Below are 113,706 nucleotides of genomic sequence, written 5' to 3' on the forward strand. Positions count from 1 at the left end.
ACACCTTCACAGCCCTTCCACCGCACCCGCGCAGGACCGCGGCGGGACCTAAGATCCTCCCGATGACGTCTCCCGATCCCCTGGACGCCGTCACCGTCACCCCGAAGACCGGCGACGAGCCCTTCACCCGCGCGGGCCGCCCGCTCGACGGCGCGCGGCTGCGCGGCTTCTGGAGCTGGTCGTGCTCGGACCTCATCGGCAACGCCATGCGCGGCGTCCTCGCCGAGTACATCGTCGGCTTGGCGCTGGGCTGCGTCGACGGCGGCACGCGCCGGGAGTGGGACGCCGCCGACCTGGTCACGGGCACCGGCCTGCGGGTGGAGGTCAAGTCAGCGGCCTATGTGCAGAGCTGGAAGCAGACCCGGCTGTCGACCATCGCCTTCGACATCCGGCCCACGGTCGGCTGGGACTTCGCCACCAACACCTACGCGACCGAACGCAAGCGTCAGGCCGATGTCTACGTGTTCTGCGTCTTCACCCCCACCGACAAGGCGACCGCCGATCCGCTCGACGTCGACCAGTGGGACTTCTACGTCATGTCCACCGATCGGCTGAACGTGGTGGCCGGGGGGCAGAAGTCGATCTCGCTGGCGGGTCTGCTGCGGCACCGGCCCGTCCGGTGCTCGTTCGATGGGTTGGCGGGGTGTGTTGGCGACGTGGGGTGATCGGGTGGGTCGTTCCCGTGCTGTTCCCCGGTCCTTCCGTTTCCCGGCGGACACCCGTCATCTCGGCGTAGTGTCGGCCCGTGCGTTGTGGCAGACCTTGCGTGACACCACGACCGGATCGTGTGGCCAAGCTCGCTTTTTGTAGGTTCTCTACAACTGACGGGCTCCGGCATGCTCGACGTGGGCCATTGGTGTACCGGTCGGTAACCGAGCAGGGTCTTCGCAGGTGCAGGCGACGTCCGCAGGACCCGGGCGTCGCCTTCTGTGCGTGGGTACTTGGGAGGACCAGCCGGTGTTCAGTCGTGTCGCCATCGTCAACCGCGGAGAGGCCGCGATGCGGCTCATCCACGCCGTGCGGGACCTCTCGGCTGAGGCCGGGACGCGGATCGAGACGGTCGCGCTCTACACCGACGCCGACCGCGGCGCGACCTTCGTCCGGGAGGCGGACATCGCCTACCCGCTGGGCCCCGCCTCGGCCCGCCCGTACCTCGACCACGCGGTGCTCGAACGGGCGCTGATCGAGTCCGGCGCCGACGCCGCCTGGGTCGGCTGGGGGTTCGTCGCCGAGGACCCGGCGTTCGCCGAGCTGTGCGAGAAGATCGGCGTGACGTTCGTCGGGCCGAGCGCCGACGCGATGCGCAGGCTCGGCGACAAGATCGGCGCGAAGCTGATCGCCGAGGAGGTCGGCGTCCCGGTCGCGCCGTGGAGCCGGGGCGAGGTCGCCACCCTCGATGACGCGCTGCGCGCGGGCGACGAGATCGGCTACCCGCTGATGCTCAAGGCGACCGCGGGCGGCGGCGGGCGCGGCATCCGCATGGTCGCCTCCCGCGATGACCTGACCGAGGCCTACGAGCGCACCAGCCAGGAGGCCCTGCGCGCCTTCGGCTCCGGCGTGGTCTTCCTCGAGCGCCTGGTGACCGGCGCGCGGCACGTCGAGGTGCAGGTCATCGCCGACGGCCAGGGCACGGCGTGGGCGCTGGGCGTGCGCGACTGCTCGGTGCAGCGGCGCAACCAGAAGATCATCGAGGAGTCGGCGTCGCCGGTGCTCTCCGCGGAGCAGACCGCCGAGCTGAAGGCGTCGGCCGAGCGGCTGGCGCTGGCCGTGGACTACCGGGGCGCGGGCACCGTGGAGTTCCTGTACCACCCGGGCGAGCGGATGTTCGCCTTCCTGGAGGTCAACACCCGCCTGCAGGTCGAGCACCCGATCACCGAGATCACCACCGGCACCGACCTGGTCAAGCTGCAGCTGCACGTCGCCTACGGCGGCAGGCTGGAGGGCGCGCAGCCCGCCGAGCTCGGCCACGCCGTCGAGGCCCGGCTCAACGCCGAGGACCCCGACCGCGACTTCGCGCCCGCGCCCGGCCGCATCGCCCGGCTGGCGCTGCCCGCCGGTCCGGGCATCCGGGTGGACACCGGCGTCAGCGAGGGCGACACCATCCCGGCCGACTTCGACTCGATGATCGCCAAGATCATCGCCTACGGCCGCGACCGCGCCGAGGCGCTGGGCAGGCTGCGCCGCGCCATGGCCGAGACCACCGTCATCATCGAGGGCGGCGCGACCAACAAGAGCTTCGTGCTCGACCTGCTCGACCAGCCCGAGGTCATCGACGCGACCGCCGACACCGGCTGGATCGACCGCGTCCGGGCCCAGGGCCGCCTGACCGCCCACCGGCACTCCGCCGTCGCGCTGGTCGCCGCCGCGATCGAGGCGTACCAGGACGAGGAGGAGGTCAACCGCCAGCGGCTGCTGTCCACCGCGCACGGCGGGCGCCCGCAGGTGCGCCACGAGAGCGGCCGCCCGCTGGACCTCAAGCTGCGCGGCGTCGGCTACCGCGTGCGGGTCGCCAGGATCGGCCAGCAGCGCTTCCGCGTCGGCGTCTCCTGCGGCGGGGACGAGCACGCCGCCGACGTCGAGATCGAGCGCTTCGACGCCCACAGCGGCCTGATCACCGTCAACGGCCGCCGCTTCCGGCTGGTGTCGGCCACGCACGGCCCGATCCACCTCGTCGAGGTCGACGGCGTCACCCACCGGATCAGCCGCGACGAGGGCGGCGTCGTGCGCTCCCCCGCGCCCGCGCTGGTCGTGGCGACCCCGCTGGCCGTGGGCGACGAGGTCGACGCGGGCGCGCCGATCATCGTGCTGGAGAGCATGAAGATGGAGACGGTGCTGCGCGCGCCATTCCGCGCCCGGGTCCGCGAGTGCCCGGTGTCGGTGGGCAGCCAGGTGGAGACCGGCGCCCCGCTGATGCGCCTGGAGCCGCTCGCCGACGGCGGCGCGGCCGCCGACGCCGCCGTCGAGACCGCCGAGATCGACCTGCCCGCCGAGCCCACCGGCGTGTCCGCGGCCGACCGGGTGCGCGCGGGCCTGCGCGACCTGCGCAGCCTGCTGCTCGGCTTCGACGTCGACCCCGACGACCGCGACCGGGTGCTGGCCGACTACCTGGCAGCGCGCGCCGAGCTGGGCGGGCGGCCGATCGAGGGCGAGCTCGACCTGCTCGGCGTGTTCGCCGACCTGTCGGAGCTGAGCCGCAACAAGCCGGGCAGCGAGCTCGACGTCGTGCCCGGCAGCCCGGTGCACAGCCCGCGCGAGTACTTCCACAGCTACCTGCAGAGCCTCGACGTCGAGCGGGCGGGCCTGCCCGAGGGCTTCCAGGCGAAGCTGCGCCAGGTGCTCGGCCACTACGGCGTCGCCGACCTCGACCGCACGCCCGAGCTGGAGGCCGCGGTCTTCCGGATCTTCCTGGCGCAGCAGCGGATGGCGACCGACGTCGCGGTCGTCTCCGAGCTGCTGCGGCAGTGGCTGGCGGGCTCGCCGCCGGCGGAGTCGCTGAGCGAGCGCGTCGGCCTGGCGCTGGAGCGGCTGGTCGAGGCCACCCAGGTGCGCTTCCCCGCAGTGTCGGACCTGGCCCGCGGCGTGGTGTTCCGCTGGTTCGCCCAGCCGCTGCTGCGCCGCAACCGCGCCGAGGTCTACGCCGCCGTGCGCGACGGGCTGCGCTACCTCGACCGCAACCCCGACGCCCCGGACCGCGCCGAGCGGATCCAGGCCATGGTGGCCAGCTCCGAGCCGCTGGTGCGGCTGCTCGGCCAGCGGATCGGGCGGCCCGGCCGCGACCACGCGCCGCTGCTGGAGGTGCTGACCCGCCGCTACTACGGCAACCGCGGGCTGTCGGACGTCGCCGCGCGGGAGATCGGCGGCTGCCGGTTCGTCACCGCCGAGCACGCGGGCCCCGACGGCGCGCGCCGCGTGGTCACCACCGCGGTCGACATCGCGTCGCTGCCCGCCGCCCTCGGCGCGGTGGGCGCGGTCGCCGCCGACGTCCCCGACGGCGCCCTGGTCGCCGACCTCTACGTCACGTGGGAGGGCCAGCCGGACGCCGACGGGATGGCCGAGCGGCTCGGCGCGCAGTTGGCCGAGCACGCGCTGCCCCCGGGCGTCCGCCGGATCACCACCACGGTCGCGGGCACCAGCGGCGCGGTGATGCACCACCACTTCACGTTCCGGCCCGACGGCGCGGGCTTCGCAGAGGACCGGCTGATCCGCGGCCTGCACCCGCAGATCGCGCAGCGCCTTCAGCTGCAGCGGCTGCGCGAGTTCGACCTCACCCGGCTGCCGTCGGCGGACGAGGAGATCTACCTGTTCAAGGCCGTCGCCCGCAGCAACCCGGCCGACGAGCGGCTGTTCGCGATGAGCCAGGTCCGCGACCTGACGCCGCTGCGCGAGGCCGACGGCAGGCTGGTCGCGCTGCCCGCGGTGGAGGACACCTTCGCCGGGTGCCTCGACGCGATCCGCAACATCCAGGCGCGGCGGCCGCAGAACCGGCGGTTCGACACCAACCGGATCATGATGTACGTCTGGCCCGCCACGGACGTGACCCGCGACGAGCTGAACACCCTGGTCCAGCGCATCCTGCCGACGACGGTGGGCGCCGGGCTGGAGGAGGTGCAGTTCCTGGCCCGCCAGCGCACCGAGACCGGCGAGCTGACCGAGGTCGCCGCGCGGATCACGCTGACCCCGGGGCACGGCGCCCGGCTGGACGTGGGCGAGCCGTCGACGGAGCCGGTGGAGCCGCTGGACGACTACCGCCAGAAGGTGCTGCGCGCCGCCCAGCGCGGCAACGTCTACCCCTACGAGCTGACCGGCCTGCTCGCCGGGCCCGACGGCGGCTTCGTCGAGCACGACCTCGACGAGCACGGCGTGCTCGTGCCGGTGGACCGGCCCAAGGGCCGCAACACCGCGGCGATCATCGCGGGCGTGGTCACGACCCCGACCGAGCGCCACCCCGAGGGCGTCACGCGGGTGGTGCTGCTCGGCGACCCGACGAAGGCGCTCGGCGCGCTGTCGGAGCCGGAGTGCTCGCGGGTGATCGCCGCGCTCGACCTGGCCGAGCGGATGGGCGTGCCGCTGGAGTGGTTCGCGCTGTCGGCAGGCGCGAAGATCTCGATGTCCTCGGGCACCGAGAACATGGACTGGGTGGCCGCGGCGCTGAAGCGGATCGTCACGTTCACCCAGGACGGCGGCGAGATCAACATCGTGGTCGCGGGGATCAACGTCGGCGCCCAGCCGTACTGGAACGCCGAGGCGACGATGCTCATGCACACCAAGGGCGTGCTGGTGATGACGCCGGACTCGGCGATGGTGCTCACCGGCAAGCAGTCGCTGGACTTCTCCGGCGGCGTGTCCGCGGAGGACAACTTCGGCATCGGCGGCTACGACCGGGTGATGGGCCCCAACGGCCAGGCGCAGTACTGGGCGCCGAACCTGTCCGCGGCCCGCGACATCCTGATGGCGCACTACGACCACACCTACGTCGTGCCCGGGGAGAAGGCGCCGAGGAGGGCGGTCACCACCGACCCGGCCGACCGCGACATCTCCGGCTTCCCGCACGCCGTGGTGGACAGCGACTTCACCACCGTCGGGCAGATCTTCTCCGCCGAGCACAACCCGGACCGCAAGAAGCCGTTCGACATCCGCACGGTGATGCGCGCGCTGTCCGACCAGGACCACCCGGTGCTGGAGCGCTGGGCGGGCATGGCCGACGCGCACACCTCGGCCGTGCAGGACGTCCACATCGGCGGGTGGCCGGTCTGCCTGGTCGGCATCGAGTCGCGCGCGGTGCCGCGCCGCGGCTTCCCGCCCACCGACGGCCCGGACACCTACACCGCGGGCACGCTGTTCCCGCAGTCGTCGAAGAAGACGGCGCGGGCGATCAACTCCGCCTCCGGCAACCGGCCGCTGGTCGTGCTGGCGAACCTGTCGGGCTTCGACGGCTCGCCGGAGTCGATGCGCAAGCTGCAGCTGGAGTACGGCGCGGAGATCGGCCGCGCGATCGTCAACTTCCAGGGCCCGATCGTGTTCTGCGTGATCTCGCGCTACCACGGCGGCGCGTTCGTGGTGTTCTCCAAGGCGCTCAACCCCAACATGACGGTGTTGGCGCTGGAGGGCTCCTTCGCCTCGGTGCTGGGCGGCGCCCCGGCCGCGGCCGTGGTGTTCTCCAGCGAGGTGAACAACCGCACCGCGACCGACCCGAGGGTGACCGACCTCAAGGCCAGGGTCGCCGCGGCCAGCGGGGTCGAGCGCGCGTCGCTGACCGCGCAGCTCGCCGAGGTCCAGTCCGCCGTCCGCGCGGAGAAGCTCGGCGAGGTCGCCGCGGAGTTCGACCGCGTGCACAGCATCCAGCGCGCGGTCGAGGTCGGCTCGGTCGACGCGATCATCACCGCGGCCGAGCTGCGGCCGAGGGTCATCGCCGCGATCGAGGAGGGCATGCGGGCCTGACGCCCCGGCCGGGGAAGGGGTCGCACGGCCCCTCCCCCGGTTAGGGTCGCGGTCATGGAGCCGCTGGTACCGCGCTATGGGAACGGCACGCTGGCCGACGTCCTGCCCTCGCTGTTGGCCGGGATGGACGTGCCGGGCACGGCGGACACGCTCGGCATCGCCGGTCCGACCCGGGTCTGCCTGCTGCTCGTCGACGGCCTGGGCAGGCGGCTGCTCGACGACCACGCCGAGGACGCGCCGTTCCTGGCGTCGCTGGGCGCCGACCGGATCACCGCGGGCTTCCCCGCGACCACGGCCACCAGCATCGCCTCCCTGGCGACCGGCGAGCCGAGCGGCGGGCACGGCATCGTCGGCTACTCCTTCGCCGTCGACGGGCCCGACGGGGAGGAACTGCTCAACACCCTGCGCTGGCACCGGCACGGCGAGAACGGCGACCTGCGGGCGGTGCTCGTGCCCGAGGAGGTCCAGCCGCACCCGACGGCCTTCGAGCGGGCCGAGGCCGCCGGGGTGCGCGTCCGGTTCGTGGCCCCGCGCGACCACCGCGGCAGCGGGCTGACCCGGGCCGTGCTGCGCGGCGGGGAGTTCCACGGCGTCCACGCGCTGGGCGACCTGGTCAGCCGCGCCTCCGCGGCGCTGCGGGAGCCCGGTCGGGCGCTCTGCTACGCCTACCACGCGGACCTCGACGCGCTCGGGCACGTCTACGGGCCCGGCAGCGAGCCGTGGCGGTGCCAGTTGGTGTTCGTGGACCGGCTCGCCGCCGCGCTCGCGGAGGCCCTGCCCCCGGACGCCGCGCTGATGGTGACCGCCGACCACGGCATGGTGGAGATCGACGACCCCGTGGACTTCGACACCGCCGAGGACCTGCGGGACGGCGTGCGGCTGCTCGGCGGGGAGGTCCGCGTCCGCCACGTCTACACCGAGCCCGGGGCGTTGGACGACGTGCGGGCGCGGTGGTCGGGCGTGCTCGGCGACCGCGCCTGGGTCGCGACCCGGGACGAGGCGATCGCGCGCGGCTGGTTCGGGCCGCGGGTCGAGGACCGGGTGCGGCCGAGGATCGGCGATGTCGTCGTGGCCGCGCGCGGCGGGCTCGGCGTGGTGCGGTCGGCGGCCGAGCGGTGGTTGAGCGCGCTGCCGGGGCAGCACGGCTCGCTGACCGCCGAGGAGCAGTTCGTCCCGCTGCTCGTGGTCCGGCGCTAGACGTCCTCGACCGTCATGTCGACCCGCAGCCGCCGGACGGCGGGGCGAAGCCGGTTGGTGAAGAACTCCGCCGACGCCTCGGCCTCCACCTCGACCACCAGCGTCGGGTGGACCGGCAGGTACTCGGTGCGCGACCGGCCGAAGCCGCCGCCGGACGCCAGCTCGGCGCGCTCGCCGGTGACCGCGACGTGCCTGCCCACCTCGTCGCGCAGGGGCGTGGGCAGCGGCAGCGACAGCCCGATGCCCCGCAGGCCGCCGTCGTCGTCGCGGCGGGCGAGCACCACCTCCTCGGGGCGGCTCGGGCGGCCGGTGACGCCGATGACGACCGCGTCCAGCACGGCGGTGTGGCGGACCTTGACCCAGTCGCCGGTCCGGCCCGCCCGGTACGGCCGGTCCGCCGCCTTCACTACCACGCCCTCGATCCCGATCCGCGCGCCCGCCGGGTCCATCCAGCGGCGGATCGCGGCGGCGCGGTCGTCGGTCGCGGGCATCAGCTGCAAGGGCGGGTCGATGGCGGCCATGACGTCCGTCAGCCTGCGCCTGCGGTCCAGGTAGGGCCGGGGCCGCCAGTCGCGGTCGGCGTCGGCGAGGATGTCGAAGACGACGAAGTACACGGCCACGCCCGCGCCCGCGCGGGACCGCGGGGCCGAGGTCAGCGCGGAGAAGTCCAGCCTGCCCTCGCGCAGCGCCACCAGCTCGCCGTCGAGCACCAGGTCGCCGAGCCCGCGACCGGCGGCCACGATCTCGGGGAAGCGGGCGGCGAGGTCGTTGTCGCGGCGCGACTGGACGAAACCGGACGCGGTGAACAGCAGGGCCCGCCAGCCGTCGAACTTCGGCTCGAACCGCCACCCCGGCCCGGCGGCCGGGACCCGGCGCTGCGGTCGGGCCAGCGCCAACTCCACCGGCGGTACGAGCACGCCCGCGCTCCCTGCTCCCCTCACCGGGGAGCCTAACCAGCGGACGCGGAAGATCGCATGTCCTCGCAGGTCAAGCATGATCCGTTGAGGACAGTCGAGGAAGAGGACGGCCGCAGTGGACTGTCCCGACGGGACGCGCCGCGACGGTCGCACCGTCCGAATCGGATGGTTCGGGCGGTGCGACCGGCGGGCGGCGTGGTCGGGCCTTGCTCGCCGAACCCCGTGGTGAACGTCATCGGTGTCGGCCCGGTTGACCGGGGACTCGACCGAGACTGTTCGCAGGCCGTGACGGCCAGGAGAGCATCAAGACGAGCGGTCGCCCGGCTCGCGCCGGTACTCCCGCGCCTGCCCGTCAGAAACCGGACAGGAGTGGCTGGCACTTCCATGGAGGCGATGCGCCAACACTGTCGATGCTACCCCCTCCGGGCCCGGTTGAGCGGAAAAGATGCGAGGGCGCGTGGGCGTCCTGCGAGGCGTACGGTGAGGCTGTCGCCCCGGCCGTCGCCGGGGGCGATGCACGCGGCCCACTGTCGAGTGAAAGGCCGGACGGATGTCGCCAGACCTCACCCCCGAGTGCCCCGCGTGCCCGCACCCGCTGAGCGCCCACGACGCCACCGCCCGGCGGTTCTGCGCGGCGATGGCCGCGAGCGGCCGCACCCGTCGCTGCCTGTGCTCGGGCGAGTCGGCGGGCATGACCTACAGCAACTCGACCAGGGCTCCCATCAGCGGAGACGCCGATCGCGAGCGCTGAACCGCCGCCCGCGTCGCGCGCCTCCCCGTGTGCCATGGGAGACTTCCCGCGGCCCGGGGGAACGAATCGGAGGCGTGCCGGGTTGTACGGGGTGGTCGCGGAGTTTTGTGTTCGTGTTCATCACGCTCGCGGAAACGATGTTGCGGGCGTCACTTTCTTTGCCTTGCAGGACAAGCTGGAGAAGTCGCCGTCTGAGACCCCCGACCGAGGGCCGCGTCCGCGGCCCGCATCCAGCCCCAAGCAAGGAGCAAATGCATGACCCAGGGAACCGTGAAGTGGTTCAACGCCGAGAAGGGCTTCGGCTTCATCTCCCACGAGGGCGGCCCGGACGTGTTCGTCCACTACTCCGAGATCGACGGCTACGGCTTCCGCAGCCTGGAGGACAACCAGCGCGTCGAGTTCGAGATCACCCAGGGCCCCAAGGGCCCGCAGGCGACCGGCGTCCGCGCCGTCTGATCCGCACGCCTCCCGCTGCCCCTCACCCGTTCCGGGTCGAGGGGCAGCGGTCTGCGCGCACCCGTTCGTGAGGCGGACTAGGCCGACCGTCCCAACACCACCGCGTTGTCGCTCGGCGCCGGGCTGTCCTCAGCCGGGGCGTCAGCGGCTGCCTGCCGGAGCGTGGTGACGGCTGCCATCACCGGCCTCTCCTCGCTGGGCGCTGCCGCGCCGTCACGCGGGACCCCGACGGCAGGCGCCTTGGTGGTCACGGCCTCGGCATCCCCCTGCGGAACCGAAGGCGAAGTCTCCCCATCGGCGGCGGGGGGATCGTCGTGGAGGAGGGGGACCGCGGCGGCCAGGAGGCGGTGGGCGGCCTGGATGCTCTCGGCGATGCGGGCGCGGTGGGCGCGGAGTTCGTCGACCTGGCGGCGGGCGGCGGTGATCCGGCGCTCGGCCTCGGCGGTCGCGTCGGCGACGATGCGGGACGCGCGCTCACGGGCCGCGGTTTCCTCTTTGGACAGTGTCGCCATCGCCTCGGCCCTGCGGGCGGCCATGGCCGTCTCGAAGTCGGACTGGACCTGCTCGCGGAGGGCGGCGGCGCGTTCGTCGAGGTCGCGCCTGCGGTGTTCGGCGGCGCGGGTCATGGTCGCGATGCGGTCGTGGGCCTGGCGGAGGAGGGCGCGGTGTTCGGTCTCCAGGTCGCGGCGGCGGGTCTCGAGGTCGGCCAGCAGGCGCTCGGTGCGCTCGCGGGCGCGGGCGGCGGCCTGCTCGGCGGCCGCCCAGTGCTGCTCGGCCGCCGACTGGGCGCGGCCGGTGATCTCGGCGGCCTGCTCGTGGGCGAGGTCCACCATCCGGCGCAGGCGCTCGGGCAGGGTCGCCGGGTCCACCGGCGTCCTGGACAGCCGGTCGACGCGGGCGCGCAGGTCGCGCACCTCCGCGCGGGCCTGGTCGAGCAGCCGCGCCAGGTCGTCGGCGCGGGCGGCGGCGGCGTCCCGGTCGGCGGCGAGCAGCCGCAGCTCGACCTCGGTCTCCTCGACGTAGCGCCGGACCTGGCCGGGGTCGCAGCCGCGCCACACCAGGTCGAAGTCGGTGCGCAGCGGAACAAGTTCGGACCGAGTGTCCACCGCGGTCACGACGGCATCCCTCCTGTCATCGTCATGGGGTCCCGGGATCTTTGTTAGCACTCTCGCCCGCAGAGTGCCAATCCGCCGTCAGGGTTCGCCGAGCCGCTCCCGCAGTTCGGCGACCTCGCCCCGGGCGGCCGCCAGCAGGTCCTCCAGCTCGATGATGCGCGTGGTCGCCGCCAGCGAGTGGCCCTCGTCGAACAGCACCCGCACGCGCGCGACCAGTTCGAGCTGCCTGCGGGTGTAGCGGCGGTGCCCGCCGTCCGAGCGCACCGGGCGCACCAGGTCCGCGGTGTCGAGGCTGCGCAGGAACGCCTGCCGCACGCCGAGCAGACCGGCGGCCTGCCCGATGGTGTAGGCCGGGTAGTCGAGGTCGTCCAGGTCGTCGAGCGGCACGGCGGCTCCAGGCGCTTGACAGAACTTGCAGTCGTGGCTATAAGAAATATAGATCGGTCAGTGACCTGGTGATAGTGGCCCGGGAGTGATCGACATGCCAGGTGCCGACGTGCGCACGGCGGACTTCGCCGACCTGGTCCTCGCCGACCAGGACTGGCTCGACGCCGAGTTCGCCGCGATCATCGCCGCCAACTTCCCCACCGCCCCGGTACCCTCCGCCGCGCGCCCCGCGCCGCGCCCCGCCGTCCCCGCGCGCACGTCCCGCCCACGTCCTGCCCGGGTGCCCCACCGGATCGATCCGCACCAGCGCTCCCCTCCGCGACGACAGCCGACCACGCCGAACACCAGAAGGAGGTGAGGTCCACACCGGACGGCGCCCACGCGCGACCAGCGCCGCCGTCCCGGCATTCCCCTGTCGACGGATTCCCGTCCGCCGCGGCCTCTCCGGGCCGCGGCGGACTCAGCATGCAGACCCCACCCTCGGAGATTCGACTTCCCGAGGACTCCACCCACTGCGGACCCGACACGCGGCGGATTCGACTCGGGCCGGACTCGGCTCGTGGCGGACTGCGGCGGCCTCAGCCTGCCGAGGACGCGAGCTGCGCGGCACTCGACCCGCGCGGCACTCGGCCTGGGGCGACTGAGCCCGTAGCGGCTCGGCCCGCCGGGGGACGGCTGTGTTCGGCCGTCCCCCGGCTGGGCTCAGGAGTCGAGCAGGGCGTGCATCTCGGTGATCTCCGCCTGCTGGGCGTCGATGATCTGCTGGGCGAGGGCCTTGGCCTCGGCGTTGCCGCCCTCGGCTAGCTCGGTCCTGGCCATCTCGACCGCGCCCTCGTGGTGTTCGATCATCATCTCCAGCCAGCGCCGGTCGAAATCGGCGTTCTTGGCGTCTTCGAGCCGCGTCATGTCCTCGGCGCTCATCATGCCGGGGCCGTGGCCCTCGTGGCCGCCTGCCGCGGTGGGGGCGCCCCATGCCGCGAGCCACTGGGTCATGGTCCGGATCTCCGGGGCCTGCGCCTGCTCGACGCGCTCGGCCAGGCTCAGCACCTCCGGGGTGGTGGTGCGGCCCTCGACCAGCGCGGCCATCTCGACGGCCTGCTCGTGGTGGGGGATCATGCCCTGCGCGAAGGCGATGTCGGCAGCGTTGTGGTCGGCGGCCGCGCTCGTCGGGGTGGTCGGGGGCGGGGTGGTGGAGCCGTTGTCCGCGCCCGCGCACCCGGCGAGCAGAACACCCGCGGCCACCATGGCCGCGGCGAACGTCGTGGTCTTCATTTGTCCTTCTGTCCTGTCGGTGTGGATTCGGCGGTGACGAGACCGCCGATCTACAGCCGGAGGACGCAGACGGAATGCAGGGTCGCTCTGCCGCCGGGCAACACCGGCGACGGCGGGGCCACGGGGACGGCGACGGACCGGGGAGGCGCGCGGCCGCGCGAAGCCCGCCTGAGCCGCCAGCCGACGAGCGCGGTGACCAGGACGAGCATCCCCAGCAGGATCGCCAGGCACAGGTGCAGCAGGCCGTGGTCGCCAGCGGGCTCGGAGTCGACCGGACAGCAGTCATGGGACGCCGACGCGGCAGAGCCGTGATGGGCGGGCCCGGCGGGATCGGTGGAGGCCAGGTGGTGCATGGACAGCACCGCGAACACCAGCGCGCAGGCGAGCAGCCAGCGCGGGATGGCGTTCGGGCCGACCATGCGCGCGATCGTACCGACGCGCGGGCCCGCGCCCCCGAGGGGACGCGGGCCCGCGGTCGGGGGGATCACGCCGCCGTCGCCTCGGGCCTGATGCCGCGGAAGCCGCGCAGTCGCAGGCTGTTCGTCACCACGAACACCGAGCTGAACGCCATCGCCGCGCCCGCGAGCATCGGGTTGAGCAGCCCGGCCGCGGCCAGCGGCAGGGCGGCGACGTTGTAGGCGAAGGCCCAGAACAGGTTGCCCTTGATCGTGGCCAGCGTCCGCCGCGAGAGCCGGATGGCGTCGACGGCGGCGAGCAGGTCGCCGCGCACCAGGGTCAGGTCGGCCGCCTCGATGGCGGCGTCGGTGCCGGTGCCCATGGCCAGGCCGAGGTCGGCCTGGGCGAGCGCGGCGGCGTCGTTCACGCCGTCGCCGACCATGGCCACCACCCGGCCGTCGGCCTGCAGTCGCTTGACCGCGTCGACCTTGTCCTCGGGCAGGACCTCGGCGATCACCTCGGAAATGCCCACCTCAGCGGCGACCGACCTGGCCACGGCCTCGTTGTCGCCGGTCAGCAGGACCGGGGTCAGCCCGAGGGCCCGCAGCTCGCGGATGGCCTCGGCCGAGGTCGGCTTGACCGTGTCGGCGACGACCAGGACCGCGCGGGCCCGCCCGTCCCAGCCGACGGCCACGGCGGTCCGGCCGCGCTGTTCCGCTGCCGCCTTCGCCTCGGCGAGGTCGGCGGGCAGGTGCTGGGACCACTGCTCCAGCAGTGCCGTGCGGCCCACGATCACGCCGTGCCCGTCCACCACGCCCTGGACGCCGAGGCCCTCGACGTTGCCGAAGTCCGCCACCGAGGGCAGCTCGCCGACCTCCTCGCGGGCGCCGCGGGCGACGGCCTGGGCGATCGGGTGCTCGGAGGCGTCCTCCACCGCACCGGCCAGGCGCAGCGCCTCGGCCCGGTCGACGCCCTCGGCGACGTGGACCTCGACCAGCGACATCTGGCCGGTGGTGACCGTGCCGGTCTTGTCCAGCACCACGGTGTCGACGCGGCGGGTGGACTCCAGGACCTCGGGGCCCTTGATCAGCACGCCCAGCTGGGCGCCCCGGCCGGTGCCGACCAGCAGCGCGGTCGGCGTGGCCAGACCCAGCGCGCACGGGCAGGCGATGATCAGCACCGCGACCGCGGCGGTGAAAGCCGCCGCCACGCTGCCGCCCGCGCCCAGCCAGAACGCCAGCGTCCCGGCGGCCAGCGCGATCACGATCGGCACGAAGACGCCCGACACGCGGTCGGCAAGCCGCTGGACCTCGGCCTTGCCGGTCTGCGCGTCCTCGACCAGCTTGGCCATCCGCGCCAGCTGAGTGTCGGAGCCGACCCGGGTGGCGCGGACGACGAGCCTGCCGCCCGCGTTCACCGTGGCCCCGACGACCTCGCTGCCCGGCCCGACCTCGACCGGCACGGACTCGCCGGTCAGCATGCTCGCGTCGACCGCGGACGACCCGTCCTCGACGACGCCGTCCGTGGCGATCTTCTCGCCGGGACGCACCACGAACCGGTCCCCCACGGCCAACCGGTCGACCGGGATCCGCGTCTCGCGGCCGTCGCGCAGCACGGCGACGTCCTTCGCGCCCAGTTCCAGCAGCGCCCGCAGGGCCGCGCCCGCCCGGCGCTTGGAGCGGGCCTCGAAGTAGCGCCCGGCCAGGATGAACGTGGTCACCCCGGCGGCGACCTCCAGGTAGATGTTGGCCTCGCCGCTCATCCGTTGGATGGTCAGCTCGAACGGGTGCGTCATCCCCGGCTCGCCCGCGGTTCCCCACAGCAGCGCGTAGAGCGACCACAGGAACGCCGCGATGGTGCCCATCGAGATCAGCGTGTCCATGGTGGCCGCGCCGTGCCGGAGGTTGGCCCACGCCGCCTTGTGGAACGGCCACGCCGCCCACACGATCACCGGCCCGGCCAGGGCCAGCGAGATCCACTGCCAGTAGGTGAACTGCAGCGCCGGGACCATCGCCATCGCGATGACCGGCGCCGACAGCACGGCCGACCCGATCAGCCGCTGCCGCAGCGAGCGGGTGGCGTCCTCCTCTTCGGCGGGCGCCTCGGGCTCACCCGACGCGGGCGGCTTCGGCAGGGCGGCCGCGTAGCCCGCGGCCTCGACCTGCTCGACCAGCGTGGCCGGGTCCATGTCGGCCGGGAAGACGACCTTGGCCTTCTCCGTGGCGTAGTTGACGCTGGCGGTGACGCCGTCCAGCTTGTTCAGCTTGCGCTCGATGCGGTTGGCGCAGGAGGCGCACGTCATCCCGCTGATGGCGAGTTCGACCTCGCCGGTGGCGGCGGGCAGCGCCCGGGTGTCCGATGTCATGGCGTCCTCCCCTAGTGCCCGTGTCCGGGCTCGCCGTGCCCCGCGCCGCCGTCGTCGGACGGGGGCGTGGCCGTCGGCCTGGGCGCGTGGTCGCTCACGGTGACCGTGAACTCGGCGGTCCGCACCTCGCCGTCGTGCTGGAAGTCCAGGAACAGGCGGTAGGCGCCCCCGGTCGGGACCTCCACGCCGAACCCGATGTCCGGGCCCGCCTGGGTGCGCCCGTCGCCGGGCGTGCCGTCCGGGTGCACGTGCAGGTACGCCAGGTCCCCGGAGCGCAGCGCGACCAGGTGGCCGTAGGCGCCCAGGTAGGGCTGCAGGTCGGTGACCGGCACGCCGTCCTTGGTCACCGTCGCGGTGACCTCCGACGAGCGGCCCGCGACGAGGTCGCCGGAGAGCTGGACCCGGTAGCCGTCGACCTCGTCGGCCCACGAGTCCTGGTGCTCGACGCGCTGGGCGTCGCCGTCGGCGAAGAGGTCGACGCCGAGCGTGAGCCCCTGGCCGCCGGTCGGCACGAAGTCGGCGAACGCCCGGTACACGCCCGGGTCGTCGACCGTCAGCGGGACCGACCAGACGCCGTCCCCGGACATCTCCGGGTGGACGTGCTGGAACCCGCTGAGGTCGCGGCGCACCACGATCAGGTGCATCCGCTTGTCGTGCGACACGTCGAAGGCGGTGACGGGGTGGCCGTCGGGGCCGGTGACGCGGAAGGAGAAGGGCTGTTGGCGGCCCGCGGTCAGCGTCGTCGAGACAGGGGTGAGGGTGTAACCGCCCTTGGACGACGCGAGCCCGGCGGGCTCATGGGGGGTCGCCGCGACGGTGTCGCTGTGACCGCCCCCGTGCCCGGGGCCCTCGGCCTCGGGCACCCCGGCCGCGCCGGGGAAGGGGCCGACAGCGGAGCCGACGGCCCAGGCGCCCGCGGCGACCAGGACGACGGCCGCACCGTAGGCGGCGAGCTTCCCTGCTGTGTTCATGTCAGTCGCTTCCTACGCGGTCAGCTGGTAGCCCGCCTCCTCGACCGCGGCGCGCACGCGCTCCCGGTCGAGCGGCTGGGCGCTGACGACGGTGACCTTGCCGGTGGGCACGTCGACGTCGATGTTCTGCACACCGTCGATCGTGCCGACCTCCTCACGCACGGAGGCGGCGCAGTGCCCGCAGGTCATCCCGGTCACGGTGTAGGTGGTCTCGGTCATGGCGTTCCCTCTGTCGGTTCTAGGACCGCACGAGCCGTGCGATCGCGGCGCTGGCCTCGGCGACCTTCGCGTCGGCGGTCTCCCCGCCCTCGGCGACGGCCTGGGCCACGCAGTGCTTCAGGTGCTCGTCGATCAGGCCGATCGACACCGCCTGCAGGGCCTTGGTGACCGCGGAGATCTGGGTCAGCACGTCGATGCAGTACTCATCGCTCTCCACCATCCGGTGCAGCCCGCGCACCTGACCCTCGATGCGCTTCAGTCGCTTGAGGTAGGCATCCTTGTCCTGGGCGTAGCCGTTCATGCCGCCCCTCCCTTCGCCGGTCGTCGGTAACCCTGTGGGGGTATGGCTCATTTCTACCCCCAGGGGGTATCCCTGTCAAACCGTGGAGCCGGGTGTCGCGCGTCACGGCAGCATACCCCCTTGCCGTATGCATAACCGCGGTGCTACCTTCGCCGCTGCCCATACCCCCTAGAGGTATAGGCACCGACGTCGCAGTGGAGGCGAGAGATCAGCATGGTCCGCATCCAGCCGCCCGCCGAGCCGCCCGCGCACTCCCGGGACCTGCTCGCCGAGCTGACCGCCCGACGGGGGGCGCCGGGGCCGATGGTCGCCACCATGGCCCACTCCCCCGCGCTCCTGCAGGGCTACCTCGACCTGTCCCGCGCCATCAAGCGGGTGAAGCTGCCACGCGCGCTCAGCGAGAAGATCTCCCTGGCCGTGCAGGAGTGGCTGGGCTGCGCGCTGTGCCTGGCCGCCCACACCGACGCCGCCCGCGCCGCGGGTCTCAGCGAGAGCGACATCGCCCTGGCGCGCGAGGGCGTCTCCACCGACGACCGCGAGACCGCGCTGCTCGACCTCGCCGTCCGCGTCCTGGCCGAGCCCGCGTCGATCACCGACGACGACCTCGCCCGGGTCCGGGCCCACGGCTGGGGCGACCGCGCGATCGCCGATGTCGTCGGCCTGGTGAGCCTCAACCACCTGACGGGCGCGTTCAACCTCGTCGCGGGCCTCGAACCCGACTCGCCCTGATACCCCAAGCGGGTATAGCTTCATCCCCAGACCGAGGAGGCCTGTTTCCCATGTCCACAGAGCACCACCACGAACCGGCCCACGACCAGGGCCGCTCCGACCACGCCGGTCAGCACGGCGCCCATCACCACGGTGACCATCAGAACGGTGGCCGGCACGGGGCCCACCAGCACGGCGGGGCGAGCTGGCGGGTCGCGGCGTCGGCCACGCTGCACTGCCTCACCGGGTGCGCGATCGGCGAGGTCCTGGGCATGGTCATCGGCACCGCGCTGGGCTGGGGGACGATCGCCACGATCGCCCTCGCGGTCGGCCTCGCGTTCCTCTTCGGCTACGCGCTGACCATGTGGGGCGTGCTCAAGGCCGGCGTGAAGTTCAAGCAGGCCGTCAAGATCGCGCTGGCCGCCGACACCGTCTCCATCACCGTCATGGAGATCATCGACAACGGGGTCATGGTGGTCGTCCCCGGCGCCATGGACGCGGGCCTGGCCAGCGCCCTGTTCTGGGGCGCGCTCGCCTTCGCGTTCCTGGTGGCCTTCCTGGTCACCTGGCCGGTCAACAAGTGGCTGATCGGCCGGGGCACCGGCCACGCGGTGGTGCACGCCTACCACCACTGACGGAGGAGCGCCGCCCGCGCGGCGCTCCTCCCGGCGTCAGGAGTTCGCGGTCGCCGAGCTGATGTCGCCCAGGGCGGAGTCCTGGTCGCGCTCCAGGGCGGCGTCGCCGAGGGAGAAGACCCCGACGGGCTTGCCCTTATCGACCACGACGATGCGGCGGACCGCGTTCTCCCGCATGCGGTCCAGCGCGGCGTCGATGTCCTCGTCCGGGCTCGCGGTGACGACCTCGCTCGAGCACACGTCCCGCAGAACGCAGCCTGCGAGGTCGTCCTGCTCGGCCACGGCCCTGACCACGATGTCGCGGTCGGTGACGATGCCCGTCAGCTCCCCGTCGTCGACGACCAGCACGTCACCGATGCCGCGCTCCCGCATCTTCACCGCCGCCTGCCGCACCGCGGTGTCGCCGGGCAGTGCGACGGGGTTGGCCGTCATGACCTCGCGTAGTGCCTGGCCCATGATCCCTCCCGGGGCTCGTCGTCCGGCACACGCTTACCCGGCACGGGTGGGGCGAAACCCGGGTCAGCCGCCGACGTACTCGGCGAGGTGGCGGCCGGTGAGGGTGGACCGGGCGGCGACCAGGTCGGCCGGGGTGCCCTCGAAGACGACCCGGCCGCCGTCGTGGCCCGCGCCGGGACCCAGGTCGATGATCCAGTCCGCGTGCGCCATGACCGCCTGGTGGTGCTCGATGACGATGACCGACTTGCCCGAGTCGACCAGCCGGTCGAGGAGGCCGAGCAGGTGCTCGACGTCGGCGAGGTGCAGGCCTGCGGTCGGCTCGTCGAGGACGTAGACGCCGCCCTTCTCGGCCATGTGCGTGGCCAGCTTGAGCCGCTGCCGCTCGCCGCCGGAGAGCGTGGTCAGCGGCTGGCCGAGGGTGAGGTAGCCGAGGCCGACGGTGGCGAGCCGGTCGAGGACGGCGTGCGCGGCCGGGGTGTGCGCCTCGCCGCCGCCGAAGAACTCCTCGGCCTCAGCGACCGACATGGCCAGCACCTCGCTGATGTCGCGCCCGCCGAGGCGGTACTCCAGCACCGACGCCTGGAACCGCTTGCCCTCGCACTCCTCGCAGGTGGTGGCCACGCCCGCCATGATCGCCAGGTCGGTGTAGACGACGCCCGCGCCGTTGCAGGTGGGGCACGCGCCCTCGGAGTTCGCGCTGAACAGGGCGGGCTTCACGCCGTTGGCCTTGGCGAACGCCTTGCGGATGGGCTCCAGCAGCCCGGTGTAGGTGGCCGGGTTGCTGCGCCGTGAGCCGCGGATGGGCGTCTGGTCGACGGACACCACGCCCACGTCCGCCGGGATGGAGCCGTGGATCAGCGAGCTCTTGCCGGAGCCCGCCACGCCGGTGACCACGCACAGGACGCCCAGCGGGACGTCGACGTCGACATCGCGCAGGTTGTGGCGGTCGGCCCCGCGGATCTCCACCTTGCCGGTCGGCGTGCGCACGCTGGGCTTGAGCGACGCGCGGTCGTCGAGGTGGCGGCCGGTGACCGTGGCGCTGGAGCGCAGTCCGGCGACGGTGCCCTCGTAGCAGACCGCGCCGCCCGCCGTGCCCGCGCCGGGGCCGAGGTCGACCACGTGGTCGGCGATCTCGATCACCTCGGGCTTGTGCTCCACCACGAGCACGGTGTTGCCCTTGTCGCGCAGTTGCAGCAGCAGGTCGTTCATCCGCTGGATGTCGTGCGGGTGCAGGCCGGTGGTGGGCTCGTCGAAGACGTAGGTGACGTCGGTGAGCGGCGAGCCGAGATGGCGGACCATCTTGGTGCGCTGGGCCTCGCCGCCGGAGAGCGTGCCGGAGGGCCGGTCGAGCGAGAGGTAGCCCAGCCCGATCCGCACGAACGAGTCGAGGGTGTGCGCCAGCTTGCCCAGCAGCGGCGCTACCGACGGCTCGTCGAGGCCGCGCACCCACTCGGCCAGGTCGCTGATCTGCATGGCCGAGGCGTCGGCGATGCTGATCCCGGCGATCTTCGACGAGCGGGCCAGCTCGCTCAGCCGGGTGCCGTCGCACTCGGGGCAGGTGGCGAAGGTGACCGCCCGCTCCACGAAGGCGCGGATGTGCGGCTGCATCGCCTCGGGGTCCTTCGCCAGGAACGACTTCTGCACCTTGGGGATCAGGCCCTCGTAGGTGAGGTTGACGCCCTCGACCTTGACCTTGGTCGGCTCCTTGTAGAGGAAGTCGCGCATCTCCTTCTTGGTGAACCGGCGGATCGGCTTGTCCGGGTCGACGAAGCCCGACTCGGCGTAGACCCGCACGGTCCAGAAGCTGTCGGACTTCCAGCCGGGGATGGTGAACGCGCCCTCGGAGATGGACTTGGAGTCGTCGTAGAGCTGGCTGAGGTCGATGTCGGAGACCGAGCCGCGGCCCTCGCAGCGCGGGCACATGCCGCCGGTGACGCTGAAGCTGCGGCGCTCCTTCACCTTCGTGCCCGCGCGCTCGACCGTCACCGCGCCCGCCCCGCTGATCGAGGCGACGTTGAAGGAGAACGCCTGCGGCGAGCCGACGTGCGGCTGGCCGAGCCTGCTGAACAGGATGCGCAGCATCGCGTTGGCGTCGGTGGCGGTGCCGACGGTCGACCTCGGGTCCGAGCCCATCCGCTGCTGGTCGACGATGATGGCGGTGGTCAGCCCGTCGAGGACGTCGACATCCGGCCGGGCCAGCGTCGGCATGAAGCCCTGGACGAAGGCGCTGTAGGTCTCGTTGATCAGCCGCTGCGACTCCGCGGCCACGGTGCCGAACACCAGCGAGCTCTTGCCCGAGCCGGACACCCCGGTGAACACCGTCAGCCTGCGCTTGGGGATCTCGACGCTGACGTCCTTGAGGTTGTTCACCCGCGCGCCCTGCACGCGGATCCAGTCGTGCGCGTCGGCGACGTGCGGCGCGGGCGCCCGGGTGCCCTTCCTCGTGGCCATGGCCGTTCTCCCTCTGCTGGTGCGGCCCCCTCCAGGCGACCGCGTCGCTGCCACCCTAGGTGAGCGCCGAACGGCCGCGCTTCTCGAATCCTGACCGCCGTTCACCTGGTCAGCGTCGATGGACCGACACCGCGTAGTCACCGTCGGTGAAGGGGTCCCGCGACCAGGTGGCGAACCGCTCCGCGAGCGTCAGCCCCGCGGCGGCGCAGTGGGCGTCGTAGTCGGCGAGGGTGTAGGCGCGGTCGAGGGAGAAGCCCGCGATGAGCACCCCGCCGGGAGCCACGTGCCGGGCGGCGCCCGCGACCAGCGCGGGCTCGGTGCCCGGCGGGGTGAACAGGGGGACGTTGCCCGCCATCACCACCACGTCGAACACCCGGCCGAGGTCCAGCCCGGTGAGGTCGCGGCGCAGCCACACCAACTCCGGCGCACGGCGCTCGGCGGCGGCGACCATGGAGGCGTCCGCGTCGACGCCGACGACCTCGATGCCGTGGCGGGCCAGTTCGATGGCGACTCTGCCGGACCCGCAGCCCGCGTCTAGGACGGTGGTGGGGGTGTAGGCGCGGACGAAGGTGGCCTCACCGTGCACGTCCACGCCGTCGGCGGCCAAGCGGTCGAAGCGGCTCTGGTAGTCCTCGCCATTCCACGTCACCGCACTACCGTCGCACATCGGGCGGACCGCAGCGGCGGGGCACACCAGTGATGGGCACGTCGACCACTCTGCCCCCTGCTCCCTCGTCCTGGCCGTCTTTAACCCTGGGAGGGCGGTGTCAAGGGCAGGCGAAGCCTGTCGCGCAGCGACGCCGAAGGCGCCCTTTACTCCGCCCTCCCAGGGTTAAACAATTGAGGCCGAGGGAGCGGATCCCAGGCCCGTCAGCGTCAGTCGAATGCCTCGGCATAGTCGTGAAGGAACTCCGCGACATCGCGCGGCGGGCTGCCGACCACCTTCTCGTAGTCGCCTGTGACGTAGTCGCCCCAGCCCTTGGCGTAGGCCTGCGAGTATTCGATCAGCATGTCGGCGATCCACCACGGCATCCCGTGGCTCAGCAGGGCTTTGCGGTGGTCCTCATCGGATACCGGGTGGTACTCCACTGGCTTGCCCAGGATTTCGGTGAGGAGGCGGGCTATCTCGGTGAAGGAGACCGGGCGGGGGCCGGTGGGGTTGTAGGTCATGCCGTGGTGCTGTGTGGGGGTGTCGGTGAGTATTCGTGCGGCGAAACGGGCGATGTCGCGGACGTCGATCATGCCCAGGCGGGCGGCGGCGGCGTTGGAGGAGAACGTGCCGTGGGCGGCGATGCCGGGCGCGTCGTTCAGGAGGTTCTGCATGAACCAGTGGGGGCGCAGGATGGTCCAGTTCATCCCGCACGCCGCCACCTCGTGGTCGGATAGGGCGTGGAGGCGTCCGCTGCGGGTCGGGGCGTCGTGGGCGGCGCCGACGGCGGAGAGGCGGACCACCCGCTCGACGCCCGCCTGACGGGCGGCCCACAGCGCGTTCGAGCTGTTCTCCGGGGCGCGCGGTCCGTTGGGGACCAGCAGCCACAGGTCGTCGACGCCGTCGAAAGCCTTTGACAGCGAGCGCGGGTCGTCGAGGTCGCCCGTCGCGATCTCGACGCCGGGTGGCAGCGTGGCCCTGGTGGGGTCGCGGACCAGGGCGCGGATGTGGAGGTCGGAGCCCTCCAGTTCGGCGAGCAACGCGGTGGAGACGCTGCCGGTGGCGCCGGTGATCAGCAGGGTTCGGGTCATGGCCGGGTCCTTCCGGTGGGGATTCAGCGGGAGAGCAGCGCGCGGGCCGTCTGCGGGGTGAGCTGCGCGCCGAGGATCGAGAGCATGGCCAGGACGAACCCGGCGGTCTGCAGGGTGGTGAGCGGCTGGTCCAGCACGGCCCAGCCCAGCACGGTCGCCACGACGGGGGACAGCAGGACGAGGAACGACACCGCCGTCACCGGGAGCCTGCCCACGCCCTGGAACCAGAGCACGTACGCGGCCAGCGTGCCCACGACCGCCAGCCACAGGTACCCGCCGACCGCGGCCGCGTCGAACACCGGCAGCGGCCCCTCGACGGCCGCGAACGGCACGAGCAGCAGGCCGCCCGCGGCGAGCTGCCACCCGGTGAACGGCAGCAGGCCCACGCCGTCCGGTTTGCCCCAGCGTTTGGTGAGCACGATGCCCGCGGCCATCGAGGCCGCCGCCGCGCCGCCCGCCACGATGCCGAGCACGTCGAAGCCCGCCTCCGCGCGCAGCACCATCAGGGCGACCCCGGCCACGCCCGCGACGCCCCAGCCGAGCCGCCATCCCGTCGGCCGCTCCCCCAGCAGCGCCAGGGCGAGCCCGGCGACGAGGAGCGGCTGCGTCGCGGTGAGGGTCGCCGCGACCCCGCCGGGCAGCCGGTAGGCGGCGACGAACAGCAGCGCGTTGAACGCGCCGATGTTGAGCGCGCCCAGCACCGCCGCGCGCCACCACCACCCGCCGCGCGGCAGCGTCCTGGTCAGCGCCAGGACCGCGAGCCCGGCCGGGAGCGTGCGCAGCACGGCGGAGAGCAGCGGGCGGTCCGGCGGCAGGAACTCGGTGGTCACCAGGTACGTCGTGCCCCAGCTGATGGGGGCGACGGCGGCCATCGCGGTGAAGGCCGCCGTGCGCGGTGCGGCCCGGGCGGGAGCGTGCGTCATCAAACCTCTCAACATTGAATTGTTTAACATCGAAGACTTTAAGGGTGCTTGTTAGGCTCCGTCAACCGCTTCGGGTCCCGAGGAGGATGCGGATGGGCGACCACGTCGACCGGGTGCTGCGGCAGTGGGCCGCGGAACGTCCCGATCTCGCGGCAGCGCCGATGGGCGTCGTCGGCCGCGTGCAGCGGGCGAGCCGCCTGCTGGAGCGCGGGCTGACCGAGAACTTCGCCCGGCACGGCCTGCAGCTGTGGGAGTTCGACATCCTGGGCACCCTGCGCCGGTCCGGCCCGCCGTACCGGCTCACCGCGGGCGCGCTGTCCGCGAGTTCCATGGTCACCTCGGGCGCGATCACCAACCGCATCGACCGGCTGGTCGCCCGCGGCCTGGTCACCCGCGAGACCGACCCCGGGAACCGCCGCTCGGTGGTCATCACCCTGACCGAGAGCGGCTGGACCGCGGTCGAGGACGTCCTGGAACACCATGTGTCCCATGAGGAACGCGCGCTGTCGTGCCTGAACGCCGACGAACAGCGCGAACTGGCGAGACTGCTGCGCAAGCTGCTGATCGGGCTGGGCGACGTTCCCGGAGGCGACGCGGTGGAGTGAGTTCCGTCCAATCAGGACGCCAGTCGGGACGGGCTACCGCTCGGGCCGCCAGACATAGCGGATGTCGGGCTCCCGCTCCTCGTTGCGGCTGCCGTCCGTGCTGTCCACCGCGACGAAGCCGTGCCGTTCGTAGAAGCGGCGGGCGGGATGGTTGGCCTGGAAGGTCCACAACGCCAAGCCGTCCGGACGCAGGCGTTTGGCCAGGTCCAGGAATCGGTTTCCCAGTCCCCGTCCGCGCCACGACGGGTCCAGGTAGAGCTGGTCCAGTTCCCGGCCGTCAAGCACCAGCAGACCCACCACCGCGCCATCGGCCACCGCGACCCAGCTTTCGCCGCGCGGCACCACGACGTGGGTGAACCACCGGCGCACCGCGTCGTCGTCGTGGGCGCGGCGGACCCCCGGCAGCGCGGCGGTGAAGGAACGCAGCCACACCTCCGCCATCGCCGCCGCGTCGGCGGGGTCAGCTGGCCGGATCATCGCCCAGCGCCACCGACGCGACCTCCGCCCACTCGTACGCGCGGCGGTCGCGGTTCAGGTCGATCAGGGAGACCGCGGCGATCGTGACGGCGGCGGTGTGGTCGCCGTGGTCGGCGAGGGCCTTGGCGATCGGCTCCCTCGGCCCCGCCGAGTTGGAGTACGCCAGGGTGACGTGCGCGCGGAAGCCGTCGGCGGACTCGGGCACCTTGTCCGCTCCCCACACCGCCGCGATCGCGTCGCGCAGGGACCGGCGGACCTCGGTGAGGGGCTGCGCCGGGGAGGCGGGCAACTGGATCGTCTCGGCGTCCACATAGGCCGGACCCAACGTGATCGTGAACGGCGACAGGCGCGCGCAGCGCTCCCGGGCCGCCTCGACGATCCGGTCGAGGTCGCCGCGAGCGACCTCGTCGGTGAAGCCGACGCCCTGGGTCGTGAGGTGCAGCCAGCGCACCGGAACCGGGTCCAGCATCGGCAGCGCCCGCACCAGGGGCGCGTAGTCGGCGACGAGCCGGGCGGCCGCGGGATCGGCGGCGAAGGTGAAGTGCCAGGTGTAGAACGACCGGCCCACCCGCCAGCCGGGCCGCCACCACCAGTGGTCCCGCATGCGCTCATGCTCGGTCACGCGCACCTCTTCCGGTTGGGGGACAACGGGTTCAGGCCGTCAGCTCGGCGATGACCGGGTGCCGGGCGAACTCGGTGATCTCCTCGCGCATCCGCTCGGCGATGGGCTCGCCCGGGAAGGCGGCGGTGGCCGCGCGGACCTCGGCGAGCCGGTGCAGCAGCGGCCGGACCCGGTGCTCGGGCGCGGTGGCCATGACCGGCGCGAGCGCGTCCGCGGCCCCGTCCAGCTCGCCCAGCGCGAGCCGCGCCTTGACCTGCTGCAGGCGGACCATGCGCTCGGAGCCGGGATTGCGCCGTTCGGCGGGCAGGGTGTCGAGCCTGCTCACAGCCCGGTCGGCCTGCTCCGCGGTGACGGCGGGCTCGCCGAGGGACAGCGCGGCGTCGGACCAGAACCCGGCAGCGCGCTCCGGCCCGCAGGTGAACGGGCCAGGCACGTCGTCGTCGCGGACGTCGGCGGTGTCGGCGTTGCGCTGCGCGGTGACGACGGCCTCGCGCGCCTGCTCGTCGCGGCCGAGCCGGGCGAGGTCCAGCGCGTAAGCGCTGGCCAGGAACGTGCGCGCGGTTCCTTGGGCGTGGGCGAGGCCGTCGGCGGCGAACTGGGCGGCGCGGGTGTAGTCGTCCTGCCAGAACGCGGCGGTGTGCTGGGTGGCGCGCACCCACGCGCGGAGCCCGTCGTGGTCGGCGTTCTCCGCGCACGCCCACGCGGTCCTGGCGTGCGTCTCGGCCACCGCCGGTCGGCCGAGGTCGACCGTCATCCAGGCCAGCAGGGTCAGCGACCACCCCGCGGCCGCGTACAGCTCCCGCGCCTGCGCGGGCCGCTGTCTTCCTTCCAGCAAAGCGAAAGCGCGGTCGCGCAGGGCGCGCGTGCGGGCGAACAGCGGCATGGTGGGGACGCTCAGGTACGTGGCGGCGACGCGCCGCACGTCGGCGTGGAGCTGGTCGACGGTCAGGTCCCCGACGTTGGTCGCCTCGATCCTCGCCAGCAGTGCTGCCGACTCGTCGGCGGCGTCCATCACAACCCCCTCCAGGTCGATACCGGCGTGCGGGGATGCGGTCGGCGCCCAGCCGGTGGGGGCGAAGCCGAGCGCCGTGTCGTCCGGCGCGCGGAGGACCTGCCGCAGCGCGGCGCGGTAGTGCGCGGCAGGCCAGCGCACCACGCCGCGTTCCCAGCGGCCGACGGCACGGGCGTCGAGGTCGTAGCGCTTACCCGTGCTCTCCCATAACCACGCGTTGACCGCTTCCGCCAGTTCGGCGCGGCTCATCGGCTCCCCGGGCACGCGCCGCGACGGGGTGCGGTGGCGGGCGGCGCGGAGTCGGCCGTTGGGCTCGGACACGGATCAAGTCTATCCGCGCGGACCCGGGGCGTCATTGATCATGATCTGCCCCGGGCTGCCCACGGTTGCCCCTCGGTCTGCGCTGTACGCGCGGAGCGCGGCCGGGCACCCTGGCGGTATGACCGCGATCTCCATGTCCGGCGTCACCGCCGTTCGCGTGGTCGTGGGGGAAGTGGGGGAAACATGCGTCACCCGGAGACCTCGTGAACTACACAACACCTGAGCAGGTCGACCTTGTCTCCGCGGTCACCAGGCTCGCCGACACACTGGAAGACCTCCTGCCGCTGATGCGCAACTACGCCAACGGGCTGATCGTCGGGTGGGCGACACCGGAGAAGGCCGACGCGCTCGCGGGTGTGCTGGAGCAGACGGCACGCCTGGTCAGGGAACACGCGCCGCACCCGATCATCGAGGGCTGATCGGGCTTTCAGTCCAGGCAGAACTCGTTGCCCTCGGGGTCGGCCATCACGATGAAGCCCGCGCTCATCGGCGGTTCCGGCTCGTGCCGCCGGATCCGGGTCGCGCCCAGGGCGACGAGCCGGTCGCATTCGGCCTCCAGCGCGGCCATCCGCTCATCGCCGCGCGCGCCGGGCGCGGCGCGGACGTCGATGTGGATGCGGTTCTTGGCGACCTTGTCCTCCGGCACCTGCTGGAAGAACAGCCGGGGGCCCTGCCCGTCCGGGTCCTCGATGGCCGACCTGGTGTTGCGCTGGTCCTCGGGAACGCCGACGCGCGCGAGGAAGTCGTCCCACGCGGCCAGCGGGTCGGCGCCCTCGGGCAGTTCGACCCCGGGCGGGCCGGGGTGGACGTACCCCAGCGCGTCGCGCCAGAAGGAGGACAGCGCGCGCGGGTCGTGGGCGTCGAAGGTGATCTGGATCTGTCGGCTCATCGGGTTGCTCCGTGTGGGTGTGCCATGCGGACGGGAATGGTCTGGACGACCGGACCAGGGTTCGGTCTCAGGCGTCCATGTGCTCACCCTGACACCGATAGCGGACAGGTGGTGTCCGCTATTTCTGGCAGGGTGGTGCCATGGCGGGCGGCGATGAGCGAGGCACGGCGGAGCGCGTCCTGGCCCTGCTCGGCCTGTTGCAACGACGCCGGGTGTGGACCGGGCCGGAACTCGCCGCGCGGCTGGGGGTCACCGCGCGCACGGTCCGCCGCGACGTCGAACGGCTGCGCGCGCTCGGCTATCCGGTGCACGCCGCCAACGGCGTCGGCGGGGGCTACCAGCTCGGCGCCGGACAGGAGCTGCCGCCGCTGCTGCTCGACGACACCGAGGCGATCGCTACCGCGGTCGCGCTGCTCACCGGCACGGTGACGGGCGCGGACGAGGCCGCGCTGGGCGCGCTGGCCAAACTCGACCGCGTCCTGCCCACCCGCCTGCGGCACGAGGTGCGCGCGCTGTCCTCGGCGGTGGAGTCCTTCGGCGGCGGTCGCGCGCCGGTCGCCCCGGACGTGCTCATGACGCTCGCCAGGGCGTGCCGCGACGAGGTCGAGGCGGGCTTCGACTACCCGTCCGGGGACCGGATGCGGCGGCGTCGGGTGGAGCCCTACCGCCTGGTCGCCTCCGACCGGCGCTGGTACCTGCTCGCCTACGACCTCGACCGCGACGACTGGCGCACCTTCCGGGTCGACCGGATGACCGACGTGGCCGCCCGCGGCTGGCGCTTCCGCCCGCGCCCCGCCCCGGACGCGGCGGCGTACGTCCAGGAGGGCGTCGCGAGCCGCGTCTACCGCCACCAGGCGCGTTTCCTCGTCCACGCGCCCGCGGAGGCGGTGCGCGCGCAGATCCCGCCCGCCGCCGCCGTCGTCCGGCCGCTCGACGGCGACCGGTGCGAGGTCGTCAGCGGCGCGGGCAGCCTCGATTTCGCGCTCATGCACGTCGTGCTGCTGGGCCACCGCTTCACAGTGGTCGATCCGCCGGAGCTGCGCGACCGCTGCCGCGTGCTGGCCGAGCGGCTGCTGGGGGCCATGCCCGATGTTGACAACGCGCAGTCGGACACTCCAGGCTGAGAGCGCTCCCAGTCGCTTCGGCCGAAGAGGATCGCCGATGACCCCGCGTCGCGCCGCCCTGCTGGTCCCCGCCCTGGCCGCCGCCCTCCTGGCCGCACCGCCGTCCCAGGCGCAGCCGGGGGCCGACGTCGAGGTGACGGTCAACGCGCGCGCCGGGCTGGAGGCGGTCGGCGACGCCGCGATCGGGGTGAACCACGCGATCTGGGACTCCCAGCTGGGCACGCCGGAGGTCGCGGACCTGTTGCGGGGCGCGGGGATCCAGGCCATGCGCTACCCGGGCGGCTCGTACTCCGACATCTACCACTGGCGCGACCACACCGCCCCGGGCGGCTACGTCGCGCCGGGGACCGACTTCGACACGTTCATGGCCGGGGTGCGGCGCGCGGGCGGCCAGGCGATGGTGACCGCCAACTACGGCACCGGCACGCCCGAGGAGGCCGCGGCGTGGGTCCGCTACGCCAACGTGGAGAAGGGCTACGGCGTCCAGTACTGGGAGATCGGCAACGAGCTGTACGGCAACGGCCACTACGGCGCGGAGTGGGAGGCCGACGAGCATCCCGACAAGAGCCCGGCCGGGTACGCGAACCTGGTCAAGGAGTACGCGCTGGCGATGAAGGCCGTCGACCCGGGCATCCAGGTCGGCGCGGTGCTCACCACGCCCGGCGAGTGGCCGGACGGCATCACCGCGGCGGGCGACGCCGGGCCGTGGAACGAGGTCGTGCTGTCGGTTGCCGGTCCGCACATCGACTTCGTGATCCTGCACTGGTATCCCGCGGGCGGCTCCGGTGCGGCGACGCTGGCCAGGGCCGACCACGCGCCGGTCATGGTGCGGATGGCGCGCGAGCAGATCGCCCGGCACGCGGGCAAGGACCTCGGGATCGCGTTCACCGAGCTGAACACGACGTACGGCCGCAACACCCAGCCCGGCGCGCTGTTCGCCGCCGACGCGTACGCCTCGCTGCTGGCGAACGGCGTGTTCAATGTGGACTGGTGGAACGTCCACAACGGCATGGGGAACGTCACGACCGTCGCCGGGCACACCGACTACGACGACTTCGGCCTGCTCTCCAGCGGGAACTGCTCCGCCGACGGCACGGTCTGCCAGCCCGCGCTCAATACGCCGTTCGCGCCCTACCACGCGCTGGCGATGACCTCACGGCTGGCCGAGCCCGGCGACCAGTTCGTCGCGGCGGCGTCATCCGACCCGATGGTCAAGGCGCACGCCACGCGCAAAGCCGACGGCGGTCTCGCGGTCATGCTGGTCAACCGGGACCCCGAGAACGCCAAGACCGTCGCCCTCGACTACGCGGGCTACTCCCCCGCGGCGAGCGCCGAGGTCCTCAGCCACGGCAACGGGGACACGGCGATCACCACCACGACGGGAGCCAGCGCGTCCGTCGCGGTCGAGCCCTACTCGATCACCACGCTGCTGCTGCGTCCGACCGCCGAGGTGACCGGACCGGCAGCGCCCGCCCGGCCGACCGCGACGGCGACCGACCGGACCGCGACGCTCACCTGGCCCGCCGCCGCGCCCGGCGTCAAGTACGAGATCCACCGGCAGTCAGGCGCGCACACCGAGCAGTGGGGCGAGACGACCGGCACGTCCTTCACGGTCCACAACCTCACCCCGAGCACCCGCTACACGGTCAACCTGATCGCCCGCGACGGCGCGGGCAAGGTGTCCTGGGCGTCGCCGCCGGTCGAGTTCACCACGGCCACGCCCGCCACGTCGACGTGCGCGGTCAGGCTGACCGACGTCACGAACTGGGGCAACGGTTATGTGGGCAACGTCGACATCACCAACACCGGGACGCGGCCCGTCGACAGCTGGACGCTGGCCTTCGACTGGCCCACCGGGTGGCAGCGGGTGGACAGCGGCTGGAACGCGACCTGGACCCAGACCGGCGCGACCGTCCGGGTGGCCAATGCCGACGGGAACCGGGTGATCGCCCCCGGGGAGACGGTCACCGCCGGTTTCGTCGCCTCGTACCACGGACCCAACGTGCCGCCGCGGGTGTTCACGCTCAACGGGACCCACTGCACGACCCGGTGAGGGCCGGTCGTCAGGCGCGGACCGCCTGACGACGGCCGGTGAGCAGGTGGTCGACGCTGTAGCGGCCCGCACCGACGGCGGCCAGCACCAGCGCGGCCGCGCCGAGCACGAGGACGAACTCGTACCCGCCCTCGGCGACGAACAGGCCCGCACTCGCGTGGACGAACGCGAACGCGCCGATCATGTCGACGAGCAGCAGCAGACCGACGACGGGCACGGCAAGCCCGATGACCAGCGCGACGCCGCCCGCGAGCTCCACGATGGTGGCGAACCAGGCCGCCACGGGCGCGGCAGGCACGCCGACCTGCTCGAAGAACGCCGTGGTGCCCTCCATGCCGTTGGTGAACAGCTTCTGCCAACCGTGCGCGAAGAACACGACACCGACGGCAACACGGGCAAGCAGCACGGCAAGGTCACGGGCGGGTGCGGGGATGGTCATGACGGGGTCCTCTCGGTGACGGGGATGAATCGGACGGTTCAGGTGCGGCAGGCCGAACCTGGAAGGTGGACGACTATCCGGGGCTGCGGGAGACAGGGGACCGGCCGCGACCCGCCCCGGGGCGCAGCGGGCAGCGTCGGCGGGATTGCGAGTGCATGGCTAACAACGAGGTGCCCGGAGGCGCGGGATCGGTCACGCCCCGCCCCGAGGCGCAGCCAGCAGCCCCGCCGGGATTGCGAGGAGCCGGACCAACCCGACATGCCGGACCAGTCACAACCCGCCGCGAGGTCCAGCCTGCAACCTCGCCGGGACCACGCGGTGCGCCGCTCACCGAGGTGCCCGGAGGCGCGGGATCGGGCATGGTTCGGCCCGTCGTACGTAGCCCGGAGCAGCTGGCAACCCTGCATGGGGCCGTGAGGTTCACGGCTGTTCCGTGGCGGCGGGAGGCGTGGGGTCGGTGACGATCCGGCCTGCGGTGCGCACGCCGGACCAGCGGGCGAGTTCGGCGGCGAGGTCGAGGCGTTCGACGATGGCGGCGTCGGCGTGGGGGCCCCAGGCGGCGCGGGGGAGCATCCACATGATCTCGAACTCGTTGCCGTCGGGGTCGGCTCCGTAGACGCTCTTGGTGGCGCCGTGGCTGGACTCGCCGGTGTACGCGCCCGCGGCGGTCAGGCGCTGGCGGAACTCGACCAGTTCGTCGACGGTGTCGAGCTGCCAGGCGAGGTGGTAGAGGCCGATGCCGCGGCGGCGGGGGCCGTCGGCCGGGCCGATGCCGAACAGGCCCAGGTCGTGGTGGTTGCCGGAGCGGGGCAGCCGCAGGAACGCGGCGTTCAGCGGCTCCTCGTGGCTGACCAGTTCCATGCCGAACACCTCGGTGTAGAAGCGGGCGGAGCGGTCGAGGTCGGCCACGAACAGCACGGCGTGGTTGAGGCGGACGGGCGAGACGGTCACGGAATCCTCCTTGCGCGGGGTCACGCGGCGACGGCGAAGCCCGCCGTCCAGGCGACCTTCTCGGCGGCGGCCAGGGTGAGCTGCAGGAAGCCGACGGCCTCCAGTTCGCGGGCGCGGCGCAGCGGGCCCGCGTCGACGGCGCGCAGGCCGCCCGCGGTGACGATCCCGGCGAGCAGCGCCTTGGCATCGGCGTCGTCGCCCGCGATCAGGACGGTGGTGGGCTGCCCGCCGACCGTCCCCGTGGACAGGGTGGCCGCGAAGTTGGTGTTGAACGCCTTGACGACCCGCGACGCGGGCAGCGCCTCGGCCAGTTCGGCGGCCGCGGAGCCGTCGGCGGGGACGACGAGGAAGTCGAACGTCGTGAAGTCCACGGGGTTGCTGATGTCGACGACGACCTTGCCCGCGAGCTGCGCGCCCAGCCGGGCGACGACGTCGGCGAGCGCGCCGTAGGGGACGGCGAGGACAACGATCTCGCCGGTGACGCGGTCGTCGTCGCGGCCGAGCAGGTCCACGGCGCCGCCGCCCCTGCCGACGACGTCCGCGATGGCCTTGGCCATGGTGCCGGTGCCGATGATGCTCACGCGTGCCATGTCGGTGCTCCTGTCGGTCGGGTGTCCGTGCACCCCCTACAAGGATGTTGAAGGTTCAACTATTCCGCAAGTGACGGGGACCACTTGTGTGGGTGGATCGGTCAGGAATCGAGAAGTGCGGGTCTCGGCGGCGCGCATAGCGTGATCGACATCATCGGCATGGAGGGAGATCACATGTGCAACCCGCTGTGGGGACGCGCCCGCGCGGAGGCGCTGCGGCAGGACGACCTCGCCCGGCTGCGCCGCGTCCGCGATCGGATCGGCCGGGAGCACGCGCGGCCGTTGGACGTCGGCGCGCTCGCCCGGGACGCGGGCATGCCGCCGGGCCACCTCAGCCGTCGGTTCCGGCTCGCATACGGGCTGTCGCCGTACGCCTACCTGGTCGGGCGGCGGGTCGAGCGGGCGCGGGCGCTGCTGCGGTCGGGAGAACTCGGCGTGGTCGAGGTCGGCGTCGCGGTGGGCTTCCCGACGCCGGGGGTCTTCGCCGACCGCTTCACGGAGGTGACGGGCGTGTCCCCCGTGGACTTCGCCGCACCGGTCAGGAATGAAGAAGCGTCGGCCGTCGAGCCGCGGCTAGCGTGATTCCCATGGCACACATCGAATCCGTCACCATCGAGGTCGCCGACACCGCGACCGCCCGTCACTTCTACACCACCGCGTTCGGACTGGACGCGGAGATCCGCCTGCGCCCAGCGGAGTCGCCGTCGAGCGGCTTCCGCGGGTTCACGCTGGCGCTGACGGTGGCCCAGCCCGCCACCGTGGACGGCTTCGTCGCGGCCGCCGTCGCCGAGGGGGCGACGGTGGTCAAGCCCGCCGCGAAGTCGCTGTGGGGCTACGGCGGGGTCGTCCAGGCGCCGGACGGGACCATCTGGAAGATCGCGACGTCGGCCAAGAAGGACACCGGCCCGGCCACGCGGGACATCGACGCCATCGTGCTCCTGCTGGGCGTCGCCGATGTGGCGGCGACCAAGCGGTTCTACAGCGAGCGCGGCCTCACCGCGGGCAAGAGCTTCGGGCGCATGTACGTCGAGTTCGAGACCGGCCCGATCACCCTGGCCCTGTACCGCCGCCGCGCCCTCGCCAAGACCGCGGGCGTCGCCCCCGACGGCACCGGCTCCCACCGCCTCGTGATCAACGGCGACGCGGGCCCGTGCACCGACCCGGACGGGTTCGCGTGGGTGCCCGCGTCCGTGGCCTCGACGTCCTGATAGGACTTATCTTCCACTGCCGTTCCCCTGGAGGGACCATGACGACCGCGCCACCACGGACGCTCGCGGAGCGGGTGCGCGACACGCGCGCCAGGCTGGAGACCGACGTCGACCTGTGGGTCGCATCGGCGGGCCCGCCCGGCGGCGTCCACCTCATCCCGCTGTCCTTCCTGTGGGACGGGACGTCGATCCTCATCTCGACCCCGAGGGCCTCGGTCACCGGCCGCAACCTGCTGGCCGACGGCCGGGTGCGGCTCAGCCTCGGCACGACCCGCGACGTGGTGGTCGTCGAGGGCACCGCCGAGCCGATCGCCGAACCTGACCGGGAGACCGGCGACGCGTTCGCGGCCAGGACCGGGTTCGACCCGCGCGAGCTGGCCACGCCCTACCAGTACTTCCGCATCCACCCGCGGCGCGTGCAGGCCTGGCGGGAGGAGAACGAGCTCCGCGGCCGCCTCCTCATGCGCGACGGCCGCTGGCTGGACCGCGCGGACGCGGAATCCTGACCCACCGGACGCTTGCCTGCTGCCCCACGCACCCCAGGCCGCGAACCCACCCGGCGCCACCGGGAAGGGCCGACGGCGCCCGGGACAGCCGGTCGGCTGCTGCGCGGGGGCGGTCGCGGGTACGGTCGGGGTCAGCTGGCCGAAGCCGTCGGCCGTCGAGGAGGCGTCGGTGGTTGATCTGTCTCGGTTCGCCCGGGTCGGGTTGGGGAGTTGGCCTACTCCGCTGGAGGAGTGCCCTCGGCTGTCCGAGGCGCTCGGCGGGCCCCGGGTGCTCGTCAAGCGGGATGACGTGAACGGGCTCGGCGTCGGCGGGAACAAGCTGCGCAAGCTGGAGTTCCTGCTGGGCGCGGCACTCGCCGAGGGCGTCGACACCGTGATCACCTCCGGCGGGATGCAGACCAACCACGGTCGGCAGACGGCCGCCGCCTGCGCGCGGCTCGGGTTGCGGTGCGAGTTGGTGCTGACGAGGCGCGTCACCAGCCTGGTCGAGTCGGGGGCGCGGGTTGCGCCCCGGGACGACGAGGCGTACGAGCGATCGGGCAACGTCGCGCTGGACCTGCTCTACGGCGCGCGGCTGCACGTGTGCGACACCGACGCCGAGGCGGAGGCCATCCATCGACGGCTCGCCGAGGAGGCGGCGGCGGAGGGGCGCAAGGCCGTCACGCTCCCGGTCGGCGGGTCCAACGCCGTCGGCGCGCTCGGCTACGTAGCCGCCGCCGCGGAGTTGCGGGACCAGCTGAGCGAGGTGGACCGGATCGTGTGCGCGATCGGCAGCGCGGGCACGGTCGCCGGGCTCGCGCTCGGCGCGGCGCTGCTGGACTGGCCCGTCACCGTCGACGCCGCGTCGGTCTCCGGCCCGATCGAGCGCCACACGGCCGACATCGACCGCCTGACGGCCGAGGCGTCCGCGCTGCTCGGCGTCCCCGCCCCGAGCATGGCGCACGTCCGGGTGACCGACCACGCCCTCGGCCCCGGCTACGGCGTCCCGACCCCGGCGGTCTGGGACGCGATCCGCCTGTTCGGCCGCACCGAGGGCATCACGCTCGACCCGGTCTACACCGGCAAGGCCGCCGCCACCCTCATCGACTCCGTCCGCACCGGCGGGATCCCCGCCACCGACACCGTCGTCTTCCTCCACACCGGCGGCCTCCCCGGCCTCTACGGCTACGCCCCGGACCTGATCAAGGAAGCCGAGGCCTGACCGTCCTGTCGCGGTGTGGCGTCAGCGGCCTGCCCAGAAGTCCAGTCGGTGCTCCGCCCGGTAGTCGACGCCCGTGACCGCGCCCGGGGCCAGCTGCTGGACGTGCTCGCCGTCGGCGAACGGCGGCCAGGCAGGCAGGCCCTCGCCGTTGGGGTCGCCGGTGCTGGCGAACGTCGTCCAGTAGCGGATCATGAGATCGGATAGTCCTTTGTGGTCACCGGTCAGGTCCTCATCGCGGAACAGGTAGCCGATGTCGCTGCTGTGGGTCGCGCCCTGCGGCGTCGCCCCCTCGTCGGCGAACTCGAAGGCGTGGACGGGGGTGTGGCGGGCGAGGAGTTCGTGCTGGCGGAACGTCGGCCGCGCCCACACCCGGTCGGTGAGCACCTGCGCCCACGCCAGGCTCGCGCTGGGGTAGGCGCTGAGCGGGTACTCGCGGACGATCTCGTCGGCGTCGTCGCCGAAGGCGGCCGCCAGGAGCCTCGGGTAGTCCGCCGCGGCGACCGGGCCGCGGAAGATGTCCACGATCCCGCGGTGCTCGTGCCGCGCGTTGCCCGCGAGCACGGGCACGCGGGCGAAGTCGCCGTCGGCGAGGGCGTCGGCGGGCAACCGCGGCAGGTCGTCGCCGCCGTAGCCGTACGGCTGGAAGATGTTCATCACCTGCGGGTGGTCGAGCAGCGTCTCGGCGGGCAGGCCGCGCAGGCACGCGAGGTCGGCGCACCCCAGCTCCGCGGCGACGGCCTGGCCGATCCCGGCGATCTCGGCCTGGTCCCGCCACGCCAGCCACGGCAGCGCCTCCAGCCCGGGGTACCACGCCTCCGCGGGCAGGTCGATGAGCGCGAACCCGCTGTGCATGACCGCCTTGTCGAACAACCCGCGCGACGCGGGCGACACCAGGTGGGCGGCCACCGAGGAGGCGCCGTACGACACCCCGAACAGCGTGATGTTGCCCGGATCCCCGCCGAAGGCGGCGGCGTTGCGGCGCACCCAGTCCAGCGCGGCCCGCTGGTCGGCGAGGCCGAACGCGCCCGAGCCGGGCAGGCCGGGGTAGCCGAACCCGCCGAAGACGCCCAGCCGGTAGTTGATCGTCACCACCACGACGTCGCCCTGCGTCGCCAGGGCGCGCGCGTCGAAGTGGTGGCCCGCGCCCACCGAGCCGTCGCCGTGCACCCACACCATGACCGGCCGCGCGCCTTGCGTGGACGGCGTGGTGACGTTGAGGAACAGGCAGTCCTCATCGGTGGACCGGTCGTCCGAATAGGACGTCCCGATCTGGGGGCACGGGCTGCCCGGCGCGGTGGCGTCCCGCACCCCCGTCCACCGCTCGGCCCGCGCGGGCGCCGCCCACCGCCGCTCCCCCACGGGCGGCGCCGCGTACGGGATCCCCTGGAAGACGGTGTGATCACCGTGCACGACGCCGCGCACGTCCCCGCTGTCCGTGCTGGCGACGCCGTCCCTGCCGTCCGCTCCCCCGCATGACGTGAGCAGCAACGCGGCCCCCATCAGCGCCCATGTCCTCCGGCCCATGTCCCCGTCCCCCTTGTCGTGGCGAGCTCGACCATGGTGACCAGCTCGCGTTCGCAGCGATCGAGATCGATCTCCGCGCGATTCCCCAGCCGGGCCAGCACGCCGTCGCGCAGCGCCATGACGAACACCGCCATGGTGTCGGCGTCGAAGTCCCGGAACTCCCCGGCGCGCTGCCCTTCCCGCAGCAGGTCGGCCATCTTGCGGTGGTCGCCGTCCCCCGCGGTCGCGGCGGAGGCGTGCGCACGCACCTCGTGCAGGGCGATGGCGTGGTTGCGGTGCTCGGCCATGAAGCGCACGTTGGCCGTGAGGAACGCCCGCAACTCCTCCGCCGCTCCCGTCCCCCGGTCCATGCGCTCCAGGACGAACCCCGCGAACACGTGCGTGACCTCGGCGTACACGGCGTCGACCAGTTCCTGCTTGCCCTTGAAGTGGTACGAGATCAACCCGGTGCTGCTGAGCCCGGCCACCGCCGCGATCCGCTTGAACGAGGCCGCCGCGTACCCGCCCTCGGCCAGCACCTCGACCGCCGCGGCCACGATCTGCGCCCGCCGGGCCTGCTCGGTCACCGACTTTGCTCGCACGAGCAAATTCTAGCACGTGCGAGCAAAGTCCGGCCGGGGACCACCCGATGGCCCTTGATGGCCCCTCCCGGTTCCGAGATCCTTGACCGTCGAGAGGCATCCGACCCGAGCCGGAGGCGCCCCGTCGTGGACATCGAGTTTCGGCACCTGCGGCTGGTGGTCGAACTCGCTGACGCCGGGAGCACGGCGCGGGCCGCGGCGCGGCTGGGGATGGCCCAGGCCGCGCTCGCGGCGCAGCTCGGCCGGATCGAGGCGCGGCTGGGCGGGCAGCTGTTCCGGCACGACGCCCCGGGCGTGGCGCTGACGGAGTTCGGCGAGGTCGTCGTGGCCAAGGCGCGGTTGATCCTGAGCGACGCGCGGGAGTTGCGCGGGTTCCACCCCGACCGGCCGCGGCCGGAGCGCGCGCCGCCTCGGCTGCGGCTGGCGTCCTACCCCAGCTCGCCGCTGACGGCCCTGGCGCGCGGCGTCCGCGCCCTGCGGCCGGACACCGGGATCACCGCCAGCACCGAGATCTCCTGCGGGCGCATGGTCGACCTCCTCGCGGCGGGCGAGCTCGACGTCGTCCTGCTCAGGGAGATCATCGGCAACCCGCTGCCGCTCCCCCGCGGCGTGCGGACCAGGGTCCTGCTGCCCACCGACCCGCCGTTCATCGGCCTTCCCGCCGACCACCCGCTCGCCGACCTGCCGGAAGTCCCGCTGGCCGCACTCGCCGACGCGGAGTGGATACTCTCGGCCGACCCGGACGACCCCCTCATCCCGGCCTTCCTGGCCTGCTGCGCGCGGCACGGCTTCACCCCCGACGTCACGGCCCGCGCGGGCGACAGCGGGCACATGGCCGAGTTCGTCGCGGCGGGCAACGGCGCCTGTCTCGTCGCCGCCTCGTCGACCCCGAGCCCGGGCGTGGTCATCCGCGCGTTGACGGGCGCGGAAGGCATCCATCGCCGCTGGCTGCTCGCGTGGCGGCCCGGCCGAGGGGCCGACGACCTCATCGACGCGATCCACCAGCTGGCGATCACCGCCTTCCGCGACTGCTATCGGCAATGCGAACACGCGCGCTCGTGGTTCGCCGCGCACCCCGGGGTGTTCCCCGAGTTCTGACTCAACCCGCCGCGATCGCCGCCCGGACCGCGGGGGCGATCTCGTTCGCCCAGCGGCCGAGCGAGGCGCGGTCCTGCGTGCCGCCGGTGGGCGAGAACAGGATGAAGCCCGACGCGCCGTGGTCCAGGACGGCGCCGGTCAGCTCGTCGACCCACTGCTCGACCGAGCCGCCGATCCAGCGGCCGTCCGCGTCGCGGGTGGCGGCCAGCGGCCGGTCGGTGATGCGGCCGGGCAGGTTGTAGACGGTGCGGACGTCGCGGGGGTCGCGGCCCGCGGCCGCAGCGGCGGCGTCGATGACCGGCCGGGACGTGCGGTACCGCTCGCTGAGCCAGTCGGCGGCGTGGCCGGGGATCCAGCCGTCGGCCACCCGGCCGGTGGCGGCCAGCGACTTCGGCCCGTTCGACCCGGTCCACACCGGCGGCGCGGCGACGGGAGCGGGATCGATGCCGTCCACCTGGTAGTGGTTCCCCCGGTGGGTGACGGGCGGGCCGCCGCCGGAGAGCTTGCGCACCAGGACGATCGCCTCCTCGAAGGCGTCCACCGCGGCGCCGGGCGAGAGCCGGGGCACGCCCATGGCGGTGATCCGGTCCCACAGCCCGCCCGCGCCCATCCCGAGGACGATCCGGCCGCCGGACAGCGCCGACAGCGAGGTCACCATCCGCGCGAGCATGGGAGCGGGCCGGGTCGGCAGGTTGGTGACGTTCACGAAGCCGGAGATGCGGCTGGTGCCGCCGAGCAGGAACCCGATGGCGGCGTAGGCGTCGAGCCGGTCGCCGAAGTACGGGTGGTCCGACAGCGACACGACGTCCAACCCGTCGCGGTCGGCCTGCCGCGCCATGGCCAGCAGCTCCGCCCCGCCGTCGACGCCGCTGTGCGCGCCGAAGCCGAAGACGACGTCCGGTACCGACATAGCCCTCACACCTTTCATCGAAGTTCGTACTGCGAACCATATTGGTTCGTAGTACGAACTTCATGGCAGTGTGGCGGGCGTCTCAGCGGGTGTCCGGCTCCCCGAAGACCTCGGGCACCGCGTTGTCCATCACGACCCGGCCGAGCAACGCCGCGAGCGTCTCGCGCTCGGCGTCGTCGAGCCGCGCGGGGAGGGCGTCGACCCGGCGGCAGGTCTCGGCGTAGAACCCCTCGGCGAGCGCGGCGCCGCGCCGGGTGAGCGCGACCCGCACCGCCCGCAGATCCTCGGGGTCGGGTTCGCGGCGCACCAGCCCGTTGCGCTCGGTGCGGTCCACCAGCCCGGTGAGGCTCGACTTGGCCAGGCCGAGGGTCGCGCCCAACTCGCCCATGCCGTACGGACGCGCCATCAGCACACACAGCAACTGCCCCTGCTGCGCCGTGAGCCCGTGCTCCCGAGCCGACTCGGCGTAGACGGCGTTCACCAGGAACGCCGACCGCACGAGCGCGGCCACGACCCCGATCCGCTCGTCACCCTGCTTGCCCATTCGGGCAGGATAGCGCTTAATTCGTGGCACGAACTAAGCGTCCGCATCGGCGCGGTCTACGCGCTGGACCGGATCGTGACCAACGCTCCCGCCGACCGCGACACCATCCAGTTCATCCTCTGCGCCTACCGGCCGGACTGGACGGTTCACCGGGGCGGGAACGGCTAGGGCCTGCCGCGGTCGAGGAAGCAGCGGACCGTGGGCTGCGTCGGCCAGCGGGCGGCGAGGCGCAGGCGCAGGCCGCGCAGTTCGTGGCTGATCGTGGTCATCGGGATGGCCGTGGCCTCGGCGAGCACCGGGGTGGCGATGGCGACGGCGGCCTCCGGCTGGCCCGCGCAGGCGTAGCAGTCGGCCAGCCGCAGGGCCAGCAGCACGGTGGCCGGGCGCAGGTGGGCGGGGACGACGGCCAGGGAGTGCTCGGTCGCCGTGATCGCGGCGTGGGCGACGGCGCGGTCGGCGGTGGCCGCGGCGATGTCGCGCAGCGCGCCGCCGATGCCCGCCTCGACGTGGACCTGGCCGTGCACGCCCGCGAGCCACGGCGCCTCCCGCTCGTCGTCAGCGGTCACGCGATCGAGGTGGCGGCGGGCGGCGGCGACGTCGGCGCTGGTCTCCCGCAGGTCGCCGAGGAGGGCGTGGCCGCGGGCGCGGTACAGGTGCGCGAGCGCCGACGTCCACGCCCGGTCGGGGGCGATGGCGGACAGGGCGTCGGCGTAGGACACGGCGCTGTGGCCGTCGTCCTCCAGGCGGGCCAGGGAACCCATGTCGCACAGCAACGCGGCGCGCAGGCTCGCGTCGTCGCACAGCGTCGCCCAGTTGAGGGCCTTGCCGTACAGCGCCATCGCCGCGCCGTGCTGGCCGGACAGCGTGCGCAGCTGACCGGCGAGACCGGCGTACCGGGCCGCGAGGTGGAACAACGCGGGCCGGTGCGCCGCCGCCGCGGGCGTCAGGGAGCGGACGATCAGGTGCAGCACGGCCTCGACGGCGGTGTGGATGCCCACCGGCCCGTGTTCCTCGCCGATGCGCGCGTACACGGCCAGCTGCGCGGCCAGGACGTGGATGACGTCGCCGCCGGTGTCCCCGGGCTCGGTGGTGAACGCGGTGTGGATCGCCGTCGCCGCGTCGGCTGGGGGGATGGCGCAGCCGTCGTCGCCGTGCAGGGGGCAGGTCAGGCCGTGGTGCGGCAAGCGCGCGGGCCAGCGGGCGGGCTCCCACGCGACGCCGAGCGCGCCGGGGGCGGTGAGCCCGCCGGGGAGCGGCGCGGGCGAGCCGACGCCCGCCGCGCTCTCGGCGTGGTACCGGGCCAGCCGCCCGTCCGCGCCCAGGACGGCGTCGATGCGCTGGACGAGGTCGGGCGGGGGCTGCCGGTCCCCCGACTCCCACCGGCTGACGACGCTGTTGTGGTAGCCCAGCTCGGCCGCCAGCCGGGCCTGCGACAGGCCCGCCAGCTTGCGCCAGTGCCTGAGGACCCCGCCGAAGCCGGGGCCGTCCGGGTCGCCGTTCAGCTTCGCCTCCCGTCGTCGCGAGGGTGGGGACGAGTGTGCCCGACCGAGGGGGTGACCGGTAGCGGGCAGCCCGCCCGGCCGGAAGGCACGGCCGGGCGGGCTGTTCCTCTCCCTACGCCCCTTGATCTGGGGACGTCTTGATCAAGGGGACGTCTTTGCTCAGGGGACGTCGTAGCCGAGCGTGTAGGCGCCGGTCCCGCTGTAGGAGTGGACGCGGTAGCGGTAGTAGCCCGCCGTGCCCGTGTAGGTCAGCTCCTCGTCCGCGCCGGGCGAGGTGGAGCGGGCCACCGTCGACCAGCCGTAGCCGGTCCACTTCTGCAGGTACAGGTCGAAGTCCGTGCCGTCGGGACCGTCGAGGCAGCCCGCGTGGGCGCCTGCGACGGTGGTGTGGAAGTAGCCGCCGTCGGGCTGGTAGACGCTGCCGCCGGAGGCCAGGGTGCCGGTCTTGACCGTCTCGCGGCCGTCGCAGCCGCCGGGCGGCGTGGTGCCGTTGACGGTCAACGTGAAGGTCGTCGTGCGGGTCGTGTCGGCGCCGACGGCGTTGACGGTGATCGGGTAGGCGCCCGCCGGGGTGGCCGCGGTCGTGCTGATGGTCATCGCCGAGGACTCGCCGGAGGTGACCGACTCGGGGCGGAACGCGGCGGTCGCGCCCTCGGGCAGGCCCTTCGCCGCCAGCGTGACGGCCTGCGGGTCACCGGAGACCGTGCTGGTGGACACCGTCGCCGTCACCGAGCCGCCCGCGTCGGTGGCGCCGGAGGACGGCGAGACTGACACGGCGAAGTCGTCCTCGGCGGGCGTGCCGCTGTCGACGTGGAGCAGCTTGTTCGGCGAGCCCGTCCGCGGGTCGGTGACCACGCCGGAGGTGGCGTCGGCGACCATCCTGTCGCGCACCTGCTGCGGGGTGAACGTCGGGTTGGCCGCGGTGATCAGCGCCGCGACGCCCGCCACGTGCGGGGAGGCCATGGAGGTGCCGCTGGCGGTGGAGGTGGCGTCGTCGGCGGTCCACCACGTCGAGGTGATGCCCACACCCGGGGCGAACAGGTCCAGGCAGCTGCCCCAGTTGGAGAACGACGCCCGCCGGTCGGTCTTGTCGGTCGCGCCGGTCGTGATCGCCTCCGGCGTGCTGGCCGGGGACTTGGTGCACGCGTCGGCGTTGTCGTTGGCCGCGGCGACGGCGAAGGTGACGCCGTCGCGGATCGCGGCGGAGACGGCGTCGTTGAGCGCCTGGTACTTGCCGCCGCCGATGCTCATGTTGGCCACGGCCAGCTCGCCGGGGTCGTGGTCGGCGGCCACCCAGTCGATGCCCGCGATGATGTCGCTCCACTGGCCCGAGCCCTGGCAGTTCATGATGCGCACGCCGACGAGCGTGGCGCCCTTGGCGATGCCGTGGGCCGTGCCGCCGACCGTGCCCGCCACGTGGGTGCCGTGGCCGTGGCAGTCGCTGCTGTCGTTGTCGTCGTCCACGGTGTCGCGCCCGTGCACGGCGCGGCCGCCGAAGTCGTTGTGCGTCACGCGCACGCCCGTGTCGAGGATGTAGACCCGCACGCCCGCCCCGGTGTTGGGGTAGGTGTAGGAGTTGTCCAGGGGCAGCGCGCGCTGGTCGACCCGGTCCAGGCCCCACGACGCCGTCGGCGACTGGGTGCCCACCAGCCGTGCGGTGTGGTCCTGTTCGACGTAGGCCACCGACGGGTTCGCCGCCAACCGCCGCGCCGCCGCCTCCGGCAGCGAGACCGCGAAGCCGCGCAGCGCGTCCCGGTAGGTGTGGGTGACGGCGCCGCCGTACGCCTGGGCCAGGTCGGTCGCCCGCGCCTCGACACCCGCCGCGGAGACCGCGGTGTCCTTGAAGACGACGATGTAGGAGTCGGCGATCGCGGTCGCGCCGCCAGCGGACCGGATCTCGCCGGTCGCCGCGGCGCTGGTGGGCGCCAGCGTCAGCGGCAGGGCGACGGCGGCGGCCAGGATCGCGGCGCGCCGGGCCGTGCGGTGGCCGTAGCCGCCGCGCCGGGTGTTGTCGTGCATGTCTCGGTTCTCCTTACTCGACCCGCTCACAGGGGAGGGGTGGCGCGGACGCGCCCCGAGGCAGGGTGTTCGGGGGCGCCGCCCGCGGCCGGGCGCAGGGGACCCGGCGCGGGTGGGCGAACCGTCGCAGCCCCCGCGATCGGCGGGCAACGGCGGGACCGAGGGGCGCAAAGAACCGGCAAACGGCACCCGGAACCCTTACCGCGCGTGACCGTTCCGCACCCGGACGCTCGACATCGCGTCACGGCGACTGTCAAACCGCGGCAAGGTTCACAGGTAGGGCTTGGTGATCAGCTCGATGGCGTGGCCCGCGGGGTCGAGAAAGTAGACGCCGCGGCCGCCGTGCTCGGTGTTGGTCTCGCCGGGGCGGTCATCCCCGGGTCGGCCCAGTGCTCGACGCCCGCTGCGCGCAGGCGGGCATGGGCGCGGTCGAACAGGTCATCGTCGAGCAGGAAGGCGTAGTGGCGCAGTTGGATCTCGTCGACACCGGGCAGCTCCGCGAACTGCAACAGCACGCCGTCGTCGAGCAGGATGTTGGTGAACGGGCCCCACGACGGCGCCTCGGGCAGGTCGAGCAGCTCGCGGAAGAACCGCGCCGACTCGCCGCCGTCCTTGGCGGGGATGATGGTGTGGTTGAACTTCACGGGCACGGCGGGTCTCCTAGGGCAGCGGTGTCGGGGCGATGCGGGCGAGGGCGCCGGATTCCAGGGCCGTCCACAGCGCACCGTCCGGGCCGAGGGTGATGCCGTGGGGCTCGGAGCCGGGGGTCGGCAGGTCGTGGACGGTGATCTCGCCGTCGACGGTGATGGAGCCGACGCGGTTGCCGCCCCATTCGGTGAACCACAGGGCGCCGTCCGCGCCCGGGGTGATGGCGTGCGGGCGGCCGGCGCGGTCGGGCAGCGGGAACTCCCGCACCTGCCCGTCCGTGGTGATCCGGCCGGTCAGGCCCGCGGCGATCGCGACGAACCAGAGCGCGCCGTCCGGTCCTGCGGTGATCCCGACCGGCGCGGCGGCCGGGGTGGGCAGCGGGTGGACGGTGACCGCGCCGTCCACGGTGATCCGCCCCACGGCGTTGGCCTGGTTCATGGTGAACCACAGCGCGTCGTCGGGGCCCGCCGTGATCGCCGACGGGAACGCGCCGGGCCGCGGGAGCGGGAAGCCGGTGACCTGCCCGTCGGTGGTGAGGCGGGCGATGCGGTCGGCGGCGGTCTCGGTGAACCACAGCGCGCCGTCGGGGCCGGTCGTGATGCCGAACGGCCCGCTGCCCACGGCGAACTCCGTGACCGCGCCGTCGGTGGTGATCCGGCCGATCCGGTCCGCCCGGTACTCGGTGAACCACAGCGCGCCGTCGGGGCCGGGAGTGATGACGGTGGGCCCGCTGTCCGGGTCGAGCCGGTGGTAGGCGGGCTCGCCGCCGGGGACCAGGCGGCCGATCATTCCACTGTGGACCATCGTGAACCACAGCGCGCCGTCCGGTCCGGTGGTCACCGCGTACGGGCCGCCTCCCGCGACGGGGAACTCCTCGATCAGGGTCACTGCTGCCGCTCCAGGCTCGCCGCGATGCGCTCGATATCGGCCGGGGCGCCCGCCATGATGGTCCGGACGTGCTCGGTGATGACGTCGACGGGCCAGTCCCACCACGCGGCCCGGCGCAGCCGCTCCACGTCGGCGTCGTCGTAGCGCCGCCGGATGGGGCGGGCGGGGTTGCCGCCGACGATCGTGTAGGGCGGCACGTCGGCGGTGACGACCGCGCCCGCGGCGATGATGGCGCCGTCCCCGATCCGCACGCCGGGCATCACCGTGGCCCGGTAGCCGAACCAGACGTCGTTGCCCACCACGGTGTCGCCCCGGCTGGGCATGCCGGTGACGATGTCGAGCGTCCGCTCGGCCCACGCGCCGCCGAACATGGTGAACGGGTAGGTCGAGACGCCCATCGTGGGGTGCTCCGCGCCCGCCATCAGAAACCGCGTGCCCGAGGCGATCGCGCAGAACCTGCCGATGACCAGGCGTTCGGGCCCGTAGGCGTAGAGCACGTTGCGCTGCTCGAACGCGGTCGCGCCGTCGGGGTCGTCGTAGTAGGTGTACTCGCCGACCTCGATGGTCGGGGAGCTGATGAGCGGTTTGAGGAACACCACCCGTTCGTGCGCGGGCAGCGGGTGCTGGGTCATCGGGTCCGGTGTCAACTGTCCACTCCTGCTTCGGTCGGGACGGGGTCGAGGAAGCCGTAGCCCGCGCGGACGCGGGCGCCGTCGGTGACCAGGACGACCACGCCGATGATCACGGCAGGGCCGCCCTCCGGCGCCAGTTCCCAGGTGAGCCGCACCACGCCGTGGTGGCCGTCGGCGCTCCCGGCGGCCCGGTAGCCCAGGCCGGGGAACTGGCGCTGCGCGGTGGCGATCACCGCGTCGACGGCGGCGCGGCCCGCCGCGGTGGCGATCGGGTCGACGTGGACCGCGTCGTCAGTCCACAGCGCGTCGACGAGCGCCCGCCGCCTGGCCTGGTCGCGCTCGTTCCAGGCCGCCAGGTAGCGCCGGGCCACGTCGTCAGGGTCGGACATGGTCACCCCCTCCTCGTGTCTCGATCACACGCTAGGGCCGGGGGCGGGACGCGGAATCCGTCACGCCCCGGTACTTCGGTCCGGGCGCGACCGTCCGGTTAAGTACTGTCGGGCCGTGTTGCGCGGTCGGGGTGCGGAGATATCGGTCATCGACGGGCTGCTGGCGGACTGCCGGGCGGGCCGCAGCGGGTGCCTGCTCGTCACCGGGGAGCCGGGCATCGGCAAGACCGCGCTGCTGGAGCACGCGGCGGCGGCCGCGGCGGGGCTGCGGGTCGTGCGCAGCACCGGCGTCGAGTCCGAGGCGCACCTGCCGTTCGCCGGACTGCACCTGCTGCTGCGCGGGGCCATGGACCACGTCTACGCCCTGCCCGCCCCGCAGGCGCGCGCCCTGCGCGGGGCCTTCGGCCTCGCCCCGGCCGAGCCGGGCGACCGGATGCTGGTCGGCCTCGCCGTCCTCTCGCTGCTCGCCGAGTACGCCGACGGCGAGCCCGTGCTGTGCCTGGTCGACGACGCGCAGTGGCTCGACCGCGCCTCGACCGAGGCCCTGCTGTTCGCCGCGCGGCGGCTCGACGCCGAGGGCGTTGGGCTGGTCATCGCCGCCCGGACCGACTTCGCCGCGCCCGGGCTCGCCCACCTGGCGCTGACCGGGCTCGACGCGCCCGCCGCCGCCGCGGTGCTGGCCGACCACGCCGCCGCGCTGAGCCCCGCCGACCGGTACCGGGTGCTCGCCGAGGCCCAGGGCAACCCGCTGGCCCTGCTGGAGCTGCCCGCCGCCATCGCCGAGGGCGGGCCGGTCGCCGCGGGCGCGGCGCTGCCGATGACCGACGCGGTCCAGGCGGCGTTCCTCGACCAGGCGCGGCGGCTGCCCGAGTCGACGCTGCGCCTGCTGCTCGTCGCCGCCGCCGAGGACACCGGGGACCGCGCGGTCCTGCTGCGCGCCGCCGAGCCGCTGGGCTGCCTGCCGACGGACCTGGTGCCCGCCGAGGCCGCTGGCCTGATCCGGGTGGACACCCACACCGTGCGCTTCCGCCACCCGCTCGTGCGGTCGGCGGTGTACCGGGCCGCGCCGGTCAGCCTGCGCATCGTGGTGCACACCGCGCTCGCCGACGCGCTCGACCGGCCCGACGACGCCGACCGGCGCGCCTGGCACCGGGCCGCGGTGACCAGCGGCCCCGACGAGCGGGTGGCCGCCGAGCTGGAGGACACCGCCCAGCGGGCCGCCACGCGCAGCGGGTACGCCGCCGCGACCGCGGCCTACGAGCGCGCCGCCCGGCTGTCCTCGTCCGCTGCGGATCGCGCCCGCAGGCTCGTGCTGGCCGCGGAGGCGGCCGCCGAGGAGGGGGACATCGACCGCATGGCCGACCTCGCCGCGTCCGCGCGCCCGGACGACCCCGCCCTGGCGGTCCGCGCCATCCGGGTGCGCGCCGCGGCGGCGTTCCACCACGGCTCGCTGCGCACGGCCAGCGGGCTGCTCACCGAGGCGGCGGCGCTCACCCCGGACCCGGCGGAGGCGGCCCGCGTCCTGCTCGACGCCGTGCACGCCGCCTGGTACCTCGGGGAGCGCGAGACCGCCGAGACCGCGGACCTGCTGGACGCCCTGCCGCTGCCGCCCGAGGACCCGCTGACCCCCGTCGCCCACCTGCTGACCTGGGCGGTGCGCTCCGCGATCGGCCGGGGCGACCGGGACCCGCTGACCCGCGCCGAGCGGGTCGACGCCGCGCGCCGCACCGGGTACGGCGGCCCGCACGACACGATCCTGGTCGCCGCGACCAGCCTGCAGGTCGCGGGCCAGGACGCCGAGGCGCGCCGAGTGGCGGGCGCGCTCCTGGCGCAGTGCCGGGAGAACGGGTGGATCGGCCGCACGCCGCCGGTGCTGGCCTGCCTCGCCCGGGCGTCGGTGTTCCTCGGCAGGCACCCCGACGCCGCCGACGAGGCGGGCGAGGCGCTGCGGATCGCGCGCGAACTGGGGCACCGGCAGTGGATCGCCGAGACCAGCGGCGTGCTGGCGTACCTGGCCGCGGTCTCCGGCGACGAGCGGGACTGCCACGCCTTCGCCGACGACGCGCTCGCCGCGCCGGAGCCGGACGCGCCGCCGCCCGGCCTGTCCTGGGCGCAGTGGGCGCTGGCCCTGCTCGACCTCGGCAACGCCCGGTGGGAGTCGGCCCTGTCCCGGTTGGCCGCCCTGCACAGCGGGCCCGTGCGCCACCAGCTGCCCGGCGCGCGGAGCGTTCCCGACCTCGTGGAGGCGGCGGCGCGGCTGGGCAGGCCGGAGGACGCCCGCGCGCCGCTCGTCCTGCTCGAGGACTGGGCGCGGCAGGCGGGCCAGCCGTGGATCGACGCGCACGTGCGGCGCTGTCGCGCGCTGCTCGCGCCGGAGGAGGACGCCGAGGGGCTGTACCAGGCCGCGCTGGGGCTGCATCCCGACGACCGGCAGTTCGAGCGCGCGCGGACCGCGCTGCTGTACGGCGAATGGCTGCGCCGGGCGCGCCGCAGGTCCGAGGCCAGAACTCAGCTGCGCGCGGCGTTCGAGGCCTTCCGCAGGCTCGGCGCCGTCCCGTGGGCGCGACGGGCCCGCGCCGAACTCGACGCGACCGGCGAGGCCGTGCCCGTCGCCGCCGAGGGTCCGCTGGCCGCCCTCACCCCGCAGGAGCGCACGATCGTCCGGCTCGCCGCCCGCGGACTGTCCAATCGGGACATCGCGGCGCAGCTGTTCCTCAGCCCGAGGACCGTCGGCTACCACCTCTACAAGGCCTATCCGAAGCTCGGCGTCACGGCGCGGACGGAACTCGGCGCCCTTGCCGAAAGTGAGGGACTTTCCGCCGATTCCCGGCTTGATCGGGTGCGCTAGGCTGGTCGCACCGTCGCCGACACCGGGGGCATCGTGACGAGTATCTACTTAGGACAAGGGCCGAACCCGGTGGAGCCCGACCTCGTCGAGCTCGCGCTCGGCCTGGTCGCGTTCCTGGTGTTGCTGGCCATCTTCACGAAGGTCGTGGCGCCCCGCTTCGAGCGCCTGTACGGCGAGCGGACCGCGCGGATCGAGGGCGGGATCGCCGACGCCGAGGCGGCGCGGGCCAAGGCCGCGCAGGCCCTGGCGGAGTACCGCGCACAGGTGAGCGCCGCTCGCGCCGAGGCATCGGCGATCCGCGACACGGCCCGCGCCGAGGCCGAGGCCGCCCAGGCGCGGGTGAACGCCGAGGCCCAGGACCGCGTCCAGCGCCTGATCGACCGCGGCGAGACCGACCTGGCCGCCCAGCGGGAGCGCGTGCTGGCCGACCTGCGCCCGGAACTGGGCCGCCTCGCCCTCGACCTGGCCACCCGCGTCATCGGCGAGCCCCCTGCGCAGCACATCGTGGACCGCGTTCTGACCGACTCCGACGCGGGCCGGACACCGCCCCCGCTTCCCCGCTGAACGGCGCCACAGAGGGGCCGTTTCCGGTTGGCTGGCACCCGGCCACGCTGGTCGAGGCGGCGGGTTACGCGGCCGCTCCGCCGAATCCGCCTGCCTCGCCACCGAGGAGGAGGGCCGCTCCGCGCTGCGGCACCCCGCTCGCTCGCCCATGGCGAGGGTGACCAGCACAACCGCGCCAGCGGGGGCGAGCCGACACAGCACACCTCACTCGCACGGCGAGAGCAAGCAGCACAACCGCGCTGGAGTGGGCGAGCTGCAAAGCGACGGTAAGCACAACCGCGTCGGTGCCCGCGAGTTGTGGCACCACCTCACTCGCACATGGCGACGGTGAGCAGGACAACTGCGTCGGTGCGGGCGAGGACTCCGTGCCTGCGGGGTGGGACGGGGGCCAGGTGACCCTCGGCCAGTTCCCAGCTCTCGTCCTGGGTGTGCAGCCGGACCTGCCCGCTCAGGACGTGCAGGGTCGCCGCCGGGGGCGCGTTGTGCTCGGCGAGTTCGGCGCCCTCGGTGAGCGCGATCAGGGTCGCCCGCTGCACCTGGTTGGACACCAGCGTCTTGGCGGCCCGGTGCGCGGGGGCGCGGCGGGCCTCGTCCAGCAGGGCCGCTGCCAGTTCGGTCACGGGTGCCACATCGGGGTGGTCGGTCACGCAACACGCTCCCATCCGCACGGGGTATCACGGCTGCGCTTGACGATATAGCCCCGGGCGGCATCGGGCTGGGTGGCGGGAAACCGCCGGGCGGCAGCGGTAACGACAAGATCGTCTTCGCCGACTGGGTGTACGGCGGTCCCGCAGGTCCGCCGTCGCCGATCCTCCGGAGAAACCCATGCCCACGCTTCGCCGCGGTATGCGCGTCCAGCGCCAGGGAGTCAACGCGCAGTGCTCGGTCGGCCCGTTCCTCACCGGCGCGGACGGCATCTACTTCCTCACCGTCCAGCACGGGCTGAACCACCCCGCGCGCACCCGGGTCGTGGAGGCCAGCCTGAACGGCTTCGACTACACCCCCATCGGCGCCTACATCACCGGCGTGCAGGACGAGGCCGTCGACTGGGCGATCGTGAAGGTGGACCCGGGCATCACCATCGACCGCGCGGTGCCGGTGGGCGAGACCGCGCGGAAGTTCCCCAGCACGGCGAAGGACGCCAAGCTGACCGGTGTCGCCTACAACTACCAGCAGGGCGGGTACGCCCTGTTCGAGTCGACGGAGTTCGCCCAGCGCGACCTCGACGGCCCGGTGGAGAACAGCCCGACCGTGCGCAAGCAGTTCGTCTGCCGCAACACCGGCGGCCACCTCGCCGACGTGGGCGACTCCGGCAGCGCGGTGTACGACCAGTTGGGCGCGCTCGTCGGCATGGAGTGGGCCGTCGAGCGGGACGACTCGCAAGGGCTGCGCCTGTTCTACGTGCAGCCCATCCTGACCGTCGCGGTGTCGCTCATCGGCAGGCTGTGGGAGCTGGAGACCCAGCACGCCGACTCCGCAGACTGGACGGCCGCCAGGCCGCTGGCCCAGCACCTCGGCGCGGACCCGGCCAGGGTCCGCGACCGCGACGCCCTGGTCCGGTACACGCTCAGCCTGTTCAGCTAGTCCGTATTACTCCCTAAAATTACCCATCAAGCGTCACAGTGGGGAATGTTAGGGTAGTGATATGACCAAACAGCTCTACTCCGCGGAGGAGGTGGCCGCGCAGCTCGGACTGCATGTCCGCACGGTGCGCGGCTACATCCGCGACGAGCGACTGCGGGCGGTCCGGATCGGGAAGCAGTACCGCGTCACCCGCGAGGACCTCGAGGCGTTCCTCGGCGCGCCGGTCGCGGACCCGCCCGAGGTCGGCCGCCACCGGCACGTCGACGTGTCGACCGTCGTCGGGATCGACGCGGTGAGCCCGGAGACTGCCCACCGCGTCAGCACCCTGCTCACGGCGATGCGCGGCGAGCCGGGCGACCAGCCGGTCCGGGTGTCGACGGCCTACGACGAGGAGCGCGGCCGGATGAAGGTCGTCGTCATCGCCGGGCTGGCCGACACCCGCGCGGTCCTGGAGTACCTGCAGGCGGTGCTGGACTCATGATCTACAAGACCGAGTCGGGCGGGCGGGAGATCCGGCGCCGCTACGACCAGGCCATCGCCGGGTGGCCGGTCCCCGCCGAGCACCTGCGCGTGCCGACCCGCGAGGGCGAGACGTTCGTGCTCGTCTGCGGGCCCGAGGACGCCCCGCCCCTCGTGCTGCTGCACGGGTCGGGCTCGAACGCGGCCATGTGGCTGGGCGACGTCGCGGCCTGGTCGCGGCACTTCCGGGTGCACGCGGTCGACCTGATCGGCGAGCCCGGCCGCTCCGCGCCGTCGCGCCCGCCGCTGGACTCCGACGCGTACGCGCTGTGGCTGGACGACGTCTTCAACCACCTCGGACTCGACCGGGTCGCCGTCGTCGGGGCGTCCCTCGGCGGCTGGCTGGCGCTGGACTACACGATCCGGCGGCCGGACCGGGTCGGGCGGCTCGCCCTGCTGTGCCCGGGCGGGATCGGCCGCCAGAAGGTCGGGTTCCTCCTCAAGGTCCTGGTCTACAAGCCGTTCGGCCGGTGGGGCCTCATGCGCTCGATCAGGGCGGTCGCGGGCGTCGACCCGATGGCCCTGCCCGAGGTGGCCGACTACCTCGCGCTGACGTTCGCCCACTTCCTGCCCCGCCGCGACCGGCTGCCCGTCTTCCCCGACGACGCCCTCCGGCGGCTGGACATGCCGGTGCGGGTGATCGTCGGCGCCCGCGACGCGATGTTCGACTCCCAGGACACGGCGGATCGCGTGCGCAGGGCGGTGCCGCACGCGAGCGTGACCGTGCTGCCCGAGGTCGCGCACGCGATCGTCGGCCAGACCCAGCCGATCCTGGACTTCCTGCTTGATGGTCCCCCGCGGTGAGGAGGATGTGCCGATGACGACGTGGCGGGGCACCGCGACGCTGCGGCCGGGACGGCTCACCTACACGGGCCTGATCGGCGCCGCCCACCGGCACCGGCATGCGGCGGTCCAGGTCGTGCAGGGCCTGGGCGAACCGCTGACCGTCCGCGACGAGTCGGGCGCCGGTGTCCGGGTGCGGGCCGCGATCATCCCGTCGGGCGCGGTGCACGAGATCGCGGGTTCCTCCGACGGCGTGCTGACCTGGGTCGACGCGGAGAGCACGCTCGGCAGGGCACTGACCCGCCGCGTCCGGGACACCGGGCTCCCCCACACCTCCGCCGAGGCGTGGGCAGCGGCGCTGGCGAAGGGGGCGGACGGCCCCGCCGAGGCGTGGACGGCGCTGGAGCGGGTGGACAGTCCCGCCGACACTTGGGCGGCTGCGGAGCGGGTGGACGACTCCGTCGAGGCGCGAGCGGCGGTGAGTGATCCCACCGCCACTTGGGCGGCCGCGAAGCGGGTGGACGACTCCGTCGAGGCGCGGCCGGCGGTGGGTGACCCCGTCGACACGTGGGCGGCAGTGATGTCGGTGGGTGATCCCGGCGAGGTCGGTCCGGTGAGCCCGGTTCTGCGCGACGCGCTCGCGGTGGTGCCCGCGCTGCTCGACGGTCCGGTCCGGCTGGACGACGTCGCGGCGGCGGTCGGGATCTCGGGGTCGCGGCTGGGGCATCTCTTCAGCGAGCGGGTCGGGCTGCCGTTCCGCGCCTACGTGCGGTGGGCGCGTCTGCGGCGCGCGATCGAGCACGCCCGGCTCGGCGGGACGATCACCGAGGCGGCCCACGCCGCGGGTTTCGCCGACGGCGCCCACCTGACCCGGGTCTGCCGCGAGATGTTCGGCCTCGCCCCCTCGCATCTCGTGGCGGGGGTGACGATCTCAGCGGGTTCGTTCAAGCCCTGAGCGCGGTCGCGACGGCATCGTCCTGCCCATGCGCACACTCATCCGGTACGGCTATGTGCCGTTCATGCTCCTGGGCGTCAACGGAGCGGGGATCGCGGTCATCGCGGGCGGCGGGTCCAAGGTCTGGCTGCTCGGGCTGCTGCTGGTCGCGATCGCCTGCTCCTTCGCCGCCGAGCGCGTCCTGCCCTACCGCGCGGAGTGGAACACCTCGCACGGGGACGACCGGCGCGACGTCGTCCACGCGGCGGTGAACGAGACCCTGACCCTGGCGAGCGTCGCCGTCCTGCCGGTGCTCACCGCGGTCGCGTCGGTCGAGGGGATGTGGCCGGGGCACTGGCCGTTCGCCCTGCAGGTGTTCGCGGCCGTGCTCGTCGCCGATCTGGGCATCACGCTGGTCCACCTGGCCAGCCACAAGCTGCCCGCGCTGTGGCGGCTGCACGCGGTCCACCACAGCGTCCGGCGGTCGTACGGCTTCAACGGCCTGATGAAGCACCCCGTCCACCAGACCCTGGAGACGGCGGCGGGCGTCGCCCCGCTGGTCGTGCTCGGGCTGCCGGTCGACGTCGCCTCCGCGCTGGCGCTGTGCGTCGCCGTGCAGCTGCTCCTCCAGCATTCCAATGTGGACTACCGGGTGGGGCCGCTGCTGGCGGTGGTCGCCCTCAACCAGGCGCACCGGTTCCACCACCTCAGGTGGGCGGGGTCGGCGACGTCAACTTCGGGCTGTTCACCCTGCTCTGGGACCACCTGCTCGGCACGTACTCCTACGACCCCGGCCGCCGCTTCACCAGCGACGACCTCGGCATGGCCGCCGAGCCCGACTATCCGGACGGCTACCTCGCCCAGCTCGTCAAGCCGTTCCGCTAGAAAGGAACTCCGCGATGGCGGCGGCGACGAGCCCGGGGTGCTCGTCGTGGACCCAGTGGCCGCCGGGGAACACCCGCAGCGTGGTCCCCGGTCGCCGGGCGGCCATGTCCCGCGCCATGGGCGTCGGGAGGAGGAAGCTGTCCGCGCCGTGCACGAGGAGCGCGGGGCAGGTGGCGGCCAGCCAGTCCGGCCACCAGTCCCCCACCAGCGCCCGCTGCGACGCCATCATGTCCTCGGCGTCGAACAGCAGCCCCCAGCCGTCGCGGTGTTCGACCGCGCTCTCCAGGAAGTACCCGGCATCGGGGATCCCGTGCGCCTCGATGCCCGCCCGCAACGCCGCCAACGTCGGCGCCCGCCGCGGCCACCCGCTGACGTCCAACACCGGCCGCGGGACTTCCGGCGGCTGGTTGCGAACGGGACTGTCGATCACCACGAGCGCGGTCACCAGCCCGGGATACCGGGCCGCCGCGCGGAAGGCGACGATGCCGCCCATGGAGTGCCCCACCACGGGCATCGGGCCGAGTTCGGCGAGCACGGCCCCGACGTCGTCCCGGTAGTCGTCCGGCGACACCGGCCCCCGGTCACTACGCCCGTGCGCCCGCTGTTCGAGCGCGATCACCCGATGACGCCCGTCCAGTTCGCCTGCGATCGCCGCCCACATCCGGGCCCGCCCGAAATGCCCGTGCAACGCGAGAACGGGCGGCCCGTCACCGCCGAAGTCGACCACCTGCAACGTCCGGCCCCGAACCAGCATCGGGGAGAGCTCAGCCATCACACCACCTCAACACTCGGCCGATCACCTTCCGGCGCGATCGCGAGGACCGCGCGGAGCCCGTCGGTGAACTCCCGGACCGCCGTGCGGTCGATGTCCTCGAATCGGCAGGTCACGTCCTCGGCCATGGCCAGGACGGCCGCGAGATGCGGCGTGAGGGAGATGGAGAGCGTGTCACCTTCGAGGCGAGCCCGGAGCACGCCGCCGTACTCGGTGGCGCCGGTGTCGGTCATGACGCAGTACCGGTCCTCGCCGTTGGCGATGTCCTGGTCGTCGAACGCGAGCAGGGACGCCTGGAACAGCAGGCACCGTCCCGTGCCGTCGGCGTTCTCCGCCAGGCCCGCGGTCAGGACCCCGTACTCGTCATGATCGAGGGCCGCCGACCGGATGATCATCTCCATTCGGTCATCCCACCACACGCCGTCTGCGGTCCCGCGGGGTCGCGCTCGTGGGGTTCGGCGGGTGGCCGCAGACTGGGGGTATGGGTGCGACGGTGTGGGTTGTGGCGGGGGCGCCGGGGGCCGGGAAGAGCACGGTGGCGGAGGTGCTGCTCGACGTCCTCAAGCCTGTGCCCGCCCTGTTGGACAAGGACACCGTGTACGGGGACTTCGTGGCCGCCACCCTCGCCGCGGCGGGGCGGGACGGTGGGGAGCGTGAAGGGGCCTGGTACGACCAGCACATCAAGGTCCACGAGTACGCCGGGCTCACCAGGCTCGCGCGCGAGATCAGCGGGCACGGGTGCCCGGTGCTGCTGTCGGGGCCGTTCACCGCGCAGATCCGGGAGCCCGCCCGGTGGGACGGCTGGGTGCGCGAGCTGGGCGGCGACGTCCGGCTGGTGTGGGTCCGCTCGGACGCCGCCACCCTCCACGAGCGGCTGCGGCGGCGGGGATCGCCGCGGGACACCGGGAAGCTCGCCGACTTCGCCGCCTTCGTCGCCCGGATGCGGCCGGACGACCCGCCGCCCGTCCCGCACCTGGAGATCGACAACCGCACGGGCGCCCCGCCGATCCGGACTCAGGTGCGCACCGCGATGTCCGAATAGCTCAGCTGCTCGCTGCGATGTCCGGGTGGCGCATCCACAGGTTCGTCTCCCGGTACACCCCGTGGTCGCGTTCGCGGTCGATCTCGACCAGGTCGAGCGCGCCCGGCACCACGTAGTGGCCGGACTGGGGGAACGCCATGGCCGCCCAGTCCTCCCACTCCCCGACCGTGCCGGTCACGACCATCGAGTTCGGCGCGGGGGCCAGGATCTCGGCGCCCAGGCGCTGGTGGGTGCGGATCCACGGGTCCAGGTGCAGGCCGTCCGCCCGCGTCCAGCGGTGGAAGTCGGCCATCGGGGTCAAGGGGTACCTCGCCTTCAGCGTCGGGCGCACCGGCACGATCACCCTGGTCAGGCCCGCGTCCGCCGCCCGCTCCCGCAGCGCGGTCAGCATCACGCCCGCCAGGCCGCCGCGGGCGCGGTCCGGGCGGACCGTGGCCGACATGAGGCACACCGTGTCCGGTGCGACGCCGCTCTCGTGCTCGGTGACCGCGGCGACGAGGGCGCCGTCGTAGCCGTCGGGCAGCGTGGAGACGACGCCGTCCCAGCGCAGCGCCACCGCGACCGCCAGGGCCAGCACCTCGCCGTCCTCCACGAGCATGACGTCGTAGCGGGCGAAGTACTCCCCCACGGCCTGCCGGTGGGTGGTGGAGACCGCGTCGTGCAGCACGAACGCGGGCCATTCGCCGCGGAGCGCCGCCACGGCCGCCTTCTTCAGGTCCGGTCGCTCCCCCGCGGTGATGATCTCGCGCACGGCCGCAGCCTAACGCCTGCACCGTCTCCGCGACGCGGGTCAGCCGCTGCTGTCCCGCTGGTACACCGCGACGGCGCGAGCGGTGAGCCCGTCAGCGCATCCACAATGGACCCGCATCCGCGGGAAGCACCCCGAGTCGGCGTGTGACGAAAACCGGGTGCCCGCCCGCGCCGGGGTGGGTTACCGTGGTGGACGTGATGCAGCAACTGCTGTTCCTCTGAGGGACGACGCCTCCCCCGGCACCGCGCGAGCGCGGCGCCGGTTCTCGTCCTCTCCGCGCATCACGTCACTGGAGGCAGTTCCCTCATGTCATCCCCTCTTTCGCCTGCCGTCGTGCGGGCAGCGCACGTCCGCGTGTCCGGCGTGCACCTCTCCTTCGGCGGGCGGCCCGTCCTCGCCGGGGTCGACCTCGTCGCCGCCGCGGGTGAGCGGGTCGCCGTCGTCGGCGAGAACGGCCGCGGCAAGACCACGCTGCTGCGGGTGCTCGCGGGCCAGGCGCCCGTCGACCGGGGCGAGGTGCGCCGGGCGGGCTCGCTCGGCGTCGCCGACCAGCAGCTCCCGCTCGGCCCGGCGGACACCGTCGGCGCGCTGATCGACCTCGAACTGGCAGCGGCGCGCGGCGCGCTCGCCCGCCTGGAGCAGGCCACCGCCGCGCTGGCCGACGGCCGTCCGGGAGCCGACGACGCCTACGCCGCCGCCCTGGCGGAGGCCGAGGCGCTGGACGCCTGGGACGCCGACCGGCGCGTCGAGGTCTCGCTGGCCGCGCTGAGCGCCGTCGCCGAGCGGGACCGCCCGCTCGGCACGCTCTCGGTCGGGCAGCGCCACCGGGTGCGGCTGGCCTGCCTGCTCGGCGCGAACCACGCCGTGCTGCTGCTCGACGAGCCGACCAACCACCTCGACGCGGACGGCCTCGACCACCTCACCGAGCGGCTGCGCGCCCATCCGGGCGTGGTCGTGCTGGTCAGCCACGACCGGGCGCTGCTCGCCGACGTGGCCACCTCGGTGATCGACCTCGACCCGTCCAGCGACGGGAGGCCGAGGGTGTACGGCGGCGGGTACGCCGCCTACGTCGAGGCCCGCCGGGCCGAACGCGCCCGCTGGGAGGCGCTGCACGCCGAGCAGGTCGCCGAGCGGCAGCGGCTGGCCGACGACCTGTCGGCCGCGCGGAACCGGCTGCGCGACAGCTGGCGGCCGGGCAAGGGCCACGGCAAGCACACCCGCGCCACCCGCGCTCCCGCGCTGGTCCGGGCCGTGCACCGACGGCAGGAGGACCTGGCCGCGCACGTGGTGGCCGTGCCGACCCCGCCGAGCCGGTTCGCCATGCCCGAGCTGCCCGAGCACCGCGGCTCGACCCTGCTGCGCGCCGAGGGCCTCACCGTGGCGGGCAGGCTCGCCCGCCCGGTCGACCTCGCGCTGGACTCCGGGGACCGGCTGGTGGTCACCGGGCCCAACGGCGCGGGCAAGTCGACGCTGCTCGCGGTGCTGGCGGGCGCCCTGGCGCCGACCACGGGCACGGTCTCCCGCGCCCGCCCGGCGCGCGTCGACTGGCTGGGGCAGGAGTCCGAGCCGCCGGACCGGCGCACGGCGGTGGAACTGCACGGCGATCACCGCGCGAGCGACCTGGGCCTGCTGGACGGGCACGACACGCACCGGCCGGTGGCCGAGCTGTCGGTCGGCGCCCGCAGGCGGCTGGACCTGGCCTCGGTGCTCGCGGACCGCCCGCACGTGCTGCTGCTCGACGAGCCGACCAACCACCTGTCGGCCGCGCTCGTCGACGAGCTGACCGCCGCGCTCGCGGGCACCCCGGCCGCGGTCGTGATCGCCACGCATGACCGGCAACTGCTGCGGGACACCGCTTCCTGGCCGCGCCTGGCACTCTGAGCCGCCCGCTCGGGCACCATGGGACGGGTGAAGATCCGCAGCGTGCTGAACACCGCCACCGCGCCCTTCGACCCGGAGGGCTACCTGCGCAGACAGCGCGCCCTGCGCGGTGACCCGGTGATCGTGCGCGTCCCCGGGTCGGGCCGTCTCGTGGTGACCGGCGACCCCGAGGGCGCGCGCGAGCTGTTCGCCGGGCCGGTGGAGCTGTTCGCCACCGCCCGGCCGAACATGGTCGAGCCGCTGCTCGGCCCCGGCTCGCTGATCATGGTCGAGGGCGACCGGCACCGGCACGAGCGGCGGCTGCTCGCGCCGCCGTTCCACGGCAGGCGGATGCGCGCGTACGGGGAGATCATCCAGCGGGTCACGCTCGACCGGCTCGGCCGCCACCGCGCGGGCGAGCCGGTCGACGTCCTGGCGCTCGGGCAGGCGGTCACGCTGGCGGTGATCGTGCGCGCGATCTTCGGCGTCGAGGACAGCGCGCGCGGCGAGCGGTTCGCCTCGGCGACCGCCCGGCTGCTCGCCGGGTACACCCCCGCGCTCGCCATGCCCGCGTTCCGGCACACCGTCGGCCGGTTGGGCCCGGCGGCACGGCTGCGGCGCAGGCTCGCCGAGTTCGACGCGCTGCTCACCGCGGAGATCGACGCGCGGCGTGAGGCAGGCGTCGACGGCCGCGAGGACATCCTGTCCCTGCTGCTGACCGCCCGGTACGAGGACGGCGGCGCGATGTCCGCCAGCGACCTGCTGGACGAGCTGCGCACCATGGTGGTGGCGGGCCACGAGACGACGGCGACCTCGCTGGCCTGGGCGATGTACCACCTGCACCGCGAGCCCGGCGCGGCGCGGCGGCTCCGCGACGAGCTGGCGCCGCTCGGCACGGCGCCCGCGCCGGACGACCTGGCCGCGCTGCCCTACCTCGGCGCGGTGTGCCAGGAGGCGATGCGGCTGCACCCGGTGGTGCCGATGGTGGCCCGCATGCTCACCGCGCCCTGGCGCTTCCGCGGCGTCGACCTCGTCGCCGGGGACACCGCCGCGGTCGCCACCTCGCTGCTGCACCACAACCCCGAGGTGTGGGACGAGCCGTTCGCGTTCCGCCCGGACCGCTTCCTCGACTCCAAGCCGCGCCCGCACGAGTACGCGCCCTTCGGCGGCGGACACCGCCGCTGCATCGGCGCGGCCTTCGGCGAGTACGAGATGCGCGTCGTGCTGGGGACCCTGGTGAGCGCTGGCCGTTTCACGCCGTCCGACCGCGCGCGTCCGGTCCCCCGGGCCCGGCCCCACAGCATCACGCTCGGCCCCAGCCGCCCGCTCACCCTCGTCTACGACGGGCCCGTCTGACCGGGCGAAAACCACCGACGGTGTGAGCCCGATCACCTACCATGGCCCCATGGGGGTCCCACCGACGGAGGGCCGTGCCGGACCTGGGCGGGGTGGTCGGGTGGCGCTGGCGCTCGCGGTGGCGGTCGCCGTCGCGGGCGTCCACTGCGCGGTGCGGGTCGACGACTACGCCTGGATGCTCGACCTCAAGGTGTACCAGGCGGGCGCGGACATCCTGCTGGGACAGGGATCGCTGTACGCCGGTCCGCTGACCGAGGGCGAACTGATGTTCCAGTACCCGCCGTTCGGCGCGGTGGTGTTCATCCCGTTCACGCTCGCGGGCGCGACCGCCGTCGGCGTCGTGTGGAACGTGGTGGGACTGCTTGCCCTGCAATGGGTGCTGCTCCACTGCCTGGACCGGGTCGGGGTGCGCGGGACGAGGGCGTCGGTGTGGGCGGGCCTGCTCGCGGCCGGTTCGCTGGTCCTCGAACCGGTGGAGGCGACGCTGCTCCTGGGCCAGGTCAACCTGGCGGTCATGGCGGTGGCGTTCTGGGAGGTGACGCGGCGGCCGGGGGCGCGCTGGCACGGGGTCGCGCTGGGCGTGATGACCGGGATCAAGCTGGTGCCCGCGGTGTTCGTGGTGTACCTGCTGCTCACCCGGCGCACGCGGGCGGCCGGGGTCGCCACGGCGGTCTTCGCGGCGACCGTCGGCGTCGGTTTCCTGCTGCGGCCGGAGGATTCGTGGACGTACTGGACCAGCCTGACGGGCGCGCCCAAGGCGGAGCGGCCCGAGCAGGTCTACACGAGTTCACTGTGGAGCGTCATGGTGCGCGCCTTCCACGGCACGGACGGGCTTCTGCTGCCGTGGCTCGTCGTCGCGGTCGTGGTGGGCGTGGCAGGCATGGCGATCGCGGTCAGGCTGGGGCGGTCCGGGCCCGGCGGCGGGCGGCGCGACCTGCTCGGCCTGGTGTGCGTGGCGCTCGTCGAGTGCCTGGTGCTGCCGGTCTCCTGGAACCACTACTGGGTCTGGGTCCTGCCGCTGGCGGTGCTCCTGCTCCCGCACGCCCGCGCGTCCTGGGCAGCCGCGGCGGGGCTGGCGCTGGTCGTGGCGGCGTTCGCCCTGCGGGTCTTCGAGTGGGGCATCGATCCCGGCGGCGGGCTCGCGTTCAGCCCGACCCAGGTCCTGCAGACGAGCGTGTACCCGGTCGTCACCGTCGCGGTGCTCGTCACCTTGGCCGTGATCGCGGGTCGACCACCGCCCACGCCGCCGCGGCCAGGGCCACCAGGCCGAACAGCGAGCACAGCAGATAGCCCTCCTGGCCCGTGACGCGGTCGGCGACCAGGCCGCCGGTCAGGGCGCCCAGCGTCGTGCCGAAGCCCATGCCGGTGGACATCCAGGTCATCCCCTCGGTGCGGCCGTCGTCGCCCGCGCGGTCGCTGGCCAGGGAGAAGCCCGCGCTGAGCGCGGGGGACGCGCCGATCCCGGCGCAGAAGCACACCGCGGTGAGCCAGACGAGGCCGTGGTTCGCGGGCAGCAGCAGCCCGAAGGCGGCCATCACCGCCACATTGCCCATGAGCACCCGGGCCGGGGCGAAGGCCGCGATCCGCGCGCCCAGCACCAGCGCGGCCCCGGCGCTGCCCGCGGCCCAGCCCGCCAGCGCGATCCCGGCCTCCACCGGCCGCTCCGCCCGGTCGGCATAGGCGACCAGCAGCACCTCGATGGACCCCAGGTAGGCGCCGAGCCCCAGGAACATCAGCGCCAGCCGGGGCAGGCCCGGCCTGGTGATCACCGCGACGCGGCGGCGCGCCGCCGTCGACCGGCCCCCGGGCGGCGGGGCGGTCGCGCGCTGCATCGCCAGCGCGGTCGCGCCGAACGCCGGGCCCGCCGCCACGACCACCAGCCCGGCGGACGGGTGGACGGCGGCGGCCGCGCTGACCGCCAGCGGCGAGACCACGAACATCGTCTCGTCGACCACCGACTCCAGCAGGAACGCGGTGCGGCGCGCGCCGTCGTCGCGGAGCAGGAACGCCCACCGGGACCGCACCGCGGCGCCGACGTCCGGCGCGGCCAGCCCGACGACCCCGCACAGCGCGATCATCACCACCGGGTGCGCGGCGGCGGCCACCGCGGCCAGCGTCAGCAGGGCCGCGGTCTGGACCAGGGCCGCGGCGGCGAGCACGCGGGCCTGCCCGAGCCGGTCCATCAGCCTGCCGAGCACCGGCGCGGCCAGCGCGGCGAGCACCACGTAGGCCGAGGAGGCCGCGCCCGCGACGGCGTAGGAGCCGGTCGCGCCCGCCACCGCGAGCACGATCGCCACGCCCGCGCCGGTCATCGGGAACCGGGCGACCCCGCCCGCGAGGACCATCGCCGCACGCCTCGGCGAGCGCAGCAGCCCTCGGTAGCCGGGTCGGACGTCGAGCGGGGAACGCAGCGTCATGCCTGCGCGCGGACGGTCGTGGTCGCCACGTAGTGCGCGGTCTCCTCGTGGTTCGTCGACCTGGCCAGCTCGGCGAAGCCGCGCTTGAACCGCAGGCGGGTCCGGTGCGGGCTCGGCGCCGGGGCGTCCCCCAGGCGGCCGAGCCGGGCGGCGCGCGCCAGCGCGGGCACGTCGACCAGGTAGGTCCGCTCCACCGACCAGTGGAGGTCGCCGTCCTCGCCGACCAGCTCGGCGTCGGGCAGGCCGCGGCGCGCCGGGTCGGGCAGCGGACGGGTGTCGAGGTCGTGGCGCAGCACCTCGCGCAGCGGGACGCGCCACGGCGCGGGGACCCTCGGCTCGATCCCCGCCCACCAGCCCATGAGCAGGTCGTCGAACTCGGTGGTGGAGAAGCAGAACTCCAGCGCGGGCGCGAGCGAGTCGGGGTCGGCGACCGAGCCGTCGGCGGCGGCGCGCACCAGCCGCGCGCCCGGGGTCTCCGCGCCGTCGATGTGGTCGGCCACGGACAGGACCAGCGCCGACTGGCCCATGCCGAGCACGGCCCCGGCGACCGGCCACAGCGACCGCAGCACCAGGTTCTCGGCCAGCAGGCGCGCCCAGAACAGGAACCGCTGCATCCGCAGGTTCTCCGCCAGGCTGATCTCCCGCGTGGCGAGCACGTACTCGAAGTCGTCGCGGTCGCCGCGGACGGTGATGAACCCGTGGCGGCCCCGGTCCTCGGTGTAGGCGGTGTTGGGCAACAGCAGCAGCGGGTAGGCCGCGATGCGGGAGACGCGCCGGGCCAGCTCGTCGTAGCCGCGCAGGAAGGACTCCGGGGACTCGCCGGGGGCGCCCCAGATCAGCTCGGCGTAGGTGTCCAGCCCTTCGGCCGCCAGCCAGTCGGCCAGCTCGTGCCAGGAGTTGATCCGCATGTTGCGGCGGTTCATCGCCAGCAGGGTCGCGTCGTCGAGGGTCTGCAGGGCCAGGGTGAAGGAGCTGCGCAGGCCCTCCCGCTTCATCGTGCGGACGATGTCGAAGAAGGTGGCCGACTTGTTCTTGGCCCACGAGGTCTCCAGCGCGCGGGGGTATCCGTACTGCCTGCGCACGCTTATCAGGTCGTCGACGAAATCGGCGTCCTGGCGCAGCATCCCGAAGTTGGCGTCGCAGAGCACGATCGTGTCCGCGCCTGCCTCGGCGAGTGCGGTCAGCTCCGCGCGCAGCCGATCCCGGGAGAACGCGCGCACCTTCTGGCCGACGGCGCCGCCCCAGTAGCAGAACGCGCACCGGTACGGGCAGCCGCGGTTGGTCTCCATCAGGGCGACGTCGTAGCGGAAGCCGCCGTCGTCGTCGCGCAGGGGGATGGCGCCGGTGAGGATGGGCGACGGGAGCTCGTCGAGGTCGTCCCGCCTCGGCCGTTCCGGCGTGGTCACCACTGTGTCGTCCGGGGCGCGGTAGGAGATCCCGGCGATGCCGTGGAATCCCCTGCCCGCCAGGCGCGTCCGCACGATGTCGACGAAGACCGCCTCGCCCTCGCCGTTGACCACGACGTCCACCGCGGGGCACTGGCGGAACACCCGCTCGGCCTGGTGGGCAACGTGGTTGCCGCCGAACACGACAAGCGTGCCCGGCGCTGCCTGTTTCACCGCCTCAGCGACCGCCGAGAACTGCCGGACATTCCACCCCAGCACCGAGAACCCGACGACGTCGGGAACCCCCGAGCGCACCAACTCCACCGCCATCCCCCACGGCGACGCGGTCCCCGGGAAGTTCAGGATCCCGGTGTCGCACCGACCGGCGAGCTCCGGGTCCTGCCGCACCGCCGCCGTCAGGTATCCCGCCGCCAGCGGCATGGACTCCTTCGCCATGTGCCAGACGCCCTGCTGCACCACAACGACCGAGAACGCACCCATTTCGCCTCCCCCTTCGGCGAGCAATGAGCCATCGACGGTAACCGAATAACAAGGCCCCCGATTAGTCCGGTTGGGTATTTCTCCCACGCTCATCCGGAATGGCGGTCCGGTGGATTCCTCAACCATTCCCTTTCGCGCGATTCGTTCGTTTCGCGGCCGGGGGACGCGTCGCACGATCCCCGACGGCTTCGGCGGCGCCTGGGCTGCCCAGGCGCCACGACGAGAATCGGGAAATCTCCGGACCGCCCATGGCGTTACAGGGCGGCTAGGCGCGAGGGGTGAAGCAGACCAGGGTGTTGCCGTCGTCGGCGAGGAGGGACCAGTAGTGGCGGTAGTCCTGGGGGCCAGCGCGGCAGTGGTCGGCGGTGGCGCCTGGGGGTGCTCGGTACACGGCGGCGATCACCAAGACCTGGTTGTACGGGACGGGGACCTCGGTGGCGTTGCAGCCGACCGCGGTGGAGTGGCCGATGGAGTTGATGGCGTTGCCCGACTGTTCGGCGAGCACGCAGTAGTTCGGCACCCAGACGCGATTCAGGCACAGCGTCGTGGTGTTGCCGGTGACGGACGAGTGGTAGGTCCACTCGTCCCGTCCGACGCCGGACGCGCAGGTCGTGTTGGTGGCGGTGACCTGGAAGAGGCCCGCCCACTCGCTCCGGCACGACACGGCGCTCGGCGGGGTGGAGACGTTCCACGCGCGGCCGTCGCGGTGGATCGGCAGGCACGTTCCCTGGGCGACGGCGCGGAACGCGTCCTCGGTCGGGTCGGTCGGTTCCGGGGCCGGTTCCGGCCGGGTCTGCTCGGCTCCGCCGCCGCCCGAACCCTCACCTGAGCCGCCGCCGCCCTCGATCACGATCTCCAGCCCCGGCCCCTCGCCGGCGGCCTCGTCGGTCGGACTGGCCGACACCGACGGATCGGACGACACCGACGGGTCGGACGCGTCGTCGCGGTCGCTGCCCCTCCGCCCGCAGGCAGCCAGGAGCAGGGCGACGAGCAGCCACGCCAGCGGACCCGCCACACGCCTGCCCCGCATCCCCGCCCCTCTCCGCCAGCCCGTCGAGGACATCGATCATGACACAGAGTCCCTGCGCGCCAAGGGAGTTCACCCCTTCCGGTGAGCTCCGGGGACAAACTGGAAACCCCGACAGTGACAGATCTTCAGGAAGAGACGCCGTAGCGGGCGGCGATCGCCGAGGCGCGATCGTGCAGGACGGTGCGCAGCCATTGCGGGGACAGGGCTTCCGCGTCCGTGGCGAGCTGCCACAGCGCCCATTCGGCGTGCCGGGGGTCCTGGAAGGTCACCTCCAGCCGCAGCCAGCCGTCCGCGTCGGATTCCTCGCTGAGGACGGCCAGCGCGGTGCCCGCCACCTCCGCGCGCCGCACCGGATTCACTCGAACGAGGACGGCGAGTTGGTCGTCGCCCGCGCGGAACCGCGCGCTGCGCTCCTGCCACGCGCGATCGAGGTCGACCCCGTCCGGGCGCTGCGCGGGTTCGTCCAGTTCCTCCGCGGCCGACAGCCGGGACAGCCGATACGTGCGGTCCGCGCCGGAACGCGTGGCCAGCAGGTAACCCTGGCCGTGGACGGTGACCAGGCCGATCGGGTCCACCGTGCGCCACTTCGGGGTCTGGCCCACCGCCGCGTACCGGATGCGCAGCCTGCGCCCGGCGAACACCGCGCGCCGGACCTCGGCCACCACGCTCTCGGGCGCCTCGTCGGCGGCCACGCGGCGCGCGAGGAGGTCGGTCTCCGGGTCGATCAGCAGCCGCCGCGCCGCGCCCGCGGCCGTGTCCCGATGGCTCTCCGGCAGTGCGTCTACCACCTTGAGCATGGCCGAGGCGAGCGCCGAGCCGAGGCCGAACGCCTGCGCGCCGCGCCGCGACCCGGCGACGAGCAGGGCGAGCGCCTCGTCGTGGTTCAGCCCGGTGAGCTCGGTCTGGAAACCGGGCAGCAGCGCGAAACCGCCGTGTCGGCCGCGTTCGGCGTAGACCGGGACTCCCGCGGAGGACAGCGCCTCGATGTCGCGCAGCACGGTGCGGGTGGAGACCTCCAGCTCGCGCGCCAGCGTCGCCGCGGACAGCCGACCGCGCTGGCGCAGCAGCAGCACCAGCGACACCAACCGGTCGGCACGCACGCGCAGACCGTACCGGAATACCTGACAGAGGATGTCGTGATTCTCGGGGAGGCTCGTCCCACTGTCGATGAACCGAATGGAGCTGAAGTGGCAGTGGAGCGCACGACGGTCAACCCCTGGAACTGGTCGCTGGAGCTGGGGTACAACCAGGGCGAGGTCGTCGCCGGGCACACCCGGACCCTGTACTGCGCCGGGCAGACCGCGATGAGCGGCGACGGCAAGCCGCAGCACGACGGCGACATGGCCGCGCAGGTGGCGCTGAGCCTGGACAACCTGGAGGCCGTGCTCGGCGCGGCGGGCATGTCCCTGGCGAACCTCGTCCGGCTGAACGTCTACACCACCGACGTCGACCTGCTGTTCCAGCACTACGGCGTGCTGGCCGCGCGGTTGGGCGCGGCCGGGGTGGCGCCGACGACCACGATGCTCGGCGTGACCCGCCTGGCGATCCCCACCCTGCTGGTCGAACTGGAGGGAACCGCCGTCGCCTGACGGACGGCAGGCGGCGCCGACACCTCGATCGTGTCGGCGCCGCCTCCCCCCGCATCCCGGGGTCGCCCCTAGGCTGGGCCTCCCCGTGGCGGACAGGAGGCCGAGGTGACCGAGCCGACCGTGGCCGAGGTGATGGCCGAGCTGGCCGCGCTCGACGACCCGAAGGCCCGTGCCGTGAACGAGAAGCACGGCGACGACCACGGCGTGAACCTCGGCGAGCTGCGCAAGATCGCCAAGCGGCTGAAGACGCGGCAGGAGCTCGCGCTCGGACTCTGGGCGACCGGCGACACCGCCGCACGGCTCCTGGCCGTCCTCGTCGCCCGCCCGAAAGCGTTCGACCGCGACGAGCTGGACAGCATGCTGCGCGAGTCCCGCACGCCCAAGGTGCACGACTGGTTCGTGAACTACGTGGTGAAGAAGAGCCAGCACGCCGAGGCGCTGCGCGTGGCCTGGCTCGCCGACCCCGACCCGGTGGTCGCGAGCGCGGGCTGGGCGCTGACCTCCGACCGCGTGGTCAAGAAGCCCGCGGGCCTCGACCTGCCGGGGCTGCTCGACGTCATCGAGGCGCGGATGGGCGGCGCGCCCGACCGTCTGCAGTGGGCGATGAACCACTGCCTGGCCCAGATCGGGATCGAGCACGCCGAGCACCGCGCCCGCGCTGTCGCCATCGGCGAGCGCCTTCAGGTGCTCAAGGACTACCCGACTCCCCCGAACTGCACGTCGCCGTTCGCTCCCATCTGGATCACGGAGATGGTGCGGCGCAGGCACGCCGAGTAGGCAACGGCCGGAAAGCCGGAAATGTCTGGCTCGCCAGGGGTTCTTCTTGCAGACTGTCCCCAACTTCACGGACGCATCCGTGACTGGGGAAAGGGAAACATGCGCACCACACCCAATCGGCTCTCCGCGAGAGCCCTCGGCGCGATCGTGCTCGCCGCGGCCACCGTGGTCGGCCTCGCGAGCGGCACGGCAGCGGCGGAGCGGGCGCCGCTCGCCAAGGCGCAGCGCGTCGACATGATGTCCGGCATCGCCGCGCACGCAGCGCGGATCGAGGCGCAACTGCCCGACCGGCGCAGCGCGGCCGCGGGGCCGGAGGGCTGCATCACCGGCAAGTACTCGCCCGCGCAGGACGTGCTGCGGCTGCGGTACGCCGGGCAGAACCGGTACACCACGGCCGTCTGCGTCTCCTCCGGGACCTGGTGGAACCACACCGAGCCGCGGGACGACGTGCTCAAGGCCGACGCCGTCGTGCTCGCCCGGGGCGACCAGTTCCCGGACGCGCTGGCGGGCGGCCCGCTGGCCGCCTACGTCAACGGCCCGCTGCTGCTGACCGTGCCGGACCGGCTGCTGCCCGAGGTGCGCGCCGAGATCCAGCGCGTGCTGGCCCCCGGCGGCAAGGTCTTCCTGCTCGGCAGCACCGCGTCGCTGTCGGCGGGCGTCGACTCCGCGATCAAGGGCATGGGCTACCAGACCGAGCGGCTCGCGGGCGCCAACCGGTTCGAGACGGCGATCAAGATCGCCCAGCGGATGCCGTCGACGAACCTGTTCTTCGTCACCACCGGCATGAACTTCCCCGACGCGCTGGCGGCGGGCGCGTTCGCGGCCCAGTACACCTACTACGCGACCCACGCGCCCGATGTCCCGGACCGCAGGCCGATCGCGCTGCTGTTCACCCAGGACACGATCATGCCGAACAGCACCGGGCTGTTCGCCGAGTCCCGCGCGCACGAGCACGACATGACTCTGCTCATGATGACCGCGGGCCGGTCGGCCGACACTGCCGTCAAGGCGACGTTCCCGCCCGTGGTGATCGAGTCCTACGTCGGCGCGAACCGGTTCGAGACCGCTGCGGTCATCGCCAAGCTCTACACCGACCCGAACAGCGGCAAGCTCGTGTCCTGGGGCGTCGGCCTGGCCAACGGCATGAACTTCCCCGACGCGCTCGGCGGAACGGGCCTGCTGATGACCTACGGCGACCCGCTGCTGCTGACCCAGGCCACCAAGCTGGACACGCCGACGCGGCTGTTCCTGCAGCACCACAGGGGACAGATCGTCAATCCCGACAACCAGCCCGACTACCTGCACGTGTTCGGCAGCGCCGCCGTCGTCTCCGGCGCGGTCGCCGACGCGGCGCTGAACGAATTCTCCGGGACCGGCTGACCCCGTCCCGACCGAAGCCGTCCCATGCCGACCGGCGTGGGGCGGCTTCGGCCTGTCCCGCGGCTATCGGTCCTCGGGGCGCGGCTCGGTGTAGAGGACCTCGCGGGCCTGCTCGGCGGCGCGGATGATGCTCTCGCCGACGAAGTCGATGAAGCGGGCGATGTTCTCCAGGCGGGTGGCGGCCGGGGTGGCGGGGCCGAGGATGGCCACGCCCCGGCGCGCGGTCTCGGCGAGCCGCGCGTTGGACTGGGCGGCGGAGATCATCGATTGGTACCAGACGTCGTTGTCGACGACGTAGCGCTCGTGGCGGCGGTCGTCGCGCTCGCGGCGGATGAGGCCCTGGCTCTCCAGGAACGCGACCGCCTTGGAGATGGACGCCCGGCTGACCTGCAGCCGCTGGACGAGCTCGGCCCCGGTGAGGCTGCCGGAGTCGCAGGTGTAGAGGCAGGTCAGCACCGCGGCCATCATCTTGGGCAGGCCCGACTGCATGAGCAGCGTGGTGAACGCCTCCTCGTACTCGCGCACGGCGTCGGGGTCGCGCCCGTGGGCGGGCGGGGGCGCCTGCGTGCCGCGCGGCGCGGCCTGCCTGCGGCGGTGCGCGCGGCGCTCGGTGGCGCGGTGCGCCAGGTCCGCGCGGTAGCCGGTGGGGCCGCCGTTGCGCATCACCTCGCGGGTGACCGTCGAGGTGGGCCGGTCGAGCCTGCGCGCGATCTCGGCGTAGGCGAGGCCGTCGGCCAGCCCCGCCGCGATCTGCTGGCGTTCCTGCTGGGTGAGCCTGCCTCCCGGCACCGCGATCCTCCTTGCTCCCGTGACGCTCCCAGCATAGCGTTCACTTCACGTCCATTGCAACGGACCCGCGTCTTCCGTTGCGTTAAATTCAGAGCAGTTGCAACGATCTTGCCGGTTCTACCTGCGAAAACACGGATTCACTGCAACAAGTTCGTTGCGCACTTCGTGAACGCAACGTAGCGTTTCCAGTGTCAGAAACACCGAGCACAGGAGACCGCGATGCCCACCTTCGCCACCCCCGCCCCGATCGCCGCCGTCCTCGACATCCCCGCCGGGCACGTCCGGTTCATCGCCGCCGACCGCTCCGACACCGCGGTCGAGGTCCGGCCGGTGGACGCGGGCAAGAGCCGCGACGTGAAGGTCGCCGAGCAGACCGCGGTCGAGTACGCCGACGGCGTCCTGCGGATCACCGCGTCGGCGCGCAACCAGCTCCTCGGCGCCTCCGGGTCCATCGAGGTCACGGTCCAGCTGCCCACCGGCTCCCGGGTCGACGCCAAGGCGGCCAGCGCCGAACTCCGCGGCGTCGGCAGGCTCGGCGACGTCGCCTACGAGGGCGCGCACGGCGGGGTCAAGCTCGACGAGGCCGCGAGCGTCCGCCTCACCACCCACGCGGGCGACGTCTCCGTCGGCCGCCTCACCGGCCCGGCGGAGATCAGCACCGGGAAGGGCGACATCAGCATCACCGAGGCCACGGCGGGCGCCGTCGTGCTGCGCACCCAGGCGGGCAACGTGTCCGTCGGCGCCGCCGCAGGCGTGTCCGCCGCCCTCGACGCGGGCACGGGCCACGGCCGCGTCACCAACGCCCTGCGCAACACCGGCGCGGCCGAGCTGACCATCCACGCGACCACCGCCTACGGCGACATCGACGCCCACAGCCTCTGACCACTCGAAGGACCGACAGTGAGCACAACACAGGATTACCAGGCCGCGGAGCAGCTGCTCCGCCGACCGGCCCGCCCCGGCGAACTCGTCGTCGGCGACCGGGTCCGTCCTCAGTGGATCGACGGCGGCGCCCGCTTCCACTACGCGGTGAGCACCGGATCGGGCAAGCGGTTCGTGCTGGTCGACCCGGCGGCGGGCGCCCGCGAGCCCGCGTTCGACCACCCCCGCCTCGCCGCCGCGCTGTCCGCCGCCTCCGGACACCCGGTCGACCCGGACGCGATGCCGTTCGCGGCCATCGGCCTGACCGGGACCGCCGTGGAGTTCGTCGCGTTCGGCGAGTTCTGGCGCTGCGCGCTGGACACCTACGTCTGCGAGCGCGCCGAGTTCACGCCGCCGGGCAACCCGCTGGAGGTGCCGTCGCCGGACGGGAAGACCGCGGTGTCCCTGCGCGGGCACGACCTCTGGGCGCGCTCGCGGTCCGACGGTCGCGAGTGGGCGCTGACCACCGACGGCGGACCCGACCACGGGTACGGGCTCGGCCCGGCCAGCACGGGCAACGCCGCCCTGCTGCGCAAGATCGGCCTGCCCCATCTCCCGCCCGCGGCGGTGTGGTCGCCCGACTCGACCAGGGTGCTGGCGCACCGGACCGACGAGCGCGCCGTCCGGCTCGCCCACCTCGTGGAGGCCAGGCCCGCAGACGGCGGCGCGCCCCGCACGCACATGCAGCGGTTCGCCCATCCCGGGGACGAGTCCGTGCCGCTGGCCGAGCTGGTCGTGCTGGATGTCGCCGAGGGCACGGTGGTCCGCGCGCAGGCCGAGCCGCTGCTCATGACGCGGCTGTCGCCGATCACGGCCAAGTGGGCGTGGTGGGCCGAGGACGGCTCGGCGGTGTACTACCTCAGCCAGCCCCGCGACCTGCGCACGCTCACCCTGCACCGGATGGACCCGGCGACGGGCGAGGTCACCACCGTGGTCAGCGAGACCGGGCCAACCCGGGTGGAGCCCAACCAGTGGCTGTTCGAGCCGCCGATCGTGCGGGTGCTGGCCGACGAGGTGCTGTGGTACTCGCAGCGGGACGGCTGGGGTCACCTGTACCGGTACGACCTGCGGTCGGGCGAGCTGCTGGGGCAGGTCACCTCGGGGCCGTGGGCGGTGCGGCAGATCGTGCGCGTCGACGAGGCATCACGGGTGGTGTACTTCATCGCGTCCGGGCTCGTCGCGGAGGACCCGTACCGGCGCACGCTGTGCCGGATCGGCCTGGACGGCAGCGGGTTCGCCAAGGTCACCGACGACGAACTGGACCACGTCGTCACCGTCTCGGAGAACCAGGAGTGCTTCATCGACTCGGCGTCTGCAGTGGACATTCCGCCGGTCACGGCGGTCCGTGACTGGTCCGGGCGGGTGCTGGTCGAGTTGGAGCGCGCGGACGTCAGCAAGCTCGTCGCCACGGGGTGGACGCCGCCGGAGCGGTTCCGCGTCAAGGCCGCCGACGGGGTCACCGACATCCACGGGGTGCTGTACCGGCCGCGCGGGTTCGACCCCGAGCGGCGGTACCCCGTGGTGGACACCCTCTACCCGGGCCCGCAGGTCAACCGGGTCTCCCCCGCCTTCGACCCGGGCGGCATGGGCCTGGACGCCGAACCCCTCGCCGCGCTCGGCTTCGTGGTGGTCGCGGTGGACGGGCGCGGCACGCCGGGGCGGGACAAGGCCTTCCACGACGCGGCCTCGCTGGCCGACGCGGGGTCCCTGGCCGACCACGTCGCGGCGCTGCGGCAGCTGGCCGAGACCCGGCCGTGGATGGACCTGGACCGGGTGGGCGCGTTCGGCCACTCCGGGGGCGGGTTCGCCACCGTGCGGGCGATGCTGGACTTCCCCGACGTCTACCGGGTGGGGGTCGCGCTCTCCGGCTCGCACGACGCCCGCTGCTTCAACCCGGGCTTCGTGGAGACCTACGACGGCGCGGACAACCCGGACGCGTGGGCGCGGGCGTCCAACGTGGACATCGCCGACCGGTTGACGGGCAGGCTGCTGCTCGTCCACGGCGGGCTGGACGACCAGGTCCACCCGGACCAGACGCTGCGCCTCGTCGACCGGCTCATCGCCGCGGACAAGGACTTCGAGCTGCTCATCGTGCCGGGGGCCGAGCACACGTTCATCGACTGCCTCGCGTACGTCCGCAAGCGCTGCTGGGACTTCCTGGTGCGCGAGCTGATGGGCGTCCGGCCGCCTGCCTACCGGCCCGCGCCCATCCCCATCGACGCCGAGCTGCTCGGCGAGATGTTCGCCTGATCCACCGCCGAATCCGGGGGATCGTCTAGGTTGGCGCGATGAGCATCCTCATGGATGACACGCTCGCGGGCCTGCTGGACGGGCCCCGCGCCCGGGGCGCGTTCCTGCTGCGGTCGATCCTCACCCCGCCGTGGTCGCTGCGGATCGAGGACCGCGCGCCGCTGTCGCTGGTCACCATGGTGCGGGGCCGGGCGTGGATCACCTCGGCGGAGGGCGACCCGGTGGCGGTGGAGCCCGGCGAGATCGCCATCGTGCGCGGCCCGACCCCGTACACCGTCGCCGACGAGCCGGACACCCCGGTTCAGGTGACTGTCGGGCCCGGACAGGTCTGCACCACAGTGGAGGGTGTCGACGTCGGCGAGTCCCGCCTGCTGGGGGTGCGCACCTGGGGCCCGGACCCGGGTGGCTCGACGGTGATGCTGAGCGGCACGTACCAGTTGCAGCGCGAGGTCGGCCAGCGCCTCATCGGCGCGCTGCCGCCGGTGCTCGTGCGGCCCGTCGACGCCGAGGACGCGGCGCTGGTGTCCCTGCTGGAGGCCGAGGTCGGCAAGGACAAGCCTGGCCAGGAACTGGTGCTCGACCGGCTCCTCGACCTGGTGCTGGTGAGCGTGCTGCGGGCGTGGCTGGCCAGCCCGGGCACGGGGTCGCCCGGCTGGTACCGGGCCCAGCACGACCCCGTGGTCGGCGAGGCGCTGCGCCTGCTCCACGCCGACCCGGCCGAGGCGTGGACGGTGGCGACCCTGGCGGCCCGGTGCCGGGTGTCCAGGGCCGCGCTGGCCCGCCGCTTCACCGCGCTGGTCGGCGAACCCCCGATGAACTACCTGACGTCCCTGCGCCTGGCACTGGCGGCCGACCTGCTCCGCGAGACCGACGCCACCCTCGGTTCCGCGGCCAGGCAGGTCGGCTACAGCAGCGCTTTCGCCCTCAGCTCAGCCTTCAAACGCGTCCGGGGCATGTCACCCAGGGAGTACCTGCGCCAGGCCGTGCCCGCCCGCTGACCGGGACCAGACGCCGACAGCGGCGACCTCCCCACCCGCAGACCGCGGAGTCCTTCGCGCCAGAACACCGAAGATGACCCTCGGCACCCGGAGCCCTCACCCAGACCGGGACCAGACGCCGGTGGCGGCGGTTTCCCTGGCGTAGTCGGTGAAGTCCTTGGGGGCGCGGCCCAGCGCGCGCTGGACGCCGTCGGCGGGGTGGGCGTTGCGGCCGTCGAGGATGAGGGTGAACAACTCGCCGAAGTCCTCGGGCAGGCCGTGCTCGCGGAGGACGGCGGCGAACTGGGCGGCGGTGAGCGGGGTGTAGCCGATCTCGCGGCCGGTCGCCGCGGACAGTTCGGCCGCCACCTCGGCGAAACCGAGGGCGCGCGGGCCGGTCAGCTCGTAGACCTCGCCGTCGTGGCCGGGTTCGGTCAGGGCCGCGACGACCACGTCGGCGATGTCGTCGGCGTCGACGAAGGGCTCCACCGCGTCCCCAGCGGGCAGCGCGATCCGCCCGTCCAGCACCGAATCGACCAGGAACGCCTCGGAGAAGTTCTGGTTGAACCAGCTGCACCGCACGACCGACCACGCCGCGCCGCTGTCGCGCACCACGCCCTCGGCCCGCTCCGCCGCCTCCTCGCCCCGGCCGGACAGCAGGACCAGCCGCTCCACCCCCGCCTTCACGGCGACCTCGCTGAACTCCGCGATCGCCTCCACAGCCCCGGGGAAGGCCAGATCGGGGTAATACGTCAGATACGCCGACCGCACCCCGTCCACCGCCGCGCCCCAGGTCCCCGGGTACGCCCAGTCGAACGCGGGCGCCCCCGACCGCGACCCGATCCGCACCGCCCTCCCCCGCGCCGCCAACCGCCCCGCGACCCGCCGCCCGGTCTTGCCCGTGCCCCCGACGACCAGGATCGGGTTCTCCACCTGCATGTCGTTACCCATGCACCCAGTACAGCGGCGCGAGAGCGAGACGACCATAGCCAAGGATCTCGCCGACATACGCGTTCGTCTCACCCTTCATACGCGCTGTCAGCGAAGAGTAAGCGGAGTGTGCTTGCCTGTGATCAACACCCTGCGCGCCCGCGCGATGACACCCCGTGGAGGTACTTCGTGGTCCCGTCGGTCCCCGTGGGCAGGGCTGATCAGCGTGACGAGCCGATCGCGATCGTCGGTATCGGGTTGCGGTTCCCCGGTGGGGCGCGGACGCCGGCCGAGTTCGCCGAGTTCCTGCGGGACGGGCGGTCGGGGATCCGGCCCGTGCCGGACGACCGGTGGGACGTGGCCGCGTTCCAGGCCGAGCCCGGGGTCGAGAAGGGCAGGATCCAGAGCCCGGGCGGCGGGTTCCTCGACCGCATCGACGAGTTCGACGCCGGGTTCTTCGGCATCTCGCCCAAGGAGGCGCAGTACACCGACCCGCAGCAGCGGATGCTGCTGGAGACCACCTGGGAGGCGCTGGAGGACGCCACCATCGACCCGGCTGCCTTCCGCGGCGGCAACGGCGGCGTGTACGTCGGCGCGGGCTCCATCGACTACGCGATGGAGTTGACCACCCTGCCCAACGAGGAGCTGGACGGCCACCTCGCCGCGGGCATCACGTTCTTCCCCATGTCCGGGCGGCTGTCCTACTTCCTCGACTGGCACGGCCCGTCCATGACGATCGACACCGCGTGCGCGTCGTCGCTCACCGCGCTCCACCAGGCGGTCGTGGGGCTGCGGCGCGGGGAGTGCGAGATCGCGGTGTGCGCCGGGGTCAACGCGCTGCACTACCCCCGCACGTCGGTGATCTTCTCCCACGCCAACATGCTCGCCCCCGACGGCCAGTGCAAGACCTTCGACGACGCGGCGAACGGCTACGTGCGCGCCGAGGGCTGCGGCGCGCTGGTGCTCATGCGGCTCTCCGACGCCGAGCGGGACGGCGCGACCGTCGTCGCGGTGATCCGGGGCTCGGCCGTGGGCCAGGACGGCGACGGCCCCGGCCTGTCCGTGCCCAACGGCGCCGCCCAGGTGCGGGTGATGCGCGCCGCGCTGGCCGACGCCGGGCTCTCCCCCGCCGACATCTCCTACGTCGAGGCGCACGGCACCGGGACACCGCTGGGCGACCCGATCGAGATGGGCGCGATCAGCGACGTCTTCGCCGAGTCGCACACCCCGGACGCCCCGATCCCGGTCGGCTCGGTCAAGACGAACGTCGGGCACCTCGAACCGGTGGCGGGCATCGTCGGCGTCGTCAAGGCGGTGCTGCAGATCCGCGACCGGATGATCTACCCGCACCTGAACCTCACCACGCCGTCCGGCCGCATCCCCTGGCAGCGCTACCCGGTGACGGTCCCGACGGAGTGCGTGCCGTGGACGGCGGAGCGGCGGCGGGCGCTGGTCAACAGCTTCGGGTTCGCGGGCACGATCGCCGCGGCCGTCATCGAGGAGCCCGCGCCCGTGTCCGCCCGGCCAGCGCCGGTGGACGGACCGCACGTGTTCACCCTGTCGGCGAAGTCCAAGCGGTCGCTGCGCAACCAGGTCGAGCGGTACCGCGCGCACCTGGCCGAGCGCCCCGGGATCGATGTCGGCGACCTCTGCTACACCGCCGCCGTCGGCCGCTCGCACTTCCGGCTGCGGGTGGGCGCAGTCGTCGCCGACCGGGCGCAACTGGCCGACTTCCTCGACCGGCAGGCGGAGAAGCTGGCGGGCGACGCCGCGGGCGCGGCCGAGATCGGCAAGGTCGCCTTCCTGTTCAGCGGGCAGGGCACCCAGTACCCGGGCATGGGCGCGGCGCTCTACCGCCGGTACCCGAGGTTCCGGGCGGCCTTCGACGAGTGCGACGCGCTGTTCGCCCAGCACCTGGGCCGGTCCGTGCGGGCGATCGCCTTCGGCGAGGTGGAGCGGCCCGAGGAACTGGACCAGACCCTCTACACGCAGTCCGCGCTGTTCTGCCTGGAGTACGCGCTGGCCGCGCTGTGGCTGTCCTGGGGCGTGCGGCCGAGCGTCCTCATCGGACACAGCATCGGCGAGGTGGTCGCCGCCGCGGTGGCCGAGGTGTTCTCCCTGCCGGACGCCGTCCGGCTGGTCGCCGCGCGCGCCCGGCTGATGCAGTCGGTCGCCGCGCCCGGCGGGATGGCCGCCGTGCGCGCGCCCGCCGACGACGTGGCCCCGCTGCTGTCCGGGCACCCGGACCTGGCGGTGGCCGCGGTGAACTCGCCCACCCAGTGCGTGATCTCCGGCGGCGTCGCCGCGCTCGACGCGGTGAGCGCCGACCTCGCTGACCGCGGTATCGAGGTCACCCGGCTGGCGGTGTCCCACGCGTTCCACTCGCCGCTGATGGCCGAGGTGTTCGACGAGTTCCGCGCGGCCATCGCCGACATCGCCTTCGCGCGACCGCGGCTGACCGTGATCTCCAACGTCACCGGCAAGGTGGCGCGCGCCGCCGAGCTGCGCGACCCGGAGTACTGGGTGCGCCACATCGCCGAGCCGGTGCGGTTCGCCGCTGGCATGGCCGAGTTGCAGCGGCGCGGCCCGCACGTGATCGTCGAGGTCGGCCCGTCGGCCGCGTTGACCGCGCTCGCCAAGCGCTGCGTCACCGCGGAGGACCACCGCTGGGCGCAGAGCACCGACAAGGCCGACGACGGCAGCACGATCCAGCGCGCGCTCATCCAGCTCTACACCGCGGGCGCGGCCATCAGGTGGCGGCAGGTGCACCACGGGCGCGAGTGCCGCAGGATCACGCTGCCGACCTACGGGTTCGACCGCAGGCGCCACTGGCTGCCGGTCGCCGCCGCCCGGACCGTCGCGGGCGCGGACCACCCGCTGCTCGGCACGGAGGTCACCACGGCCGAGCAGGCGGCGCAGGGCGTGCGCGAGTTCCGCTCGCGACTCAGCCCGCGCTGCCCCGACTACCTCGCCGACCACGTCATCGCCGGTCAGGTCGTGTTCCCCGGGGCGGGATACGTCGAGATGGCGTTCGCGCTGCAGGACGCGGTGTACGGGGAGACCGGCGCGACGGTGTCCGACCTGCGGATCAGCGAGCCGCTGTTCCTGGCCGAGGACCGCGAGACCGAGGTCCGCACCCGGCTCACCGAGCGGCCGGACGGCACGGCGGCGCTGACCATCAGCAGCCGCGCCGCGGGCGACGCCGTCGACCGGCGCCACGCCACCGCCGAGATCACCCGCCCGGACGAGGGCGGCGGGACGGTCGCGGGCCTGCGCGCCGCGGCCGCCGACGCGGGCGAGCCGGACTCGGTGCTGACCGGCGAGGAGGTCTACCCCGGGTTCGCCGCCGTCGGCATGGCCTACGGCCCGCACTTCCAGCGCCTGCTGTCGACAGCACGGCATGGCGACTTCGCCACCGCCGACCTGCGCGGTTGCAGGCAGACGGGCGCGGAGCACCTGCCCCCGACGATCCTCGACGGCGCGCTGCACACGCTCGCGGGCCTCATCGACGACGGCGCCACCTACCTGCCCGTCCGCTTCGGCGGCGTCCGGCTGCTCCGCAAGCCGCGCGCCGAGCGCCTCCGGGTCCTGCTGCGGCTGCGCGAGACCGCGGCCGAGGGCGTCGACCTCGCCGCGGACCTGGTGATCCTGCAGGACGACCTGCCGGTGGCCGAGGTGGCCGACCTCGGGCTCAAGCGGCTGGCGGACGAGACCGGCGGCCGGGGCAGGGCGTTCCTGCACCGTCCGGTCTGGCTCAAGCGGTCCCAGCGTGGGCCGGTCATCGAGCAGCCCCGACGGGTCCTGGCCGTGGGCGGCCGGGGTGATGCCTTGGCGGGCCACGCCGCCGAGTCCGCTGTGGAGGTGGTGGTCGCGGGCGACGCCGCCGAGGCGGGCGCGCTGCTGCGGGCGGAAGCGTTCACCGACGTGTGCTGGTTCTGGCGCGCGCAGGGCGGCGCGACCACCGAGCCGGGCCTGCGCGCCGAGTGCGAGGACAACTACCGGGACCTGCTCGCCCTGCTGGCCGTGCTCGACAGCGCCGGGTTCGGCGGCGACCAGCGGCTGTGGCTGGTCACCGAGCGCGCGCAGGTGCTGCCCGGGGACCCGGTGACCGACCTGTCGGCCGCGGCGACCCTCTGGGGCTTCGGGCACTCGCTGCTCAACGAGCGCCCCGGCTACCGGACCACGCTGATCGACCTCCCGGAAGACGGGCAGGCGCACCTTGTCGACGAGCTGCGCTGCCGCGACGGCGGCGAGTTCCAGCTCGGCTACCGCGACGGCCACCGGCACGTGCGGCGGCTGCTGCCGCTGCGCCCCGGCCGGGACGGCGAGGAGAACATCGCGCTGGCGGTCAAGGACCACGGCAGCTTCGCGGGCGTGCGGGCCGTCCCGGCCGAGTCCGTCGCGCCGGTCGGCGCGGAGATCCAGGTCCGGGTGCACGCCGCGGGGCTCAACTTCAAGGACGTGCTCAACGCCCTGGGCATGCTCAAGGAGCACGCCGAGAGCCAGGGCGTGGAGTACCGGCCGCTGCCGCTGGGCTTCGAGTGCTCCGGCACCGTCGTCGCGGCGGGCCCGGACGCGGAGTTCGAGGTCGGCGCCGAGGTGATCGTCAACTACGCCGGGCTGATGCGGCGGCTGGCCACCGTGCCGTCGTCGGCCGCGGTGCGCAGGCCGGAGCGGATCAGCGCCGTCGAGGGCGCGGGCCTGGCCTCGGCCTACGTCACCGCGCACTACGCGCTGCACGGCCTGGCCGGGATCAAGGCGGGCGACCGGGTGCTGATCCACGCCGCGGCGGGCGGGGTCGGGCAGGCGGCGGTCCAGCTGGCCATGGCGGCGGGCGCGGAGGTGTTCGCCACCGCGAGCCCGCCCAAGTGGGACGTGCTGCGCGCGCAGGGCGTGCGCCACCTGATGAACTCGCGCACGCTCGACTTCGCCGACGAGATCATGGCGGCGACCGGCGGCGCCGGGGTCGACGTCATCCTCAACAGCCTCAACAAGGACTTCATCCCCGCGGGACTGCGCGCGCTCGGCCGCGGCGGCCGGTTCGTGGAGCTGGGCAAGGTGGGCGTGTGGACCACCGAGGAGGTGGCCGCGGCCCGCCCGGACGTCCGCTACCACAACTTCGACCTCAGCGAGCTGCCCGAGGACGAGGTGGTCGCGCTCAACAAGCGGGTGCTGACCGAGGTCGCCGACCGGATCGGCGCGGGCGAGCTGGCGCCGATCACCACCACCCGGTACTCCCTCGACGAGGTCGAGGAGGCCTTCGGCGTGCTCAGCCGGGGCGCCAACGTCGGCAAGCTGGTCATCGCGTTCGCCGAGGAGCCCGCGCCGCGCCCCGCGCCGGTGCGCGCCGACCGCACGTACCTGATCACCGGAGGCCTCGGCGCGCTGGGCCTGGTGACCGCCCGCAAGCTCGTCGAGCTGGGGGCCAGGCACCTGGTGCTGGTCGGCAGGCAGGGCATCCCCCGGCCGGACGCCGCGCACCTGCTCGACCGGCTCGGCCCCGCCGAGGTCACCGTGTGCCGGGGCGACGTCGGCGACCGGGCGGACCTGCGCCGGATCGAGGCAGTGCTGGCCGGGCTCCCGCACCCGCTCGGCGGCATCGTGCACGCCGCGGGCGGCCTCGCCGACGCGCCGGTCTCGGCGCAGACCTGGGAGAGCGTCGACACCGTCTTCCAGTCCAAGGTGTACGGCGGCTGGCTGCTGCACGAGTTCGCCGCGACGCGGCCGGACCTCGACTTCTTCGTGCTCTACTCCTCCGCCGCCTCGGTCGTCGGCGGTCCAGGGCAGGCCAACTACGCGGCCGCGAACGCCTTCCTCGACCAGCTGGCCCACCACCGGGTCCGCGACGGCCTGCCCGCCCTGTCGCTCAACTGGGGCCCGGTCGCCCAGCTCGGCATGTCCGCGCGGCTGAGCGAGCAGCACGCCAAGGCGTTCGAGGACGACGGCGTCGCGTTCTTCAGCCCGGCCAGGGCGATGCGCGCGCTGGAGGCGCTGCTCGGCGGCCCGGTCGCCCAGGCCGCGGTCGGCGAGTGCGACTGGAACCGGTTCGTCTCGACCAAGCCGATCACCAACGCGCTCTACCAGGAGCTGACCCGCGACACGGCCGCCACGGCAGCCGGGCTCGACCTGGACGCGCTGCGGTCGGCGCCGGACGCCGAGCGGCTCGCCGCGATCGACCGGTTCATCCGGGCGAAGGTGGCCGACGTGCTGCACTTCACCGACCTCGACGACATCGACTCGCGGGCCCGCTTCGCCCAGCTCGGCCTGGACTCGCTGGTCGCGGTCGAGCTGAAGAACGCGCTGGAGGTCGCCTTCGGCGTCGCGCTGCCCGCCACCGTCGCCTTCGACCACCCGACCGCGCACGACCTGGCCGGGTTCCTCGACGGCCAGATCACGGCCGCGGTCTGAAGGGGGTCAGCGCGCCATGTCGTCAGCAGGCTGGTTGCAGCCCGCGGAGGCCGCGGCGGAGGCCGACCTGCGCCTGCTGCTGTTCCCGCCAGCGGGCGCGGGCGGGACGGTCTTCCGGGACTGGTTCGGCCTGCTCCCCCGCGACGTCGCCGCCCAGGTGGTCACCCTGCCCGGCCGACTCGACCGGCGGTCGGAGCCCGCGCACACCGACTTCGGCGTCCTCGTCGACGCGCTGTGGGCGGGGCTGGAGCCGGAGCTGGACGGCAGGCCGTACGCGTTCTTCGGCCACAGCATGGGCGCGATGATCGCCTACGCGCTGACCCAGGCGATCGAGCGCGAGGGGGCCGACCCGCCGGTCCTGCTCGCGGCCTCGGCGTGGGCGCCGGTCGGGTTCGCGCGGCCGACCGTCGAGCACGCGCGCCAGCCCGAGCCCGGGCTGATCGCGTGGCTGCGGGACACCGGGTCGCTGCCCGAGGAGATCATCGCCGACCCGGGCGCGCTGGCCATGGTGCTCCCGGCGCTGCGCGCGGACCTGGAGCTGTGCGCGGACTACACCGACGACGACACCGTGATCGACTGCCCTGTCGTCACCTACAGCGGGCGGCTCGACCCGCTGCTCGCCCCGGGCGCGATGGACTCGTGGGCGCCGAGGACCGCCAAGCACCTCGGCCACCGCGAGTTCCCCGGCCACCACTTCTACCTGATCGACCACACCATCGGGGTCGTCACCGATGTGGCGGGCAACCTCCGCGCGGCGGCCCGGCCATGATCGAACCCATGAGAACCCCACACCCGAGGAGCAGGCGATGACCGAGCTGACCGAGCACCCGGAGTACGGCGTGGTGGCCGTGCTCCCGGTCCACTTCGGCGACCTGGACGCGATGGGACAGCTGCACAACGCGCGCTACATCAACCTGGTCGAGCAGGCGGGCGAGGCCGTGCTCGCCCGCGTCGGCCTCGGCTACCGCGACGGCGCGATCACCCATCCGGACATGTTCGCCGCCATCCGCGAACTGCACATCTCCTACCAGTTCCCGGTGCGGTCCACCGGTCCGGTCGCCGTGCACCTCTGGATCGAGTCGCTGGGCACCTCCAGCCTCCGCTGGGGCTTCCGCGTGCACTCCGTCGACGGCGCGGTCACCCACGCCGAGGGGCACCGCACCGTCGTCAAGGTCGACCCCGCCACCGGGCGGTCCGCGCCGTGGACCGACGAGACCCGCGCGGCGACGACCGGGCTCATGCGCGAGCCCGCGGCCAGTACGTCCTGAGTAGACATATTCGGGGAACTCCACAGAGAAGGTGACGTGTGAACGACAACCGGAACGCCAAGGCCAGCGCGTTCAAGGCACTGCACGCCGAGGGGGTGCTGGTGCTGCCCAACGCCTGGGACGCGGGCAGCGCCGCGCTGATCGCGCGCAGCGGCGCGCGGGCGGTGGCCACCACCAGCGGCGGGGTCTCCTGGGCGCTGGGCAGGCCGGACGGGCAGGCGCTGACCCGCGAGGAGATGGCCGGTCAGGTGCGGCGGATCTGCGCCGCTGTCGACCTGCCGGTCACCGCCGACATCGAGGGCGGCTACGGGCCCGACCCCGACGACGTGGCCGCGACCGTGGCCGCGGTGATCGACGCGGGCGCGGTCGGGGTGAACATCGAGGACTCCGTCGCCCCGGGGCAGCCGCTGTTCGGCATCGATGAGCAGTCGCGGCGGCTGCGGGCCGCGCGCTCGGCCGCGGAGGCCGCGGGCGTGCCCGACCTGGTGGTGAACGCCCGCACGGACGTCTACCTGTTCGGGATCGGCGCGGAGGAGGGCCGCTTCGACGACGTGGTCGCGCGCGGGCAGGCCTACGCCGACGCCGGGGCCGACTGCCTGTTCGTGCCCGGGCTGGTCGACCTGGAGGCCGTGGCCGCGCTGGTGAAGGCGGTGCCGCTGCCGGTCAACGTGATGGCCGGGCCCGGGGCGCCGACGGTGACCGAGTTCGAGGCCGCTGGCGCGCGGCGGGTCAGCGTGGGCACCGCGATCAGCCAGGCCGCGTACAGCCTGGCGCAGCGGGTCGCCGTGGAACTGGTCGAGCACGGCACGTACGGCGAGCTCGCGGGCGCGCTCGACTACATGAGCCTCAACAGCGTGTTCGGCCGGTAGGCGGGCTTTCCGCGCACGTCGGGACGCCCTGTCGCGGGCGTCCCGGCGTGCGCCGACTAGAGGGGGGACACGATGACCGCGATCAAGACCGACGGCGGCGTCCTGGCCAGCGTGCGCGCCACGCCGGTCGCGGTCCGGTGCCTGCTGGGCGGGGTGCTGGTCAACCAGCTCGGCGCGTTCGTCCAGACGTTCATGGTGCTTTACCTGACGGTGCGGGGGTTCTCCCTCGCCCAGGCTGGCGCGGCGCTGACGGCGTACAGCGCGGGCGCGGTCGCCGGGACTCTGATCGGCGGCGAACTCACCCACCGCATCGGGCCGCGCGCGACCATCACCGCGGCGATGGCGACGTCGGCCGTCGTCCTGGGCGTCGCCCCGCTGCTGAGCACACCCGGCCTGTACGCCGTGCTCCTGGTGGTGATGGCGCTCGCGGGCATGGCGACCCAGGCGTACCGGCCCGCCGCGGCGGTGCTGCTGAGCGACCTCATGCCCAACGAACACCGGGTGATGGCGTTCTCGATGATGCGGACGGCGATGAACGCCGGGGCCGCGGCCGGTCCGCTGCTGGCCGCCGGGCTGATCCTGCTCGACTGGGACCTGCTGTTCTACTTCGACGCCGTCACCGCGCTGGCCTTCGCCGTGCTGGCCCGCACACTGCTGCCGGACGCCCCCGCGCCGCGCGCGGAACCCGACGCGCCCGCCCGCGCCTCGGCGTACACCGCGCTGGTCCGCGACCGCCGGTTCCTGCTGTTCCTCACCGCGGCGCTGGTCGGCTCGATGGTCTACGTGCAGTACACCGTGGCGCTGCCGCTGAAGATCACCGGCGACGGCCACTCCACGACGCTCTACAGCGTCGTGCTCGCGACGGCGTCGCTCGTGCTGATCCTGGCCGAGCTGAAGGTGACCTCCTACGTCCGGCACTGGCCGCCGCACCTGGCGGGCGCGGCGGGCACGGTGGTGATGGGCCTGGGCGTGGCCGGGTACGGGCTGGCCGACAGCGCCGTGCCGCTGCTGGCCACGACCGTCGTGTTCGTGGCGGGCATCATGATCAGCGGGCCGAGCATGTTCGCCCACCCCGCCACCTATCCCGTCGCGGTCAGGGCCCGCTACGTCGGCGCGCACCAGGCCGCGTTCGGGCTCGGCCTGGCCATCGGCCCGACCGTCGGCGTGCTGGCGTGGGCGGGCATGGGGAACGCGATCTGGCCGGTCTGCGGCCTCGCCTGCCTGGTGGCCGCGGCGTTCCTGCTCGCCGGGATGCGCCAGCCGCGAGAAATGGTCGGACATTCGATTCTGAATAACGACTGACAACGGCCGCACAGCCCACTGACAAAACACGAAAAGCTTCCAAGATAGGCCGATCGGTGGCTGGTAGCCGCACCGCGGATTGCGCACAGTTATCGACAATCGGCACGCAATGGGAGGCTTCGAGAATGGGCAGGCCAGAGAAACCCGTCGACTCGACGGGCGGTGCGGTGGCCGCGTTCGCAAGCGAACTGCGCGCGCTGCGCGCGAAAGCGGGGAATCCGACATACCGGGACATGGCGCGCACGGCGCTCTATTCGTCGTCCGTGCTCTCCAGCGCGGCGAGCGGGCGGCGGCTGCCGACGCTCAAGGTAGCGCTGGCCTTCGCCGCGGCGTGCGGGGGCGACCGGGAGACCTGGCGGCGGCGCTGGCTGGCCGCCGCGGACGCCCGGCCCGCCGAGCAGGTCGAGCCGCCCGCGCGGGCGGGCCTGCCCCGGCCCGCGCAGCTCCCGCTGCGGCCGCGCGGGCTGGTCGGGCGCGACGCCGAGCTGGCCGGGCTGGCCGCGCGCGCCGGGGCCCCGGTGCTCGTCTGCGGGCCGGTCGGGGTGGGCAAGAGCCATCTCGCGCTGCGCCACGCGCACGACATCGCGCCCGCCATGGTCGACGGCCAGCTCTACGCCGACCTCGCGCCGCTGCCGGACGGCCCGGCGGGCGCCGCTGCGGTGCTCGCGGGCTTCCTGACCGCGCTGGGCGTGCCCGGCACGGCGCTGCCCGCCTCGGTCGACCAGCGCGCGGGGCTGTACCGGTCGCTGCTGGCCGAACGGCGGCTCGTGGTGCTCATGGACAACGTCCGCGACGAGCGCCAGGTCCGCCCGCTGCTGGCCGAGACCCGCACCAGCGTGACCATCGTCGTCAGCCGCTCGTCGCTGCCCGGCCTGCACGGCGTGCCGAGGACCCGGCTGGACGTGCTGCCCAGGGCCGACGCGGCGGCGATGATCGCCGCGGCGGCGGGCGGGCGGGCCGCGGCGGACCCGGCCGCCCGCGACCGGCTGGCCGCGCTGTGCGGGGACCTGCCGCTGGCCCTGGACATCCTCGCCCGCAAGCTCGTGTCCAACCCGCACGTGCCGCTGGGCGCGGTGGCGGCCAGGCTTGCCGAGCCCGGCGCGGCGCTGCGCTGGCTGCGCGTCGGCGACCTGTCGGTGCGCGAGTCGCTGGACTCGGCGTGCCTGCGGCTGAGCGCGCCCGCGTGGGCGCTGCTGACCGGGCTCGCCACGCTGCCCGCCGACCGCCCGGTGGTCTGGGCGTGCGGCCGGGTGGACGGGGCGGGCGAGCCCGTCGCCGAGGACCTGGTGGTCGAGCTGGCCGACGCCGGGCTGCTGCGCCACGGCGACCGCGCTGGCGCCTACCTGCTCGATCCGCTCGTGCGCGCATTCGTGACGACCGCGATGGCGGTGCTCGACGGCCCCGCGAATCGGGAATTGATTCACCGTTGATTCGGCGATGCGGATGAGCGCGAAGTCAAACCGGCCCGCGACTTGAATTGAGGACAGATCACGCCGACGGGGTGGATGTCGATTCTCTCCCCCCGCCGAGCGCACACCGCAGAGCACGATGATCGGGGTGGACGTGACAGACCAACAGGTGGATGTCCTGGCCATCGGCGCCGGGCCGGCGAATCTGGCCCTGGCGGTGGCCATCGAGGAATCCGGCGTCGATGGCCTCGCCGAGAACACGCTGGTGCTGGAGCAGTACCCGGACGCGAAGTGGCAGCGCAACCTGCTGCTGCCGTGGGCGCGCAGCCAGGTGTCCTTCCTCAAGGACCTGGTGACGCTGCGCAACCCGCGCAGCCGGTTCTCGTTCCTGAGCTTCTTGCACGAGCGCGGGAAGCTCGACGAGTTCGTCAACCTGGGCACCTTCAACCCGTACCGGTGGGAGCTGTCCGAGTACATGCAGTGGGTCGCGGAGTCCCTGGAGCGGGTGCGCGTGCGCTACGACGCCCGGGTCGAGCGGATCGAGCACCGGCGCGGCCCGGACGGCGAGATCGAGGGCTGGACGGTGTCGCTGTCCAGCGGCGACGTCGTGCGCTGCCGGGACCTCGTCGTCGGCACCGGCCGCGACGCCCGGGTGCCGGACGTCTTCGCCGACCTGCCGAAGAACGTCGTCATCCACAGCACCCAGTACTGCTCGCGCATCACCGAGGTGCCCGCCGACCAGCCCGCCCGCGTGGTCGTGGTCGGCGGCGCGCAGAGCGCGGCGGAGATGTTCATGGCGGTGCACCAGGACCTGCCGCTGAGCGAGCCGACCCTGGTGCTGCGCTCGATCGGCCTGCGCAACTACCAGACGAGCAAGTTCGTCAACGAGCTGTTCTACCCGTCCTTTGTGGACGAGTTCTACGACGCCTCCGCCGACACGCGGGCGCGCATCCTCGACGAGATGCACCTGACGAACTACGCGGGCCTGGCCCCGCCGTTCCTCGACGAGCTGTACTCGATGCTCTACCAGCAGCGCATGCTCGGCAGGCAGCGCTCGACGGTGCGGTCGATGACCGAGGTCGTCGCGGCCCGCACCGAGGGCGACGACGTGGTGCTCGACCTGCTCGACCACCGCTCCGGGACGGTCGAGCGGCTGCGCTGCGACCTCGTCCTGCTCGGCACCGGCTACGACCCCCGCATGCCGAGGATGGTGCGCGACCTCGCCGAGCGGGCCGGGCTGCCGGAGATCTCGGTCAGCAGGCGCTACCGCGTGGACCTGGGCGACTCCGCCCGGGGCGCGATGTACCTGCAGGGCGTCAACGAGGCGACGCACGGCATCTCCGACTCGCTGATCAGCGTGCTGGCGCACCGGTCGCAGGATATCGTGACCGACCTGCTCGACCGCCGCGCGGTCGCCGGGGCGGTGAGCGGCTGATGCGCGTCCGCAAGCGGGACCGGGCGAACCTGAGCCCCGCCTACGGCATCGAGGGCGAGCGCCTGCTGCCGTGGGACGCGCTCGCCGCGCCGTTCGAGGGCGCGTGGTGCGTGGTGCGGCCGGGCGGGGAGTCGGTGGCCCACGAGCACCACGAGCACGAGATCTTCATCGCCCTGGCGGGCCGGGCGACCCTGGTGGTCGACGGCGACGCGCACGAGTTCGCCGCGGGCGACATCGCCCACCTGCCGCCGGGCTGCACCCACCGGGTCGTCAACGACTCGGCCGCCGAGTTCGAGTACTACGGCATCTGGTGGGACACCGCGATGTCCGAGCGCTTCATCACCAGCCAGGAGGCGGTGCGATGAGCGAGAAGCTGATGGTCCTCTCCCCCGCCCCGACCGCCAACGGCGACCTGCACCTCGGGCACATCGCGGGCCCGTTCCTGGCAGCGGACGTCTTCACCCGCTACGCCAGGGCGATGGGCCGGGAGGTCGTGCTGGGCACGGGCGCCCAGGACAGCCCCACCTACGTCGTCACCACCGCGGACCGCCTCGGCGTCGACCCGCGCGAGCTGGCCGAGCGCTCGACCAAGCAGATCGAGGCCACGCTGGACGCGGTCGGCATCGCCTACGACGGGTTCACCCGCGGCGACGAGCGGTACGCCGACGTCGTGCTGGACTTCGTCGGCAGGCTGCACGCGACCGGGAAGCTCCGGCTCAAGCCGATGCCGTTCCCGTACTCGACGCGCACCGGCGAGTACCTGATGGACGGTTACGTCCGCGGCGGCTGCCCGGTGTGCCTGGCCGACGGGTGCGCGGGCGTCTGCGAGAGCTGCGGGCACCCGTGCGCCCCCGGCGAGCTGATCGACCCGCGCTCGACCGCGGACCCCGACGACCCGCTGGAGCTGCGCGAGGTCGAAGTGCTGGTCCTCCCGCTGGAGGAGCACCGCGCCGGGCTGCGCGCCTACTTCGAGCGGACGCGCCCGCGGCTGCGCCCGCACATGGCGCAGGCGATCGCGGAGATGCTGGACCGGCCGCTGCCGGACTACCCGATGACCTACCCCACCCGGTGGGGCATCCGGGCGCCGTTCCCCGGCGTGGCGGGCCAGGTGGTCAACCCGAACGCCGAGGCGGGGCCGTGGCCGGTGGCCGCGGCCGCGCTGGCCGCCGAGGCCGGGGGCGCGGTGCTCGCGCGCGACGACGAGCCGTTCCGCGCCGACTCGGGATGGGGCGTGGTGCTGTTCCACGGCTTCGACAACACCTTCCCGTTCGCCATCGCGCTGGTGGCCATGCTGCTGGCCCACGAGGGCCGGTACGCGCTGCCGGAGTGGTTCGTCGCCAACGAGTTCTACGAGCTGGAGACGGAGAAGTTCTCCACCAGCCGGGGGCACGCGGTGTGGGGGTGCGACCTCGCGGCCGAGGCGCCGCGCGACCTGATCCGCTTCCACCTGGCGGTCACCAGCCCCGAGCACCAGCGCACCGACTTCAGCCGGGCGGTGATGGACCGGATCACCACGAGCAGGCTGGTCGACCCGTGGAACCGGGTCGCTGCCAAGGCCGAGGCGTTCGCGGGCGCTGGCCCGCTGCCGGTGTCGGCCCGCTCGCGCGCGGCGGCGGCGCGGATGGGCGAGCGGTTCGCGGCCTGCTACGAGCTGCCCGCGTTCAGCCTGCACCGGGCCGCGGGCACGCTCACCGAGCACCTGGCCCGGCTCGACCGGCGCCCGGTGTCGGCCGAGGACGCTGGCGACTTCTTCCACGAGGCCGAGGCGCTGCTGCGTTGCGCCGCGCCGATCCTGATCGACCTCGCCGAGCGGGCGGGCGTCGAGCCGGGGCTGCCCGACGGCGGCCCGGAGACGATCACCCCGAGGCCGCTGCCGCGGCTGAGCACGACGGTGACCGTCGCCGGTCTGCCCGACGGCGGCCGCGACAGCGCCACGCCGCGGCTGAGCACGGCGGTGGCCTGAGGTGTACCGGCAGGTGTTGGTGGTGGGCGCGGGGGCGACCGGGCTGCTCACGGCGATCCGGTGCGCCGCGGCGGGCCACCGGGTCACGGTGCTGGACCGGGGGCCGATCCCGAACCCCCGGTCGACGTCGTTCGACCAGCACCGGGCGATCCGGGCGCTGGACCCGGACGACCCGGCGGCCACGGCGGTCGCGATGGCCGCCCACGAGCGGTGGCTCGCGCTGGAGGCGTTGCTGGGCGAGCGGTTCTACCGGCGCGTCGGCGTGGTCACCGCGGTGTCGCCGGAGTCGGCGGCCCGGGCCCGCGCCATCGCCGCCGACACGGGCCTGCCGCTGTCGGTGGCGGACCCGGAGGCCTACGGGCCGGTCCGGTTCCCCGAGAGGACGGTACGGCTGCTGGAGCCGGACGCGGGCGTGTTGCTCGCCGACCGCGTCCTGCGCGCGGCCGTCCGCTGGCTGTCCCGGCACCCGCTGGTCAGCCTGCGGCCATGGCAGCCGGTGTCCGAAGTGGACTGCGACGCCCCGGCGGCGACCACGGCGCGCGGCGAGCGGATCGGGGCGGACGTGCTGCTGGTCGCCACCGGCCCGTGGTCGGGGGACCTGGTGGAGGTGCCGACGGTGCTGTACCGCCAGACCGTGGTCTACCTGCGCCCGCCGGAGGACCTGGCGCGGTGGTGGGAGAAGGCGCCCGGCATCGGCAGGGCGGGCCCGGACGGGCGGTCGTGGGTGATCCCGCCCGGCGGCGAGACGCTGCTCAAGATCAGCACGGCGGCCGCCTGCCGGGAGACCACCGTGCTCGACGACGACGATGACGAGCGCAGCTGGGCTGGCCTGGTGCTCAACGCGGGCGTGCTGGCCGAGCCCGCCCGCTACCCGGTGGTGTCCGCGCGGCGCTGCCACTACGCCGTCGACCCGCACACCGGGACCGGCGCGCTGACCCGGCTCGGCCCGGCGGCGTGGGCAAGGGCGGCCAGCGGCGGCGACGGGTTCCGCACCGCCCCGCTGGTCGCCGAGCAGATCGCCGACACGCTCACCGCCGTGCTCGCGTGAGACCACCCGAAACGAGAGGAAGGCAGATGGACAACCCGGCGCTGCTGGTCATCGGCAGCGGGCTCAAGCTCTACCGCGAGTACCTGGTCCGGTCCGCGTCGGCCAGGGCCCGGTCGCTCGGCCTCGACCTGGTGCTGATCAACAACCTGCACCCCACCTGGCAGCACGACTACTTCACCGAGATCACCGTGGCCAACATCTTCGACCACGACGTGCTGCGGGCGCAGGCGCGGGCCGCGGCGAAGCGCTGGTCGGTCGTCGGCGTGCTGTGCTGGGACGAGCCGCTGGTCATGCCCTCTGCCGAACTGGCGGCGGAGTTCGGCGTGCCCGGGCTGAGCCTGGCGGGCGTGCACGGCTGCCGGGACAAGAAGCGCACCCGGACCCGGCTCACCGAGGCGGGGCTGCCGCAGCCGGGCCACGCCATGGCGGCCACGCCGGAGGAGGCCCGCGCCGCCGCGGCCGCGATCGGGTACCCCGTGGTGGTCAAGCCGCGCGCGCTCGGCGCGAGCATGGGCGTGGTGCTCGCCGCCGACGAGTCCGGGCTGGACGCCGCGTTCCGGGTAGCGCACGAGGCCAGTCTCATCGGGGACGCGCCCTACCGGGGCGGCGCCATCGTGGAGGGGTACGCCGACGGGCCGGAGATCAGCATCGACGGCGCGGTGCACAAGGGCGAGTACCTGCCCATGTTCATCGCCCGCAAGCAGACCGGGCACGCGCCGTACTTCGAGGAGGTGGGCCACGTCGTCGACGGCGCCGACCCGCTGCTGAGCGACCCCGTCCTGCTCGACACCATCACCAGGGCGCACCGCGAACTGGGCGTGGAGAACGGGCTGACGCACACCGAGGTCCGGCTGACCGCGCGCGGCCCGGTCATCATCGAGGTCAACGGCAGGCTCGGCGGGGACCTCATCCCGTACCTCGGCAAGCTCGCCACCGGCATCGATCCGGGCGAGGTGCTGGTCGACGTCGCCGCGGGCAACCGGCCGGACGTCACGCCGACCCGCGCCGGGGTGGCGGGCATCCGGTTCGGCTACCCCGACACGGACTGCGTGGTGCGCGCGGTGCGGGTGCCGGAGTCCGGCCCCGGACTGGTCACCGCGGCGGCCATGGTCGACCCGGGCACGACGCTGCGGCTGCCGCCCGGCGGCTACATCGCCCGGCACTCGTTCGTCGTCTGCGCAGCGGAGGACACCGCGACCTGCGCGGAACGGCTCACCGCGGCCGCGGCCGCCGTCGAGGTCGACGCCGAGCCGGTCGCGCCGAAGCCCGAGGGCGCCGCCCTGGAGATGCCCGCCGGACTGCTGGACGCCGACGCATGATCGACTACGACGGCCGCCGGTTCCGCAAGGCGGGCGGGGGCGACGGCACCGAGGCGCGCTACCGCCAGGACGGCGACCTGGTCTGGGCCGACTTCACCGGCGGGGCGGTGCGCCGCGGCGCGGTGACCGGCCGGTGCGAGCCCGACGGCACGCTGCGGCTGGCATACACGATGGTGCTGGCGGGCGGGGAGATCATCTCCGGGCGCACGGTCAACACCCCTCGCCAGGACCCCGACGGCCGGATCGTGCTGCGCGAGGAATGGGAACGCTTCGGCGAGCACGCCGCGTCCGGCGTCTCCTACCTTGAGGAAGTGCGATGACCGACTTCTCCGGCCTCGGCGGGCTGGTCGACGGGCGGGTGCTGCTGCCCGGCGATCCCGGCTACACCGAGGGCAGCCAGCCGGTCAACCGGCGGTACGCGGGCGTGCGGCCCGCGGCCGTGCTCGCCGCGGCGTCGGCGGCCGACGTGGCAGCGGGCATCACCTGGGCGCGGGAGAACGGCGTCCCGGTCGTGGCCCGAGGCGGCGGGCACAGCTACGCGGGCAACTCCGTCAACACCGGACTGGTGCTCGACCTGCGCGCCATCGACCGGGTGTCCGTCGACGCCGACACCGGGCTGGTGACCGTGGGCGGCGGCACCCGCATGGGCGCGCTCTACGCCGCGCTGCGGGCCCACGACCTGGCCGTCCCGCTCGGCAACTCCGACGACGTCGCCGTCGGCGGGCTCACCCTGGGCGGCGGGGTGGCCGCGGTGTCCCGGGCGTTCGGGCTCACGTGCGACTCGCTGGTGGAGACCGAGGTGGTGCTCGCCGACGGCTCGACCGTCACCTGCGACGAGAACCGCGCGGCCGACCTGTTCTGGGCCTGCCGGGGCGGGGGCGGCGGCAACTTCGGGGTGAACACGTCCTTCACCTTCCAGGCCCGGCCGACCCGGCCCGCCTCGACCTGCCTGGTGCTGTGGGACTGGGCGCACGCGCACGAGGTGGTCGTCGCGCTGCAGGAGGCCGTCCGGGCCGCGCCGGACGAGTTCGCCGCGCGCATCGGGGTGAGCCGGGCGCCGGGGTCGGAGCCCGTCGTGTCCGTCATCGGCCAGCACCTCGGCCCGGCCAGCGAGCTGCGCGAGTTCCTCGCGCCCGCGCTCGCGGTCGCGCGTCCGTCCAGGATGGACATCGCGGACCGCACCTACTGGGAGGCCAAGGACTACCTGCGGCACGAGTCCGCGGGCGGCATGTTCGCGGTGCGCACCAGGTGCACGCCCAAACCGCTGTCCGACGCGGGCGTGACCACGATGCTGTCCGCTGTGGACAAGTGGCCGGGCAGCGGGAACCCCGACGGCGGCGGTGTCGCGCTGTTCACCTGGGGCGGGGCGATCACGCGCGTCCCCGTCCACGCGACGGCGTTCCCGCACCGGGACACGCTGTTCCTGGTGTCCATGGACACGTCGTGGACGGCGGAGGACGGCCCCGGGGTCGAGCGCGACAACCTGGCCTGGCTCGCCGCGCTGCACGAGGACATGGGCGAGCACGCCGGGGAGGGGTCCTACCTCAACTTCACCGACCCGGACCTGCCCGGCTGGCGCTCGGCCTACCACGGCCCCAACCACGACCGGCTGGTCGAGGTGAAGCGCCGCTACGACCCCGACCGCGTCTTCACCTTCGGCCAAGCCGTCTGACCCCGTGGAGGACCGGATGACGCTGATCATCGTCGGCTACCTGCCCGTGCTGCCCGTGCTCGACCACTTCCCCCCGGACTCGGTGCTCCTCGTCGACGAGCCCGACGTCATCCGCAAGCGCGGCGTCGCCGCGGCCATGGCGGGCGCGCCGATGCTGCGGGAGCTGATCGGGTGGGAGTACACCTCGCCCGCGTCGGCCGACGAGTTCTACAACACCCACCCCGACCTCGCCCCGACGATGGTGGTGCCGCTGCTGGAGTACGCGACCCCCTTCGCCGCCCGGCTGGCCGAGCGCTACGGCCTGCCGGGCGCGGGCTCGGCGGCGGCGGCGATCCTGCGCGACAAGTCCCAGCTGCGCCGGGTCACCCGCGCGGCGGGCATCGCCAACCCGCCGTCGCGCGGGGTGGACTGCCCGGACGACGTGCGGGCGTTCATGGCCGAGTTCCCCGGCCCGGTGGTGCTCAAGCCCGCGAACCGGCAGGCGTCGGTGGGCACCAAGGTGCTGCACGACGCCACCGAGGTCGACCAGGCCTGGGCCGAGTGCGTCGCCCAGGACGAGGGCGCGCTGGTGCCGGACCGGCGGATGCCGCTGCACATGCTCGTCGAGGGCTACCTGCGCGGGCCCGAGTACAGCGTGGAGCTGCTGGTGCGCGAGGGGGAGACGCTGTTCGCCAACGTCACGGCGAAGACGCTGTTCCCCGGGCCGCGCCCGGTCGAGCTCGGCCACACCGTCCCCGCCGACATCCCCGACGCCCTGGCGGCGCGGATGCGCGACCGCACGGAGGCGGTCCTGCGCGCGGTCGGCTTCGCCAGCGGCGTCGTGCACTGCGAGTGGATCGTCGTCGAGGGCGAGCCGCACCTGGTGGAGTGCGCTGGCCGCTTCCCCGGCGACGGCATCGCCGAGCTGATCGAGCGGGCGTACCCGGTGAACCTGGCCGCCGCCTACTACGCGGTGATGCGCGGCGAGCGCCCCGACCCGCTCCCGACCCGCGCCCGCCACGGCGCGACCGTCCGCTTCCTGCGCCTGGCCCCAGGCGAGGTCACCACCATCGAGGGCGTCGACGAGGCCGCCGCCATCCCCGGCGTGGTCCGCGCGACCCTCACCGTCACCGAGGGCGACGAGGTGCGCGAGCTCCGCAGCTCCTGGGACCGCGCAGGCTCGGTGATGGCGGTCGCGGAGACGCCGGGGGCCGCGGAGAAGACGGCGGAGCTGGCGATCGAGCGGATCAGGGTGGAGGTGCTGAGCACGCGCCCGGTCACCATCCCGGGCCGGATCCACCGCTGAGCAGCCCGGGAGCGGTGGGCCGAAGCGGCCGAACCCACGGCCCGCGACCCCACCAGACACGACCCCACCCTCACCACGCGCGACCCAACAAGCCAGGAACCCTAACGCACCAACCAAACCCGCCCCCCACTCACGACCACACCAAGGGAGAACCGCAACCCCCACCCACCCACTCACGCCCGACCGAGAACCCCAATCCACGACCCAAACCCACTCACGACCACACAGGCCGAACCCTCAACCCACCACCCAGACACAACCCGCCCCCCACGCGTGCGAGCGGCGGGTTGGGGAGCCGTGCGCGCGGCTACTCCACCCGGCAGGATCCGGTGTCCGGTAGGGGTTGGGTGTGGTCGAACGGGTCGATGCGGGTGGCGGAGGCCGGGTCGACGAGGGTGACGTCGTCGGGGGTGAGGGGGGCGAGGCGGCCGCGGGACATCGCGGCGCAGGACATGGCGAGGGCGTAGCCCTCCGCGGAGGTGGGGTGCAGGCCGGTGTCGGTCACCGTGAAGCGGACCTGGTAGCGCAGCATGGCCACGTACTCGTCCACGGTCAGCGCGCCCGGGACGTCGAAGGCGTAGGCGAACGTGTAGTCGGTGTCGACGACCAGCCGGCCCCCGTCGCCCACCTTGGCGACCATGGCGCCGTCCACCTTGGGCGGCACCGGGAGGAGGCGGACGCCGGGCTCGATCACCGTCGCCCAGGCCAGCGCGCTCCGCCCCGCCAACCCCTTGCGCACGTGCTCCCGCGACTCGGGGGTCAGCCCGGCGAGCAGGGCGTCGAAGCGGCCCTCGTTCAGCGCCCGGCCGTCGACCCGTCCGGCGATGAGCAGGTCGCGCACCGCCGAGTACGCCGCCGCGACCTCTTCGGCCGAGTAGGCGCCGACCGGGGCCGCGACCGGGACGACGATCCCGGCCGCGCCGTCCGGCCGCGCCTCGGCGAGGGAGCCGACGAAGGGCCGCTCCCGGTCGACCCGCCCCGACGGCGCGCGGTCCGCCGCGGCCACGGGGTCGCCGAAGAGGTCCGCCCGGAACACCACGGCCCCGGCCAGCAGCATGGCCGTCACCACGCCCACGACGACCAGCGCGCTCGGTCTCCGCCGAACGCGGCGGGGCCGGGGCGCGCGGTCGGCCCGGGCGGCCCGCCGCGCGCGTTTCGTGGCCTCCCTGATCCACGCCTCGTCGGTCAGGTCGGGATGGTCCGCAAGCGGATCGCGCATGTCCGTTTCTCCCCAGTAAGTCCGGTGCGCGACCTTAACCGACCGGGACCACCGCCTAGGGCCGCAGGTCCGTCACCCCCTTGCCGCTGGCGATATCGAACGGCACCGACACCTGGTCGTGCACGATCAGCCACTCACCGTCGACCTTCCGGAAGCAGAAGGTGGCCCTGACCCACATCCCGGGCGTCGTCGTCCCGTCCGGGAGCGTGCCGCTGAGCCTTCCGAAGCCGTGGCCGAACGCCACGTCCTCCCCCGCCGTGATCCGCAGGTCGCGCACCTCGTAGTCGAGGTTGTCGAGGAACGCGAAGACATTGGTCCAGTTCCCGAGCTTCGCGTCCACGCCGACGTGCTGCAGCGGCGGCTCCACGTCGAACGACACGACGTCCTCGGCGTAGAGCCGCCGCAGACCGACGAGATCCTTCCGCCTGATCCCGTCGATCACCCCATCGACCACCTGCCTGATCGCGCTTTCCGCCACCATCGCCCCGTCCCTTCGTCAGGCGCCGTTACACCTCATACGACACCGCAGCGGGGCGAAATGTCAGACTGATCAGGGCCGCTTCCTGCCGAACACGGTCAGTTCCGCGGCGGCCGCGAAGGGTTGACCGTTGTAGGACGTGACGCCAACCAGCCGCACGTAACGGCCCGTGACCGCCGGGAACGTCAGCCGGGTCTCGGCCGTCCCCGCCGCGAACGTGCCCGCCGAGACCGGCTCGCCCCAGGTCTGGCCGTCGGCGCTGACGAACAGCCGGTAGTCCTTGATCCGCCCGTTCGTGCCCACCTGGCGCGGCAGGTAGCCGTAGCCGGTGACGTCGTACTGCGCGCCGAGGTCCAGGGTGATCGTGTGCGGGTACGCGGGGATCGGACTCACCGAGTACGCCGTGTGCCAGATGGACGACGGGTTGCCGTCGATCGCCTTGGCAGCGCCCGAGTTCTCGGCGCTGGTCTCCGCACTGCTCACCTCGTGCACGCGCATCCGCGACTGCGGGATCGTGCCCGGCGGCAGCACGGTGGCCGTGGCGGCGACCTCGGGGACGGCGACCGGCCGCCCGCCCGCGGTGTAGGCCGCGACCGCCGTGACGGGGTACGGGCCCGCCGCGAGCCCCGCGGGCGGGGTGACGTCCCAGTCGGTCGCCACCGTCGCGCCGGGCGCCACGGCCGCGAACTCCGCGGGGGTGCGCGGAACGACCGTCCAGCCCTCCGGCGCGCGCAGGGCGAGCGAGACCGCCGTGGCGTCCTCGGTGCCGTTGTTGGTGAACGTGGTGCTGACCGGGTTCGCCTCGCCCGAGGCCATGCCGGTCAGGCCCGCCCCGGTGACGGACAGCTTGCCGCAGACCGCTCCCGTGTCGGCCGGACCCAGGTCGGTCACGGTGAAGTTGTCCATCACGAAGTCGGCCTGGTCGCCGCCGCCCGTCAGCTTGCGCAAACCGACCCAGTTGTCGCCGCCGCACCCGGCGACGATGTCCCGCTCGAACCGCGTCGTGCCGCGCTGCTCGCCGATCGGGACCGCGCTGAGGTCCACCGGGACCGGCTTGCCGTCCACGATCCGGTCGGTGCCGTGCACCCACTGGTACTGGCCCGCACGCCCGGAGACGTAGTCGAAGGCGACCTTGTACCGGTGCCCGTCGCGCAACTCCACGGTCCACGGTGCGGTCCGGTACACCAGGCCGCGGTTCTCCTCGTGCGCCTTCAGCGACCACTCGCCGTCGAGGACGTCGTCGACCAGCTTGCCGTTCCAGCCCGCCTGCGTGTACGGCGCGTGCTTGCGGGCGATGTGCGTGCGCGGGTCCGTGCTGCCGCCCGCGTCGCCCTTGATGAACGGCCACCAGCCCTGATCGACGTGCTCGAAGTCGTGCACGGAGGAGACGGACATCGGCACCACCCGCGCGTCGTCGACCTGCACCCGGGCGTCGCCGTCGCCGACCCGCACGACCAGCCGCGCGTGGTCGCGCTTCGCGGCGAACACCACCCGCACGCGCTGGAAGTAGCTGCCGTGCTTGTCGTCGGCGGCGACCCAGTTGCGCGCCGAGGTCCGCTCGACGGTGACGCTCGCCGCGCCCGGCACCTCCAGCGTGGTCGGGCGGCTGCGGCCCGGCTCGATCTCCAGCCACACCGACGCGCTGTAGGTCGTGCCCGGGGTCAGGCCGGTGATGCGCTGCGCGATCGACCCGGGGCCCGCGCCGAACGCCGCCACGTGCTGCCCGGTCGCCAGCTCGTCCACGCGGACCGCGCCGGTGGGACCCCAGTGCTTCAGCGAGCCCGCGTTGAAGCCCGGGTCGGCCAGGCCGGTGCCGTGCCCCCAGTCCGCGGCTGCCTGCCTCGGCGCGCGGTCCGGGTAGAGCACGTACGCCTGCCCGGGCTCGGCGTCGAGCGCGATCCGGCCGTCACGCGCCTGGACCACGCCGACCTTCACGCGGCCGGTGTCGGTCAGCTTGTAGACGGTGAACTTGCGCGCCTTGCCCAGCTCGCCGGGGACCGTCCACGCGGACGCGCCACCCGCGGCGTTGTAGTGGTACAGCTTGTCGGGCCGCTCCTTGCCCTGGCTGGCCCACGGCAGCAGGTAGCGGTCGCCGTCGAGCACCGTTCGGCCGTCCACGGTGACCGTGCGTCGGCCGTCCTCGACGCTGCCGCGCACACCCCCGGCGAACACGACCTCGTCGGTGTTCCAGTCCACGATGTGCTGCTGCTGTAGGAACTTCGCGGGCAGGTTGTGCTGCCAGATGTTGGCCTCGAACTCGTTCCAGTCCGTCTCGCCCGTCCAGCCCTCCCAGTCGACCAGCTGGGCCTTGCCCAGGATCGGGTGGTCGTTCCAGACGTCCTTCTGGTCGTTGCGCAGGAACCGGATGATCTGCGAGTTCAGGCCCTTGTTGGTAGCGCCGCCGTAGTCGACGTCATTGGCCCAGTGCGACCACAGCGACGAGCGCTCGAAGCGGTCGGACCACTCGGTGGTCAGCTCCCAGCCCTGCTCGGCGAGCTGCCTGCTCAGGCTGTCGGCGAGCCAGCCCGATGAGTAGTAGACGTCGATGTAGAGGGCTTCCAGGTTCGGGTGCGTCTCGTCGCGCAGCTGCCGGAAGCGGTCGACGATGTTCCCGGAGGCCAGGTCGGGGCGCTGCTTGATGTAGTAGCTCTGGTTGAGCCAGTTCCAGCCGCGCGCCTTCGGGTCGACCAGCTCCTTGCTGAAGGAGTTCGCCTCGCCGTAGGACTCGGTAGCGTTGACGTGCACGCCGAAGTCGGCGTTCCACTTCTCGCCCTCGGCCAGCAGCGTGTTGAGGTCGGCCAGGCCGCCAGCGCGGGTGTTGTAGTTGCCGCCGTAGTCCGGGTGCGCGGAGTCGTGGCCCTCGGCCTGGTAGCCCTTCAGCAGGGCGAGCTGGCCCAGGTTGTCGGTGGCGAGGGCGATGCGCTTGGTGTCGTCCAGGGTCCGCAGGAACGGGTGCGTCGCCTGGCTGGCGAAGTTGAACGGGATGCGCGGGACGACCCGGTCGGCGGTCTTCTCGCCGCCCTTGGGGGTGACCATGATGTCGCGGAAGGCCAGCGCGCCGTCCTGCCAGTCCACGGTCCCGTCGCCGTTGGCGTCCGGGGTGACGACGACCTTGGCCCACGGCAGCGGCTCGGTGTACGGGGACGTGTCGCCCCGGTAGGTCCACTGTCCACTCCAGACCCCGACGCGGACGTCGTCGCCGTCCACGCGGGCCTGGTGCAGGAAGCGGGTCCCGTCGTCGGCGGACGCGCCGCTGGGCTTGTCCACCGTCGCGTTGGTCTCGATGCCCGCGGCCAGGCCGTTCGCGCTGACGAACGCGTAGGTCGCGCCCACCGGGGCCGGGTCGACCGGCGTCCGGTCGGTGACCTCGGCGAAGCGGTCGGCGGTGCGGGTGGAGTCCGGGTCGAGCGTGGTGAACGCCGTCCGCGCGCCCGGGTCCGCGCTCGACACCGACAGCAGGTCGTGGTCGGGGATATCGATGGTGTTCACCCGGTCAGCCTCGGTGTCGCGCACCGCGTCGATCCGGAAGGTGGTCACCCGCCCGACCAGCGACAGGCTCGCGTCGAGTTCGACCCCGGGCAGGTCGGCGAAGGCCAGCCGGTAGCGGGCCGCCGAGCCGTCCAGGACCGGATCACCCGCCAGCGACACCCGTCGCGGCACGCCGTCGACGGCGATCACGCCGATGGGCGCCGACCGGCCGCCGATCTCCGCGCCGGAGGCGTTGTCCCGGTACGACAAGACCCTCGGGAAGTCGGCGCCGACCGTCACGGTCAACTCCGCCGACCGCAGGACCAGCCCGGGGTCCCCGACGGCCGCGGGCGCGGCCAGCACACCTCCCGCCGCCACCGCCACCACAACGCCGGGGACCACGCCTCTGACCCAGCCTCTGACCATGATGCTGCCTCCCGGAACCCGGCGGGACCTGCCGATCACCTCGGCCGCCGGAGCGTAACGCGCAAAATCCGACATGTCTATGTTCAATCATGTTCAGAAGCCAGACACAACCCACAGCATCAATCACCTATTGCCGGTTCACCGGCGGCACCCTCTAGATAACGACAATCGTTTCCGTATATGGTGGCGCGGGCCGGAGGGGATCCGCGCCACCGCCCGGGACCGCCGAGGAGCCATGAGCGACGGATACGCCGTGAACGCCCAGTACTACGACCTGATCTTCCCCGCCGCCCTGCGCGACTCCATGCGCGCGGCGCTGCGCGCGTTGCTCGCCGACGCGGCCGTCGTGGTGGAGATCGGCGCCGGGACCGGGCAGTTCACCGAGACCATCGCCGCCGGGCTGCCCGAGGGCGGCGAGGTGTTCGCCGTCGAGCCCGCCGCGGTGATGCGGGCCGCGCTCGCCACCCGGCTGGCCGCCCTGCCCGACCCGCCGGTGACGATCCTGCCCGCCGACGCGCTGGGCGCCGAGGTGGACCGCGAGGTGGACGCGGTCGTCGCGCTGCACGTGCTGACCCACTTCTCCCCCGCCGACCGCGCCGCCCTGTGGGCGCGGTGGGTGCCCGCGCTGCGCCCCGGCGGGATCGTCGTGGTCGACGTCCAGGCCCCGCAGGAGCCGGTCGCCGTGCCGCCCGCCGTGATCCCCGGCCGCACGCTCGGCCGCCGCCGCTACGACACCGTCGCCGAGGCCACCGTGGACGGTGACCATCTCATCTGGACGATGACCTACCGGGTGCACGAGAACGGGCGGACGGTCTCGGCGGAGTCGGTGTCGTTCCCGTCCTTCGTGGTCTCCGACGCCACCCTCCACGCCGAACTGGCGGCCGCGGGCTGCGCGCCGGTCGCTGACCCGCCCGCCGGAGTGCTGGCCTGGCGCAGGCTCTGAGGCGTCCGCGCGGCGCGTCACCCGGTTGCCGGATGACAATCTAACGACAATGATTATCATTGCTGCCCACCGGGCGGCCGAGCGAGAGGGCGGGACGTGGCGCATCTGCTGATGGTCGAGAGCTGGGTGGGGGCGATGAGCACGCTGCTCCCCCGGGCGATCCTCGAATCCGGGCACCGCTTCACGTTCCTGACCCGCGACCTGCGCCACTACCTGCGCGCCGGATCCGGCGACGGGCCGCATCCGCTGCTGGCCGCGGAGAACGTGCTCACCGCGGAGACCAACGACGTCCCCGCGTTGCTGTCCTATGTGGAACGCGTGCACGACGTGCTGCGCTTCGACGGCGTGATCTCCTCGTGCGACTACTACCTGGCCACCGTCGCCAGGATCGCCGCCCACCTGGGACTGCCGGGGTCGAGCCCGGACGCGGTCGAGCGCGCCTACCGCAAGGACCTCACCCGCACGGCCCTGGCCGCGGCGGGCGTGCCCGGACCGCGGTTCGCCCTCGCGAGCGGGTGGGCGGGCGTCGCGCAGGCCGCCAGGGGCATCGGCTACCCGCTGGTGCTCAAGCCGGTGGACCTGTGCGCGGGCATGTTCGTGCGCCGGGTGGACGACGAGGCGCAGCTGCGGGAGGCGTTCACCGCGGTCGAGACCTTCCCGATCAACGCCCGGAACCAGCCGCGCCTGCCGACCGTGCTGCTGGAGGAGCTGCTCGACGGCCGCGAGGTGAGCGTGGAGACCGTGACCGTCGACGGGACCACCCGGGTCGTCGGCGTCACCGACAAGAGCGTGGCGGGCGCGCCCTGGTTCGTCGAGAGCGGCCACATGTTCCCCGCCGACCTCCCCGCCGAGCAGGCCGAGGCGGCCGCGGAGGTGGCGGTGTCGGCGATCGCCGCGCTCGGCCTGGACAGCGCGGTCGCCCACACCGAGGTCAAGCTGACCTCGACCGGGCCGAGGCTGGTCGAGGTCAACCCGCGTCCGGCGGGCAACCAGATCACCGAGCTGGTGCGCCGGGTGACCGGCATCGATCTGCCCGCCGTGTACGCCCAGCTCGCCGTCGGGGAGCGCCCCCGGCTGGAGCGGGCGGAGACCGGGGTCCGCAGCGCGGCGATCGCGCTGGTGCTGCCGCCCCGGGCCGGGCTGATCGCCGGGATCACCGGCGACACCGACCTTCCCGGCGTCGTGGACGTGGCGCTCAAACCGGCCGGTCACCGCGCGGGCGACCCGACGAGCAACAACAGCTACCTGGGCCACGTGATGGCCGTCGACCACGACGGCCTCGGGGCCCGGGCGCTGGCCGAGAAGGTCGTCGCCGGGCTGGACGTGCGCTACCGGGAGGACGTCGCGTGACACCGGCGGACCTGGCGGACCTGGCGGACGAGGTCCGCGCCGGGAAGCTCGGCCCTGATCCCGGCCAGGTGCGGGTCAGCGTCGCTTTCACGACCCACCAAGGGGTCCGGCACGCCTCGCGCGGCCAGTCCTACCGCAACAGCGTGGTGAGCCTGCGCGTCGACCGCGCGGTGGGCTCGTGCGCGGTGGAGCCGGGCGAGATCAGCGACGACGACGTCCACGACACCGTCGGGGCGAGTATCGCGGACCTGCTCGACCACCCGCACGCCGCCCTGCGGATCGCCGCGCTCGACGCCTACCTCATGAGCGCGCACCCGCACGAGACCTCCGGCGCGCACCCGGTCGTGGTCCCGGCGGGCGGCTCGCTGGAGAAGTCGATGGCCAGGGCCGCCGCCGTCGTCGACCTGCTCGACCTGCCGCCGGGAGGCCGCGTGCTCGTGGTGGGCGTGGTGAACTCCCTGCTGCACCACCTGCGGTCCCGCGGGCTGGACTACACCGCCTGCGACCTCAAGGGCGGGCGCACCGAGTGGGGCGAACCGATCGTCGCCGACGCCGACCCCGGCGACTGCGACGCCGTGCTGGCCTCCGGCATGACGCTCGGCAACGGCACGTTCGAGCCGCTGCTGCGCGCGGCGGCGGGCCGCCCGGTGGTGGTGTTCGCGCAGACGGGCAGCGCGGTGCTGCCGTGGTTCGTCGGCGCGGGCGTCACCGCGGTGTCGGCCGAGCCCTACCCGTTCTTCTGGCTCGACGGCGGGCCGTCGACCATCCACATCTACCGGGAGCGGCCGTCGTGGTGAACCCCGCGTTGCTCGACCTGGTCGGCAGGACCCCGCTCGCCCGGGTCCGCACCCCGCTGCCGCACCCGCACGGCGGGTTCTGGGCGAAGCTGGAGTGCCTGAGCGCGGGCGGGATGAAGGCCCGGCCCGCGGTGGCGATGCTGCTCGGCGCGCGGGCGCGCGGGGAGCTGCGGCCGGGGGCGCCGGTCGTCGAGTCGACCAGCGGGACGCTCGGCATCGGGCTGGCCTTCGCCGGGCAGGCCCTGGGCCACCCGGTGGTGCTCGTCGTGGACGACGACCTGGAGCCGTCGATGCGCGCCCTGCTGCGCGCGCACGGCGCGCGGTTGGAGGTCGTGGACCGGCCGCACCCGACCGGCGGCTGGCAGCAGGCCCGGCTGGACCGCCTGCACGCGGTGCGCGAGCGGCTGCCGGGCGCGTACTGGCCGGACCAGTACAACAACCCCGACAACCCGGCCGGGTACGCCGGACTGGCCCGGGAACTGGTCGAGCAGGTGGACCCGGCCGACGTGCTGGTGTGCAGCGTCGGCACGGGCGGCCACAGCGCCGGGGTGATCGCCGCCCTGCGCGAGCACTGGCCCCGGGTCCGCCTGATCGGCGTGGACACCGTCGGCTCGACGATCTTCGGCCAACCGGCCCGCCCCCGGGTCATGCGCGGCCTGGGCAGCTCGATCTACCCGGGCAACGTCGCCTACGACGCGTTCGACGAGGTCCACTGGGTGGGCTCGGTCGAGGTGGTGGACGCCTGCCGCAGGCTGGCCCGCGGCGGCTTCGTCACCGGCGGCTGGAGCACGGGCGCGGTCGCGCTGGTGGCGGCGTGGGTGGCGCGGGTGGAGGCGGGCGCCTCGGTGGTCGCGGTCTTCCCCGACGGCCCGCACCGCTACCTCGGCACCATCTTCGACGACGACTTCTGCCGGTCGCGCGGCCTGTTCGGGGCGTCGGCCGACCGGCCGGTGGAGATCGGCGACCCGGCGGCGGTCGAGGTCACCAGCTGGGCGCGCTGCCGCACGGTCGCCGCGCCCCGGCCGCTGGCGGTGTCCGCGTGAGGATGAGCACGGCGGTCTACGGCCTGGAGCTGACCACGCCCCTGCGCATCTCCCGCTCGACCATGGCGCGGCGGGACGCGGTGCTGGTCGAGCTGGAGCACGACGGGCTCGTCGGGCGCGGCGAGGTGGTGACGTCCGTCTACTACGGACTCGACGTGCCCGCGATCCTGGCCGCGCTGGGGTCGGCGGAGCCCCGGCTGACCGGCGACCCCGCTGACCTGGCCGGGCTCGGCCTGCCGCCCGGGGTGGCCGCCGCGCTGGACTCCGCGCTCCACGACCTGCGCGCCCAGCGGCGCGGGCTGCCCCTCCACGCGCTGGTGGGGGCGCCGGACTGGGCGGACGTCCCCACGGCGTACACCATCGGGATCACCGCCCCGGCCGACGCCGCCCGGCAGGCGGGCGCCCTGGCCGCGCGCGGCTTCCGAGTGCTGAAGGTGAAGCTCGGCTCCCCCGACGACCTCGCGGTCGTGGCCGCGGTGCGGGCGGCGGCGCCGGACGCCCGGCTGGTCATCGACCCCAACGGGGCGTGGACGCCCGAGGACACCGTGCGCGCGCTGGAGCGGATGCCCTGGGTCGACGCCGTCGAGCAGCCGGTCGCGCCCGGCCGCGTCGAGCGCCTGGCCTGGGTGTCCGCGCGGACCCCGGTGCCGGTGATCGCCGACGAGGACGCCGCCACGGCCGCGGACGTGCGGGCGCTGGCGGGCGCGGTGTCCGGGGTGAACGTCAAGCTCGCCAAGTGCGGCGGTGTCTCGGCCGCCCGCGACATCATCCAGGCGGCTGGCGACGCGGGCCTCGACGTGATGCTGGGCTGCCTGGTCGCCAGCTCGCTCGGCATCGCCCCCGCCGTGCACCTGACCGCGCACGCGCGCTGGGTCGACCTCGACGGGCACCTCCTGCTGACCCGCGACCCGTGGGCGGGCATCGGCGGCGAGGACGGCACGCTGCGCGTGTCCGGCGCGCCCGGGCTGGGCGTGACCCGGCGGTGAGCGCGTTCCGGTCCTTCCCGCTGTCGGTGCGGCTGCTGCTGGTCAACCAGTTCGGCGTCAACACCGGCTTCTACCTGCTCGTCCCCTACCTGGCCACGCACCTGGCGGGCACGCTCGGGCTCTCGGCGGCCGTGGTCGGGATCGTGCTCGGGGTGCGCACGCTGAGCCAGCAGGGGCTGTTCCTCATCGGCGGCACCGCGTCCGACCGGCTCGGCCCCCGGCGGGTGATCATCGCCGGGTGCGCGCTGCGGACCGTCGGGTTCGGGCTGTTCGCGCTGGGCGAGTCGGTGCCCGTCCTGCTCGCGGCCGCGGTGCTGTCCGGGGTCGCGGGCGCGCTGTTCAATCCCGCGGTGCGCGCGTACGTCGCCGTCGCGGCCACGGAGGAGCGCCGGGCCGAGGCGTTCGCGCTGTTCAACGTGTTCGCCCAGGCCGGGGCGCTGGTCGGGCCGCTGCTGGGCGGCGTCCTGCTGCTGTGGGACTTCCGGATCGCGGCCGTGAGCGCCGCGGTGGTCTTCGCCGTGCTCACCGTCGCCCAGGCGTTCGCGCTGCCCGCGCGCGAGGCGGCCGAGCCGACGGGCACCGTGCTCGGCGACTGGCGCGAGTGCCTGGCCAACCGGCGCTTCCTCGCCTTCACCATCGCCCTGACCGGGCTCTACACGCTGCAGAACCAGCTCTATCTCGTGCTGCCCATGGAGGCGATGCGGGTGACCGGGTTCGCGGGCTCGGTCGCCGCGCTGTTCATCGTGTCCACGGTGGTCAGCCTGGTCTTCCAGGTGCGGATCACCCGGGCGCTGCGGGACCGCCCGCGCGGGCGGTCCATCGCCGTGGGCATGGCGGTCATGGGGGCGGGGTTCCTCGCGCCCGCGCTGTCGCACCTGTGGCCAGCGCTCGGGGTGCCCGCGGTCCTGGTGGCCACGCTCGGCCTTGCGGTCGGGGTGATGATCGCGCACCCGTTCGTCTACGACCTGATCCCCTCGTTCGGCCGGGAAGGCCTCGCGGGCACCTATTTCGGCATGTTCTACCTCGCCTCCGGCGTCGTGGCGGCCGCGGCGAACGGGGTCATCGGCTGGGCCACGGAGGCGGGCGGCGCGTGGGGCGCCGCCGTCTCGGCCGCGGTCGGGCTGGCGAGCGCGGGCGCGGTGCTGGCGCTGCACCGCCGGGGCGCGCTGACGATGGAGGCCGCGCGGTGAACCTGCTGACCGACAACCCCGAGCTGTACGAGCACCAGTTCCCCGACCCCGACCACCTCGCCGCCCGGTTCGTCGACGACGTCGTCACCCGCTTCGGCGGCGGCCGGGACCTGCTCGACATCGGCAGCGGCACCGGGCGCGACGCGGGCTGGCTCGGCGCGGCGGGCTACCGCGCGCACGGCATCGACGCCGCGGCCACCATGGTCGAGCACGCCCGCGCGCGGCACCCGCACGTCGGGTTCACCGTCACCGACATGCGCACCTTCGTGCTGCCGCGCCGGTTCGACGTGATCACCTGCCTGGACAGCGCGTTCCTCTACTGCCACACCAACGCCGACCTGGGCGCCTTCCTCGGCCGCTGCCACGCCCACCTGCGACCCGGCGGGCTGCTCGTCGCCGAGATGCGCAACGGCGCGTTCTTCCTCGGCAACACCGAACTGCTCGACGCCGAGACCACCCGCTCGGTCACCTGGGACGGGGTCGCCTACACCTCGACCACCCGGCTGTGGATCGACCACGCCGCCCAGCTGCTGCGCCGCCGCCGCGCCTGGACGTGGCCGGGCCGCGCCGACCCGCTGGTCCAGAGCTCGGCCTGGCGGCTGCTGTTCCCCCAGGAACTGCGGCTGCACCTGGACATCGCCGGGTTCGACGTGCTGGCGCTGTTCGACCGGCCCGGCCCCCGGACCGACCCGCCGTGGTCGCCGGGCTGCGAGTTCGGGGACTCGCTGTCCGGCGACCGACTGCACCTCGTGGCGCGCTCGCGCCCGCTCCACTGAAAGGGAACGACCCATGAACGCCATCACCCGCCGCGGTTTCCTCGGCCTCTCCGCGGGGCTGTCCGCCGCCGCCGTCGCAGGCTGCGGCAGCGGCCCGACCGGCGCGGCGACCACGCCGAAAGCGGGTGGCAGGCTGCGCGCGGCCTTCGCCGGTGGCGGCGCCAAGGAGGTGCTCGACCCGCACCTGGCGAACCTGTTCGTCGAGGCGGCGCGGTCCAAGGCGCTGTTCGACAAGCTCGCCGACCTCGGCCCCGACGTCGCCGCCCAGCCCCGGCTCGCCGAGCGGTGGGAGCCCAACGCCGACCTCACCCGCTGGCGGATCACCCTGCGCCAGGCCGTCTTCCACGACGGCAGGCCGGTGCGCGCCGCCGACGTGCTCTCCAGCTACGCGCGCATCCTCGACCCGGCACGCGGGTTCCGGGCCAAGTCGAGCCTGTCGGTCATCGACCTGGCGAACAGCCGGGCCGTCGACGACCGCACTGTCGAGTTCGCGCTCACCCGGCCGTTCGTCGAGTTCCCCAACGTGCTGGCCGCCTTCGGCGCCTACATCGTGCCCGAGGGCGCGGAGGACTTCAGCAGGCCGGTCGGCTCCGGCCCGTTCGCGTTCGTGTCCTTCGAGCCGGGCAAGTCGGTGCTGCTCAAGCGCAACCCGGACTACTGGGAGGGCGCGGCGCACCTGGACGAGCTGCAGTTCGTCATCGCCAACGAGGAGTCCGCCCGGGTCAACGCGCTGCTCGGCGGGCAGGTCGACTACGCGCACGACCTGACGCCCACCACCGCCCGCGCGCACGCCTCCGGCGACCGGATGACGGTCGTGCGCTCGCCCAACAGCGCCGTGCAGGCGTTCGCGATGAAGCTGGACCGCGCGCCGTTCGACAACCGCGACCTGCGCGAGGCGATGTTCCTGCTGGCCGACCGGCCGCAGCTGGTCGAGTCGACGCTCGCTGGCGCGGGCCAGGTGGGCAACGACCTGTACGGCAAGGGCTACCAGTACTACGCCGACGACATCCCGCAGCGCGTCCGCGACCTGGACAAGGCCAAGCACCTCATCCGCAAGGCGGGCGCGGAGGGCATGACCATCCGGCTGAACACCTCGACAGCGGCGGCCGGGATGGTCGAGGCCGCGACGATCTTCGCCGACCAGGCCAAGGGGTCCGGCCTCACCATCGAGGTCGTCACCGGCAACAAGGACACCTACTGGGCGGACATCCTCAAGGACGGCGTCATGTCCAGCTTCCGCTCCGGGGCGATGCCCATCGAGACGCACATCGCGCAGCGGCTGCTGTCCACGTCGGGCACGAACGTCACCAAGTGGGCGCGGCCGGGGTTCGACGCGCTGTACGAGAAGGCGGTGTCCACGGCGGACGCGACCGCGCGCGCCGCGGTCTACGGCGACATGCAGCGGATGCTGCACGCCGAGGGCGGCTACCTGATGTGGGGCTTCGCGGACTGGATCGTCGGCACGGCCACGACCGTCGGCGGTGTGTCGACCGCGCCCGCGAACACCCTCGACTGGGCGCGCTTCGACAAGGTGTGGCTGGGGTGAGCCTGTCCCGCTACGCCCTGCGCCGCCTGCTGTTCGGGGCGGTGCAGGTCCTGGCGGTGGTGACCGCGGTGTTCCTCATGGTGCACGCCCTGCCGGGCGACGCCGCGGTCGCCCTCGCCGGGGACGACCCCGATCCCGACCGGGTCGAGGTGATCCGGCGCGCCCTCGGCCTGGACCGGCCCGTGCTGGAGCGGTTCGGCGAGTGGCTGTGGGGCCTGGCGCGCCTGGACTTCGGCGCGTCCGTGGTGTCCGGGCGGCCGGTGGCCGACACGCTGGTGGCCGCGCTGGGCCCGACGGTGGTGCTGGCGGTGCTCACCCTGGTCCTGCTGGTGCCGCTGGCCGTCGCCGCGGGCGTGGCGGGCGCGCTGCGCGAGGGCGGCCCGCTGGACCGGGCGCTGACGTCGGTGACGGTCGGGCTGCACTCGATCCCGGAGTTCGCGCTGGCGATCGTGCTGGTCGCGGTGTTCGGCGTGGGCCTGGGCTGGCTGCCGCCGACCGCGGTGGGCGTGGACGTGCTCGCCGAGCCCGCGGTGCTCGTGCTGCCGCTGGTCGTGCTGCTGGCCCGGCCGCTGTGCTCGATCAGCAGGCTCGTGCGCGCGGGCATGCTCGACGCGCTGGCCTCGGACTACGTCCGCCACGCCCGGCGGCTGGGCGTCCCGCCCGGACGGGTGCGCTTCGCCCACGCCCTGCCGAACGCGCTGGCGCCCGCGGTGCAGCAGGTGGCGCGCACGACCGACTGGCTGCTCGGCGGGGTGATCGTGGTGGAGGCCGTGTTCGTGATCCCCGGCCTGGGGACGGTGCTGGTGGACGCGGTCGCGGCCCGCGACCTTCCGGTTGTGCAGGGGCTCGCGGTGGTGTTCGCGGTGACGACCATCGCGGTGAACCTGCTGGCCGACCTCGTCGCCTTCCGGCTGGCCCCGAGGGCGGCGGCATGAGGCGCGTCCGGCCCGCTGCCGTGCTCATGGTGGCCGTGCCGCTGCTGCTGGCCCTGGTCGGGCCGTGGTTGGTGCCCGCAGAGCAGGCCCGCACCGCCCCGTTCCTGCCCGACGGCCTGCTGGGCACCGACTTCGTGGGCCGCGACACGTGGTACCAGGTGCTCGACGGCGGCCGCAGCGTCGTGCTCGTCGCGCTGGCCGCGACCGCGCTCGCCTACGCCGTCGGGGTGCCCTGGGGCGTGACGGCGGCGACCGCGCGGCTCAGGATCGTCGACGAGGTCCTGATGCGCCCCCTCGACCTGCTCCTGGCGGTCCCCTCGCTGCTGCTGCTGATCGTGCTCGCCACGGTCGCCGGGCCGGGCGTCGCCGTGCTCGTCGGCATCGTGGCGCTCATCGCCTTCCCGGACGTGGCGCGCATCGCCAGGGCAGCGGCGCTGGAGATCGGCGGACGGCCCGCGCTGGAGGCCATGCGCATGCAGGGCGAGTCGTGGTGGCGCACCTCGGTGGTCTACATGGGACGCTCGATGGCCCGGCCGCTGGCCGCGGACGCGGGCGTGCGGCTCACCTCGTCGCTGTACCTGGTCGCCTCGGCCAGCTTCCTCGGCGTCGGCGTGCCGCCCGACGCCGCCGACTGGGCGGTGATGGTCGACCGCAACCGCACCGGGCTGTTCCTGCAGCCGTGGGCCGTGGTCGTCCCGGCCGTGCTCATCATCGCCCTGTCCGTCGGGCTCAACCTGCTGTTCGACCGCGCCCTGCGGAAGGAGCCGCGATGACCGTCGTCCGCGTCGAGGGTCTGCGTGCCGAGGCGCGGGGCCGCCCGCTCGTCGACGGGGTGGACCTCGCCGTCGAGGCCGGGCGGGTCCTGGCCGTCGTCGGCGAGTCGGGCAGCGGCAAGACCACCACCGGCATGGCCGTGCTCGGCGAAGCCGCCCCGGGCGTCACGGTCACCGGCACGGTGACCGTGACCGGCCGCGTCGGCTTCGTGCCCCAGCACCCCGCCGCCGCGCTCAACCCGGTGCGGCGCCTGCGGAAGGTGTTCCGCGAGCTCGGGCCGCCGGAGGCCGTCGCAGCCGCGCTGCGCCGCGCCCGGGTCGACCCCGACCTGCTGGACCGCTACCCCCACCAGCTCTCCGGCGGCCAGCAGCAGCGCGTCGTGCTCGCCCAGGTGCTCGTCGGCGATCCGGCGGTGATCGTCGCCGACGAGCCCACCACCGGCCAGGACGCGATCACCCGCGCCGAGGTCGTCGCCGAGCTGGCCGAGGTGGTCAACCAGGGCGTCGCGCTGATCCTGCTGACCCACGACCTGGACGTGGTGCGCGCCCTCGCCGACGACGTCCTGGTGCTGCGCGCGGGCCGGGTCGTGGAGGCCGGGCCTGCCGACGACGTGCTCACCGTGCCGAGGGACCCGTACACCAGGGCGCTGATCGACGCCCAGCCCCGGCTCACCACGCCCGACGCCGCCGACTCCGCGCCGCCGCTGCTGCGCGTCGCGGGACTCACCGCCCGGCACCGCGCCGCCCACGTCCTGCACGGGGTGGACCTCGCGGTCGGCGCGGGCGAGTGCCTGGCCGTGGTCGGCCGCTCCGGCAGCGGCAAGACCACCCTGGGCCGCTGCCTGGCGGGCCTGCACGAGACCTACGACGGCGATGTCCTGCTCGACGGCCAGCCCCTGCCGCGCTCGCTGCGGAAACGCGACCGCGTCGCGGTGGCCCGCGTCCAGTACGTCTTCCAGGACGCGCGCGCCTCCTTCGACCCGCACCGCACGGTGGTCGAGCAGGTGGCGCGCACCGGGGTCCGGCTGCGCGGCATGACCGCGGCCGCGGCCCGCGAGTCGGCGCTGGAGCGCCTCGCCGAGGTCGGCGTCGACGCGGCGAAGGCCGAGCGCGCGCCGTCGGGCCTCTCCGGCGGCGAACTGCAGCGGTGCGCGCTGGTCCGCGCGCTGCTCGCCCAGCCCGACGTGCTCGTCTGCGACGAGATCACCTCCGGCCTGGACACGCTCACCCAGGCCGGGCTTCTCGACCTGCTCGCCGGGCTGACCTGCGCCGTCGTCCTGATCAGCCACGACATGGGCGTCGTGGCGCGGCTGGCCGACCGGGTCGCCGTCCTGCACGCGGGGCGGCTCGTGGAGCACGGCCCGGCGCACGCGGTGCTGGCCGCCCCCACCCATCCCGTCACCACCGGCCTGCTGGGCCACACCACCATCGAGGAGGCAAGCAAGTGACAGAGCACGGCCCCTACAGCGTCCGCCGCGCCCGCGAGTCCGATATGGATGGCGCGCGCAGCGTCATGCTGGACACCTTCTACCACGACTTCGGCGTCGGCTACCGCCCCGAATGGCACGCCGACGTCATCGACATCGAGGGCAGCTACCTGCGCGAGCCCCGGCACGCCCTGTTCGTGGCGTGCAAGGGCGACGAGGTCGTGGCGACCACCGCGGTCCGCGCGACCGGACCGGCGAGCCCGCCGCACCCCCGGTGGATCGCCGAGAAGTACGCGGGCCCCGGCACCGCCCAGCTCTTCCGGGTGTACGTCCGCCCCGACCACCGCCGGGCAGGCCTGGCCCGCGCGCTGGTCGCCATGGCCGTGGAGTTCGTCGCGGCCGACCCGGCCTACGCCGCGCTCTACCTGCACACCGACACCCGCGTCCCCGGCGCGGAGCCCTTCTGGCGCGCGGTGGCCACCGAGATCCACGACGCCCGCGACGGCGACCACCGCACCCCGGAGACCGTCCACTTCGAGATCCCGCTGCGCCGCGGCGCCGCGCCGCGCGTGGTCTAGGGCAGCGCGAAGGCCACCGTGTCCGCATCGCCGACGGACGAGGCGCGGTGGACTCCCGTGAAGACGACGAAGAGGCCGTCGCGCAGGAAGGCCAGCTGGTTGTCCCCGCGGAAGGCGAACGACCGGACGTGGGTGTTCAGGCGGTCGTCCTCGTGGGCCTTCGGTCCGATCGGCATCAGCGGCGCGAGCGCGCCGGTGTCGGGATCGACCGAGTAGAGGATCCCCATGCCGCCGTTGGGATCCTCGGGCCGGTAGGCGGCCACGCTGCCGTCGGCGGTGGCCACCAGGCTCAGCGTGCGGCCCGGCTCGATCCCCGTGCGCCACGCCCGCTCCCCGGTGCCCAGGTCGAACGCCACGAGCTCGTTGCGGCGGTCCGTGGCCTCCATCCCGGGAGCTGCCCGCGGGTCGCCGGGGTTCACCCGGACCATGACGGTCGTGAGGATCACCTTGTCGCCGACCACCTTCGCCATCTCGCAGACGCCCATCGCCCATCCGTCGCAGGCCGACATGTAGTCGCC

104 protein-coding genes and 2 pseudogenes (1 of these 106 only partly in view) are annotated in these 113,706 nt (G+C 73.8%); 61 read left to right on the top strand and 45 right to left on the bottom strand.

Features of this window, described 5'->3' with window-relative positions:
* Window positions 1-62 precede the first annotated feature (62 nt).
* The 3 genes from IEY98_RS15585 to IEY98_RS15595 all read left to right on the top strand — a co-directional run bounded on the left by IEY98_RS15585 (window position 63) and on the right by IEY98_RS15595 (window position 7,635).
* Window positions 63-665, top strand: coding sequence for a hypothetical protein (locus IEY98_RS15585; RefSeq protein WP_189211144.1), 603 nt, complete (start codon window positions 63-65; stop codon window positions 663-665).
* A gap of 292 nt (window positions 666-957) precedes the next feature.
* Complete coding sequence (locus IEY98_RS15590; protein WP_189211145.1) at window positions 958-6,438, top strand: ATP-binding protein; 5,481 nt, start codon at window positions 958-960, stop codon at window positions 6,436-6,438.
* 54 nt (window positions 6,439-6,492) lie between these two features.
* On the top strand, window positions 6,493-7,635 hold the full coding sequence (locus IEY98_RS15595; RefSeq protein WP_189211146.1) for an alkaline phosphatase family protein: 1,143 nt from the start codon (window positions 6,493-6,495) through the stop codon (window positions 7,633-7,635).
* Here IEY98_RS15595 and IEY98_RS15600 read toward each other — a convergent pair.
* Window positions 7,632-8,552, bottom strand: a complete 921-nt coding sequence (locus IEY98_RS15600; RefSeq protein WP_189211147.1) for an ATP-dependent DNA ligase — start codon at window positions 8,550-8,552, stop codon at window positions 7,632-7,634. The two genes, IEY98_RS15595 and IEY98_RS15600, sit on opposite strands and share 4 nt — an antisense overlap.
* A 550-nt stretch (window positions 8,553-9,102) precedes the next feature.
* Here IEY98_RS15600 and IEY98_RS15605 point away from each other — a divergent pair.
* Entirely contained in the window at window positions 9,103-9,303 is a 201-nt protein-coding gene (locus IEY98_RS15605; protein WP_189211894.1) for an RGCVC family protein, read from the top strand.
* Window positions 9,304-9,558: 255 nt separating this feature from the next.
* Complete coding sequence (locus tag IEY98_RS15610) at window positions 9,559-9,759, top strand: cold-shock protein (protein ID WP_189211148.1); 201 nt, start codon at window positions 9,559-9,561, stop codon at window positions 9,757-9,759.
* Between the two features lie 77 nt (window positions 9,760-9,836).
* Here the strand turns inward: IEY98_RS15610 and IEY98_RS15615 are convergent, their stop codons facing one another.
* Both IEY98_RS15615 and IEY98_RS15620 read right to left on the bottom strand, forming a co-directional pair.
* Window positions 9,837-10,874 carry a cellulose-binding protein gene (locus IEY98_RS15615; RefSeq protein WP_189211149.1) on the bottom strand — a complete coding sequence of 346 codons (1,038 nt, stop codon included), beginning with the start codon at window positions 10,872-10,874 and terminating at the stop codon, window positions 9,837-9,839.
* 78 nt (window positions 10,875-10,952) lie between these two features.
* The gene (locus tag IEY98_RS15620) at window positions 10,953-11,261 is read right to left on the bottom strand and encodes a MerR family transcriptional regulator (protein WP_189211150.1); all 309 of its coding nucleotides are present in this window, start codon (window positions 11,259-11,261) and stop codon (window positions 10,953-10,955) included.
* 94 nt (window positions 11,262-11,355) lie between these two features.
* On the opposite strand from IEY98_RS15620, the gene IEY98_RS15625 reads away from it, so the two are divergent.
* Window positions 11,356-11,619: a hypothetical protein gene (locus IEY98_RS15625; RefSeq protein ID WP_189211151.1), complete on the top strand. Its 264-nt coding sequence runs from the start codon at window positions 11,356-11,358 to the stop codon at window positions 11,617-11,619.
* Window positions 11,620-11,963: 344 nt separating this feature from the next.
* On the opposite strand, the gene IEY98_RS15630 is transcribed toward IEY98_RS15625, so the two are convergent.
* From IEY98_RS15630 to IEY98_RS15655, 6 genes are all read right to left on the bottom strand, one after another.
* Window positions 11,964-12,533, bottom strand: coding sequence for a DUF305 domain-containing protein (locus IEY98_RS15630; protein ID WP_189211152.1), 570 nt, complete (start codon window positions 12,531-12,533; stop codon window positions 11,964-11,966).
* 50 nt (window positions 12,534-12,583) lie between these two features.
* On the bottom strand, window positions 12,584-12,952 hold the full coding sequence (locus IEY98_RS15635; RefSeq protein ID WP_189211153.1) for a hypothetical protein: 369 nt from the start codon (window positions 12,950-12,952) through the stop codon (window positions 12,584-12,586).
* A 65-nt stretch (window positions 12,953-13,017) separates the two neighbouring features.
* Entirely contained in the window at window positions 13,018-15,294 is a 2,277-nt protein-coding gene (locus IEY98_RS15640; protein ID WP_189211154.1) for a heavy metal translocating P-type ATPase, read from the bottom strand.
* 11 nt (window positions 15,295-15,305) lie between these two features.
* Window positions 15,306-16,265 carry a DUF8832 domain-containing protein gene (locus IEY98_RS15645; RefSeq protein ID WP_189211155.1) on the bottom strand — a complete coding sequence of 320 codons (960 nt, stop codon included), beginning with the start codon at window positions 16,263-16,265 and terminating at the stop codon, window positions 15,306-15,308.
* 12 nt (window positions 16,266-16,277) lie between these two features.
* Window positions 16,278-16,484 carry a heavy-metal-associated domain-containing protein gene (locus tag IEY98_RS15650; protein ID WP_189211156.1) on the bottom strand — a complete coding sequence of 69 codons (207 nt, stop codon included), beginning with the start codon at window positions 16,482-16,484 and terminating at the stop codon, window positions 16,278-16,280.
* A gap of 19 nt (window positions 16,485-16,503) precedes the next feature.
* Window positions 16,504-16,785, bottom strand: coding sequence for a metal-sensitive transcriptional regulator (locus IEY98_RS15655; protein ID WP_189211157.1), 282 nt, complete (start codon window positions 16,783-16,785; stop codon window positions 16,504-16,506).
* A 213-nt stretch (window positions 16,786-16,998) separates the two neighbouring features.
* Here IEY98_RS15655 and IEY98_RS15660 point away from each other — a divergent pair, with 213 nt between their 5' ends.
* On the top strand, window positions 16,999-17,514 hold the full coding sequence (locus IEY98_RS15660; RefSeq protein WP_189211158.1) for a carboxymuconolactone decarboxylase family protein: 516 nt from the start codon (window positions 16,999-17,001) through the stop codon (window positions 17,512-17,514).
* 50 nt (window positions 17,515-17,564) lie between these two features.
* Entirely contained in the window at window positions 17,565-18,128 is a 564-nt protein-coding gene (locus tag IEY98_RS15665) for a DUF4396 domain-containing protein (protein ID WP_189211159.1), read from the top strand.
* 36 nt (window positions 18,129-18,164) lie between these two features.
* Here IEY98_RS15665 and IEY98_RS15670 read toward each other — a convergent pair whose 3' ends face one another.
* From IEY98_RS15670 to IEY98_RS15690, 5 genes are all read right to left on the bottom strand, one after another.
* On the bottom strand, window positions 18,165-18,584 hold the full coding sequence (locus IEY98_RS15670; RefSeq protein WP_189211160.1) for a CBS domain-containing protein: 420 nt from the start codon (window positions 18,582-18,584) through the stop codon (window positions 18,165-18,167).
* A gap of 63 nt (window positions 18,585-18,647) precedes the next feature.
* Window positions 18,648-21,035, bottom strand: a complete 2,388-nt coding sequence (locus tag IEY98_RS15675; RefSeq protein ID WP_189211161.1) for an ATP-binding cassette domain-containing protein — start codon at window positions 21,033-21,035, stop codon at window positions 18,648-18,650.
* A 109-nt stretch (window positions 21,036-21,144) separates the two neighbouring features.
* A complete protein-coding gene (locus tag IEY98_RS15680) occupies window positions 21,145-21,684 on the bottom strand; it encodes a class I SAM-dependent DNA methyltransferase (RefSeq protein WP_189211162.1) in 540 nt (179 codons plus the stop codon).
* 227 nt (window positions 21,685-21,911) lie between these two features.
* Window positions 21,912-22,775: an SDR family oxidoreductase gene (locus IEY98_RS15685; protein ID WP_189211163.1), complete on the bottom strand. Its 864-nt coding sequence runs from the start codon at window positions 22,773-22,775 to the stop codon at window positions 21,912-21,914.
* Between the two features lie 23 nt (window positions 22,776-22,798).
* A complete protein-coding gene (locus IEY98_RS15690) occupies window positions 22,799-23,698 on the bottom strand; it encodes an EamA family transporter (RefSeq protein WP_189211164.1) in 900 nt (299 codons plus the stop codon).
* A 92-nt stretch (window positions 23,699-23,790) separates the two neighbouring features.
* On the opposite strand from IEY98_RS15690, the gene IEY98_RS15695 reads away from it, so the two are divergent.
* Entirely contained in the window at window positions 23,791-24,303 is a 513-nt protein-coding gene (locus tag IEY98_RS15695) for a MarR family winged helix-turn-helix transcriptional regulator (protein WP_189211165.1), read from the top strand.
* Window positions 24,304-24,336: 33 nt separating this feature from the next.
* On the opposite strand, the gene IEY98_RS15700 is transcribed toward IEY98_RS15695, so the two are convergent.
* The 3 genes from IEY98_RS15700 to IEY98_RS15710 are packed head-to-tail and all read right to left on the bottom strand — an operon-like array spanning window position 24,337 to window position 26,735.
* Window positions 24,337-24,780, bottom strand: a complete 444-nt coding sequence (locus IEY98_RS15700) for a GNAT family N-acetyltransferase (protein WP_189211166.1) — start codon at window positions 24,778-24,780, stop codon at window positions 24,337-24,339.
* On the bottom strand, window positions 24,764-25,402 hold the full coding sequence (locus tag IEY98_RS15705; protein ID WP_229786940.1) for a 2'-5' RNA ligase family protein: 639 nt from the start codon (window positions 25,400-25,402) through the stop codon (window positions 24,764-24,766). The genes IEY98_RS15700 and IEY98_RS15705 overlap by 17 nt, the downstream gene beginning before the upstream one ends.
* Window positions 25,403-25,433: 31 nt before the next feature.
* On the bottom strand, window positions 25,434-26,735 hold the full coding sequence (locus tag IEY98_RS15710) for an NsdA family TPR-like regulatory protein (RefSeq protein ID WP_229786941.1): 1,302 nt from the start codon (window positions 26,733-26,735) through the stop codon (window positions 25,434-25,436).
* A 203-nt stretch (window positions 26,736-26,938) separates the two neighbouring features.
* On the opposite strand from IEY98_RS15710, the gene IEY98_RS15715 reads away from it, so the two are divergent.
* The gene (locus IEY98_RS15715) at window positions 26,939-27,154 is read left to right on the top strand and encodes a hypothetical protein (RefSeq protein WP_189211167.1); all 216 of its coding nucleotides are present in this window, start codon (window positions 26,939-26,941) and stop codon (window positions 27,152-27,154) included.
* 8 nt (window positions 27,155-27,162) lie between these two features.
* Here IEY98_RS15715 and IEY98_RS15720 read toward each other — a convergent pair whose 3' ends face one another.
* Complete coding sequence (locus tag IEY98_RS15720) at window positions 27,163-27,624, bottom strand: VOC family protein (protein ID WP_189211168.1); 462 nt, start codon at window positions 27,622-27,624, stop codon at window positions 27,163-27,165.
* A gap of 140 nt (window positions 27,625-27,764) precedes the next feature.
* Between IEY98_RS15720 and IEY98_RS15725 the strand changes: the two genes are divergently transcribed.
* A complete protein-coding gene (locus IEY98_RS15725) occupies window positions 27,765-28,748 on the top strand; it encodes a helix-turn-helix transcriptional regulator (RefSeq protein WP_189211169.1) in 984 nt (327 codons plus the stop codon).
* Window positions 28,749-28,785: 37 nt separating this feature from the next.
* Entirely contained in the window at window positions 28,786-30,801 is a 2,016-nt protein-coding gene (locus IEY98_RS15730; protein ID WP_189211170.1) for a cellulose binding domain-containing protein, read from the top strand.
* A 10-nt stretch (window positions 30,802-30,811) separates the two neighbouring features.
* Here IEY98_RS15730 and IEY98_RS15735 read toward each other — a convergent pair whose 3' ends face one another.
* The 3 genes from IEY98_RS15735 to IEY98_RS15745 all read right to left on the bottom strand — a co-directional run bounded on the left by IEY98_RS15735 (window position 30,812) and on the right by IEY98_RS15745 (window position 32,781).
* Window positions 30,812-31,240 (bottom strand): DoxX family protein, encoded by a 429-nt coding sequence (locus IEY98_RS15735; RefSeq protein ID WP_189211171.1) that lies wholly within the window; start codon window positions 31,238-31,240, stop codon window positions 30,812-30,814.
* Window positions 31,241-31,660: 420 nt separating this feature from the next.
* Window positions 31,661-32,191 carry a VOC family protein gene (locus IEY98_RS15740; RefSeq protein WP_189211172.1) on the bottom strand — a complete coding sequence of 177 codons (531 nt, stop codon included), beginning with the start codon at window positions 32,189-32,191 and terminating at the stop codon, window positions 31,661-31,663.
* 20 nt (window positions 32,192-32,211) lie between these two features.
* Complete coding sequence (locus IEY98_RS15745) at window positions 32,212-32,781, bottom strand: NADPH-dependent F420 reductase (RefSeq protein WP_189211173.1); 570 nt, start codon at window positions 32,779-32,781, stop codon at window positions 32,212-32,214.
* A gap of 174 nt (window positions 32,782-32,955) precedes the next feature.
* Here IEY98_RS15745 and IEY98_RS15750 point away from each other — a divergent pair, with 174 nt between their 5' ends.
* The 4 genes from IEY98_RS15750 (at window position 32,956) to IEY98_RS15765 (ending at window position 35,696) form a co-directional block, all read left to right on the top strand.
* Window positions 32,956-33,363, top strand: a complete 408-nt coding sequence (locus tag IEY98_RS15750) for a helix-turn-helix domain-containing protein (protein WP_189211174.1) — start codon at window positions 32,956-32,958, stop codon at window positions 33,361-33,363.
* A 5-nt stretch (window positions 33,364-33,368) separates the two neighbouring features.
* A complete protein-coding gene (locus tag IEY98_RS15755) occupies window positions 33,369-33,989 on the top strand; it encodes a VOC family protein (RefSeq protein ID WP_189211175.1) in 621 nt (206 codons plus the stop codon).
* A 38-nt stretch (window positions 33,990-34,027) separates the two neighbouring features.
* Entirely contained in the window at window positions 34,028-34,495 is a 468-nt protein-coding gene (locus tag IEY98_RS15760) for a pyridoxamine 5'-phosphate oxidase family protein (RefSeq protein WP_189211176.1), read from the top strand.
* Window positions 34,496-34,664: 169 nt separating this feature from the next.
* The gene (locus IEY98_RS15765; RefSeq protein WP_229786942.1) at window positions 34,665-35,696 is read left to right on the top strand and encodes a D-cysteine desulfhydrase family protein; all 1,032 of its coding nucleotides are present in this window, start codon (window positions 34,665-34,667) and stop codon (window positions 35,694-35,696) included.
* Between the two features lie 21 nt (window positions 35,697-35,717).
* Here IEY98_RS15765 and IEY98_RS15770 read toward each other — a convergent pair whose 3' ends face one another.
* Window positions 35,718-37,220 (bottom strand): carboxylesterase/lipase family protein, encoded by a 1,503-nt coding sequence (locus IEY98_RS15770; RefSeq protein WP_189211177.1) that lies wholly within the window; start codon window positions 37,218-37,220, stop codon window positions 35,718-35,720.
* Window positions 37,196-37,801 carry a TetR/AcrR family transcriptional regulator gene (locus tag IEY98_RS15775; protein ID WP_189211178.1) on the bottom strand — a complete coding sequence of 202 codons (606 nt, stop codon included), beginning with the start codon at window positions 37,799-37,801 and terminating at the stop codon, window positions 37,196-37,198. The genes IEY98_RS15770 and IEY98_RS15775 overlap by 25 nt, the downstream gene beginning before the upstream one ends.
* A 126-nt stretch (window positions 37,802-37,927) precedes the next feature.
* On the opposite strand from IEY98_RS15775, the gene IEY98_RS15780 reads away from it, so the two are divergent.
* Window positions 37,928-38,899: a LysR family transcriptional regulator gene (locus IEY98_RS15780; RefSeq protein ID WP_189211179.1), complete on the top strand. Its 972-nt coding sequence runs from the start codon at window positions 37,928-37,930 to the stop codon at window positions 38,897-38,899.
* A 1-nt stretch (window position 38,900) separates the two neighbouring features.
* Here the strand turns inward: IEY98_RS15780 and IEY98_RS15785 are convergent, their stop codons facing one another.
* The 8 genes and pseudogenes from IEY98_RS15785 to IEY98_RS15825 form a co-directional block, all read right to left on the bottom strand.
* Window positions 38,901-39,809, bottom strand: coding sequence for an LLM class flavin-dependent oxidoreductase (locus tag IEY98_RS15785; RefSeq protein WP_189211180.1), 909 nt, complete (start codon window positions 39,807-39,809; stop codon window positions 38,901-38,903).
* An 82-nt stretch (window positions 39,810-39,891) separates the two neighbouring features.
* A complete protein-coding gene (locus IEY98_RS15790; RefSeq protein ID WP_189211181.1) occupies window positions 39,892-40,353 on the bottom strand; it encodes a MarR family winged helix-turn-helix transcriptional regulator in 462 nt (153 codons plus the stop codon).
* Window positions 40,354-40,517: 164 nt separating this feature from the next.
* Window positions 40,518-41,981, bottom strand: a complete 1,464-nt coding sequence (locus IEY98_RS15795) for a helix-turn-helix domain-containing protein (RefSeq protein ID WP_505606714.1) — start codon at window positions 41,979-41,981, stop codon at window positions 40,518-40,520.
* Between the two features lie 33 nt (window positions 41,982-42,014).
* The gene (locus IEY98_RS33295; RefSeq protein ID WP_308425889.1) at window positions 42,015-43,874 is read right to left on the bottom strand and encodes a S8 family peptidase; all 1,860 of its coding nucleotides are present in this window, start codon (window positions 43,872-43,874) and stop codon (window positions 42,015-42,017) included.
* A 270-nt stretch (window positions 43,875-44,144) separates the two neighbouring features.
* Window positions 44,145-44,524 (bottom strand): annotated as a pseudogene (locus tag IEY98_RS15810) (VOC family protein).
* 10 nt (window positions 44,525-44,534) lie between these two features.
* Complete coding sequence (locus tag IEY98_RS15815) at window positions 44,535-45,410, bottom strand: Vgb family protein (RefSeq protein WP_189211183.1); 876 nt, start codon at window positions 45,408-45,410, stop codon at window positions 44,535-44,537.
* A complete protein-coding gene (locus IEY98_RS15820) occupies window positions 45,407-46,042 on the bottom strand; it encodes a CatB-related O-acetyltransferase (RefSeq protein WP_373292396.1) in 636 nt (211 codons plus the stop codon). The genes IEY98_RS15815 and IEY98_RS15820 overlap by 4 nt, the downstream gene beginning before the upstream one ends.
* A gap of 11 nt (window positions 46,043-46,053) precedes the next feature.
* A complete protein-coding gene (locus IEY98_RS15825) occupies window positions 46,054-46,431 on the bottom strand; it encodes a nuclear transport factor 2 family protein (protein WP_189211185.1) in 378 nt (125 codons plus the stop codon).
* 115 nt (window positions 46,432-46,546) lie between these two features.
* Here IEY98_RS15825 and IEY98_RS15830 point away from each other — a divergent pair, with 115 nt between their 5' ends.
* Together IEY98_RS15830 and atpF are read left to right on the top strand one after the other, a co-directional pair.
* Window positions 46,547-49,279, top strand: a complete 2,733-nt coding sequence (locus tag IEY98_RS15830; RefSeq protein WP_229786943.1) for a helix-turn-helix transcriptional regulator — start codon at window positions 46,547-46,549, stop codon at window positions 49,277-49,279.
* A gap of 33 nt (window positions 49,280-49,312) precedes the next feature.
* Window positions 49,313-49,843, top strand: a complete 531-nt coding sequence (atpF, locus tag IEY98_RS15835; protein ID WP_229786944.1) for a F0F1 ATP synthase subunit B — start codon at window positions 49,313-49,315, stop codon at window positions 49,841-49,843.
* A gap of 308 nt (window positions 49,844-50,151) precedes the next feature.
* Here the strand turns inward: atpF and IEY98_RS15840 are convergent, their stop codons facing one another.
* Window positions 50,152-50,463, bottom strand: a complete 312-nt coding sequence (locus IEY98_RS15840; RefSeq protein WP_308425890.1) for a cupin domain-containing protein — start codon at window positions 50,461-50,463, stop codon at window positions 50,152-50,154.
* Between the two features lie 205 nt (window positions 50,464-50,668).
* Here IEY98_RS15840 and IEY98_RS15845 point away from each other — a divergent pair, with 205 nt between their 5' ends.
* The 6 genes and pseudogenes from IEY98_RS15845 to IEY98_RS32645 all read left to right on the top strand — a co-directional run bounded on the left by IEY98_RS15845 (window position 50,669) and on the right by IEY98_RS32645 (window position 54,548).
* Complete coding sequence (locus tag IEY98_RS15845; protein WP_189211188.1) at window positions 50,669-51,427, top strand: trypsin-like serine protease; 759 nt, start codon at window positions 50,669-50,671, stop codon at window positions 51,425-51,427.
* Between the two features lie 61 nt (window positions 51,428-51,488).
* Window positions 51,489-51,908, top strand: coding sequence for a helix-turn-helix domain-containing protein (locus tag IEY98_RS15850; RefSeq protein ID WP_189211189.1), 420 nt, complete (start codon window positions 51,489-51,491; stop codon window positions 51,906-51,908).
* A complete protein-coding gene (locus tag IEY98_RS15855; RefSeq protein ID WP_189211190.1) occupies window positions 51,905-52,750 on the top strand; it encodes an alpha/beta fold hydrolase in 846 nt (281 codons plus the stop codon). The genes IEY98_RS15850 and IEY98_RS15855 overlap by 4 nt, the downstream gene beginning before the upstream one ends.
* A gap of 13 nt (window positions 52,751-52,763) precedes the next feature.
* Window positions 52,764-53,684 carry a helix-turn-helix transcriptional regulator gene (locus tag IEY98_RS32635; protein ID WP_229786945.1) on the top strand — a complete coding sequence of 307 codons (921 nt, stop codon included), beginning with the start codon at window positions 52,764-52,766 and terminating at the stop codon, window positions 53,682-53,684.
* A 319-nt stretch (window positions 53,685-54,003) separates the two neighbouring features.
* Window positions 54,004-54,318, top strand: a pseudogene (locus tag IEY98_RS32640) (sterol desaturase family protein); the annotation flags it as partial.
* A gap of 56 nt (window positions 54,319-54,374) precedes the next feature.
* The gene (locus tag IEY98_RS32645) at window positions 54,375-54,548 is read left to right on the top strand and encodes a hypothetical protein (protein ID WP_229786946.1); all 174 of its coding nucleotides are present in this window, start codon (window positions 54,375-54,377) and stop codon (window positions 54,546-54,548) included.
* Here the strand turns inward: IEY98_RS32645 and IEY98_RS15870 are convergent.
* Both IEY98_RS15870 and IEY98_RS15875 read right to left on the bottom strand, forming a co-directional pair.
* Complete coding sequence (locus IEY98_RS15870; RefSeq protein WP_189211191.1) at window positions 54,532-55,320, bottom strand: alpha/beta fold hydrolase; 789 nt, start codon at window positions 55,318-55,320, stop codon at window positions 54,532-54,534. The genes IEY98_RS32645 and IEY98_RS15870 overlap by 17 nt on opposite strands.
* A complete protein-coding gene (locus IEY98_RS15875; protein ID WP_189211192.1) occupies window positions 55,320-55,721 on the bottom strand; it encodes an Imm10 family immunity protein in 402 nt (133 codons plus the stop codon). The genes IEY98_RS15870 and IEY98_RS15875 overlap by 1 nt, the downstream gene beginning before the upstream one ends.
* 80 nt (window positions 55,722-55,801) lie before the next feature.
* On the opposite strand from IEY98_RS15875, the gene IEY98_RS15880 reads away from it, so the two are divergent.
* Window positions 55,802-56,362, top strand: coding sequence for a P-loop nucleotide/nucleoside kinase family protein (locus IEY98_RS15880; RefSeq protein WP_189211193.1), 561 nt, complete (start codon window positions 55,802-55,804; stop codon window positions 56,360-56,362).
* 1 nt (window position 56,363) lies between these two features.
* Here IEY98_RS15880 and IEY98_RS15885 read toward each other — a convergent pair whose 3' ends face one another.
* Entirely contained in the window at window positions 56,364-57,113 is a 750-nt protein-coding gene (locus tag IEY98_RS15885; RefSeq protein ID WP_189211194.1) for a hypothetical protein, read from the bottom strand.
* A 306-nt stretch (window positions 57,114-57,419) separates the two neighbouring features.
* Here IEY98_RS15885 and IEY98_RS15890 point away from each other — a divergent pair, with 306 nt between their 5' ends.
* The 3 genes from IEY98_RS15890 (at window position 57,420) to IEY98_RS15900 (ending at window position 61,635) form a co-directional block, all read left to right on the top strand.
* Window positions 57,420-58,994 (top strand): ABC-F family ATP-binding cassette domain-containing protein, encoded by a 1,575-nt coding sequence (locus IEY98_RS15890; RefSeq protein WP_189211195.1) that lies wholly within the window; start codon window positions 57,420-57,422, stop codon window positions 58,992-58,994.
* A gap of 27 nt (window positions 58,995-59,021) precedes the next feature.
* Complete coding sequence (locus IEY98_RS15895; protein WP_189211196.1) at window positions 59,022-60,329, top strand: cytochrome P450; 1,308 nt, start codon at window positions 59,022-59,024, stop codon at window positions 60,327-60,329.
* A 100-nt stretch (window positions 60,330-60,429) separates the two neighbouring features.
* Entirely contained in the window at window positions 60,430-61,635 is a 1,206-nt protein-coding gene (locus IEY98_RS15900) for a glycosyltransferase 87 family protein (protein ID WP_189211197.1), read from the top strand.
* Here the strand turns inward: IEY98_RS15900 and IEY98_RS15905 are convergent.
* The 4 genes from IEY98_RS15905 to IEY98_RS15920 all read right to left on the bottom strand — a co-directional run bounded on the left by IEY98_RS15905 (window position 61,535) and on the right by IEY98_RS15920 (window position 66,762).
* On the bottom strand, window positions 61,535-62,746 hold the full coding sequence (locus tag IEY98_RS15905) for an MFS transporter (protein WP_189211198.1): 1,212 nt from the start codon (window positions 62,744-62,746) through the stop codon (window positions 61,535-61,537). The genes IEY98_RS15900 and IEY98_RS15905 overlap by 101 nt on opposite strands.
* A complete protein-coding gene (locus tag IEY98_RS15910) occupies window positions 62,743-64,632 on the bottom strand; it encodes a KedN5 family methylcobalamin-dependent radical SAM C-methyltransferase (RefSeq protein WP_189211199.1) in 1,890 nt (629 codons plus the stop codon). Before IEY98_RS15910 ends, IEY98_RS15905 begins: the two co-directional genes overlap by 4 nt.
* A 265-nt stretch (window positions 64,633-64,897) precedes the next feature.
* Complete coding sequence (locus IEY98_RS32650; protein WP_229786947.1) at window positions 64,898-65,662, bottom strand: hypothetical protein; 765 nt, start codon at window positions 65,660-65,662, stop codon at window positions 64,898-64,900.
* A gap of 125 nt (window positions 65,663-65,787) precedes the next feature.
* Complete coding sequence (locus IEY98_RS15920; protein ID WP_189211200.1) at window positions 65,788-66,762, bottom strand: helix-turn-helix transcriptional regulator; 975 nt, start codon at window positions 66,760-66,762, stop codon at window positions 65,788-65,790.
* Window positions 66,763-66,855: 93 nt separating this feature from the next.
* Between IEY98_RS15920 and IEY98_RS15925 the strand changes: the two genes are divergently transcribed.
* From IEY98_RS15925 to IEY98_RS15935, 3 genes are all read left to right on the top strand, one after another.
* On the top strand, window positions 66,856-67,251 hold the full coding sequence (locus IEY98_RS15925) for a RidA family protein (protein WP_189211824.1): 396 nt from the start codon (window positions 66,856-66,858) through the stop codon (window positions 67,249-67,251).
* 105 nt (window positions 67,252-67,356) lie between these two features.
* Window positions 67,357-68,028: a DNA alkylation repair protein gene (locus IEY98_RS15930; protein ID WP_189211201.1), complete on the top strand. Its 672-nt coding sequence runs from the start codon at window positions 67,357-67,359 to the stop codon at window positions 68,026-68,028.
* Between the two features lie 99 nt (window positions 68,029-68,127).
* Window positions 68,128-69,408: a cell wall-binding repeat-containing protein gene (locus IEY98_RS15935; protein WP_189211202.1), complete on the top strand. Its 1,281-nt coding sequence runs from the start codon at window positions 68,128-68,130 to the stop codon at window positions 69,406-69,408.
* Between the two features lie 63 nt (window positions 69,409-69,471).
* Here the strand turns inward: IEY98_RS15935 and IEY98_RS15940 are convergent, their stop codons facing one another.
* On the bottom strand, window positions 69,472-70,197 hold the full coding sequence (locus tag IEY98_RS15940; RefSeq protein ID WP_189211203.1) for a helix-turn-helix domain-containing protein: 726 nt from the start codon (window positions 70,195-70,197) through the stop codon (window positions 69,472-69,474).
* Between the two features lie 219 nt (window positions 70,198-70,416).
* Between IEY98_RS15940 and IEY98_RS15945 the strand changes: the two genes are divergently transcribed.
* From IEY98_RS15945 to IEY98_RS15955, 3 genes are read left to right on the top strand one after another with little or no spacing between them, the layout of a single operon-like run.
* Complete coding sequence (locus IEY98_RS15945; RefSeq protein ID WP_189211204.1) at window positions 70,417-71,079, top strand: DUF4097 family beta strand repeat-containing protein; 663 nt, start codon at window positions 70,417-70,419, stop codon at window positions 71,077-71,079.
* Window positions 71,080-71,097: 18 nt separating this feature from the next.
* Entirely contained in the window at window positions 71,098-73,368 is a 2,271-nt protein-coding gene (locus IEY98_RS15950) for a S9 family peptidase (RefSeq protein ID WP_189211205.1), read from the top strand.
* Between the two features lie 38 nt (window positions 73,369-73,406).
* On the top strand, window positions 73,407-74,366 hold the full coding sequence (locus IEY98_RS15955; protein WP_189211206.1) for an AraC family transcriptional regulator: 960 nt from the start codon (window positions 73,407-73,409) through the stop codon (window positions 74,364-74,366).
* Window positions 74,367-74,462: 96 nt separating this feature from the next.
* Here IEY98_RS15955 and IEY98_RS15960 read toward each other — a convergent pair whose 3' ends face one another.
* Complete coding sequence (locus tag IEY98_RS15960; protein ID WP_229786948.1) at window positions 74,463-75,296, bottom strand: Rossmann-fold NAD(P)-binding domain-containing protein; 834 nt, start codon at window positions 75,294-75,296, stop codon at window positions 74,463-74,465.
* A gap of 186 nt (window positions 75,297-75,482) precedes the next feature.
* On the opposite strand from IEY98_RS15960, the gene IEY98_RS15965 reads away from it, so the two are divergent.
* The 14 genes from IEY98_RS15965 (at window position 75,483) to IEY98_RS16030 (ending at window position 95,253) form a co-directional block, all read left to right on the top strand.
* Window positions 75,483-81,683 carry a type I polyketide synthase gene (locus tag IEY98_RS15965; protein ID WP_229786949.1) on the top strand — a complete coding sequence of 2,067 codons (6,201 nt, stop codon included), beginning with the start codon at window positions 75,483-75,485 and terminating at the stop codon, window positions 81,681-81,683.
* 16 nt (window positions 81,684-81,699) lie between these two features.
* Complete coding sequence (locus tag IEY98_RS15970; protein ID WP_189211208.1) at window positions 81,700-82,452, top strand: thioesterase II family protein; 753 nt, start codon at window positions 81,700-81,702, stop codon at window positions 82,450-82,452.
* A 37-nt stretch (window positions 82,453-82,489) separates the two neighbouring features.
* Window positions 82,490-82,951 (top strand): acyl-CoA thioesterase, encoded by a 462-nt coding sequence (locus IEY98_RS15975; protein ID WP_189211209.1) that lies wholly within the window; start codon window positions 82,490-82,492, stop codon window positions 82,949-82,951.
* Window positions 82,952-82,989: 38 nt separating this feature from the next.
* Window positions 82,990-83,820 (top strand): isocitrate lyase/PEP mutase family protein, encoded by an 831-nt coding sequence (locus IEY98_RS15980; protein WP_189211210.1) that lies wholly within the window; start codon window positions 82,990-82,992, stop codon window positions 83,818-83,820.
* 72 nt (window positions 83,821-83,892) lie between these two features.
* A complete protein-coding gene (locus tag IEY98_RS15985) occupies window positions 83,893-85,122 on the top strand; it encodes an MFS transporter (RefSeq protein ID WP_189211211.1) in 1,230 nt (409 codons plus the stop codon).
* 125 nt (window positions 85,123-85,247) lie between these two features.
* The gene (locus IEY98_RS15990) at window positions 85,248-86,552 is read left to right on the top strand and encodes an ATP-binding protein (RefSeq protein WP_189211212.1); all 1,305 of its coding nucleotides are present in this window, start codon (window positions 85,248-85,250) and stop codon (window positions 86,550-86,552) included.
* A 127-nt stretch (window positions 86,553-86,679) separates the two neighbouring features.
* The gene (locus IEY98_RS15995; RefSeq protein ID WP_229786950.1) at window positions 86,680-87,966 is read left to right on the top strand and encodes a lysine N(6)-hydroxylase/L-ornithine N(5)-oxygenase family protein; all 1,287 of its coding nucleotides are present in this window, start codon (window positions 86,680-86,682) and stop codon (window positions 87,964-87,966) included.
* The gene (locus IEY98_RS16000; RefSeq protein WP_189211213.1) at window positions 87,966-88,331 is read left to right on the top strand and encodes a cupin domain-containing protein; all 366 of its coding nucleotides are present in this window, start codon (window positions 87,966-87,968) and stop codon (window positions 88,329-88,331) included. The genes IEY98_RS15995 and IEY98_RS16000 overlap by 1 nt, the downstream gene beginning before the upstream one ends.
* Window positions 88,328-89,929 (top strand): class I tRNA ligase family protein, encoded by a 1,602-nt coding sequence (locus tag IEY98_RS16005; RefSeq protein ID WP_189211214.1) that lies wholly within the window; start codon window positions 88,328-88,330, stop codon window positions 89,927-89,929. The genes IEY98_RS16000 and IEY98_RS16005 overlap by 4 nt, the downstream gene beginning before the upstream one ends.
* A gap of 1 nt (window position 89,930) precedes the next feature.
* Window positions 89,931-90,977, top strand: coding sequence for an NAD(P)/FAD-dependent oxidoreductase (locus IEY98_RS16010; protein WP_229786951.1), 1,047 nt, complete (start codon window positions 89,931-89,933; stop codon window positions 90,975-90,977).
* 26 nt (window positions 90,978-91,003) lie between these two features.
* On the top strand, window positions 91,004-92,296 hold the full coding sequence (locus IEY98_RS16015; RefSeq protein WP_189211215.1) for an ATP-grasp domain-containing protein: 1,293 nt from the start codon (window positions 91,004-91,006) through the stop codon (window positions 92,294-92,296).
* Complete coding sequence (locus IEY98_RS16020) at window positions 92,293-92,616, top strand: avidin-fold protein (RefSeq protein ID WP_189211216.1); 324 nt, start codon at window positions 92,293-92,295, stop codon at window positions 92,614-92,616. The genes IEY98_RS16015 and IEY98_RS16020 overlap by 4 nt, the downstream gene beginning before the upstream one ends.
* Window positions 92,613-93,968, top strand: coding sequence for an FAD-binding oxidoreductase (locus IEY98_RS16025; protein WP_189211217.1), 1,356 nt, complete (start codon window positions 92,613-92,615; stop codon window positions 93,966-93,968). Before IEY98_RS16020 ends, IEY98_RS16025 begins: the two co-directional genes overlap by 4 nt.
* A 16-nt stretch (window positions 93,969-93,984) precedes the next feature.
* Entirely contained in the window at window positions 93,985-95,253 is a 1,269-nt protein-coding gene (locus tag IEY98_RS16030; protein WP_189211218.1) for an ATP-grasp domain-containing protein, read from the top strand.
* Between the two features lie 307 nt (window positions 95,254-95,560).
* Here the strand turns inward: IEY98_RS16030 and IEY98_RS16035 are convergent, their stop codons facing one another.
* The 3 genes from IEY98_RS16035 to IEY98_RS16045 form a co-directional block, all read right to left on the bottom strand.
* Complete coding sequence (locus IEY98_RS16035; protein WP_189211219.1) at window positions 95,561-96,472, bottom strand: hypothetical protein; 912 nt, start codon at window positions 96,470-96,472, stop codon at window positions 95,561-95,563.
* A gap of 55 nt (window positions 96,473-96,527) precedes the next feature.
* Window positions 96,528-96,953, bottom strand: coding sequence for a YybH family protein (locus tag IEY98_RS16040; RefSeq protein WP_189211220.1), 426 nt, complete (start codon window positions 96,951-96,953; stop codon window positions 96,528-96,530).
* A 69-nt stretch (window positions 96,954-97,022) separates the two neighbouring features.
* Complete coding sequence (locus IEY98_RS16045; protein WP_189211221.1) at window positions 97,023-100,844, bottom strand: endo-alpha-N-acetylgalactosaminidase family protein; 3,822 nt, start codon at window positions 100,842-100,844, stop codon at window positions 97,023-97,025.
* Window positions 100,845-101,079: 235 nt separating this feature from the next.
* Here IEY98_RS16045 and IEY98_RS16050 point away from each other — a divergent pair, with 235 nt between their 5' ends.
* From IEY98_RS16050 to IEY98_RS16105, 12 genes are all read left to right on the top strand, one after another.
* Window positions 101,080-101,787 (top strand): class I SAM-dependent methyltransferase, encoded by a 708-nt coding sequence (locus tag IEY98_RS16050; protein WP_189211222.1) that lies wholly within the window; start codon window positions 101,080-101,082, stop codon window positions 101,785-101,787.
* A 96-nt stretch (window positions 101,788-101,883) separates the two neighbouring features.
* Window positions 101,884-103,137, top strand: a complete 1,254-nt coding sequence (locus tag IEY98_RS16055; RefSeq protein ID WP_189211223.1) for an ATP-grasp domain-containing protein — start codon at window positions 101,884-101,886, stop codon at window positions 103,135-103,137.
* Window positions 103,134-103,934: a Rossmann-like domain-containing protein gene (locus tag IEY98_RS16060; protein ID WP_189211224.1), complete on the top strand. Its 801-nt coding sequence runs from the start codon at window positions 103,134-103,136 to the stop codon at window positions 103,932-103,934. Before IEY98_RS16055 ends, IEY98_RS16060 begins: the two co-directional genes overlap by 4 nt.
* Window positions 103,931-104,977 (top strand): PLP-dependent cysteine synthase family protein, encoded by a 1,047-nt coding sequence (locus IEY98_RS16065; RefSeq protein ID WP_308425891.1) that lies wholly within the window; start codon window positions 103,931-103,933, stop codon window positions 104,975-104,977. The genes IEY98_RS16060 and IEY98_RS16065 overlap by 4 nt, the downstream gene beginning before the upstream one ends.
* A gap of 2 nt (window positions 104,978-104,979) precedes the next feature.
* Window positions 104,980-105,963, top strand: a complete 984-nt coding sequence (locus IEY98_RS16070) for an enolase C-terminal domain-like protein (RefSeq protein ID WP_189211829.1) — start codon at window positions 104,980-104,982, stop codon at window positions 105,961-105,963.
* Entirely contained in the window at window positions 105,960-107,153 is a 1,194-nt protein-coding gene (locus tag IEY98_RS16075) for an MFS transporter (RefSeq protein ID WP_189211225.1), read from the top strand. Before IEY98_RS16070 ends, IEY98_RS16075 begins: the two co-directional genes overlap by 4 nt.
* Window positions 107,150-107,929: a class I SAM-dependent methyltransferase gene (locus IEY98_RS16080; protein ID WP_229786952.1), complete on the top strand. Its 780-nt coding sequence runs from the start codon at window positions 107,150-107,152 to the stop codon at window positions 107,927-107,929. Before IEY98_RS16075 ends, IEY98_RS16080 begins: the two co-directional genes overlap by 4 nt.
* A gap of 13 nt (window positions 107,930-107,942) precedes the next feature.
* A complete protein-coding gene (locus IEY98_RS16085; protein WP_189211226.1) occupies window positions 107,943-109,475 on the top strand; it encodes an ABC transporter substrate-binding protein in 1,533 nt (510 codons plus the stop codon).
* Window positions 109,472-110,410, top strand: a complete 939-nt coding sequence (locus tag IEY98_RS33130; RefSeq protein ID WP_268244585.1) for an ABC transporter permease — start codon at window positions 109,472-109,474, stop codon at window positions 110,408-110,410. The genes IEY98_RS16085 and IEY98_RS33130 overlap by 4 nt, the downstream gene beginning before the upstream one ends.
* Window positions 110,407-111,183, top strand: a complete 777-nt coding sequence (locus IEY98_RS16095) for an ABC transporter permease (RefSeq protein WP_229786953.1) — start codon at window positions 110,407-110,409, stop codon at window positions 111,181-111,183. The genes IEY98_RS33130 and IEY98_RS16095 overlap by 4 nt, the downstream gene beginning before the upstream one ends.
* Window positions 111,180-112,631: an ABC transporter ATP-binding protein gene (locus IEY98_RS16100; RefSeq protein WP_189211227.1), complete on the top strand. Its 1,452-nt coding sequence runs from the start codon at window positions 111,180-111,182 to the stop codon at window positions 112,629-112,631. Before IEY98_RS16095 ends, IEY98_RS16100 begins: the two co-directional genes overlap by 4 nt.
* Entirely contained in the window at window positions 112,628-113,188 is a 561-nt protein-coding gene (locus tag IEY98_RS16105) for a GNAT family N-acetyltransferase (protein WP_229786954.1), read from the top strand. Before IEY98_RS16100 ends, IEY98_RS16105 begins: the two co-directional genes overlap by 4 nt.
* Here the strand turns inward: IEY98_RS16105 and IEY98_RS16110 are convergent.
* Window positions 113,185-113,706: the 3' end of a PQQ-binding-like beta-propeller repeat protein gene (locus IEY98_RS16110; RefSeq protein WP_189211228.1), read on the bottom strand. The gene runs 1,005 nt beyond the window's last position; only the last 522 of its 1,527 coding nucleotides appear in the window; its start codon lies off the right edge, out of view — the gene reads right to left on this strand; it ends in the stop codon at window positions 113,185-113,187. The two genes, IEY98_RS16105 and IEY98_RS16110, sit on opposite strands and share 4 nt — an antisense overlap.

The sequence above is a fragment of the Actinokineospora fastidiosa genome, assembly GCF_014648415.1.
Taxonomy (GTDB): Bacteria; Actinomycetota; Actinomycetes; order Mycobacteriales; family Pseudonocardiaceae; genus Actinokineospora; species Actinokineospora fastidiosa.

Bases quoted from the DNA above. Each gene is read 5' to 3' on its own strand.
- IEY98_RS15905 (WP_189211198.1), bottom strand. From the start codon at position 62,746: ATGACGCTGCGTTCCCCGCTCGACGTCCGACCCGGCTACCGAGGGCTG.
- IEY98_RS15910 (WP_189211199.1), bottom strand. From the start codon at position 64,632: ATGGGTGCGTTCTCGGTCGTTGTGGTGCAGCAGGGCGTCTGGCACATG.
- IEY98_RS15890 (WP_189211195.1), top strand. From the start codon at position 57,420: ATGTCATCCCCTCTTTCGCCTGCCGTCGTGCGGGCAGCGCACGTCCGC.
- IEY98_RS15745 (WP_189211173.1), bottom strand. From the start codon at position 32,781: ATGGCACGCGTGAGCATCATCGGCACCGGCACCATGGCCAAGGCCATC.
- IEY98_RS15755 (WP_189211175.1), top strand. From the start codon at position 33,369: ATGGCACACATCGAATCCGTCACCATCGAGGTCGCCGACACCGCGACC.
- IEY98_RS15695 (WP_189211165.1), top strand. From the start codon at position 23,791: ATGGGCGACCACGTCGACCGGGTGCTGCGGCAGTGGGCCGCGGAACGT.
- IEY98_RS16095 (WP_229786953.1), top strand. From the start codon at position 110,407: ATGAGGCGCGTCCGGCCCGCTGCCGTGCTCATGGTGGCCGTGCCGCTG.
- IEY98_RS16020 (WP_189211216.1), top strand. From the start codon at position 92,293: ATGATCGACTACGACGGCCGCCGGTTCCGCAAGGCGGGCGGGGGCGAC.
- IEY98_RS15720 (WP_189211168.1), bottom strand. From the start codon at position 27,624: ATGAGCCGACAGATCCAGATCACCTTCGACGCCCACGACCCGCGCGCG.
- IEY98_RS15675 (WP_189211161.1), bottom strand. From the start codon at position 21,035: ATGGCCACGAGGAAGGGCACCCGGGCGCCCGCGCCGCACGTCGCCGAC.
- IEY98_RS16025 (WP_189211217.1), top strand. From the start codon at position 92,613: ATGACCGACTTCTCCGGCCTCGGCGGGCTGGTCGACGGGCGGGTGCTG.
- IEY98_RS15760 (WP_189211176.1), top strand. From the start codon at position 34,028: ATGACGACCGCGCCACCACGGACGCTCGCGGAGCGGGTGCGCGACACG.
- IEY98_RS15825 (WP_189211185.1), bottom strand. From the start codon at position 46,431: ATGTCCGACCCTGACGACGTGGCCCGGCGCTACCTGGCGGCCTGGAAC.
- IEY98_RS15595 (WP_189211146.1), top strand. From the start codon at position 6,493: ATGGAGCCGCTGGTACCGCGCTATGGGAACGGCACGCTGGCCGACGTC.
- IEY98_RS16070 (WP_189211829.1), top strand. From the start codon at position 104,980: ATGAGCACGGCGGTCTACGGCCTGGAGCTGACCACGCCCCTGCGCATC.
- IEY98_RS15725 (WP_189211169.1), top strand. From the start codon at position 27,765: ATGGCGGGCGGCGATGAGCGAGGCACGGCGGAGCGCGTCCTGGCCCTG.
- IEY98_RS15935 (WP_189211202.1), top strand. From the start codon at position 68,128: ATGCGCACCACACCCAATCGGCTCTCCGCGAGAGCCCTCGGCGCGATC.
- IEY98_RS15790 (WP_189211181.1), bottom strand. From the start codon at position 40,353: ATGGGCAAGCAGGGTGACGAGCGGATCGGGGTCGTGGCCGCGCTCGTG.
- IEY98_RS15605 (WP_189211894.1), top strand. From the start codon at position 9,103: ATGTCGCCAGACCTCACCCCCGAGTGCCCCGCGTGCCCGCACCCGCTG.
- IEY98_RS15975 (WP_189211209.1), top strand. From the start codon at position 82,490: ATGACCGAGCTGACCGAGCACCCGGAGTACGGCGTGGTGGCCGTGCTC.
- IEY98_RS15655 (WP_189211157.1), bottom strand. From the start codon at position 16,785: ATGAACGGCTACGCCCAGGACAAGGATGCCTACCTCAAGCGACTGAAG.
- IEY98_RS15730 (WP_189211170.1), top strand. From the start codon at position 28,786: ATGACCCCGCGTCGCGCCGCCCTGCTGGTCCCCGCCCTGGCCGCCGCC.
- IEY98_RS15685 (WP_189211163.1), bottom strand. From the start codon at position 22,775: ATGACCCGAACCCTGCTGATCACCGGCGCCACCGGCAGCGTCTCCACC.
- IEY98_RS15945 (WP_189211204.1), top strand. From the start codon at position 70,417: ATGCCCACCTTCGCCACCCCCGCCCCGATCGCCGCCGTCCTCGACATC.
- IEY98_RS15985 (WP_189211211.1), top strand. From the start codon at position 83,893: ATGACCGCGATCAAGACCGACGGCGGCGTCCTGGCCAGCGTGCGCGCC.
- IEY98_RS15850 (WP_189211189.1), top strand. From the start codon at position 51,489: ATGACCAAACAGCTCTACTCCGCGGAGGAGGTGGCCGCGCAGCTCGGA.
- IEY98_RS15750 (WP_189211174.1), top strand. From the start codon at position 32,956: ATGTGCAACCCGCTGTGGGGACGCGCCCGCGCGGAGGCGCTGCGGCAG.
- IEY98_RS33295 (WP_308425889.1), bottom strand. From the start codon at position 43,874: ATGCACGACAACACCCGGCGCGGCGGCTACGGCCACCGCACGGCCCGG.
- IEY98_RS15990 (WP_189211212.1), top strand. From the start codon at position 85,248: ATGGGCAGGCCAGAGAAACCCGTCGACTCGACGGGCGGTGCGGTGGCC.
- IEY98_RS15645 (WP_189211155.1), bottom strand. From the start codon at position 16,265: ATGAACACAGCAGGGAAGCTCGCCGCCTACGGTGCGGCCGTCGTCCTG.
- IEY98_RS16035 (WP_189211219.1), bottom strand. From the start codon at position 96,472: ATGCGCGATCCGCTTGCGGACCATCCCGACCTGACCGACGAGGCGTGG.
- IEY98_RS15665 (WP_189211159.1), top strand. From the start codon at position 17,565: ATGTCCACAGAGCACCACCACGAACCGGCCCACGACCAGGGCCGCTCC.
- IEY98_RS15670 (WP_189211160.1), bottom strand. From the start codon at position 18,584: ATGGGCCAGGCACTACGCGAGGTCATGACGGCCAACCCCGTCGCACTG.
- IEY98_RS16100 (WP_189211227.1), top strand. From the start codon at position 111,180: ATGACCGTCGTCCGCGTCGAGGGTCTGCGTGCCGAGGCGCGGGGCCGC.
- IEY98_RS16015 (WP_189211215.1), top strand. From the start codon at position 91,004: ATGGACAACCCGGCGCTGCTGGTCATCGGCAGCGGGCTCAAGCTCTAC.
- IEY98_RS32635 (WP_229786945.1), top strand. From the start codon at position 52,764: ATGACGACGTGGCGGGGCACCGCGACGCTGCGGCCGGGACGGCTCACC.
- IEY98_RS15955 (WP_189211206.1), top strand. From the start codon at position 73,407: ATGAGCATCCTCATGGATGACACGCTCGCGGGCCTGCTGGACGGGCCC.
- IEY98_RS15585 (WP_189211144.1), top strand. From the start codon at position 63: ATGACGTCTCCCGATCCCCTGGACGCCGTCACCGTCACCCCGAAGACC.
- IEY98_RS15700 (WP_189211166.1), bottom strand. From the start codon at position 24,780: ATGATCCGGCCAGCTGACCCCGCCGACGCGGCGGCGATGGCGGAGGTG.
- IEY98_RS15770 (WP_189211177.1), bottom strand. From the start codon at position 37,220: ATGGGCCGGAGGACATGGGCGCTGATGGGGGCCGCGTTGCTGCTCACG.
- IEY98_RS15650 (WP_189211156.1), bottom strand. From the start codon at position 16,484: ATGACCGAGACCACCTACACCGTGACCGGGATGACCTGCGGGCACTGC.
- IEY98_RS16005 (WP_189211214.1), top strand. From the start codon at position 88,328: ATGAGCGAGAAGCTGATGGTCCTCTCCCCCGCCCCGACCGCCAACGGC.
- IEY98_RS15610 (WP_189211148.1), top strand. From the start codon at position 9,559: ATGACCCAGGGAACCGTGAAGTGGTTCAACGCCGAGAAGGGCTTCGGC.
- IEY98_RS15640 (WP_189211154.1), bottom strand. From the start codon at position 15,294: ATGACATCGGACACCCGGGCGCTGCCCGCCGCCACCGGCGAGGTCGAA.
- IEY98_RS15635 (WP_189211153.1), bottom strand. From the start codon at position 12,952: ATGGTCGGCCCGAACGCCATCCCGCGCTGGCTGCTCGCCTGCGCGCTG.
- IEY98_RS15625 (WP_189211151.1), top strand. From the start codon at position 11,356: ATGCCAGGTGCCGACGTGCGCACGGCGGACTTCGCCGACCTGGTCCTC.
- IEY98_RS15660 (WP_189211158.1), top strand. From the start codon at position 16,999: ATGGTCCGCATCCAGCCGCCCGCCGAGCCGCCCGCGCACTCCCGGGAC.
- IEY98_RS15690 (WP_189211164.1), bottom strand. From the start codon at position 23,698: ATGACGCACGCTCCCGCCCGGGCCGCACCGCGCACGGCGGCCTTCACC.
- IEY98_RS16050 (WP_189211222.1), top strand. From the start codon at position 101,080: ATGAGCGACGGATACGCCGTGAACGCCCAGTACTACGACCTGATCTTC.
- IEY98_RS16030 (WP_189211218.1), top strand. From the start codon at position 93,985: ATGACGCTGATCATCGTCGGCTACCTGCCCGTGCTGCCCGTGCTCGAC.
- IEY98_RS15960 (WP_229786948.1), bottom strand. From the start codon at position 75,296: ATGGGTAACGACATGCAGGTGGAGAACCCGATCCTGGTCGTCGGGGGC.
- IEY98_RS15785 (WP_189211180.1), bottom strand. From the start codon at position 39,809: ATGTCGGTACCGGACGTCGTCTTCGGCTTCGGCGCGCACAGCGGCGTC.
- IEY98_RS15875 (WP_189211192.1), bottom strand. From the start codon at position 55,721: ATGGAGATGATCATCCGGTCGGCGGCCCTCGATCATGACGAGTACGGG.
- IEY98_RS15820 (WP_373292396.1), bottom strand. From the start codon at position 46,042: ATGACCCAGCACCCGCTGCCCGCGCACGAACGGGTGGTGTTCCTCAAA.
- IEY98_RS15970 (WP_189211208.1), top strand. From the start codon at position 81,700: ATGTCGTCAGCAGGCTGGTTGCAGCCCGCGGAGGCCGCGGCGGAGGCC.
- IEY98_RS16000 (WP_189211213.1), top strand. From the start codon at position 87,966: ATGCGCGTCCGCAAGCGGGACCGGGCGAACCTGAGCCCCGCCTACGGC.
- IEY98_RS15845 (WP_189211188.1), top strand. From the start codon at position 50,669: ATGCCCACGCTTCGCCGCGGTATGCGCGTCCAGCGCCAGGGAGTCAAC.
- IEY98_RS15880 (WP_189211193.1), top strand. From the start codon at position 55,802: ATGGGTGCGACGGTGTGGGTTGTGGCGGGGGCGCCGGGGGCCGGGAAG.
- IEY98_RS16040 (WP_189211220.1), bottom strand. From the start codon at position 96,953: ATGGTGGCGGAAAGCGCGATCAGGCAGGTGGTCGATGGGGTGATCGAC.
- IEY98_RS15735 (WP_189211171.1), bottom strand. From the start codon at position 31,240: ATGACCATCCCCGCACCCGCCCGTGACCTTGCCGTGCTGCTTGCCCGT.
- IEY98_RS16045 (WP_189211221.1), bottom strand. From the start codon at position 100,844: ATGGTCAGAGGCTGGGTCAGAGGCGTGGTCCCCGGCGTTGTGGTGGCG.
- IEY98_RS15855 (WP_189211190.1), top strand. From the start codon at position 51,905: ATGATCTACAAGACCGAGTCGGGCGGGCGGGAGATCCGGCGCCGCTAC.
- IEY98_RS15630 (WP_189211152.1), bottom strand. From the start codon at position 12,533: ATGAAGACCACGACGTTCGCCGCGGCCATGGTGGCCGCGGGTGTTCTG.
- IEY98_RS15870 (WP_189211191.1), bottom strand. From the start codon at position 55,320: ATGGCTGAGCTCTCCCCGATGCTGGTTCGGGGCCGGACGTTGCAGGTG.
- IEY98_RS32650 (WP_229786947.1), bottom strand. From the start codon at position 65,662: ATGCGGGGCAGGCGTGTGGCGGGTCCGCTGGCGTGGCTGCTCGTCGCC.
- IEY98_RS16085 (WP_189211226.1), top strand. From the start codon at position 107,943: ATGAACGCCATCACCCGCCGCGGTTTCCTCGGCCTCTCCGCGGGGCTG.